A 114,413-nucleotide genomic window follows, 5' to 3' on the forward strand; every position below is an offset into this window, starting at 1 on the left:
TACGGACCGTCGGTCTTGTCCATCTCGCCGGTTTTCGAATGGCCGATGACCATCGAAGGGCGATAGATGCGGAACGGCACCTTGCATTCCTTGCGCACGATCCCCTCGGATTCGTGCTTGGTCCGCAGGTAGGGATCCTTGAGGCCCTCGGCCTCCTCGAACATGTCCTCGCGGAACACGCCCGGGTACAGCCCGGCGGCGGCGATCGAACTGGTGTGGTGGAAGCAGCCGGCCTTCATCGCCGCGGCCGCCTCGATCGCGTGCCGGGTGCCGTCGATGTTCGCCAGTTGCTGGGTCGCCGCGTCCGCGGTCAGGTCGTAGATCGCCGCCAGGTGGAAAAAATGCTTCACCTTGCCGGTCAGCGTCTTCATCTGCGCCGCGCCGATGCCGAGTTTCGGCTTGCCGAGGTCGCCGTGGACCGGAACGATCCGCTTGCGGTCCCAGCCCATCTTCGCGGCGATCGCCTCGAGCTTGGCTTCCGAGCCCTTGCGCACGAGCACGTACACCTGACCCTTGCGCTTGTCGAGCAGGTTGGCCACCAGGAAGCGGCCGATGAATCCGGTCGCGCCGGTCACGAAATAGCTCATCACGTCCCCCATGCCGGACCGGCCATTGCCGGTCGCCCCGGTGTACGTTGCCAGAGCGCGCGAACGCTGACAAACACCGCGTTGACCACCCCGGTGACGCGTGCTATCACCGCTGCTTCGCAACAGGGGAATCAGCCGATGGCCGACGATCTCAAGGCCCGCTTCCAGCAGGCCGCGCAGGATGTCATGAACCTGTCCGAACGCCCGGACAACGACACGATGCTGCGGCTGTACGCGCTCTACAAGCAGGGTTCGGAAGGTGACGTGTCGGGCCCGAAACCGGGGTTCTTCGACTTCGTCGGCACCGCCAAGTACGACGCCTGGGCCAAGCTGGCCGGCACGGGTTCCGAGGAAGCGATGCGCCGGTACATCGACCTCGTCGCCAAGCTGCGGGGTTGAGCCGCGGGGAATGGCCAGGGACACACGCCAGCGCATCCTCGACTGCGCCCTGACGATGTTCAACTCGCAGGGCGAGCCGAACGTCACGACCAACCACATCGCCGACGAGCTGGAGATCAGCCCGGGCAACCTGTACTACCACTTCCGCAACAAGGACGACATCATCGAGCAGCTGTTCCAGCGCTACGAGGAGCGCATGGATGCGGCGCTGTCGTCGCCGGAAGGCCGGCTGCGCGACCTCGAGGACATCTGGCTGCAGCTGCACCTGGTGTTCGAGTGCATCTGGGACTACCGCTTCCTGTATCGCGACCTCGTCGACATCCTCAGCCGCAACCGCCGGCTGCGCCTGCGTTTCGCCCGGATCCTGCGCCGGGCCACCGAAACCTGCACCGGCGGCATCCGCGGCCTGGTCCAGGCCGGGGTCATGCGTGCCTCGGCGGCGGAGGTCGAAGCGACCTCGACCAACATCCTGGTCCTGGCCACGTTCTGGCTGAACTACGCCAGCGTGCGCGGCGACCGCGACGAGGCCTCGGCGATCCGCCAGGGCATCGTGCAGGTGATGATGCTGCTCTCGCCGCTGCTGCGGGACGCCGAGCGTGTCCACCTGAACAACCTGACGAAGGCCTACGAGGCCTGAGTCGCGGGTACGGCAAGGGCTTGTATTGCAAGCCAATTCGGGACGGTGTATAGTCCCGCGTCTTTCCGCCCCACCCTTCACCCATTCCAAGGATCCGCCATGAAAGTGCTCTCGTCCCTGAAGTCGGCGAAGACCCGCCATCGCGACTGCAAGGTCGTTCGCCGTCGCGGCAAGGTCTTCGTGATCTGCAAGTCCAATCCGCGTTTCAAGGCCCGCCAGCGCTGAGCGCCGGCCCATCGCAGGATCCCCGAAACGCCGGCCAATGCCGGCGTTTCGCTTTTCCGGAGCCGGCGATCGCGCTTCCGCGCACGCCGCCTTCGCGGTTCCCGCAGCAGCATGGCGGACGGGTCGCAGCCGGCGCCGGGTTTTGCGATGATGCCCGGCCAAACCCGTCAACCCGATGAAGCGAGGAGGTGGAGCATGAAGGTGCAGACCCTTTCCCTGGCGTTCGCCAGCGTCCTGCTGCTGCAGGCGGCACCGGTCGCCGCGTCCGGCGATACCCTGCTCGTCGAACGCGTCCAGGCCGAACCGGCATTCACCCTGCCGACGCGCGGCACCACCATGGCCCAGGTCGAGGCCCGCTTCGGCGCCCCGGCGCGCAAGCACGCCCCGGTCGCCGGCCCGAATTCGACGCGCTTCAATCCGCCGATCACCCGCTGGGACTACGCCGACTTCTCGGTGTACTTCGAGCACAGCCACGTCGTCGACGCCGTGCTGCGCAAGGCCAGCCCCGAAGAGGTCGGGCCGCGCCCCGTCCAGTAGGAACACGATGTCCGCAAGCCCTCGCTTCCCGGCGGAATGGGAATCCCAGTCCGCCGTTCTGATCGCTTGGCCGCACGAAGGCACCGACTGGGCCGACGACCTGGCCGCAGTCGAATCGACGTATGTCGCCCTCGCCGCGGCGATCGCCCGCTTCCAGACGGTACTGGTCTGCGTCGCGGATGCGGCCCTGCGCCGTCGCGCCGCCGACCTGCTCGCCGCTGCCGGCGTCGATCCGGCGCGCGTGCGCTGGTTCGAGGTCGCGTACGACGACACCTGGCTGCGCGACTCCGGCCCGATCACCTTGCGCGAAGGTGAAGGCTTCCGCGTGCTGGACTTCGAGTTCACCGCCTGGGGCGGCAAGTTCGCGGCCGGCGAGGACGACCAGCTGGTCGCCCGCCTGCACGCCGCCGGCCTGCTGCGCGGCGAACGCGAGCGGGTCGACTTCGCGCTCGAAGGCGGCGGCATCGAAACCGACGGCGCCGGCACCCTGCTGAGCACCTGGCGCTGCCTGCACGAGCGCCATCCGGACCTGGATCGCGCCACCGTCACCGCGACCCTGCGCGACTCCCTTCGTCAGCAGCGTGTGCTCTGGCTCGAACACGGCTACCTCGAAGGCGACGACACCGACGCCCACATCGACACCCTCGCCCGGTTCGCCGCGCCCGACGCGATCGTCTTCCAGGCCTGCGACGACCCGCAGGATCCGCATCACGCCGAGCTGCAGGCGATGGCCGCCGAAATCGCCGCGCTGCGCACGGCCGACGGCAGGCCCTACCGCCTGTTCCCGCTGCCGTGGGCGCAGCCGATCCGCGAAGGCGGCCGCCGGCTCGCCGCGTCCTACGCCAATTTCCTGATCGTCAACGGCGCCGTGCTGATGCCGGCCTACGGCGACGCCGCCGATGCCGCAGCCGCCGCCGTGATTGCTGCCGCCTTTCCCGGGCGCGAGGTGGTCGCGATCGACTGCCGGGCCCTGATCCGCCAGAACGGCAGCCTGCACTGCGTGACGATGCAACTTCCCGAAGGCGCACTGGCATGAGCGAACGAATCCTCCGCGTGGCCCTGGTCCAGGACCGCGACCACGGCGATACCGGGGCGAACCTGGCGAACATCGAGACCCGGGTCGCCGAAGCCGCCGCACGCGGCGCGAAGCTCGTCCTGCTGCAGGAGCTGCACAACGGCGCCTACTTCTGCCAGCACGAGCACTGCGACGAGTTCGACCGCGCCGAGCCGATCCCCGGCCCGAGCACCGAACGCCTCGGCGCGCTGGCGAAGAAGCACGGCGTCGTCCTCGTGTCGTCGCTGTTCGAGCGCCGCGCCGCCGGCCTGTACCACAACACCGCCGTGGTCTTCGAAACCGACGGCTCGATCGCCGGCAAGTACCGCAAGATGCACATCCCGGATGATCCGGGCTTCTACGAGAAGTTCTATTTCACGCCCGGCGATCTCGGCTTCGAGCCGATCGACACCAGCGTCGGCCGCCTCGGCGTGCTCGTGTGCTGGGACCAGTGGTATCCGGAAGGCGCACGCCTGATGGCGCTGGCCGGCGCCGAACTGCTGCTCTATCCCACCGCGATCGGCTGGGATCCCGACGACGCCGACGACGAGAAGCGCCGCCAGCGCGATGCCTGGATCCTCAGCCACCGCGGGCACGCGGTCGCCAACGGCCTGCCGGTGCTCAGCTGCAACCGCATCGGCCACGAGCCCTCGCCGCTGGGCGCGTCCGGCATCGACTTCTGGGGCAGCAGCCACGTGCTCGGTCCGCAGGGCGAGTTCCTCGCCGAGGCCGGCACCGACGCCGCGGAAGTACTGGTCGTCGACGTCGACCTGCGGCGCAGCGAGCGCGTGCGCCGCATCTGGCCGTTCCTGCGCGACCGCCGCATCGACGCCTACCAGGACCTGCTGCGGCGGTATCGCGATTGAACACGCCCGTCCCCGCCGGTTCGCCCGGCCTGCACGACCAGCCCCACCTGATCGTCGAGCGCGACGGCGTCCGCTACACCCTGCTCGGCACCGCGCACGTGTCGAAGGCCAGTGTCGACGCGGTCGAGGCCGAGGTCGCCAGCGGCCGTTACGACACGGTAGCGGTTGAACTCGATGCCCAGCGCCACCGGGCGATGACCGACCCGGATGCGCTGGCCAGGCTCGACATCGTCCAGGTGCTGCGCGAGGGCAAGGTTGCCCTGGTAGCGGCCAACCTCGCCCTCGCCGCCTACCAGCGCCGGCTCGCCGAGCAGCTCGGCGTCGAGCCCGGCGCCGAACTGCGTGCAGCCGCCGTCGGTGCCGGTGAACACGGCCTGCACATGGCGCTGATCGACCGTGACGTCGGCATCACCTTCAAGCGCGCATCCGCGAAGCTCGGCTGGTGGGGCCGCTCGAAACTGATGGCCGGCCTGGCGATGAGCCTGATCGACAGCGAAGAAGTCGCCGACGACGAGATCGAGAAGCTCAAGCAGGGCGACGTGCTCGAGTCGAGCTTCGGGGAATTCGCCTCCGGCAGCCCGCAGCTGTACGAGACGATCATCGCCGAGCGCGACCGCTACATGGCCGCGCGCCTGCGCGAAGTCGGTGCCGGCGGCGCCCGCGAGGTGCTGGCGGTCGTCGGTGCCGGCCATCTGAAGGGCCTCGCCGGCTACCTGCGCGATGGCGACGAGGCGCCGGCCGAGCTGCTGCACGCGCTGCGGCACGTGCCCGAGGGCTCGAAGGTGCCGTGGTTCACGCTGGTGCTGGTGGCCTTCCTCGTCGGCGGTTTCGCCTGGGGCTGGCACCAGGGAGGCATCGAGGTCGCCGGTGAACTGGTGGCGCTCTGGGCGGCGATCACCGCGGTCGGCGGCGCCCTCGGCTGCCTCGCGGCCGGCGGGCACCCGCTGAGCATTCTCGCCGCCGCGGTGTCGTCGCCGCTGACGCCGCTGCATCCGGCGCTGGCCTCGGGCACCGTGAGCGCCCTGGTCGAGGCCTGGCTGCGGCGCCCGACCTATGCCGACTTCCTGCAGCTGCGCGACGACACGACGCGCTGGACCGGCTGGTGGCGCAATCGGGTCGCGAGGATCCTGGTGAACTTCTTCCTGACCAGCCTGGGCACCGCGATCGGCGTCTGGACCGCCGGCGCCCTGCTCGTCGGCCGGCTCGGCTGAGCCGGCCGGGACCTCATTCGCGGGTCGCGGGCGCGGTTCCACCCGCGCGGATCACCCCGGAAGCCAGCGAACGCGCGACCGCGAGCCGCTCGCTCACCCACAGGTTCAGGTCGTCGAGCACCGCATAGATCGTCGGCAGGAACAGCAGGCTGACCAGGGTCGAGAACGCCAGGCCGCCGGCGATCGCGCGCGCCATCGGGTAGTACGGCGGTCCCTCGCCGGCCATCTGCGTCGTGCTCAGCGCGATCGGCACCATGCCCAGTATCGCCGTTCCCATCGTCATCAGGATCGGCCGCAGGCGGTCCCGGCTGCCCTGCACCAGCGCGGCGGTGCGGTCCAGCCCCGAGCGGCGCAGCGCATTGATGTGCTCGACCATCACGATGCCGTTGTTCACCACCACGCCCATCAGCACCAGGATGCCGATGAAGGCCATGATCGTGAACACCGTGCCGGTCATCCAGAACAGCCAGAACACGCCGAAGATCGAGAACACGATGCTCGACATGATCGCCGCCGGGAACAGCAGGGACTCGAACACCGCGGCCATCACCACGTAGATCATCACCAGCGCCAGCAGCGTCTTGAACATCATGTCGGCGCCGGCTTCGTCATTCTGGCGGAAGGCGCCGTCGAAGGCGTAGCGGTAGCCCGGCGGCAGCGTCGCCACCGACAGCACCTCCTCCATCGCCTTGCGCGCATCCGGCAGCGTCGCGCCTTCGGCGAGGTTGGCCTGGATGTTCAGCGCGGTCTGCCGGTTCTGGCGGAACACCTGGGTCGCCGACGGCCGCACGTCGACGCGGACCACCGACAGCAGCGGAATGTTCTCGCCGGCCGGCGTGCGCAGGCTGAGCGCCGACAGGTCCTCGATGCCGAACCGCTCGGCACCGTCGAAGCGCACCCATACCGGAACCTCGGTCTCGCCGCGGCGGAACTCGCGCAGCGGCGTGCCGCGCAGGGCGATGCCGACGTAACGCGCGACTTCCTGGGCGCTGAAGCCGTAGGCGAGCGCGCGCTCGCGGTCCACGCTGATCGCCAGCTCGGAGTTGGCGTCGCCGGTGTCGACGCGTACGTCGCGCAGCACCGACTGTCGCGCCAGCTGCGGGATCAGCGCCTCGGCGAGTTCCTTCAGCTGCTCCGAGGAATCGCCGATCAGCGACACCTGGATCACGTCGTTGCCGCCGCCCTGCTGCTGACCGCCGCCCCGGAAGCCGACCTTGGCCCGCGCCGACCGCGGCATGCCCTTGCGGATCTCCTCCTGCACCCAGGCCGGATCGTGCAGACCCGAGCCCTCGTTCCGCAGCGTGACGCGGGTACCGGCCCAGCCCTGCTCGCTGAACCAGGAATAGACCTGGGTGATCTGCAGGCGCTCGCGGTTCTCGTCCAGCCAGTTCTCGACCCGGCGCACCTCGTCCGACACCTGGTCGAGCGAGTAGGCGCCGTTCCACTGGTAGTACATCTCCAGCTCGCGGGTGGGTTCCTGGTAGAACATGTCCTTCTGGGTCATCGACATCGGAACGAAGCTCACCGCGACGATGACCGCGATGCCGGCCAGGCTGGTTCCGCGGTGGCGCAGCGTCCATTCAAGCAACCGCGCGTAGCCGGACTGGATCCGCGCGATCAGGCCGGTGTGCGCGGTCGCCGCCGGCGGCGTCTTCATCCGCGCCGACAGCATCGGGATCAGGCTGATCGCGACCAGCCACGAGGCCAGCAGCGACACCGTGATCGTCACCGCGATCTGCAGCATGAAGATCGAGATCTGGTTGGTCTCGCCGAAGATGTTCGGCAGGAACACGATGCAGTGGCAGAGCGTGCCCGCCGACAGCGCGATCGCGACGTTGCGGGTGCCGACCACCGACGCCCACGTGGGATTGCCGGGGTGTTTCTCGCGCTCCTGGTAGATGCTCTCGACGACCACGACCGCGTTGTCGACCAGCATGCCCACCGCCAGCAGCAGGCCCATCATCGTCAGCACGTTCAGTGTGATGCCCAGAAAGTGCATGAAGCCGAGGGTCATCACGAAGCAGATCGGAATCGCCAGGCTGACCATCAGCGTCGACGGCCAGTGGCGCAGGAAGAAGAACAGCACCGCGATCGACAGCACCAGGCCGATGATGCCGGCCTCCGTCAGCTCCCACAGCGAGCTCGTGACGTTCTCGCCCTGGTTGCCGATGAGAATCAGTTCGATGCCCTCGAACTCCGGCTCCTGGACGATCCGGTACATCTCCGCCATCGTCACCTTCGCCGCTTCGACGAGGTTGGCGTTGCGCTCGCGGTAGACGTCCAGGCCGACCGCGGGCTGGCCGTCGAGGCGGCGGCCGTAATCGACGCGGGCCGGCTTGAAGCGCACGTCGGCGATCTGGCCGAGGCGCAGACCGCCACCGCCGATGACCAGGTCGCGCAGTTCCTGCACGTCGCGCAGCTCGCCGATCGGCTGCACGCGCAGGCGCCGCCCCGCTTCCTCGATCGTGCCGGCGGACACGGAGAAATTCACCGCCTGCAGGCGGTTCGCGAGCTCGTTCAGGCTGATGCCGTGCGCGGCGAGGCGGTCGGGATCGATCGCGATCTCGATCTCGTTGGGCGGCGCCCCCGAAATGTCGACGCGGGCGACGCCGGGAACGCGCTCGAGCCGGCGCGCCATCTGCGACTCGATCAGGTCGTAGGAGCCGACCAGGTTACGGCTGCCGCCCAGGCGCACGCGCAGCATCGGTTCGTCGGCGGTGGAGAACTTCAGCACCTGGAAGCGCTGGAAGTCGTCGGGCAGCTCGCCGCGGATCGCCTCGATGCGCTCGCGCGCCTCGGAGGCCAGCACCTCGACGTCGCGGTCCCAGTCGGAGAACTCGATGAAAACGCCGCCGCCGTCGGCACGCGCCGAGGCTTCCATGCGCTTGATGCCCTCGAGCGTCGCCAAGGCCTCCTCGACCGGCCGCAGGATCCCGCGTTCGACTTCCTGCGGCGTCGAACCCGGATAAGGCAGGTCGACGTAGATGCCGGGAAAGTTCAGCGCCGGGAACTGCTCGAGTGGCAGCCGGAACGAGGCGATCAGGCCGATCACGAGCAGCGACACGAAGAACATGATCACCGTCACCGGACGGCGCAGCGACAGCTCGACGATGCTCATGCGTGCGCGCCCTCCGCGGCGACGTCGTCACCCGGGCTCAAGTCGAGCGGCTTGCGGCGCGCGACGTAGGCTTCGTCCGGACGGCGGTCGAGGAGGTTGTAGACCACCGGGATCACGAACAGGGTCAGCAGCGTCGACACCGCCAGGCCGCCGATCACGGTGATCGCCATCGGCTGTCGGACCTCGGCGCCTTCGCCGCCGAAGAAGGCCAGCGGGGCGAAGCCGAGCAGCGCGGTCAGCGTCGTCATCACGATCGGCCGCAGGCGGGACTGGGCGCCGTGCACGAGCGCGTCGAACTTCGATTCGCCCTCTTCGCGCAGCTGGTTCACCTTGTCGATCAGGATGATCGCGTTCTTCACCACGATGCCGACCATCAGGATCAGGCCGATGAAGACGACGACCGATATCGAGGAATTGGACAGCTTCAGCGCCAGCACCGCACCGACCATCGCCAGCGGGACCGTGAACAGGATCACGAACGGGTGCAGCAGCGACTCGAACTGCGAGGCCATCACCAGGTAGACCAGGAAGATCGCCAGCCCGAACGCGAACAGCAGCGACATCACCGACTCCTGCAGTTCCTCGCCCTGGCCGCCGATGCGCATGCGCACGCCGGCACCCAGCGGGTGCCCGGCGACCAGCGCCCGCACTTCATCGACCGCGGTACCGAGGTCACCGTAGGCCAGGTTCGCCGACACCACCGCGACGCGGCTCTGGTTGGCGTGGTGGATCTCGCCGGGACCGGTGGTGGCGATCACCTCCGCGACCGAGGCCAGGGTCACCGGCGTCGCGCTGCCGGGATTGACGATCAGCCTGCGGATGTCCTCGACCGAGGCGCGGTCGGTTTCCTGTGCACGCACGAGCACGTCGATCTTGCGGTCGCGGAAGCTGTAGCGTGTCGCCACCTCGCCGCGCACCTTGCGGACGATCTGGTCGGCGATCTGCCGGGTGGTCAGGCCGAGCGCCGCGGCGCGCTCCTGGTCGAAGCGGATCTGGATCTCCGGGAAACCGTCCTCGACGGTGGACTTCACGTCGACGAAGCGGTCGGAACCGCGCAGCAGCTCGACCAGGACGCGGCCGGCGCCCTCGAGTTCACCGAGGTCCTGGCCGTGCAGCTCGATCTCCAGCGGCGTCGAGAAGCTGAAGATGTCCGGGCGGCCGAACTTGACCTCGGCGCCGGGGAAACGCGTCTCCATCGTCTGGCGCAGGCGCGCGGTCTCCGCGGCCTCGATCTCGGAAGCATTGCCGCCGCTCATCACGACGGTGATCTTGCCGATGTTCTCGCCGGACTCGGTCGGATCGGCGTCCAGCCGCGTGCCGCTGCCGCTGACCGCGTACAGCGCATGCACGCCGGGATCGCCGGCATGGGTTTCCTGGATCGCGCGCACCACCGCATCGGTGTCGCGCAGATGCGTGCCGGGCGGCAGCTTCACCGTCATCTCGAAGCGGTCCTGCGCCAGCTGCGGGATCAGGTCCAGGCCGAGCGTCGGCAGCACCGCCATCGCCGCGGCGAACGCCAGCGCCGCGGTACCGAGGACAAGGCCCGGGCGGCGCAGCGCGCCCGGCAGCAAGCGGCCGTAGGCCGCCGCCGCGTGGTCGTAGGGCAGCATCACCACGTGGCCGACGCGGTTCATCACCGACGACACCACGCGGCTGATCGCCCGGAACGGCAACACGACGAGCAGGCCGATCAGGCTCACCACCGCACCGATCACCCGTTGCAGCAGGCGCAGGGAACCGACCCAGAGGCGCAGCGGCAACCAGCGCGGCTGCCAGCGCTCGCGCGGCGGTTCCACCGGGAACGCGAGCGGCGCCCTCGCCTTCAGCGAGGCGAGCATGGGAATCAGGGTCATCGCCACGACCAGGGACATGATGATCGCGATCGAGATCGCCAGCGCCTGGTCGCGGAACAGCTGGCCAGCGACACCCTCGACGAACACCAGCGGCAGGAACACCGCGACGATCGTCAGCGTCGACGCGACCACCGCCATGCTGACCTCGCGGGTACCGGCGATCGCCGCTTCGATCACACCGAGACCGCGTTCCCGCGCCTTGGCGATCGACTCGAGCACGACGATGGAATCGTCGACGACCAGACCCGTCGCCAGCGCGAGGCCGCCGAGCGACATCACGTTGAGGCTCAGGTCGAACTGGTCCATGAAGAAGAACGTGGCGATCAGCGAGATCGGCAGCGACAGCGACACCACGAAGGTGCTCCAGCCGTCGCGCAGGAAGAAGAAGATGATCAGGATCGCCAGGCCGCCTCCCCACAGGGCGTCGATCTTGACGTCGGAGATCGCCGAGGCGATGAACACGGACTGGTCGTCCACCGTGGTCATCTCGACGCCCGGGGGCAGCTGCGATTCGAGCTGGGCCAGCATCGCCTTGACCGCTTCGGCGACTTCGACCGTGTTGGCGTCGCCTTCCTTGTAGATCGCCAGCTCGACCGCCTCGCGGCCGTCGAGGCGGATGATCGCCTCGCGCTCGCGGAAGCCCTGCACGACGGTGGCGATGTCGCGCAGCCGGATCGACTGGCCGCCACCCGGGCCACCGCTGCCGCCGGCGGCCGCATTCGCCGCCGAGGCCGAGGCCGCGAGCGCTTCGGCCGAACCGGTCAGCGCGGCGACCCGTGCGGCGGCAGCCGCCGCTTCCTGCGCCGCGGCATTGCCGCCGCCGGCGCTGCGTGCGGTGACCAGCAGGTCACGGATCTGCTCGACGTCGTCGAACTGGTTGATCGTGCGCACGAGGTAACGCTGGGAGCCGTCCTCGATGCGGCCACCGGAGATGTTGACGTTCTCCGCGGACAGGCGGCTGATCACGGTGCCGATGTCGAGGTTGAGCTGGGCCAGGCGCTGCTGGTCGATCAGCACCTGGATCTCGTCCTCCAGGCCGCCCGACACCTTCACCGCGGCGACGCCTTCCACCGGCTCCAGGCGCTTCTTCAGCTCTTCCTCGGCGTAGCGGCGCAGGCGCACCAGGGCGGCCGCGGCTTCCTCGCCCGTGTTCCCCTCGGCGGTCGCCAGGGTGAGGCGCATGACCGGTTCGGTGGAAGGATTGAAGCGCAGCAGCACCGGCTGCTCCGCCTCGAGCGGCAGGCGCAGGGTCTCGAGCTTGTCGCGAACCTCCAGGCTCGCGCGGTCCATGTCGGTGCCCCAGGCGAACTCGAGCACGACGTCGCTCTGGCCGGTACGCGACACGGAGCCCAGCCGGCGCAGGCCCTTGACCACACCGACGGCCTCCTCGACCGGCTCGGTGATCAGCGTCTCGATCTCCGACGGCGCGGCACCGGTGTATTCGGTGCGCACCGTCAGGGTCGGGTAGCTCAGGTCGGGCAGCAGGTTCACCGGCAGGCCGAACAGGCCGATGAGTCCGAACAGCACGAACGTCACCGTCACCATGCTGATGGTGACGCGGCGACGGACCGAGAATTCGACGAGGTTCATGTCAGCGCGAGGCTCCGGCGTCGGCGACGGCGTCAGTGGCGGCGACACGTGCGACTTCGACGCCGTCGCCGCCCACCTGCGGGTTGAGCACTTCGACCGACGCGCCGTCGCGCAGCGTGACCTTGCCGGCGGTCACGACCTGCTCGCCTTCGTTCAGGCCCTCGCGCACTTCCGCGAGTTCGCCGCTCAGGTGGCCGACCTGGATCGGCACGCGCACGGCCTTGCCTTCGCGCACGGCGAACACGGCCGTTTCACCGGCGTCCTCGAGCAATGCCGCGCGCGGCACGGTCAGGGCGTCGGCGCGCTGGTCGTAGACGACCTCGATGCGGCCGAACATGCCCGGGCGCAGGCCCTGGCCGCCCTGGAACGCGGTGACGACGCGGAAGGTGCCGCTGCCGGCGTCGACCACCGGGCTGACGCGATCGATCACGCCGGCGAAAGCCTGGCCGGGCACCGCGTCGACGCTCATGCGCACCGCGAGTCCGGCGCGCATCGTCGCCATCACCCGCTCCGGCACGTTCAGCACGGCTTCGAGCCGCGAGTCGTCGACGATGCGGAAGAGCGAGGAGTTCAGCTGGATCAGGTTGCCGGGCTTGGCATTGCGCTGGGCGATGACGCCGTCGATCGGCGCGACGATGTTGGTGTACGACAGTTCCAGTTGCGCCATCTGATAGGCGGCGCGCGCGGCTTCGAGGTCGTAGCGGATCTGGTCGGCCTGCTCGACGCTGACGAGGCGCGAGGCGGCCAGTTCCTCGGCGCGGCGCAGGTTGTTCTCGAGCTTGCGCACGAGGGCGCGCGTGCGCTCGACCTCCAGCCGCGGCCGGTCGGGATCGATGCGCGCGAGCACCTGGCCGGCGCGCACGACGTCGCCTTCCTCGGCCAGCAGCTCGAGCAGCACGCCGGAGGTCTTGGCGACGACCTGGGCTTCGCCCGGCGCTTCGAGGTTCGCGGTGCCGGCGTAGCTCGCCGCGATCGGGCGGCGGGCGACGGCCGCGACCTCCACCGGGACGGCCTCGGTCTTCGGCTTGGCGGCAGCCTCGGCGGCGCCGCCATCGGCGGGGGCCGCGGCGGCGGCCTCGGCCTCCGGGGCACCGCCGCCACAACCGCCAAGCGCCAGGGCGATCGCGAGGGCCAGCAGGGAAGCGGAACGGGTCAGGGACGCGCGGTTCGTGGTCATGGGGAGGACTTCTGGCGGGGGTGTTGTAGTTGAATAGAACAGTACATCGCGGGGTCCGGAACCCGCATATGCCGGAAGTCCGGCCAGCGTTTCCCGGGTGCGCCGGCTTTGCGGACACGGTCCCCCTGTCCGGGCTTCCGATGCTCCGGCTATACTTTCGGTTTAATGCGTATCCACTTCCTCGAGCGGAAAGAAATCCGATGAAGCGAACCGTTTTGCTCGCCGCCGGCATCGCGCTGGCCCTGTCCGCCCTGCCGGTCGCCGCCGCCGCCGGCGACGCCGACAACGGCAAGAGCCTGTTCTATACGTGCACCGGCTGCCACGGCATCGAGGACTACAAGAACGCCTACCCGGCCTACCGCGTCCCCAAGATCGGTGGCCAGAACGAGCAGTACCTGATCGCGGCGCTGACCGCCTACCAGCGCGGCGAGCGCAGCCATCCGACGATGCGCGCCCAGGCGGAAAGCTTCACCGAGCAGGAAATCGCCGACATCGCCGCCTACCTGTCCAGCCTGAAGCCGGCCAACTGAGGAATACCGACGACCATGCTGCGTACCGCCGCCCTTCTCTCCGTCCTCCTGCTGGCCCTGCCGGCGCATGCTGCCGCTCCGGTCGGCGACCCCGCCGCCGGCGCGCAGACCGCCAAGACCTGCGCGTCCTGCCATGGCGCCACCGGCAATGAAAGCCTCGACGGCACCTACCCGCTGCTGGCCGGCCAGCACGCCGACTACCTCGCCAAGGCGCTGCGCGACTACCGCTCCGGTGCCCGCAGCAATGCGGTGATGGCCGGTTTCGCGCAGGCGCTCAGCGACGAGGACATCGACAATGTCGCCGCGTACTTCGCGAGCCAGCCCGGCGCGCTGCACGATCTGAGCCGCATCGACCAGCGCTGAGGCACCCGCCCGGCGCCCCACGAAGCCCCGCCCTGCGCGGGGCTTCGTCGTTTCAGGGCCGGCGCCACGGCGCCGCGTCATCCGGGCCCGGTGGCATCGGGTCGGCCGCGGGCGGCTTGCGGCAGCTGAAGTCGTAGAGCGCCCGGGTCTGCTGCCAGGCGTCCTGGGTCGTCGCCGCGACGATCTGCTCCCACCACGCCGCGCATTGCGCCTGCTCTTCCGGCGTCAGGGTGTCGGGATCGTCGAGCACTGGTACGTAGCCGTCGTTGTTGTTGCGGATGCCGCAGCCACCGCCGAGTGCCAGCAGGGACACGCTGCAGACCAGCTTCGAACCGGGACTGCCGGGAACCGGGATCTCGACCGTCTTGACGCTGCGCCGCACGGCTTCCTCGAGGATGGCGGTCAGCACGTCCTTCTCCGGCTTCCAGTAGGCATCGAATATCGTGGGCTCGTAGGCCAGCGCCGGCGGCCGCTGCATGAAACTGCCGGCCTCCAGCAACCCGGGTTGCTGGAAGTCGAAGTCGCGGCGGCCCGTGTCGACGTCCTCGAGGCGCGCGACGACGTCGTCGGGCAGCGACAGCGAGCCATCTGCGTCGTAGAGCTGGAGCCTCGGCGCGGCCGGCACCTCCACCGCCAGCATCGGCCGGGACTCCGGCGGCGCCGGATCCGCGGACGAAGGCGGCGGAGCGTCGACGGACGCCGACGGAGGCCGCACAGCCGGGGTCGGCGGTGGACGCGGACGTGGCTGCGCCGGCGCTGCGACCGGCACTGCATCGACTGGCGGTGGAAGCTCCGGTTCGGGACGCGGATCGGTGATGAATACGAGCATGGTCGTGACGTCGCGCATTTCCGCGGATCGCGGTTCGTCGGCGAGCAGTGCCCAGACCGCCAGCGCGTGCACGGCGAGCACGAGGGCGGCGACACCGCGCCGCTGCTCGGGCGACAGCGGCGCCTGCATGCGTGGCAGCGCGCGTGGCTGCCATGGGCCGACGACCTCAGCGAAGTCATCCAGTAGACGAAGACGTTCCGTGTCCGGGCTCACGCAGGTCCAGGCGCTGTGAAGGCCGCCGGAGCGTAGCCAGCGCCCCCCGGAAAAATCGGTTAAAGCCCGGCCCGCCCGCGGACGCGGATTCAGCCGCGGGACATGTACGGCGCCGTGCCCGTGCTGTGGTCGGTGGCGTCCCGCACCGCGGTAACGCCGGCCACGCGCGCGATCAGTGTCTTCTCGATGCCCTGCTTCAGGGTGACGTCGGCCATGCCGCAGCCGTGACAGCCGCCACCGAAGCGCAACCAGACGACGCCGTCGGCATCGACCGACTCCAGCGCGACGCGGCCGCGGTGCGCGGCGAGCTGCGGATTGATTTCGCTGTCGATCAGCCACTGCACCTGTTCGACCAGCGATGAGGCCACGCCCGGCACCTCACCCTTGATCTTCGGCGCGCGGATCGTCAGTTGGCCGCCGGTGGCATTGCTGGCGAAGTCGATCTCGGCGGCATCGAGCCAACGCGTGCTGTCGGCGTCGACGAACAGCGTGAAGCCTTCGCAATCGATCGCCCATTCGTCGCCACGCAGATCGTCCCGGTCGCAGAATTCCAGTCGCGCATCGGCGCGCGGCGTGCCCGGGTTCACCGCCGCCAGGCGGATGCCGGCGGCATCGTCGCCCTGGCTGGCGAGCAGCTTGCGGAAGTAAGCCTGTGCCGAATCGGAGATGCTGATCATGGCGCGCATTGTAGACCCGCGCCCTATACTCCCGGCCCAACGCCGACGGAACACTGCCATGCCGACCCTCGCCGACCTCGCCGCCCGCCACTGCCGCCCGCTGAAGGGCCCGGAACACCGGCTCGACGAGGCGACGATCGCCGAGATGCTGGCCGTGCTTCCCGGCTGGGAACGCATCGAGGACGGCGCCGCGATCGGCAAGACGTTCCGCTTTCCCGATTACCACCGCACGATGGCCTTCGTGAACGCGCTGGCCTGGATCGCCCACGCCGAAGACCACCATCCCGACCTCGGCGTGCATTACGACCGCGCGGTGGTCCGGTACTCGACCCACGACGTCGGCGGGCTGAGCGCGAACGACTTCGTGTGCGCGGCGCGGGTGGAGGCGCTTTTGAGTAACGAGTGGAGAGTAACGAGCAACGAGTAGGGGCCCGCGCGCAGCGCGAGCATTTACTCTCCACTCGTTACTCTCGACTCGTTGCTCGGACGTCAAAGCGCGTTCAGCACCGCCGTCAGCTCGTCGGGCAACGGCGCATTGATCAGATACGGCCGCTCGCCCTGCTCCAGCGCGAACTCGATCGAGGCGGCGTGCAGGAACAACCGCTTCAGGCCGGCTTGCTGGGACAACCGGCGGTTGGCCTCGCGGTCGCCGTATTTCTCGTCGCCGGCGACCGGGTGGCCGAGGTGGGCGGCGTGCACACGGATCTGGTGGGTGCGGCCGGTCTCGATGCGGACCTCGCAGAAGCTGTGGCCGCCGCGCCGCTCGAGCACGCTGAAGTGGCTGGTCGAGGCCTTGCCGGCCGGGTCGACCCGGACCATGCGCTCACCGCCCTGCAGCACCGACTTCTGCAGCGGCGCGTCGACGGTCATCGTGCCGCCGGGCAGCCGACCGACCAGCATCGTCAGATAGCGCTTGCCGGGGCCCTCGTCGTCCTCGCCGGCGCGCATCAGCGCCTGCAGCTCGAGCAGGGCCGAGCGCTTCTTCGCGAGGATCAGCACTCCTGAGGTATCGCGGTCGAGCCGGTGCACGAGTTCCAGCGGCTCGCCGGGGCGCAGCGCCCGCAGTGCCTCGATCACCCCGAAGCTGATACCGCTGCCGCCGTGCGTGGCGATGCCGCTGGGCTTGTTGATGGCCAGGATCGCCTTGTCCTCGAAGACGATGCTGGCGGCCAGCCGCTCGAGCATCGCCTTCGGCGGCGGCTTCACCTCGCCCGGGGCCTCCAGCCGCACCGGCGGGATGCGCACCTCGTCGCCACCGGCCAGGCGGGTATCGGCCTTGGCCCGCTTGCCGTTCACGCGGACCTGGCCGCTGCGTACGATCTTGTAGACCAGGCTGCGCGGGGCCCCCTTGAGCTGGCCGAGCAGGAAATTGTCCAGGCGCTGGCCGTCGCGGTCGTCCGCGACGCGGACCATCCGGACGCCGCCGGGACTGTCATTTGCCGCCATGGGGATTGTCCCTATACAATCGGTTCGCGAGATAACGTCCTGATTTCGCTGGAGCTTGGCCGAAAACCAACCCCGCGAATCCCGAGGAACCGCTACCACACCCCACGGGGGTGACCATGTTAGCCGGTGCCGGAGGCGGTCGGATATCGCCGCGCACCCGCGGGTGGCGCGAACACCGGAACCCGCCAGGCGTGTTCCGGGCCCCCAGACCGACTTACAAGCAAGCGCTCCCGCGGGTACGCCCGAGGTACTGAAGCGCTGGAAGTTCCTGCCAGGCCCGGCTGCGCGTGCGCACCGGGTCGGAAACACCGGTGCGGACCCCGGCGTTCCTCGCGGTAAGAGCGCGTGAGGAATCCACAATGAAGCGCATGCTGATCAATGCCACGCAGGCCGAAGAACTGCGCGTGGCGATCGTCGATGGCCAGAACCTCTACGACATCGACATCGAGCAGCCCTCGAAGGAACAGAAGAAGTCCAACATCTACAAGGGCCGCATCGTCCGGCTCGAGCCGTCCCTCGAGGCGGCCTTCGTGGACTACGGCGGCGAGCGCCACGGCTTCCTGCCGCTGAAGGAAATCTCCCGCGACTACTTCGTCCCCGGCGTCGACCCGAACAAGGCCGGCCTGAAGGAGTACCTGCGCGAAGGCCAGGAAGTCGTGGTCCAGGTCGACAAGGAGGAGCGCGGCAACAAGGGCGCCGCCCTGACCACCTTCATCTCGCTGGCCGGCCGCTACATGGTGCTGATGCCGAATTCGCCGACCGCCGGCGGCGTCTCGCGCCGGGTCGAGGGCGACGACCGCGCCGCCCTCAAGGAGGCGATGGACGCGCTGACGATCCCGGAGGACATGGGCGTCATCATCCGCACCGCCGGCGTCGGCCGCGACGCCGAAGAGCTGCAGTGGGACCTCGACAACCTGCTGAACATCTGGCGCGCGATCACCGAGAAGGCCCTCGCCCGCCCCGCCCCGTTCCTGATCTACCAGGAATCGCGGCTGATCATCCGCGCCCTGCGCGACTACCTGCGCAACGACATCGGCGAGATCCTGGTCGACACCCAGGCGATGTACGACGAGGCCCGCGAGTACATGCAGGCCTTCGTGCCGCAGCACCTGCGCAAGCTCAAGCACTACACCGACGACGTTCCGCTGTTCAACCGCTACCAGATCGAATCGCAGATCGAGGCGGCCTACGAGCGCCAGGTCCGCCTGCCGTCCGGCGGCAGCATCGTCATCGACCAGACCGAGGCGCTGACCGCCATCGACGTGAACTCCTCGCGCGCCACCAAGGGCAGCGACATCGAGGAGACCGCGTTCAACACCAACGTCGAGGCCGCCGAAGAGGTGGCCCGGCAGATGCGCCTGCGCGACCTCGGCGGCCTGGTGGTCATCGACTTCATCGACATGTCCTCGGGCAAGCACCAGCGCCAGGTCGAGGAGCGGCTGGCGCAGGCCCTGAAGCAGGACCGCGCCCGCGTGCAGCAGGGCCGCATCTCCCGCTTCGGCCTGCTCGAGATGAGCCGCCAGCGCCTGCGCCCCAGCCTCGGCGAGTCCAGCCAGATCGTCTGCCCGCGCTGCGAGGGCCACGGCCGCATGCGCAGCGTCGAATCGCTGTCGCTGTCGATCCTGCGCCTGGCCGAAGAGCACGCGATGAAGGAGAACACCGGGCAGGTGCTGGTGCAGGCGCCGCCGGAGATCGCCAACTTCCTGCTCAACGAGAAGCGCCGCGCGCTGGTCGAGATCGAGCAGCGCCACGACGCCCCGGTGATCGTGGTGGCCGACGACCAGCTCGAGTCGCCGCACTTCAACATTTCCCGGGTGCGCGGCAACGAGCTGGGCGAAGAGACCAGCAAGCCCAGCTACCACCGCACCACCCCCCGCAAGCTGGCGGTGCACGCGCTGACCAAGGCGCACATCAACGTGCCCGAGCTGCCGGCGGTGACCGCGGTGAAACCGCCGAATCCGGCACCGGTCCGCGAGGAACCGGTCGTCGTCGAGGCGCCGGCGCCCGCGCCGGTCGTGGTGGCGGCGCCGTTCGTGAAGCGCGGCTTCTGGGATCGCCTGAAGGCGCTGTTCCTCGGCGACCAGGAGCCGGTCGCGGTGGCGGCGCCGGCTGGCGGCAACCGCAACGCCCAGGGCGAGCGCGGCGAACGCGGTGAGCGCGGCAACAACCGCCGCGACCGTGGCCGCGACCGCGACGAGCGCGGTGCCCGCCGCGACCGTGGCGACCGTGGCGGCCGCGACGAGCGCGGCAACCGCGGCAACGGCAATGCCGCGTCCGCCGCCGCGAACGCCGGCAACAACACCGGCAAGAATGCGCAGAAGCAGGCGCAGGCGCCGAAACCGGAGCGCAGCGAGGAGCAGCGCAAGCTCGACGAGGTCCGCCGGCTCGAAGCGCAGGTGCGGCGCGAGGAACAGCAGCGCAAGGAAGCCGAGCGTCGCGAACAGCAGCGCCTCGAGAACCAGAAGCGCGAAGCCGAACGCCGCGAGGCGCGGGCTGCCCGCCAGGCCGCCGCGGCGGCTGCGGGTGCCGCCGGCGACGCCGTGGCGACGTCCGCCGATGAGGCGAGCCCGGTCGTTGCCGCCGACATCCCGGTCGCCGCGCCGGTGGGCGCCGACGCCGCCGCCGAGGGCATGGCCGCCGCACCGGTCACCGATGCCGCCGGCGAGACGCCGGCCGCGGGTGCCGAGGGCGAAGGCAGCGGCCGTCGCCGCCGCGGGCGTCGCGGTGGTCGCCGCCGTCGTCGTGGCGAAGCCGGTGCTGCCGAGGGCAATGCCGAGGGCGGCGCCAGCCACGACGTCGACGACGAGGACGCGGAGCCGGTCGACAACGAACCCCGCAGCGCGGTGCCGACCGTGACCGCCGCCGAGTCCGATTTCGACGACCTGCCCGCGCCGACGCCGGTCCCGGCGGCCGCGCCGGTGGTGCTGCCTGCGGCGACGGCATTCGCCGCCGAAGCGGTCCAGCCGGAAGCGCTGAAGGCCGAAAGCGCTGCGGCCGTGACTGCGGCAGCCGAGATCCCGACAGTCGAGACCCCGGCGGTCGAGGCCCCCGCGGTCGAAGCGGCGACCGTCGCCGCGAGCACGGCGGTCGAAACGCCGGTCGCGGAAGCGACGCCGAGCCCCGCGATCGAGCCCGCGCTCGAGCCCACGGCCGCGGCCCCGGCTCAGACGCCGGTCGCCGAAACCCCGGCGCCGGCCTTCCAGCTGACCCCGCCCGGACCGAGCGCGCCGGTGCAGCCGAGCCTGATTCCGGAAGAGGCCGCGAGCCCGGGCCGCATCGCCGCGATCCCGACTGGTGCCGCCAATCCGTTCGCCGACCACACCCCGGACCAGCTCGAACTGCCGCCACCGGCGGAAGCGGCGCAGCTGGAAGCGGTCGCCGACCTGGTGGAAGAACTGCCGGCGCAGACGCTGGCGGCGATCGCCGCCGAGCCGGTCGACCCGGCGCCGGAAGGCGGCGACGAGGCCGCCAACCGCAGCGCCTGATCCACCGGCGCAGGCAGGCCGAAGGGGCGCCGCGAGGCGCCCCTTCCGCTTTCAGATCGTGTACGCCGGCTCCGAGACGCCGTGCATCTGCGCGAGCCGCGCCAGCGCGACGTTGTCGCGGATGCCGAGCTTCTCGTAGAGCCGGTACTTGTGGGTGGCGACCGTCTTGCCGCTGAGACTCAGGCGCTTGCCGATCTCTTCCATGCGCATGCCGGTGCACAACAGGCGCGCGACCTCGAGTTCGCGCGGCGACAACCGGTCGAACGGCGAGCCGTCCCCGTCCAGCCGCGCCAGTGCCAGCTTCTGCGCGACGTGGCTGGCGAGGTAGCGACGGCCCCGTGCGACCTCGCGCACCGCGATCACCAGCTCCTGCGCGTCGCAGCCCTTGCCGACGTAACCGCCGGCACCGGCCTCGAGCAGGCGTCGCGGCAGCGGCCCCTCCTCCTGCACCGACACGATCAGCACGCGCGGGCCATCGGCGGCACGCACGAGGCGTTCGGTGACGTCCAGCCCGCTGATGCCCGGCAGGTGCAGGTCGCAGATGACGACGTCCGGCTTGAGCCGGCGTATCGCCACCAGGCCGTCCTCGCCGGAGCCGGCCTCACCGATCACGTCGAAGCCGGGTTCCTTCTGCAGGATGAGCCGATACCCGGCGCGGACGAGCGCGTGGTCGTCGACGATGAAGATGCGGATCATGCGTCACCTCCCCTGGTGTGCCCCATGCTGCGTGCCCGCGGGGACGGCGAAAAGCCGATCCGGGGACGCGCGAACGTAGGAAAACAGAGTAGCCGCGGGTCCTCGCTCCCACTCGCCGCACGCGTGGAAATGGCCGTATCCGCCTGCTGTTCCTAACCACGTCAGCGCTGCTGAGGAAATGCGCCGCTGCGGCGCCGGAGGCACGCCGATGGCGGCAAGATTCCGGGCCCAGCCCCCGGAGCCCGCCGTGGCCGACGCCGACATCCGCAGCCTCTCCGCGACGCCATCGGCGACCTGGCGTGCGCTCGTGCGGGCGCTGGCGCTGCCGGTTCTGCTGGCGATCGCGGTGTGGCTGCCGATACACGCGGTGACGGCGCTCGACGGCGACCACCATGCGCTGGTCTGGATCGACGGCCCGCCCGACGTGCTCGCGCAGGCGGCGGAACACGCCGCGAGCGACCGCCACTTCAGCGGTGGCCCCGCCACCCACGGCGCCGATACCCTGCCGGCCGGCTGCACCGACACCGCGATCGCCCTGCACTTCGAGGCCCGCCGCGACGACCTGTCGCAGGCCACCCTGCGCGCGCTCGAGGAACTGGCGGTGGCCTCCGGCGCGCAGGTGTGCGCGAGCCAGCGCTTCGTGCTGAACGTGCCGGCGCGGCCGCAGCACGAGACCGAACGCTGGCTGTTCGGCGAACTCTGGCAGGTGCTCGTGCTACTGGTGCTGCCGGCGGGTCTCGTCGTGCTCGCCTACGCCGCGCCCTTCGGCGCCCCGGCGCTGGCGCGGCTGCGCGCGGAAATGCCCTCGCCCTGGCTGCAGCCGCTGTGGCTGGCGGGTGCCGGGGCAGTGCTGGTCGCGACCCTCGCCGCGTGGGCGAGCTCGGGCCTGATCCCGGTGCTCGAACGGCCGGCCGTCAGCGGCCTGTCGCCGGCGTTCGCGCTGGCCGAGCTGGCCCTGCTGCCGCTCCTGCAGCAACTGGTATTCCGTACCTGGCTGTTCGCGCAGCTGCGCCCGCACCTGTCGCCGGCGGCGGTCGCCGCGATCGCGATCGCTGCGCAGCTGCTCGCCGCGCAGCCCTTCGACCTCGAGAGCGCGCTGTTCGCGACCGGGCTGACGCTGGCCTGCACCGGACTCTACCTGCGCAGCCGCGAATGGCTGCCGCCGGTGCTGCTGCACGCGCTCGCCGTCGCCCTGCTCGACGCACGCCTGATCGCCGGCTGACCGGGCCCGGGGCGCGGCTCCACCTCACGTCCACCTCGCGCCGCCCAGACTCCCGCCATTCCGCAGCGAGGCTGGGCCCATGGACTTCACCGGCAAGGTGGTGATCGCGACCGGCGCTGCGTCCGGCATCGGCGAGGCGACCGCGCGGCTCTTCTCCCGCCACGGCGCCACGGTGGTGCTGGTCGACAAGGCCGGCGAGCGGCTGCAGCAGGTCGCGTCGTCGTTTCCGCCCGAGCGCACGCGCTGGCGCGTGCTCGACGTCGCCGACCGGCGCGCGGTCGAACGTCTGGTCGCCGACACCAGCCGCCGGCTCGGTGGCCTGGACGTGCTGTTCAACAACGCCGGCGAATACGCCGAGGGGGATGCCGAGGACGTCGGTTTCGACGAATGGGAGCGCCTGTTCGCGGTCGACGTGTCCGCGGTGCTCTACGCCTGCCGCGCCGCCCTGCCGCACCTGAAGAAGCGCCGCGGCAACATCGTCAACACCGCCTCGATGAGCGGCCTCGGCGGCGACCGCGGCCAGGTCGCCTACTCCGCGGCCAAGGGCGCGCTGGTCAACCTGACCCGCTGCCTGGCGATCGACCACGCCCGCGACGGCGTCCGCGTCAATGCGGTCTGTCCATCCTTCACCCGCACCCGCATGACCACGAAGGACGAGCGTAACCCGAGGATGGTGCGCGCCTTCCTCGACCGCATGCCGATGGGCCGGCTCGGCGAAGCCGAGGACGTCGCGAAGGTCGTGCTGTTCCTCGCCAGCGACTGGGCCGGCTTCGTGACCGGGGTGAACCTGCCGGTCGACGGCGGCCTGAGCGCCTCGAACGGCCACCCGCTGTTCGAACTGCCATGACTGCGCCGCCGCGCAGCGCCCTGCTGCTGATCGACCTGATCAACCTGTTCGATTTCGAGGGTGGCACCGCGCTGGCACGTGCGGCGGAGGCGACGCTGCCGGCGCTGCAGCGCCTGGTCCAGCGATTTCGCGCGGGCGGCGCGCCGGTGATCTACGCCAACGACAATTTCGCGCACTGGCAGATGGACTTCCGCGAACTCGTCGCGACGTGCTGCCATCCGCAGGCGCGCGGCGCTGCGATCGCCACCGCGCTGGCGCCGATGCCCGGCGACTACTTCATCCTCAAGCCCAAGCACTCCGCGTTCCTGGCGACGCCACTGCCGGTGCTGCTGGCGAAGCTGGACGTGCGCCGTCTGGTGCTGGCCGGCGTCGCAGCCGATGCCTGCGTGCTCGCCACCGCCGTCGACGCCAATGCCCGCGAGTTCGAGGTCGTGGTGCCGCGCGACGCGGTCGCCTCGCGCACGCCGGCGCTGCGCGACACCGCGCTCGACCTGCTGCAGCGCTCGCGCGCGGCGAAGGTCACGACGGCCGCGCGCATCCGCCTTCCCGCCGGTAGCGGAGCGGGCAGCTGATGCGGCGGCGGCCGGCGGCCATCGCCTGCGGGGTCGCGGCCCTGTTCGCGGGCGCCTGTGCCGGCCCGCAGTCGAGCCTCGATCCCGCCGGTCCATCGGCGGCGACGATCGCCGATCTCTGGTGGCTGATGGCGGTCGGCGCCATCGGCGTCTGGCTGCTGGTGATGGCCTTGCTGCTGATCGCACTGCGCCGCAGTGGCGACGAGGCGGCGGCGCGACCGAAGCTCTTCATCCTCGGCGGCGGCGTGGTGTTGCCGACGGTGGTGCTGGCGGCGCTGCTGGTGCACGGCGCGCTCGCTGCCGACCGCATCACCGGCCGTGGCAGCGAGGTCGCGCAGGTGATCGAGGTCGTCGCACGGCAGTGGCAATGGGAATTCCGCCATCTCGACACCGACGGCCACGTGCGCGCCATCCGCGTCGACGAGCTGCACCTGCCCCGCGGCCGCCTGGTCGAATTCCGGGTGCGCAGCGAGGACGTGATCCACTCGTTCTGGATCCCGCGCCTGGGCGGCAAGATCGACGCGATCCCCGGGGTCGTCAACACGATCCGCCTGCGCGCCGACGGCGACGGCGCGGTCCGCGGCCAGTGCGCCGAGTTCTGCGGCCGCGAGCACGCGACGATGGCCTTCCCGGTGCGCGTGCTCGCCGCCGACGAGTACGCGGCCTGGCTCGCCGCCGGCGGGGACGCCCGGTGAACGCCGCACCGCCCGCCGACGATCCGCGCCTGGCCGAGCTGCACCGGGTCTGGGCCAACGCCCCCGGCCTGCGCGGCCAGCTCACCGCGGTGAACCACTCGACGATCGCGATGCGCTACATCGTCACCGGCTTCGCCTTCCTGCTGGTCGGCGGCCTGCTGTCGATGTTCATCCGCCTGCAGCTGGCGTGGTTCGGCAATGAGGTGCTGGATCCGGACCGCTACAACCAGTTCGTGACGATGCACGGCACCACGATGATGTTCCTGTTCGCGGTGCCGATCATGGAAGGCTTCGCGATGTACCTGCTGCCGAAGATGCTCGGCGCGCGCGACCTGCCCTACCCGCGCCTCTCGGCCTTCGGCTACTGGTGCTATTTGTTCGGCGGCCTGTTCCTGTACGCCAGTTTCCTGTTCGGCGGCGCCCCCGATGGCGGCTGGTTCATGTACGTGCCGCTGACCGATACCGCGTATTCGCCGGGCCCGGGCACCGACTTCTGGCTGCTCGGCGTCACCTTCGCCGAGATCGCCGCGGTGGCCGCAGCGGTCGAACTCATCGTCGCGGTGCTGATCACCCGTGCGCCGGGTATGGACATCGCGCGGCTGCCGCTGTTCGCCTGGGCGGTGCTGGTCACCGCCTTCATGATCGCCTTCGGCTTCCCGCCGCTGATCCTCGCCAGCGTGCTGCTGGAGCTGCAGCGGGCCTTCGACTTCGTGTTCTTCCGGCCGGAACTCGGCGGCGACCCCCTGCTGTGGCAGCACCTGTTCTGGCTGTTCGGCCATCCCGAGGTCTACATCATCTTCCTGCCGGCGGCGGGGGTGGTGTCGATGGTAGTGCCGGCCTTCGCGCGCCGGCCGGTGGTCGGCTACACCTGGATCGTGCTGGCGCTGATCTCGGTCGGCTTCCTGAGTTTCGGGCTGTGGGTGCACCACATGTTCACCGTCGGCATCCCGCTGCTGGCGCTGAGCTTCTTCAGCGCCGCCAGCATGATGGTCGCGGTACCCACGGGCATCCAGGTCTTCGCATGGCTGGCGACGCTGTGGGCCGGCCGGCCGTGGCTGAAGCTGCCGCTGCTGTACATCACCGGTTTCTTCGGCGTGTTCGTGATCGGCGGCCTGACCGGGGTGATGCTCGCCTTCGTGCCGTTCGACTGGCAGGCGCACGACACCCATTTCGTCGTCGCGCACCTGCATTACGTGCTGATCGGCGGGCTGATGTTCCCGCTGCTGGCCGGGCTGTACTACTGGCTGCCGCTGGTGAGCGGACGCCTGCCTTCGGAATCACTGGGGCGCACCGGCTTCTGGCTGCTGCTGATCGGCTTCAACCTGACCTTCCTGCCGATGCACTTCACCGGCCTGGCGGGCATGCCGCGGCGGGCCTACACGTATTCCGAAGCCCTCGGCGTGCACTGGCTCAACCTGCTGTCGACGGCGGCGGGTTTCGTGATGGCGGTGGCCTTCGTGGCGATCGCGCTCGATGTCGCGCTGGCCTTTCGCCATGGGCGCCGCACCGGGCGCGACCCCTGGAACGGCGGCACCCTGGAATGGGCGTTGCCGACGCCGGTGCCGATGTTCAACTTCGCCTCGATCCCGGACGTCGGGGATCGTTATCCGCTGTGGCACCGGCCCGGACTCGCCGGGGAATCGATGCGGCCCGGCGGACTGCTCGGCGAAGTCCACGACGGCCGCCGCGAGATCCTCGGCAGCAGCCTTCTCGATGCCAGACCCGAGCAGGTGATCCGGGTTTCGGGGTCGAGCTGGCTGCCGCTGCTGGCGGCGCTGACGATCGCGGTGCTGCTGTCGGCCTTCATCGCGAAGGCCTACGTGCTTGCGGCGCTGGTCCTGTTGCCGCTGGTGGCGCTGTTCGTGGCCTGGGCCTGGACGACCGGCGACCGCACGGCGCCGGTGTCGCTGCGCGCCGGGCCGGGCCTCGAACTGCCGAGCCAGTACGCGGCGCGCAACGCGCCGGGCTGGTGGGCGCTGGTGATCGTGCTGCTGTTCGACGGCGCGCTGTTCGCGGCGCTGGTCTTCGCCTATTTCTACCTGTGGCTGGGCAGCCCGGTGTGGCCGCCGGACGGCGCCGTCCCGGGCGCGACGATGCCCCTGCTCGCCGCCGGGCTGCTCGCGCTCGGTTGGCCGGTATCGGCCTGGGCGCAGCGGCGCCTCGACGAAGCGCGCAATCCCTCGATGCGGCATGCGTTGCTGGGCGCGACGGTCGCCGGCGTTGCCGCGACCGCGCTGCACCTGCTGACGCTGGCGACCTCGCTGCAGGCGCCACAGGTGCACGCCTATCCGGCCGTCGTCTGGACGCTCGCCGGCTTCAACGCGCTGCACGTCGCGATCGGCGCCCTGATGCTGCTGTTCGTGGTAGCACGTTCGTGGTCCGGCTACGTCGCCGCGACGCGTCCGCTGGAGTTGCGGGTCGCCGCCGGCTTCTGGCGCTACACGATCGTGCAGGGCCTGGTGATGCTGGCGGTGATCCATCTGTTCCCGAGGGCGCTGTGATGCTGGCGGTGATCCATCTGTTCCCGAGGGCGCTGTGATGCTGGCCGCGATCGGTCCGCGCCGGCTGCTCGGCATCGCCGCGCCGATGGCGCTGTGGGCGCTGCATTTCGTCACCGTCTATTCGCTGGCCGGGCTCGCCTGCGCGCGCGGCTGGGACCGGCGCGCCGCACTCGGGTTGCCACTGGTGTCGTGGTGGATGCTGCTGGCGACGGTGCTCGCCCTGTTGTTGATCGCGCTGCTCGGTCTGCGCGCGCATCGCCGCTGGCGTCGGGCGATCGCGGCGGCACCGGCCGCCAGCTCCGTCGACGCGGACGCGGATGTCGCCCGCCGCCATCGCTTCAGCGCCGCCGCGACTGCTCTGGTGGCCTTGCTTGCCGCAGTCGCCGTGCTGTTCACAGCGGTGCCGGTGGCGCTGCTGCCGCTGTGCGCGGGGCCGGGCTGATGCGCCGCGAACTGCGCCAGCCACGCTCGGGCCAGACCGCGCACACGGTCGCCAGCAGGGTGGCCGTGTTCAAGCACCCGATCCACCCAATGCTGGTGGTGTTCCCGGTCGCCTTCCTGAGCACGCCGCTGCTGACCGATCTGCTCTTCCTGTGGCTGCAACAGCCGTACTGGGCGGTCACGTCCTACTGGCTGGTCGTCGGTGGTCTGGCGATGGGCCTGTTCGCGGCGTGTTTCGGCATCGCCGACATGTTCCTGCTGCGCAGCGTGCGCCGGCACGTGTCGGCGTGGAATCACTTCATCGCCGGGGTGATGCTGCTGGCGCTGGCGGCTGCCGGTGTCTGGTGGCGGCACGGCGATCCGCTCGCGGCGGTCTGGCCCTTCGGCCTGCTGCTGGCGGCGGTGACCGCGGGTATGACCTTCGTGACCGGCTGGCTGGGCGGCACGCTCAGCTTCCGTCACGGCGTCGGCGTCTACGGCGAGGGCGATCCGGCCGAGGACGCCGGCGACGATTCGGAGCCGGCCGGCGAATGAAGCGCGAACGCATCCTCCAGCACCGGCTTCGCGCCCGTGAGCGCCGCGAGCGCGAGCAGCAGCACGAGCGGCGCCGCGCCGAGCAGGCGGTGCATCCACGCATGCCGGCGGCGGCCACCGTGGCCGAGCGCGTACAGGGTGAGGCCGAACTGCAGGTGCACCAGCACGGCCGCCGCGACCAGCACCAGCTTCAGCACCAGCCAGGCACCACCCGGCGGGCCGAGCGCGATCAGGGCGATCCCGGCGGCGATCGTCGCCACCGCCGCCGGCGTCATCAGCCGGAAGTAGAGCGTGTTCGCGGCGATGTTGAAGAAGGCCGCGTCGCTGTCGGCCTCGTCGCGGTCGCGGGCGATGAACAGCCGCGGCAGCAGGAACAGCCCGGCGAACCAGACCGTCATCGCGGCGATGTGGAAGCTGACCAGCCAGAAACCCACGGTGCTCTCCCGCAGCGTCGTCGCCGGCATGCTGCGCGGCCGGGCGTGCGCGCGGTGTCGTGGCCGGTGCTGCTGGCCGCCTTCGGCAGCGGCCACGAAGCCACGGCGCATTCGGCGGAGGGCCATGTGCATCCGCCGGCCGGGCTCGAGGATGCATGGTCGCTGTCTCCGTGGCTGCTCGTGCCGATGGCGGCCTTCGTGCTGCTGTGGCTGCTCGGACGCTGGCGCGGGCCGCGGCGGCCGTCGGGCGCCGGGACGAGGCTCGGCGGTGACCTCGCCTTCGCGGCCGCGGTCGCGACCTTGTTCGCGGCGACCCTCTGGCCGCTCGACGCCTACGGCGAATGGTCGCTTGCCGCGCACATGGGCCAGCACATGCTGCTGCTGGCGCTGGCGCCGCCGCTGCTGCTGGCGGCGCGGCCGCTGGCGACGGTCGCGCAGGCGCTGCCGGCGCATGTTGCGCAGCGCCTCACCGCTACCCTCGGACGCCCGCTCGAGGCCGCGGCCCGCGCGCTGCCGGCGGCGACGGCGGCCCATCTCGGCGTGATGCTGGTCTGGCATGCGCCGCTCGCGTTGCGCGCCGCCCTGGCCAGCGATCCGGTGCACTGGGCGATGCATGCCAGCTTCCTGCTCGCCGGCCTGTGGTTCTGGGCCGCCGTCGCGCACATCGTGCGCGCCCGTGGCAGCGGCCTCGCCGGCGCGCTCGCGGCACTGGTCACGGTGATGATGGTGATGGGACTGATGGGTGGCGTGTTCGTGTTCGCCAACCGGGTGCTGTACCCGGTCTACGTTGACCGGGCGCCTCAGCTCGGCCTCGATCCGCTGTGGGACCAGGCGCTGGCGGGGCTGATCATGTGGGTGCCGGCGTGCCTGCCGTACCTCGTCGGGGCGCTGTGGCTGGCGGCACTCGGCATCCGGCGCACCGGCCGCCGTCGCCCGCGCCGAATCGTCCTGCCTTGACCAGACACCGGTGGGATCAGGACGCGTCTGGAGCCGGAAGGACCGGTTCCAGCATTTCCTGTTCGAGCAGCATCGGCTGTCGCCGGAGTGAGGTGCTGACCTCTTCCCACCCGGCGCGGGCTGCCCAGCGGCAGAGCCGTTCCAGCTCCGCCGGATTCGGCGTGGCGGCGTCCGAACGGACGGCGGGCGGCAGCTGGTCCGGAGACATCAGCCACGGGCGCAGCCCGTACCCGGCCTCGGCGGCGGTCGCCGCCAGCGTCGCCGCGATGCGGAAGCCGCCCTCGTCGATGTCGCCCCAGTGGAAGACGCGGGCCGTCGGATCGATCCCTGCGAGTACCCGCCTGTAGGCGGCACGCCATGCCGGCGACGGCATGCCGCCGGTGTAAAGCAGCAGCACATTTCCCGCATCGGCGGACTGCGCGGCGTCGTGGAAGCTCGCCAGATTCTCGATGCTGAGCACGCAGCGCACCCCGGTCGCGAGTCCGCGCAGCTGCTCCACCGGAAGGCCGATGAAGGGCCTAACCAGGGGCAGGGCCATCCCCGCCACGTCGGCCTCGCCCGTGCCGGCGACGAGGAAGGGCTGTGGCTCGCGCCTGAGCCCGAGCATCGCCCACACCTCGACATCCGGCAGCGGCCCCGCAGCGAGTTCGCCGGTCGCGATCAGCTCGAGCCAGCGGGTCAGCTTCTCCAGGCGCTTGCTGTCGCCGAACAGGCGGGTACTTTCGCGCCGCAACACCCGTTCGTAGGCGTGGTCTTCCCGGCGCGCGGCCACCGCCTTCGCTGCATCGCGCAGATCCGCCGCGGCCTCGGGTCCAGCGCCGCGGACCTTGCCGCCGTCACGCCAGCGCGAGAGCACCTCCTCCACTACCGGAAACCGATCCCGCCAGTCCACGAGCAGGGCTTGCGCCGCGGCGATCCGGTCTTCCAGCAGTTCGACGCCGACGGCGGCGGCCAGCGCCGCCGCATCGACCACCATCAGGCGCACCAGCCGCGAGCCGTCTCCGGCATTCACGTCACGCTCGGCACGCAAGGCACCCATGCGCTCGGCGAGCGCGATCCGGGCGTGGAAGTGTTCGAGCGCGGCGAGCGTCCGCAGGCCGGTGTATTCCTCGACCTTGGCCATGTTCATCGACACCGGCCGCGGATCGCCACGCCGCCGTGCGCTCTCGGCGCGGCGAAGCAGGCGGCGGAGCACGGCGTCGACGCCGCTCACACCTGCGCCTCTCCCGCCGTGATGCGCGCGACCTCCGCCTCCAGCAACTCCGGATGCAGGTCGAACTGGTCGGACAGCAGCAGCGCCCGCGCCGCCGCGCCGACCTCGATGTGCTCGACCTGCAGCAGGTCGCCGTCGCGGAACAGCTCGATGTAGCTGTCGAGAACGCCGGACAGCGTGCCCTGGGCGGTATCGGGCGCGGCCAGCAGCAGCTGCAGGCCGAGCGAGCGCAGGTAGTCGACGGTGGCACGGGCGTTCTGGGCGTCGATCTTGTCGCCGAACTCGTCGAGCAGGATCAGGCCGAGGCCGCCGCCGTTGGCCGCGGTCTTGCCGTAGGCCGCGGCGAGCGCGGCGCCGGCGATCACGTACAGCGGCGCACGATGCTCGCCACCGGAGCCGGAGCGCATGCGTTCGGACAGCGAGCCGATCACGCGATCGTCCTGGCGGATCTGCACCTCGAAATGGAAGAAGCGGCGGTAGTCGTCGAGCGCCGACACCGCGCCATGTTTCGCGGCGTCGTCCTCGATCAGTTCGCGGAAGGCGGCCGGGACCTCGCCGGCACTGCCGAACAGGCCGTCCTCGCCGTCGATCTCGGCGACGCGCCTGATGAAGCGGTAGAGCTCGGCGTATTCCGACGCGACCTCGAAGTGGAACTGGTAGCGCTCGTTGTTCGAGAACGCCGGGCTCGCCCGCAGCGTGCGGTTGAGCGTGGCGATCTGGTGCTTCAGGCGGCTGAAGTTGTCGAACAGCGCCGAGGCGACGCTGCTGCGGAAGGTTTCGGTCGCGGTCGCGTAGGCCTCGTCGGCCTCGCGCTGGTAGTTGGCCAGCTCGGACTCGCGCAGCTGCGCCAGCTCCTTCGCCAGCAGGCGGCGCGCCGCGCGCCAGTCGCCGGGGGCGAGATCGAGCTCGAGCACGTGATCCCTGGCGTATTGCGCCAGCGCGCCCCAGGCCTGCGGCTTGAGGTTGTCGAGCTGGCGGTCGCTGTCCTTCGCACGCTCCTCGCAGCGCTCGGCGCGTTCCTTCAGCGTCGGCCACTTCGCATCCAGTTCCTCGCGCACGCGCTCGACCAGGTTGGGGTCGACGTCGGGATCGCGGAAGGCGTCCACCGCGTCGCGGGTGACCCGTTCCTCCTGCTCGCGCAGGCCGGCCAGCAGTCGCTGCGCGTCGGCTTCCGCGCGTTCGTCCATCGCCACCTTGCCGATCAGCGCATCGCGGCGGGAGTCGCAGGTGGCCAGCTGTCCGGCGAGTTCGCGGACCTGCTCCGACGCGCGCAGCAGATCCGGGTCCTGCGCCGCCGCGCGGCTGTCGATCGCGTCCTGCCAGCGCCGCTGTACCTGGCGGTGGTCGACGATCCGGTCGTGCAGGTCCTGCGCGAGCTTCCCCGGTTCGGCGAGCAGGGCCAGGCCGCGGCGGCAGTTCTCGAGCTCGCGCAGTGCGGGTTCGAGGCGACGCAGCTCGTTCTCGGCAGCGGCGGCTTCCTCGTGCAGCACGCGCAGACGGGCACGGTTGTCGCTGGCGCCGATCTTCAGTTCGCTCGCCGCCGGCAGGCGCAGGCGCTCGATGCCGCCACCGCGGGCGAGCAGGCCGTCGCGGGTCAGGCCCTGGCGGCTGGCGATCAGCTCGGCCTCGGTGTCGACGCAGCGCAGCTCGCCGAGGCTGCGGCGCAGGAAGCCCAGCGCGTCGGCGTTCTCACCCTCGAGCAGGGCCGCGGCCGTGCCCGGCCGCGCCTCATCCGGTCCGCGGCGCGCCGCGCTCGCCAGCGCCAGCTTCACCCCATAGACGCTGCGGGCGCCGCCGAGCGAACGGTAGAGGCGCACCGCGCGCTCCTCGTCGGCCGGCGCGATCAGCAGGGCTTCGACATTGCTGCGCAGATAGGCCTCGATCGCGCCCTGCCAGGCGGCGTCGCGGACGCGCACGAGGTCGCAGACCGGCGTCGCCGCGATGCCCTCGTCGGCGAGGTAGGACGCCAGCCGCATCACGTCCGGATGCAGCTCCGCCTTGCCGGCGGCGATGCGCTTCTGGTTTTGCTGGGCGGCGGCGCGGCGGCGCTTCGCGTCCTCCACCTGGGTGTGCAGCGCACGCGCCTGCGCCTCGACCGCGGCGAGCAGCGGCTGCACCGCCGCGAGTTCGCGCTGCGCCTCGTCGAAGAGCGCGGCCGCTGGCCACGGCAGCGGCGCCTCGGCCGGCAGCGCCGCCAGCGTCTCGTGCCAGTGCTGCCAGGGCGCCATCGCCTGCGCGACGGCCGCCGCATCGATCGACGGCAGACCGAGTTTCGCCACCGCCGCGAGCTGTTCGCGCACCAGGCCGATGCCGCGCGTGAGCTCCCGGCGCAGACGCGCCAGTTCGCCGCGGTCGCGGCCGGCGAGTTCATCGATCTGCGCCTGCTCCCCGTAGCCGGCACTGCCCTGCAGTCGCGCCAGTGCCTGCGCATGCGCCTCGGCGAGCATCGTCCGTTCGCTGCTCGCTTCGACCAGCGCGCGGCGCGTCTCGCCGAGGCGGCGGCTCGCGGCCGCGCTTTCGTTCTCGGCCTGCTCGACCTGCTCCGACAGCAGGTCCCGCTGGTATTCCGCCGCCAGCGCCCGGCAACTGGCCGCACGCGCCGCCTGCTGGGCGATCTTGCCGTATTGCCCGTCGACGTCTTCGGCGGCGGCGATGCGCGCGACGACCTGCTCGATGCGCTCCTTCAGGCTGCGGAAGGTCTGCAGCAGGCCACGGAAACGCGCGATGTCGGTCGGCCGGTCCTCGGCGACCAGGGTGCGCACGAACAGGTCGACATCCTCGACCCGCTGCAGGTTCAGCGCGTTCTGGAAAGCCTTGCGGTAGGCCGCGACATCCGGCTGGCCCGCCGGCGCGGCGCGCAGGCGCAGCAGCAGGTCCTTGAGGAAGCGTTCGCTGCCGGCATGCAGTTCCGGACCGCTGCCGCTGCCGGCCTCGCGGCAGCGCTGGGTCAGCAGCTCGCGGAAACCCGCCCAGGCCAGCGGCAGTTCGCGGCCGCCGGCGCGCTCGAGATGATCGTCGAGCGTCAGCGCGACGCCGGGCACGAGGTACATGCCGTAGACGCGGTGCTCCGGCTCGTCGACGCTGGCGCCGAGGGCGATGCCGGCAGTGAGCGCCTCGCCGGTCTCCTGGTCGCGGAAGACCAGGCTGATGTAGGTGGTCGCGGTGCGCCGCTTGCGGCCCTCGTCGCCGCTGCGCCAGACGCCGAGGCAGTAGTCGCGGATCGAGCGCGCGCGGACGCTGCCGCCGGCCTGGGCATTGAAGCGGATGCGCGTGCGGTCGGCGCCGAGCAGCACGATCTGCAGCGCGTCGAGCAGCGCGCTCTTGCCGGCGCCGTTGGGGGCGATGACCGCGCTGGTCGGCGACAGCTCGAGGGTCTGTGCCTCGAACAGGAAGAACTGGACCAGGTGGACCCGCTCAAGCAGCTGCATCGTCGTCCTCCGTGACGGCTTCTTCGGCGACGTCGTCGCGGTTGTGCTGGTCCAGGCGCTGCAGCCAGGTCTCGCCGACGATGTCGACGATCGCCGGGCGTACGCGCAGGTGGAAGGGCTGCGGGTCGTCCGCATCGGATTCGACCAGGCGGGCGACGCCCCAGCGCCGCGCGGTGCGCGCCAGCGTGCGCAGCGTGCCGACCTCGGGCATCGGCCGGCCGACCAGCCGCCGGTAGGCCTCCTGCAGTTCCGGCAGTTCGACCACGACTTCGCCGAACTCCTCGATGTCGCCGCGGCGCGCCGCCTCGTCGTAGCGTTGGCGCAGCACCAGCAGCAGCAGGGTCTCGTCGAGCGTCACCGGCACGCCCTCGGCACGCGCCGGCAGCGCGACCACGTAGCGGTAATGCGCATTGCGCTCCAGGCGGACGCCGAGCGGCGCCAGCACCGCGGCGAATTCGGCGAAGTAGGCTTCGACCAGGTGATAGGCCGAACGGCTGCCGCGGTCACTGGCATAGAGCACCTGTTCGGTGACCAGGCGATAGGCGGCGCGCTCGAAATCGGCCGGTGCGTACAGGCCATTCGAGTGTTGCGAAAGGACGTTCCAGCTGCGGCTCATGCGGACTTCCGGAGGCGGTGGATGACGAAGCGCGGGGCGCGCAGCCAGCCGTTGTCGGCGCGCTCGCCGGCATCGGTGAGTTCGACGCGGAAGCCGCGCGCGAGACGGCTCAGCGGATCGTCGCGACGCAGGCCGCCGATGCGCCGGCTGCGCAGCGCCAGGGTCAGCAGGGTCTGGTAGGCGCGCAGGTCGGCGATGCCGGTGATCGACAGCGCGATCGAATCGACCTGCCCTTCCGCCGGCAAATGGCGGCCGACGTAGCGCGCCATGTCCTCGGCGGTGACCAGGCGGGCGCGGTTGATCCGCCGCAGCAGCGCCAGACGCGCCTGTTGCTCCGGCGTCGGGCGCACCACCGCGTTGGCGCTGCGCTCGATCGCGCCGGGGCGGCGGCGCGCCGGTCGCAGCTGTTCCTCGTCCATCAGCGGGCCGGGCGCCACCTGCACGCGCAGCGCGTCCTCCGGTGCGGCCAGCGCGCCGCGGACGGCACGCGCGATCAGCACGTCCAGGCGTGCCGGCGCGCGCAGGCGGTAGTCGAGGAAGGCCAGCGCGCGCCGGTTGGCGTGGCGGATGTCCTCGTCGAGGCGGGCCAGGTACTCGTCGATGCGGTCGAGCTCGTGCAGGCGGCGCAGGCTGCGCGCCATGCGCGACTCGGCGCGGGTGGCGTCGCCGCCGGTGGCGTGTTCGCGGTACCAGGCCAGCAGCCCGGTGCGGCGTTCGCCCTCGTCCAGCGAACGCGCCATCGCCAGGATCGCGCTGCGGCGGGCGAGCGGATGGTCGACCTTGTGCAGGTCGGCGTAGTCGCCGATGAAGAAGCCGGCGATGTAGCGCTCGAACCAGATCCGGGCGAACTGCGCGGTGCTGTCGGCGCGGGCGATCTCCGGCAGCAGGTCGCGCACGCGCAGGCTCATCGAACTCAGCGAGACCAGCAGGCGGCGGGCCTGGTCGGCGGCTTCGTCGAGGGCGTCGCCGGCGGCCTTGCCGTCGACGACCTGCTGCAGCTGAAGCTCGATCGAGCGCACCTTCGCCGACACATAGGTCGGTCCGTGTTCGGCGAACTCGACGAGCGTGGCGAGGAACTGCGCGACCAGCGGCGGCATCGTCACCATCTCGCGGGCGCCGAAACGTTCCTGGCGCAACCAGCCGGAGGCACGGAAGCGCTCGTAGATGGCGTTCGCGCGCACCGGCAGCGGGGTATCGGGCGCCTGCCCGTCCTCGTCTTCCCAGGGATCGTCGCCGAGCAGCCAGCGCTCGATCGCGGCGGTGATTTCGCGCCGCGGCAGACCGACCGGTGGCGCCAGCGGCGCGTCGGGACCGAAGAACTCGTCGTAGAGCCGGCACAGCAGCGCCCAGTGATGGCGGCGGTTCGGCGAGGCGAGCGGGCCGAAGATGCCGCCGGGGAGCACTTCGAACAGCGGGGCGGGTTCCTGCATGGCGTGTCCGGATCGACGTTGGTGCCTGCCGAGGCGGAGGCCAGGGGTGGCGGAGAGAGTGGGATTCGAACCCACGGAAGGGGTTAGCCTTCGGCGGTTTTCAAGACCGCTGCCTTAAACCACTCGGCCATCTCTCCGGATTGGTATCGCGCCTGAAGGCGCTCCTACGGTGAAGCATCGCGCCTGAAGGCGCTCCTACGGGGTGGGGCATCGCGCCTGAAGGCGCTCCTACAGGGGTGGGTCAGGCGCAGGGGATGCCGCCGGGGGTGCCGCATTTCAGGCGACTGTCCTGGATCGCCGGCGGCAGGCGCTCGGCGAGGAAGTCGATGAAGGCGCGCACCGCCGGCAGCAGCCCGCGGCGGGAAGGATAGATCGCGTGGCAGATGCCCTGCGGCAGGTTCCACTGCGGCAGCACGACCTCGAGTTCGCCGCGGCGGATGGCCTCGGCGCAGGTCAGCTCCGGCAGCAGCACGATGCCCATGCCCTCGCGGGCGGCGGCCATCAGCAGCGGGAAATCGTGCGCCATCAGCTTCGGCTGCAGCTCGACCTTCTGCACCTGGCCGTCGGGACCATGCAGGGTCCAGCGCTGGCGGTGCTCGTCCTCGGCCATGCTCAGCGTCGTGTGCGGGGCGAGGTCGGCCGGCGACTGCGGGCGGCCGGTGCGGTCGAGGTACTTCGGGCTGGCGACCAGCAGCTCGCGCAGCTGGCCGAAGCTGCGCGCGACCATCTCGCCGTCGTCGACCAGCTGGCTGCGCACGCGGATGGCGATGTCGAATCCTTCCTGGATCACGTCGACGCGGCGGTTGCTGACGTGCAGCTGCACCCGCACCTGGCCGTGCTTCTTCATGAAGTCGGGCAGGATCGGCCCGAGCATCTCCTGGGCGATCGCCACCGGGCAGCTGACCTTGATCGTGCCGCGCGGGCTGGCGCTGACGCGGTCGACCGCCTCGCGCGCGGCCTGGGCCTCGGCGAGCATCGTCTGCGCGTGTCGGTAGACGCTCTGGCCGACGTCGGTGACGGCGAACTTGCGCGTGCTCCGCTGCAGCAGGCGCACGCCGAGGTCGGTCTCGAGCTGGGCGATGCGCCGGCTCAGGCGCGACTTCGGCACCCCGAGCGCGCGCTCGGCGGCGGCGAATCCGCCGTGTTCGACCACCATCGCGTAGAACTGCAGGTCGTTCAGATCCGGGTGGTTCATCCGATCGTCTCCAGTCCGCCCATGTACGGCCGCAGGACCTCGGGCACGACGATCGAACCGTCGGCCTGCTGGTAGTTCTCCATCAGCGCGATCAGCGCCCGGCCGACCGCGACGCCGCTGCCGTTGAGCGTGTGCACCGGCTCCGGCTTGCCGGTGGCCGGATTGCGCCAGCGCGCCTGCATGCGCCGCGCCTGGAAGTCGCCGCAGTTCGAGCAGCTGCTGATCTCGCGGTACGTGTCCTGGCTCGGCAGCCACACTTCCAGGTCGAAGGTCTTGCGGGCGCCGAAGCCCATGTCGCCGGTGCAAAGCAGGACCTTGCGGTACGGCAGCCCGAGCTTCTCGAGCACGACCTCGGCGCAGCGGGTCATGCGCTCGTGCTCGGCATCGGACTCCTCCGGACGCGCGATCGACACCAGCTCGACCTTCTCGAACTGGTGCTGGCGGATCATGCCGCGGGTGTCGCGGCCGTGGCTGCCGGCCTCGGCGCGGAAGCACAGCGAGTGCGCGGTCATCCTGACGGGCAACATGGCCTCGTCGACTATCGAGTCGCGAACGATGTTCGTCAGCGGCACTTCGCTGGTCGGGATCAGGTAGCGGGTCTCGTCGCCGAACGGGGTCGCGAACAGGTCGTCGGCGAACTTCGGCAGCTGGCCGGTGCCGCGCAGGCTGTCGGCGTTGACGATCAGCGGCACATTGGTTTCTTCGTAGCCGTGCTCGCCGGTGTGCAGGTCGAGCATGAACTGCGCGAGCGCCCGGTGCAGGCGCGCCAGCGGACCGCGCAGCACGGTGAAGCGGGCGCCGCTGAGCTTGGCGGCGGTGTCGCCGTCGAGCCAGCCGTCGCGGGCGCCGAGTTCGACGTGATCCTTCGGCGTGAAGTCGAAGGTGCGTGGCGTGCCCCAGCGTTTCATCTCGACGTTGTCGTTCTCGTCCCTGCCCTGCGGCACCGAAGCGTCCGGCAGGTTGGGCACGCCCATGGCGATCTTGTCGATCTCGGCGCGGATCGCGTCCAGGCGCGCCTCCGAAGCCTTCAGCTCGTCACCGATGCCGGCGACCTCGGCCATCAGTGCGGCGGTGTCCTCCCCCTTCCCTTTCGCGATCCCGATCGCCTTGCTGCGGGTATTGCGCAGGTTCTGCAGCTCCTGGGTGCGGGTCTGGATGGCCTTGCGCTCGGCTTCCAGCGATTCCAGCGCCGACACGTCGAGTTCGAAACCGCGCGTGTCGCGCAGGCGCGCGGCGGTCTCGGCGAGGTGGGCGCGCAGGAGGCTCGGGTCGAGCATGGAATCATTCCGCAAATGAAACGAGGGGCTGCGATTATCCACCCCCGATAACGGCCGCTGCAACGGCGATTCGGTCGCCGGAATGTCCGGCCGGGCAGGCTCCGATCCTGCGTCAGCCGCCGGCTTCGTCCCCGCCGGCCGCCTCCGCCTCCACCGCATCGTCCCGCGGCAGTACGTCCTCCCCGTCGACGCCTTCCTCCGGCGGCAGCAGATCCTCCGGCGGCGGCGGTTCGGCCTGCGCCAGGTCGAACTCCGACAGCGGGCTCTGCACCGGGCAGGTCTCGTCGGGGAAGCCGTAGCGGCGGCGCAGGGCCAGGCCGCAGGCGTTGAGTTCGTCGAGTTCGACGACGCGGCGGCGGCACTGGCGGTCGAAGGCGGCGGCGAAGGCGTCGCGGCGCTGCACGAAGTCCTGGCCGCATTCGCGCAGCAGGCGCAGGCGGTCGAGGTCGTCCTGGGCCGGATTGACGCCGTCGAGGCCGAAGCGCAGCAACTCGTCGGTGGTCAGCAGGCGCAGGCTGCGGTTCGGCACCGCCATCATCAGGTCGGCGACCGCGACGTTGGCGCCGTTGCGCTCGAGGTAGTCGCGCACACGACCGTAGACCATGCGCAGTTCGGCGTTGAGCTCGGCGCGGGTGGTGGCGGTCGAACTCATGCGGATGATCCGGTGCACGCCGACCGGCCCGGCGACCCGGCGCACGTCGCCGGCGGCGAGCACGAACACGCAGGCGCTGTGGCAACGCGAGTCCTCGCGGATCCAGATCGTCCAGCGGCTGCCGGCGATGAAGTCGCCGACGCGGATCGCGTCCTCGACCTGGCCGCCGGCGGAGTCGAGGTCGAGGATGCGCTTGGGGATCTCCAGCGCGTCGGCGACTTCGGCGACGCGCATCACCAGCGCCGCGAAGTCGGCGGCGATGCGGCCGCGGTAGCGCAGGCGCAGCACGCCCTGTTCGGCGCAGGGCGTGAGCAGCGCCTCGAGCGCCCCGCGTTCCATCGCCGGTACCGCCTCGCCGTCGCCGTTGCGCGAGTAGTCGAGCGTGCACGCGATGTGCGCTTCGCCCGACTCCAGCGGCAGCGGCGACCAGTCCACCGCCGGTTCGGGTTTCGCCGCCGCGGGTGGCTTGCGGCCGGGCGCCGGTGGCGGCGGTTCCGGTGCCACCGGCGCGACGCTGATCGCGCCGTTCTCCGGTGGCTCGGCTTCGACCACCGGAGGCGCCGGTGGCGGCTCGGCAGGCGGCTCGCCATCGCGGCTGCAGGCGGCGATCGCGAGCGCGAGGCTCAGTGCGGGCAGCAGGCCGGCGACGGCCCGGAAACGGCGTGGAAGCATGGCGCGAGTCTAGCGCGGCCGCCGGGCGGCGCCGCGTGAGCACACGGGAAGCGTCGCCGGCGCGCTGCACCTACACTGGGCGCCGTCTTCCTGCGGCGCCTGCCATGAGCGATGTTCCCCAACCGACGCGGCGCCTCGACCGTTGCGTGATCGAACTCACCGGCTGTTCGCGCCGCGAGGCGGAGAACTTCATCGCCGGCGGCTGGGTGCGGGTCGACGGCGAGGTCGTCGAACAACCGCAGTTCCCGGTCACCGGCCAGGCGGTGACGCTCGACCCCGGCGCCAGCGCCGCGCCCGCCGAGGCCGCGACGATGCTGCTGCACCAGCCGGCCGGGCTCGATGCCGCGGCGGCGCTCGCGGTGGTGACGCCGGAATCGCGCTGGGACGAGGATCCAAGCGGCTGGCGGCTGCTGCACCGGCACTTCCACCGGCTGCAGGCGGCGATGCCGCTACCGCCCGGCGCCAGCGGCCTGGCGGTGTTCAGCCAGGACCACCGCGTGCTGCGCCATCTCGCCGACGCCGGCTCGCGGCTCGAGCAGGAGTGGCTGGTCGACGTCGAGGGCGAGCTGTCGCCCTACGGCTGGAAGCGGCTCAGCGGCGGCACGACGTTCGCCGGCTGGCCGGTGGCACCGTTCAAGGTCAGCTGGCAGAGCGAGCAGCGCCTGCGCTTCGCGATCAAGGGCGTGCGCCCCGGCCTGCTCGACTGGCTGTGCGCCGAGGTCGGGCTGCGCGCGACCGCGTCGCGCCGGCTGCGCATCGGCCGCATCGCGCTGGCGAAGATGCCGCCGGCGACCTGGCGCTACCTACCCCCTTCCGACCGCTTCTGAGGTGAGCATGAGCCGTCCGTTCCGCTTCGCCGCCGCGACCCTCGTCGCGATGACCCTGGCCACGCCGCTGGCGGCGAACCCGCCGGCCTCGCCGACCACCGCGTCGGAGCGCAGCGGCTTCGAGCGCACCGGGCGCTACGACGAAGTGATCGCGCTGTGCGATCAGTTCGCCCGCGGCTGGCCGACGGCGGTGCGTTGCGAGGATTTCGGCACCACGCCGGAAGGCCGGCCGATGAAGGTGCTCGTCGTCTCGCGCAGCGGCGCGCTGACGCCGGACGCGGTGCGCGCGCGCGGCATTCCGGTGGTGCTGATGCAGGGCGGCATCCACGCCGGCGAGATCGACGGCAAGGACGCCGGCTTCCTCGCCCTGCGCGAGGTGCTGCGCGGCGAAGCCGCGAAAGGCGCGCTCGACGACCTGGTCTGGCTGTTCGTGCCGGTGTTCAACGTCGACGGCCACGAGCGCTTCGGCGCCTGGAACCGCCCGAACCAGCGTGGCCCCGTCGAGATGGGCTGGCGTTCGACCGCGCAGAACTACAACCTCAACCGCGATTACCTGAAGGCCGACACGCCGGAGATGCGGGCGATGCTCGCCCTGGTCGAGCGCTGGGATCCGCTGCTGGTGGTCGATCTGCACGCGACGGACGGCGCCCAGTTCGAACACGACATCTCGATCACCGGCGAACCGGTGAACGCCGGTGATCCGGCGCTGCGCGCCATCGGGCGGGCCTTGCGCGACGGCGTCGTCGCCGATCTGGCCGAGGCCGGCCACCTGCCGGTGCCGTTCTACCCCTCGTTCGTCGAATACGAGGACCCGGCGAGTGGCATCGACGACGGCGTCGCGCCGCCGCGCTTCTCGACCGGCTATTTCTGGCTGCGCAACCGGCTCGCGCTGCTGGTGGAGACGCATTCGTGGCGGCCCTATCCGCAGCGCGTGCGTTCGACCCGCAACACCATCGTTTCGATCCTCGAACGCGTGGCGCGGGACGGCGCCGCCTGGCGGCGCGAGGCCGATGCGGCGGATGCGCGCGCCGGCGCCCTCGCCGGCGGCGAACTGCCAGTGGTCTGGGCGCCGGTCGGCGACGGCCGGCTGATCGATTTCCGTGGCTACGCCTATACGCGCACGCCGTCGGAAGTCAGCGGCGCGCTGATGACGCGCTACGACGAGACGACACCGCAGGTCTGGCGCATCCCGCTGCGCGACACCCTGGCGCCGAGCGTGACCGTCGACGTGCCTGGCGCCGGCTATCTGGTGCCGGCGGCGCATGCGGCCTGGGTGGCGATGGTGCTCGACCTGCACGGCGTCGATTACCGCCGCCTCGACACCGCCCTGCCGGCGCAGCCGCTGGAGGTGTTCCGCGCCGAATCGGTCGGGTACTCGCCGGCGACCGTCGAGGGCCACACGCGGATGACGCCGACGGGCGCGTGGGCGGTCGAGCCGCAGGCGCTGCCCGCCGGCTCGCTGTTCGTGCCGGTGGCGCAGGCGAAGGCCCGGGTGGTGGTGTCGCTGTTCGAGCCGATGGCGCCGGATTCGCTGCTGGCCTGGGGGATGTTCGCGACCGCCTTCGAGGCCAAGGAATACCTGGAGGACTATGTCGCCGAGGCCGTGGCCCGCGAGATGCTCGCGGCCGATCCGGCGCTGCGCGGGGAATTCGCCGCGAAGCTGCGCGACGACCCCGCCTTCGCCGCCGACCCGGCGAAGCGGCTGGAATTCTTCGCGCGCCGGCATGCCTCGTGGGACGAGCGCTACATGCTCTACCCGGTGTTCCGGACGGACGTGGCGCCCTGAGCGCACCCTGCATTTCGTAGGAGCGGCTTCAGCCGCGATGCTTTACGCACAAAAGCATCGCGGCTGAAGTCGCTCCTACGGCAGGTCGGGCTTGCGGGCGGCGCGGAGGCGGTCGAGTTTTTCGCGCAGCTTGATCTCGAGGCCGCGGTCGACGGGTTCGTAATAGACCTTCTCGCCGATGACGTCGGGGAAGCCGGTCTGGTCGAGGGCGACGCCGCCTTCGGCATCGTGGTCGTACTGGTAGCCCTTGCCGTAGCCGAGCGACTTCATCAGCTTCGTCGGGGCGTTGCGCAGGTGCATCGGCACCTCGGCGGTGCCGAAGGTGCGCACGTCGTCCTTCGCGCGCTTGAAGGCGACGTAACCGGCGTTCGATTTCGCGGTCGAGGCCAGGTAGAGCACGACCTGCGCCAGCGCGAGGTCGCCTTCCGGGCTGCCGAGGCGGTCGTAGGCCTCCCAGGCTTCGATCGACATCTGCAGCGCGCGCGGATCGGCCAAGCCGATGTCCTCGACCGCCATGCGGGTGATGCGACGGGCGAGATAGGCCGGGTCGGCGCCGCCGTCGAGCATGCGCGCGAACCAGTACAGCGCCGCGTCGGGATTGGAGCTGCGCACCGACTTGTGCAGGGCCGAGATCTGGTCGTAGAACTGCTCGCCCTGGCGGCCGAAGCGGCGCGTCCGGTCGGCCAGCACCTGCGCCAGCGTCGCCGCGGTGATTTCGCCGCCCTCGCCTTCCGCGAGGTCCGCGGCGATCTCGAGCAGGGTCAGCGCACGGCGGACATCGCCGTCGGCGGCTTCGGCGATGTCGCGCAGGCGTTCCGGCGCCGCCTGCAGGCCGCGCCCGCCGAGCCCACGTTCGCCGTCGTCGAGCGCACGCTGCAGCGCGGCGACGATGTCGTCGGCCGACACCGCTTCCAGCACGTGCACGCGGCAGCGCGACAGCAGCGCCGAGTTCAGCTCGAACGACGGGTTCTCGGTGGTGGCGCCGACGAACAGGATCGAGCCGCGCTCGATATGCGGCAGGAAGGCGTCCTGCTGCACCTTGTTGAAGCGGTGTACCTCGTCGACGAACAGCACGGTGCGGCGGCCGGCGTCGAAACGCCGCTGCGCCTCGGCGAGCACTTCGCGCACCTGCGGCAGCCCGGACAGCACCGCCGAGATCGCCACGAACTCGGCATCGGCGTACTGCGCGAGCAGCAGCGCCAGCGTCGTCTTGCCGCAGCCCGGCGGCCCCCAGAGCACCATCGAATGCACGTTGCCGGACTCGACCGCGCGGCGCAGCGCGGTGCCCGGCGCCAGCAACCGGCGCTGGCCGACCATCTCGTCGAGCGTGCGCGGACGCATGCGTTCGGCGAGCGGTGCCCGCGCGCCCTCGCCCGGATGCGGATCGGGGAACATCCCGGTATCGCGGCTCGCCATCGCCTCAGTCGCCGAGCGGCAGCACTTCCGCCGGCTGCGCCATGTCGCCGACCACGTCGGTGCCCGGCGGCGGATCGAAGCGGAACACGTCGGCGGCGAAACGCGGGTTGCGCTGCCAGGTGCCGAACACCATCAGGGTGCGCTGGCCGAGGCCGTCGAACAGTTCGAGGCGGCGCAGGCCCGCTTCGTCGAGGCCCATGCGCGCGCGTTCGAACGGCGCGTCGTCGGGCTTGCGCGGCAGCAGCTCCAGCCACATCAGGCCGTCGGCGGCGCCGGCTTCCTTCACGGTGAACTGGCGGTCGAGCTCGCCCGGGTCGATCAGTGCGGCGAGCGGGCTGTTCTGCTCTTCCAGGCTCTGCCGGCGCACCGTCACCTGCTCGAGGTCAGGGTCGTGGATCCAGATGTGGTCGCCATCGGCGACGATCAGGTTCGGGAACGGCTGCAGGTATTCCCAGCGGAACTGCCGCGGCACCTGCATCTGCACGGTGCCGGACGACTCCTCGGCGAGCTGGCCGGCGGGCGAGTGGACCTGCTGTTCGAAGCTCGCCGACAGGCCCTGCACCCCGCGGGTGAAGGCGTCGAGGCGGGCGCGCGCGTCCTGCGCCTGCACCGGCAGCGCAAAGGCGGCGGCCAGCAGGGCCAGCAGCGTGGAACGGATCATGGCGGTGGACATGGACGGGATCCTCGTGGACTGCGCGCAGCTTGGCGGCGCGCGCCTGAATGCGGGGCGAAATCAGCCGGAGAAGCGCCGCCAGAGCAGATGCAGCAACCAGCCCGGAATCAGGAACAGGGCGGCGCCGACGAGGCCGGCCCGGATCACCCGCCAGGCGTACTGCTCGCTGGAATCGGCGAGGGTCCACAGGGGCTCGCCGCGCACGGTCAGGGCCAGCAGGCGCGGGAAGGCCGGGCCGTCGCCGCCGGCCAGGTCGTAACGGGCGTGCACGTCGTTGCCCTGCGCCACCGCGAACAGTCGCTCCGCATGCCGCCCGCATTCCAGCACCGGCGCATGCAGCACCCGCCAGCCGAAACGGCCACGGCGGCCGCACTCGAAACGCGGGCCGTCGTCGCCGATCCGCAGCGCCGACATGCCGCCGTCCTCACCGCGTTCGATGCGGGCGATGCCGGCGGCGATCCGCACCTCGTCGCCGCCGCGCGGCCAGCCGCTGGCGGCCATCCAGGCGAGCAGCACGCACCAGGCCAGCGCCAGCAGTCCGGCGATCAGCAGCGGCGACGTCAGCGGCTCGTCCTGGTGCGCGGCGAGGAAGGCCGCGGCACGTTCGAGGCGGGCGGCCTCGGCGGCGACCGCCTCGTCGTCCGTCGGGTCCGGTCCGTCATGGGGCGCGCCAGCCATCAGCGCGGCGGCGGCGGCGCCAGCACGGTGCGGTCGCCGTTGTGTTCGGGCGCCGAGACGACGCCGGCGGCTTCCATCGCCTCGACCAGGCGGGCGGCGCGGTTGTAGCCGATCTTCAGCCGCCGCTGGACGCCGGAGATCGAGGCGCGGCGGGTCTCGGTGACGACCTTCACCGCCTCGTCGTACAGCGGATCGGATTCGTCGCCGCTGCCGCCGGCCTCGGGCAGGCCGGTCGGGCCGATCACGGTGCCGTCGCCCATCGACTGCACTTCCTCCAGCACGCCCTCGATGTAGTCCGGCCCCGCGCTGTTCTGGCGCAGGTGGGCGACGACGCGGTGCACCTCGTCGTCGCTGACGAAGGCGCCGTGCACGCGCTCCGGCATCGCCGTGCCCGGCGGAAGGTAGAGCATGTCGCCGTTGCCGAGCAGGGTCTCGGCGCCGGACTGGTCGAGGATCGTGCGCGAGTCGATCTTCGAGCTGACCTGGAAGGCGATGCGGGTCGGGATGTTGGCCTTGATCAGGCCGGTGATCACGTCGACCGAGGGCCGCTGCGTCGCCAGGATCAGGTGGATGCCGGCGGCGCGTGCCTTCTGCGCCAGGCGGGCGATCAGCTCTTCGACCTTCTTGCCGACGATCATCATCATGTCGGCGAACTCGTCGATGATCACGACGATGTAGGGCAGCTCCTCGAGCTCGCGCGGGGTCTCGGCGAGATCGGGATTGGGCTTGAACAGCGGGTCCATCAGCGGCTGGCCGGCGTCGCGCGCGTCCTTCACCTTGCGGTTGAAGCCGGCGAGGTTGCGCACGCCGACCGCGCTCATCAGCTTGTAGCGCCGCTCCATCTCGGCGACGCACCAGCGCAGGCCGTTCGCGGCCTCCTTCATGTCGGTGACGACCGGCGCCAGCAGGTGCGGGATGTTCTGGTAGACCGACAGTTCCAGCATCTTCGGGTCGATCATCAGCATCCGCACGTCCTTGGCGGTGCTCTTGTAGAGCAGGCTCAGGACCATCGCGTTGACGCCGACCGACTTGCCGGAGCCGGTCGTGCCGGCGACCAGCAGGTGCGGCATGCGCGCCAGGTCGACGACGACCGGGCGGCCGCCGATGTCCTTGCCCAGCGCCATCGCCAGCGGCGAGGCGACCTTGTCGTATTCCTTCGAGCGCAGGATCTCGCTGAGGTAGATCGTCTCGCGGTGGGCGTTCGGGATCTCCAGGCCGACCACCGACTTGCCGGGGATGACGTCGACGACGCGCACCGACTTCACGCTGAGGCCGCGGGCGATGTCCTTGTCGAGCGAACTGATCTGGCTGCCCTTCACGCCCGGCGCCGGCTCCATCTCGAAGCGGGTGATCACCGGGCCCGGATAGGCGCCGACCACCTGCACCTCCACGCGGAAGTCGCGCAGCTTGAATTCGATCTGTCGCGACAGCGCTTCCAGGGTTTCCTCGGAATAGCCGCGCGGCTGTTCCTTCGGCTCGTCGAGCAGGGACAGCGGCGGCAGGCCTTCCCCGCCGGCGGCATTGAACAGCGGGATCTGCTGCTCGCGCTGGGCGCGATCGGACTTCTCCAGCACCGGCTGCACGCGCGGCTCGATCTTCACCGGCTCGCGCCGGGCGCGCTTGACGGTCTCGACCTTGCGGACCTCCTCGCGCTCCTCGCGCATCGCCCGTGCCCGCTGCCATTCGGCGGCGTCACGGGCGCCCTTGCCGAAGCGGCCGACCAGGGCCAGCACCTTGCCGCCGATCCAGTCCATCAGCGCGAACCAGCTCAGGCCGGTCGCCAGCGTCACCGCCATCAGCAGCACGGCGAACAGGAACAGGTTGCCGCCGAGGCCGCCGAACACGGTGTGCATCGAGCGCCCGACCAGCTGGCCGAGGATGCCACCGGCGCCGCCGGGCAGGTCCTGCACCGGCCCGAGCTGCTGGTGCAGCAGGCCGCAGGCGGACACGAGGAAACCGACGATGCCGATCAGGCGCAGCGCCGGGCCGAAGTCGACCCGGCCGTCGCCGTCGGAATCCAGTCCGAACAGGGCGATCCAGGCGATGCCGCCGAGCACCAGCGGCGCGGTATACGCGACCAGCCCGAACAGCCAGAACACGAGGTCGGCGGTATAGGCACCGACGAGGCCGCCGACGTTGTGCAGCGGGCCGGCGACGCTGCCGGTGCCGAAGAAGCCCGGATCATCCGGGTGGTACCAGACCAGGGCGGCCAGCAGGTACAGCAGCAGCGGCGAAATGGCGACCAGCGCCAGTTCGCGCCAGAGTTTCTGGCGCCGGTCCAGGCCGGTGCTGGAGGTTCGATCGGTCGAGCGGGCCACCGCAGGTCGAGTCTCAGGAAAACGTCATAGGCGTTTGTTTATACAGCAAATCGGCGGGTGGCGCAGGGGTCGAAGGATGGGCCGGCGACGGGGTTCGGCGAAGAACGCAGTGGACGATCACTCGCCTTGATTTGCCCTGCCCCGGCCGCCAAGCTACCGGACTTTCGCAGCCGCAGAAGCATACATGAGCACCCCCAAGCACAGCCGCGTCCTGATCCTCGGTTCCGGCCCCGCCGGCTATTCGGCCGCGGTCTACGCCGCCCGCGCCAACCTCAAGCCGCGGCTGATCACCGGCCTGCAGCAGGGCGGCCAGCTGATGACCACGACCGAGGTCGACAACTGGCCCGGCGACGTGCACGGCCTGATGGGCCCGGACCTGATGACGCGCATGCAGGCGCATGCCGAGCGCTTCGAGACCGAGATCGTGTTCGACCACATCCATACCGCCGACCTGTCGCGCAAGCCCTTCCGGCTGGTCGGCGACAGCGGCGAATACACCTGCGACGCGCTGATCATCGCCACCGGTGCCAGCGCCAAGTACCTGGGCATCGAATCGGAGCAGAAGTACATGGGCCGCGGCGTCTCCGCCTGCGCGACCTGCGACGGCTTCTTCTTCCGCGACCAGGACGTGGCGGTGATCGGCGGCGGCAACACCGCGGTCGAGGAAGCGCTGTACCTGTCGAACATCGCCCGCAAGGTCTACCTGGTGCACCGCCGCGACAAGCTGCGCTCGGAGAAGATCCTGCAGGACAAGCTGTTCGCGAAGGCTCAGGCCGGCAAGGTCGAGCTGGTCTGGGACCACACCGTCGACGAGGTGCTGGGCGACGACGCCGGCGTGACCGGCATGCGCCTGCGCTCGACGAAGGACGACAGCACCCGCGAGATCGCTGTGCACGGCTTCTTCGTCGCGATCGGCCATACCCCGAACACCTCGCTGTTCGAGGGCCAGCTGGCGATGCGCAACGGCTACATCACGATCCGTTCGGGGCTCGAGGGCAATGCGACCGCGACCTCGGTGCCGGGCGTGTTCGCCGCCGGCGACGTCGCCGACCAGGTCTACCGCCAGGCGATCACCTCGGCCGGCTTCGGCTGCATGGCGGCGCTCGACGCCGAGAAATACCTGGAAAACAGCTGAGCCCGCCCCTCCCCCTGTAGGAGCGCCTTCAGGCGCGATCCCGATCCGCCTTCAGGCGCGACCCCGTCCCTCACCTTCAAGCGGAATCGCGCCTGAAGGCGCTCCTACAATGCATGCATGGCGACATTCCGCGTCCACGCCCGGCTCGACGAGATTCCCGCCACCGCGTGGGACGGGCTGCACGAGGGCACGAACCCGTTCGTCGCGCACGCCTTCCTCGCCGGGCTGGAGCGGCACGGCTGCCTGCGCCCGGCCTGGGGCTGGACACCGCGGCATCCGGCCCTGTGGGAGGGCGACACCCTGCTCGCCGCCGCGCCCGGCTACCTGAAGGACAACTCGCACGGCGAATTCGTGTTCGACCACGCCTGGGCGCATGCCTACGAGCAGGCCGGCGGCGAGTACTTCCCGAAGTGGCTGCTGGCGGTGCCCTACTCGCCGGTGCCGGGACCGCGCCTGCTCGCCCGCGGCGAGGGCGAGCGGCGGACGCTGCTGGCGGCGGTCGAGGCGCAGGCGCGCGCCGACGGGCTGTCGTCGGTGCACGTGAATTTCGTCGAGGCCGGCGAACTCGACGCTTTCGCTGGCGACTGGCTGGCGCGCGAGGACGTGCAGTTCCACTGGCGCAATCGCGGCTGGCCGGATTTCGCCGCCTTCCTCGCCGACCTGCAGCCGAAGAAGCGCAAGAACATCCGCCAGGAGCGCGCCCGGGTCGTCGCCGCCGGGGTCCGCTTCCGGATCGAGCACGGTGATACCGCCAGCGCCGCCGACCTCGCGGCGATGCACGGCTTCTACACGCGCACCTTCGCCGAGTACGGCAACCACCCGGCGCTGAGCGCGGAGTTCTTCGCCCACCTCGCGCGAACGATGCCGCGGCAGCTGGTGCTGGTGCTGGCCGAACACGGCGACGACATCGTTGCCGGTGCGCTCTGCCTGCGCGGCGGCGACCGCCTCTACGGCCGTTACTGGGGCTGCGACGTCGACCTGCCCGGCCTGCATTTCGAGACCTGCTACTACCAGGGCATCGACTACTGCCTGCGCGAAGGGCTGGCGGTGTTCGAGCCCGGCGCCCAGGGCGAGCACAAGATCGCCCGCGGCTTCCTGCCGGTCGCCACGCACAGCCGGCACCGGGTCTTCGCCCCGGGCTTCGCCGCCGCGCTGGCCGACTGGTGCCGCCGCGAACGCGAGCACACCCGCGCCTACCGGCGCACGGCCGCCCTGCACGGGCCCTATCGCGATGCCGATCCGGCTGCCGCTGCTGTCGCCTGATCCGCAGGCGCCGTTTCCGCCCGCGGAATCGGCGCTGCGCGAGCCCGACGGCCTGCTGGCGATGGGCGGCGACCTGAGCCCGTCGCGGCTGCTGAACGCCTACCGGCACGGCATCTTCCCGTGGTTCTCCGAGGGCGAGCCGATCCTCTGGTGGTCGCCGGATCCGCGGATGGTGTTCCGCACCGACGCGGTGCACCTGTCGACGCGCTTTCGCCGCGACCTGCGACGCAGCGACTGGACCGTTTCGGCCGATCGCGACTTCGCCGCGGTCATCGCCGCCTGCGCGACGACGCCGCGCCCCGGCCAGGACGGCACCTGGATCACCCCGGAGATGAGCGCCGCCTACCTGGCCCTGCACCGGCTCGGCCACGCGCATTGCGTCGAGGTGTGCGATGCCGGCGGCCGGCTGGTCGGCGGCATCTACGGGGTGGCCATCGGCCGGATGTTCTTCGGCGAAAGCATGTTCAGCGGCGAGAGCGGCGGCTCCAAGGTCGCGCTCGCCGCGCTGGCGCGGGTGCTTCGCGAAGCCGGCTGCCCGCTGATCGACGCCCAGGTCGAGAACCCGCACCTTCGCCGGCTGGGGGGCCGGCGCATGCCGCGGGACATTTTCCTGGCCGAAGCAGGAAGGCTGGCGGCTGCACCGGAGCCGGCGGCGCTGTGGGATTTCGCCACGTTTCCGGCCTCGCAACTGGCCGGAGAGCGCCTCGACCCACCCCGCGCTTAACCAAAATTTTGCAAGCCGGACAAGGGTCTGGCAGAATGCGCCGCTTCCACGCGGGCTTCCGCACACTCCGACGACGAATGTCCAAAGACGATTCCATCGAATTCGAAGGCTCGGTCCTCGAAACCCTCCCGAACACCATGTTCCGGGTGAAGCTCGAGAACGGCCACGTGATCACCGCCCATATTTCCGGCCGCATGCGCAAGAACTACATCCGCATCCTCACCGGCGACAAGGTCAAGGTCGAGATGACCCCGTACGACCTCACGAAGGGCCGGATCACCTACCGCATGAAGTAGGCACCGCTGCAGGAACGGCTGTAGGAGCGGCTTCAGCCGCGATGCCCTGCCCGCAGCATCCGCGTAGGTACCAGGCATGAAAAAGGCGACCCTCGGGTCGCCTTTTTCGTATCGCGGCTGAAGCCGCTCCTACAGGCGCTCCTACAGACGTCGGGGAAGCGGGTCAGACGGTGGCGGGGAGCAGCCGCTCGGGTTCGGCCTGGGCCTCGACGACCAGCTGACCGTCGCGGACCTCGACCGTGACCCGGCCACCCTCGGACAGCTTGCCGAACAGCAGTTCGTCGGCCAGCGGGCGCTTGATCCGGTCCTGGAGCAGACGCGCCATCGGCCGCGCACCCATCTGCGGGTCGAAACCGTGCTCGGCCAGCCACTGCCGCGCCTCGGGCGTCGCGCTCAGCGTCACGTGCTTCTCGTGCAGCTGCGCCTCGAGTTCGATCAGGAACTTGTCGACCACGCGCAGGATGTGCTCGATGCCCAGCGAACCGAACTGCACGACCGCATCGAGGCGGTTGCGGAACTCCGGCGTGAACGCCTTGCGGATCGTCTCCATCGCGTCGGTCGTGTGGTTCTGCTCGACGAAGCCCATCGTCCGCCGCGAGGCCATCGCGGCGCCGGCATTGGTCGTCATCACCAGCACGACGTTGCGGAAGTTCGCCTCACGGCCGTTGGTGTCGGTCAGCACGCCGCGGTCCATGACCTGCAGCAGGATGTTGAACACGTCCGGATGCGCCTTCTCGATCTCGTCGAGCAGCAGCACGCAGTGCGGCGTCTTGACGATCTTCTCGGTCAGCAGGCCGCCCTGGTCGAAACCGACGTAACCCGGGGGCGCACCGATCAGGCGCGACACCGAATGCGGTTCCATGTACTCGGACATGTCGAAGCGCACCAGCTCGATGCCGAGCTGCAGCGCCAGCTGCCGCGTGACCTCGGTCTTGCCGACGCCGGTGGGGCCGGCGAACAGGAAGTTGCCGATCGGCTTGTCCGGATTCGCGAGGCCGGAGCGGGCGAGCTTGATCGCCGACACCAGGGTTTCGATCGCCGGATCCTGGCCGAAGATCACCATCTTCAGGTTGCGCTCGAGGTTCTTCAGCACGTCCTTGTCCGAGGCGCTGACCTGCTTCGGCGGGATGCGCGCCATCTTCGCGACGATCAGCTCGATCTCCTCGACGTCGACCACCTTCTTGCGCTTGTCGGCCTCGAGCAGGCGCTGGCGGGCGCCGGCCTCGTCGATCACGTCGATGGCCTTGTCCGGCAGCAGGCGGTCGTTGATGTGCTTCACCGACAGGTCGACCGCGGCCTGGATCGCATCGGTCGCGTACTCGACGTCGTGGTGCGCCTCGAAACGGGTCTTCAGGCCGGTCAGGATCGCCACCGCCTCGGCCACCGTCGGCTCGACGACGTCGATCTTCTGGAAGCGGCGGGCCAGCGCGCGGTCCTTTTCGAACACGCCGCGGTATTCCTGGAACGTGGTCGACCCGATGCAGCGCAGCTCGCCGCTCTGCAGCACCGGCTTGATCAGGTTCGACGCGTCCATCGTGCCGCCCGACGCCGAGCCGGCGCCGATGATCGTGTGGATCTCGTCGACGAAAAGGATCGCCCCCGGCTCCTTGCGGATCTGCTGGATGACGGCCTTCAGGCGCTTCTCGAAGTCGCCGCGGTACTTGGTGCCCGCGACCAGCGCACCGAGGTCGAGCGAATAGATGGTCGCGTCCTTCAGCACCGCCGGCACGCGGCCCTCGACGATGCGCCAGGCCAGGCCCTCGGCGAGCGCGGTCTTGCCGACGCCGGCCTCGCCGACGAACAGCGGGTTGTTCTTGCGCCGGCGGCAGAGCACCTGGATCGTGCGCTCGACCTCTTCCTCGCGGCCGATCAGCGGATCGATCTTGCCCTCGCGGGCGAGTTCGTTGAGGTTGCTGGCGAACTCCTGCAGCGGATTGCCCTTCGACTCACCGCCCTCCTCGCCCTCGCCGCGCGACTCCTGCGCCGGCTTCTCCTCGTTGCCGTCGCCGATCTTGGCGATGCCGTGCGAGAGGTAGTTGACGACGTCGAGACGGGTGATCTCCTGCTGGTTGAGGAAATAGACCGCGTGCGAATCCTTCTCGCCGAAGATCGCGACCAGCACGTTGGCGCCGGTGACTTCCTTCTTGCCCGACGACTGCACGTGGTAGACGGCCCGCTGCAGCACGCGCTGGAAGCCGAGCGTCGGCTGGGTGTCGCGCGGATCGTCGGCCGGCAGTACCGGCACGGTGTCGGCGATGATCTGGCGCAGGCCGCTCGCGAGCTTCGGCTGGTCGGCGCCGCAGGCCTTGAGCACGCTGGCGGCCGAGGGATTGTCGAGCAGGGCCAGCAGCAGGTGCTCGACGGTCATGAACTCGTGCCGGGATTCCCGTGCCTGCTTGTAGCACTGGCCGATCGTGTACTCGAGATCCTTGCTGAACATGGGGTACTCCGGAAGGTTTGCCCCTTCATGGAGTCAGCCTAGGCTTTTTCCATGGTGCACAACAGGGGGTGCTGGTGCTGTCGCGAAAAGGTGTTGACCTGGGTCACTTTCGATTCAGCCACCTCGCGCGTGTAGACGCCGCAAACCCCCTTGCCGCGGGTATGCACGTGCAGCATGACCTGGGTCGCCTTCTCGCGGTTCATCGCGAAGAACACCTGCAGCACCTCCACGACGAAATCCATCGGCGTGAAGTCGTCGTTCAGCAGCACCACCTGGTACAGGGGGGGACGGATGACTTCCGGCCTGGCCGTCTCGACGACGACGCCGTGTTCGTGCCCGGGTTCGTGGCGGGGTTGGTTGGCCATGCCGCCATTATAAGTCGCGGCCACCGGACGGCGCCGGGACGCGTGGACGGGGCACACGGTTTGTGCCGACAATGAACCGCCGAATTCCGGCCTCAACAGATTCCAGGGGATTCCGATGAAGTCACTTTCCGCTCTGCTCGCCCTCGCCGTGCTGGCGCTGCCGCTCTCCGCCGCCGCCGCCGAACCGGATGCCGTCGTCGAGGCGCAGCTGAGGAAGATGGGCACGCCGTACACGATCGACGACGACGGCGACTTCAAGATCGTCGTACGCGTCAGCGAGGACCGCACCCAGCTGGTCTGGGTCCGCAGCGTCGTCGAGGAAACCGAGCACCTGCGCATCCGCGAGATCTGGTCGCCCGGCTACCACACCGACCAGCGCAACTTCCCGGCCGCGATCGCCAACGACCTGCTGGCGCGCAGCAACCTGCTCAAGCTCGGCTCGTGGGTGAAGCAGGAAGGCACCGCGATGCTGGTCGTCAAGATCGACGCCGCCGCCTCCGCCGAGGAGCTGGACGAGGCGATCGACCTGGCCGCCATCGCCGCCGACGCGGTCGAGCTGGACCTGACCGGCAAGGACGACCTTTGAGCCACCCCGGCGGGCGGACCTGGCAACCCGATGTCACGGTCGCCACCGTCGTCGTCCGCGACGGCCGCCTGCTGGTGGTCGAGGAACAGGTGCAGGGCCGGCTGGTGATCAACCAGCCGGCCGGCCACCTGGAGCCCGATGAGAGCCTGATCGAGGCGGCCTGCCGGGAAACCCTCGAGGAGACCGGCTGGGAAGTCGAGCCGGGCGAGTTCATCGGCGCCTATCAGTGGCGCTCGCCGGCGGACGGCCGCCATTTCCTGCGCATGGCCCTCGCCGCCCGGCCGCTGCGCTTCCAGCCGGATCGCAGCCTCGACGACGGCATCGTCCGCGCGCTCTGGCTCACTCCCGACGAACTGGCGGCCGAATCGCAACGCCACCGCAGCCCGCTGGTCTGGCGGGTCGTCGAGGACTTCCTCGCCGGCCGCCGCTTTCCGCTGCAGGCGCTGACCCTGGTCGAATGAGCGTCGCCCGCACCATCGTCGGCCTGTCCGGCGGCGTCGATTCCTCGGTCGCGGCCCTGGTCCTGAAGCGGGCCGGCGAGCCGCTGGCCGGCCTGTTCATGCAGAACTGGAACGACGACGGCAGCGGCGACTGCCGCGCCGACGACGACCGCCGCGATGCCTTGCGTGTCGCCGCCCTGCTCGGCATCCCCTTCCACGCCCGCAACTTCGCCGGCGAATACTGGGACGGCGTGTTCCGGCATTTCCTCGACGAATACCGCGCCGGCCGCACGCCGAACCCGGACGTGCTGTGCAACCGCGAGATCAAGTTCCGCACCTTCCTCGACGAGGCGCGCCGGCTCGGCGCCGAGCGCATCGCCACCGGCCACTACGCCCGGGTCGCGCACGAAGGCGGCCGTTGGCGCCTGCTGCGCGGCGCCGACGCCGGCAAGGAACAGAGCTATTTCCTGCACCAGCTCGGCCAGGAACAGCTGGCGGCGACGCTGTTCCCGATCGGTGGCCTGGCGAAGGCCGAAGTCCGCCGCATGGCCAGCGAAGCCGGGCTGCCGACCGCGGCGAAGAAGGATTCGACCGGCATCTGCTTCATCGGCGAGCGCGACTTCCGCGAGTTCCTGTCGCGCTGGCTGCCGGCGCAACCCGGCGAGATCCGCGATCCGCAGGGCCGGGTGGTCGGCCGCCATTCCGGCGTCTGGTACTACACCCTCGGCCAGCGCGAGGGCCTGAACATCGGCGGCGTACGCGGCCGCGCGCAGGCCCCGTGGTTCGTGGTCGGCAAGGACGTCGCCGGCAACCTGCTCTACGTCGACCAGGGTGACAGCGAATGGCTGCTCGCCAGGCAGGCCCGCACCGAACCCGCGCACTGGGTCGCCGGAGCGCCGCCGGCGGCGGTCTTCGCCTGCACCGCCAAGCACCGCTATCGCCAGCCCGACCAGGCCTGCGAGGTCCGGGTGGACGCCGACGGCGGGCTTTCCGTAGCCTTCGCGCTCCCGCAGCGGGCGGTCACGCCCGGGCAATCGCTGGTGCTCTACGATGGCGACGAATGCCTCGGCGGCGCCGTGATCGCCGGCACCGACTCTCCCGGCGAGCGCCTCGCGCGCTCGTCCTGATGCAGGACCCGCCCGTTTCATGAAGGACCGCGCCCTCGCCCTCGCCGGCCTGCTGCAGGCCGTGCACCTCGTACAGCAGATGGCCCGCAGCGGCGAAAGCGAAGCGCGGCCGCTGGCGGCCAGCATCGACAGCCTGTTCCGCTTCGACGCCCCGGACGCGGAAGCGGTGTTCGGTGGCGCCGGCAATCTCCAGCTCGGCCTGCGCCGGCTGCTCGCCCAGCTCGAGGGCGGCGCCGGCCGGGACGCCGCGCAGACCCGGATGGCGATGACCGTGCTGCACCTCGAGCGCCGCTTCGTCGCACATCCGGGCGCCGCCGACGCGGTTCGCCGCGGGCTCGAGGACATCGGCCGCCAGCGCGAACTGACCTCGGCGACGCATCCGGGGGTGCTCGCCCGCCTCGGCGAGCTGTACGCGAAGGAGATCAGTCCGGTCGGCCCGCGCGTGCTGGTCCAGGGCAATCCGGTCTACCTGTCGCGGCAGGACCTGGTCGCCGATGTGCGCGCGACCCTGCTGGCGGCGGTGCGTGCCGCCGTGCTCTGGCGCCAGCTCGGCGGCACCTACTGGGATTTCCTGCTGCGCCGCCGCCTGCTCGCCGAAGCCGCGCGCGAGCTGCTCGGCGACCGCGACTGAGGCGCATCGGCCCTTCGTCCAGCGGACGGCAGCGTACGGAATCGGGCATAATTGCGGGGCTGACGCCGGCGCGGACGAGTTCGCGCCTCCTGCGCGTCGTCGCCCCCACCGTCCGCCCCAGACCGGAGCCCCGATTCCATGAGCGACTCCTTCGCCACCCGCGACCAGTTGACCGTCAACGGCAAGACCTACACCTTCTACAGCCTGCCGAAGCTCGGCCAGCGCTTCGACCTGGCGCGCCTGCCCTACTCGATGAAGATCCTGCTGGAGAACCTGCTGCGCTGCGAGGACGGCGGTGTCACGGTCGGCAAGGAGCACATCGAGGCGGTCGCGACCTGGGACGCGAAGAAGGAACCCGACACCGAGATCGCCTTCATGCCGGCGCGCGTGGTGCTGCAGGACTTCACCGGCGTGCCTTGCGTGGTCGACCTCGCGGCGATGCGCGACGCGGTCGTCAAGCTCGGCGGCGATGCCAGGCAGATCAATCCGCTGATCCCGTCGGAGCTGGTCATCGACCACTCGGTGCAGGTCGACGTGTTCGGCAAGCGCGAAGCCCTGGACCTCAACGGCAAGATCGAGTTCGAGCGCAACCAGGAGCGTTACAGCTTCCTGCGCTGGGGCCAGAAGGCGTTCGACAACTTCAAGGTCGTGCCGCCGAATACCGGCATCGTCCACCAGGTCAACCTCGAGCACCTGGCGCGCGTGGTGATGGCGATCGAGAAGGACGGCGAGCTCGTCGCCTATCCGGATACGGTCTTCGGCACCGACTCGCACACCACGATGATCAACGGCATCGGCGTGCTGGGCTGGGGCGTCGGCGGCATCGAGGCGGAAGCTGCGATGCTCGGCCAGCCCTCGTCGATGCTGATCCCGCAGGTCGTCGGCTTCCGCCTGACCGGCAAGTTGCCGGAAGGCGCCACCGCCACCGACCTCGTGCTCACCGTCACCCAGATGCTGCGCAAGCACGGTGTGGTCGGCAAGTTCGTCGAGTTCTTCGGCGACGGCCTCGACCACCTGCCGCTGGCCGATCGCGCCACGATCGCCAACATGGCGCCCGAGTACGGCGCGACCTGCGGCATCTTCCCGATCGACGAGGAAGCGCTGAACTACCTGCGCCTGTCCGGCCGCGACGAAGACCAGATCGCGCTGGTGCGCGCCTATGCCCAGGCCCAGGGCCTGTGGCGCAACCCGGGCCAGCCGGAAGCCGAGTACAGCGCCGTGCTGTCGCTGGACATGGGCGAGGTGCTGCCGTCGCTGGCCGGCCCGAAGCGCCCGCAGGACCGCGTGCTGCTGCGTGACGTCAAGGCCAATTTCAACGACAACCTGCCGGCGCTGACCGCCAGCCGCAACCAGACCCGCAATGCCGAGATCGCGCGCTTCATCGCCGAGGGCGGCAGCCAGGAGCAGGCCGACCGGCTGGCCGCCAAACCGCGCTCGAAGATCCGCATCGACGACGGCGAGCACGAACTGACCGACGGCTCGGTGGTCATCGCCGCGATCACCTCCTGCACCAACACCTCCAACCCGGCGGTGATGCTCGGCGCCGGCCTGCTGGCGCGCAATGCCGTGGCCAGGGGTCTGAAGGCGGCTCCGTGGGTCAAGACTTCGCTCGGCCCGGGCTCGCTGGTCGTCACCGACTACCTGAAGAAGGCCGGCGTGCTCGCCGACCTCGAGAAGCTCGGCTTCTTCGTCGTCGGTTACGGCTGCACCACCTGCATCGGCAACTCGGGCCCGCTGCCGGAGGCGGTCAGCAAGGGCATCGCCGAGAACGACCTGGTCGTGACCTCGGTGCTGTCGGGCAACCGCAACTTCGAGGGCCGCGTGCACGCCGAGGTCAAGATGAACTACCTCGCGTCGCCGCCGCTGGTCGTCGCTTACGCGATCGCCGGCACCGTCGACATCGACCTGACGAACGAGCCGCTGGGCACCGGCAGCGACGGCCAGCCGGTCTATCTGAAGGACATCTGGCCGAGCAACAAGGAAATCGGCGACTTCATCGCGCAGACGGTCGGCCCGGAGATGTTCAAGCACAACTACGCGAACGTCTTCGCCGGCGACACCCGCTGGAACACGATCGCCTCGCCGGACGGCGATGCCTTCGCCTGGGACGCCGGTTCGACCTACATCAAGAACCCGCCCTATTTCGACGGCATGTCGATGAGCGTCGGCGCGATCACCGACCTGCACGGCGCGCGCGTGCTCGGCCTGTTCGGCGACTCGATCACGACCGACCACATCAGCCCCGCCGGCGCGATCAAGGCCAGTTCGCCGGCCGGCAAGTTCCTGCAGGCGCGCGGCGTGGCCCCGGCCGACTTCAACTCCTACGGCTCGCGCCGCGGCAACGACGACGTGATGGTCCGCGGCACCTTCGCCAACATCCGCATCAAGAACCTGATGCTGGGCGGCGAAGAAGGCGGCAACACCCTGCACCAGCCGTCCGGCGAGAAGCTGCCGATCTACGACGCGGCGATGCGCTACAAGGCCGAAGGCGTGCCGCTGGTCGTGTTCGCCGGCAAGGAATACGGCACCGGTTCGTCGCGCGACTGGGCGGCCAAGGGCACCAACCTGCTGGGCGTCAAGGCGGTGATCGCCGAGAGCTTCGAGCGCATTCACCGCTCGAACCTGGTCGGCATGGGCGTGCTGCCCTGCCAGTTCCTCGACGGCCAGAACGCGCAGACCCTGGGCCTGAAGGGCGACGAGGTCATCGACATCGTCGGCCTGCACGACGGCAGCGCCCGCCAGGCGACCGTGGTCGCGAAGAAGCCGGACGGCAGCGAGATCCGCTTCCAGGTGCAGGTGCTGCTGCTGACGCCGAAGGAAGTCGACTACTTCCGCCACGGCGGCATCCTGCACTACGTGCTGCGCCAGCTCGCTTCGCGCAAGTCGGCCTGAGCCGCGTCACCGGTTCCCGCCGCCGGACGGGATCGCATCGAGGAACGCCCGCCCTTCCGGCGGGCGTTCTTCATTTCCAGTCGGCGGAGATCAGCCGCCAGTCGTCGCCCTCGCGGCGCCAGGCCGTGTGCACCTGCCAGGCCTGTGCGCGTTCCGGGATGACGCCCTGGCCGCCGGTCACGACCGCGCTGAACGCCACCGTCGCATGCGGCTCGCGCATCTCGACGTCGAGCGGCCCCAGGGTGACCCCGACCTCCCGGTGGCGCAGCCACAGCACCGCTGCATAACGGCGCAGGCCGTCGCGGTCCATGTCCCCCGGCCCGACGAAATCCACGGCGACGAACTCCGCCAGCGCGGCGGCGTCGCGTGCCTCGGCCGCTTCCTGCATCGCCGCGATCGTCTCGCGCAGCGCTTCCTCCGGCGGTGGCCGCGAACAGCCGGCCGCGAGCGCCAGCAGCAGCGTCACCGCCGACCCGCGAAGGACACGCGCGGAAAGTGGCGGAACAAGCCCGTTCCGTGTCGCGGATGCCTTGCTCCAATCGGGGGCGTATGCTCCAATCGAGTGAAAGCTCGAATGGCTGGAAACGCGCAACGGCGCGGCTTGCAGCAGGTTGCGCGCACACGGAGGGGAGTTCGGCATGGGTTCGGAGCGTCCTTGGCTGTCCAGCTATCCGCAGGGTATCCCGGCGGAGGTCGACGTCGACAAATATCCCTCGATCGTCGCGGTGCTGGAGGAAGCCTGCGCCACCTACGGCGGCAACCCCGCCTACGAGAACCTCGGCCGCGAGATCTCCTACGCCGACGTCGACCGGCTCAGCGCGCAGTTCGCCAACTACCTGCTGCACGAGATGAAGCTCAAGAAAGGCGACCGCGTCGCCCTCATGATGCCTAACCTCCTGCAGTACCCGATCGCGATCTTCGGCGTGCTGCGCGCCGGCATGACCGTCGTCAACACCAACCCGCTGTACACCGCGCGCGAGCTCAAGCACCAGCTCACCGATTCCGGGGCCAGCGTGATCGTGGTGCTCGAGAACTTCGCGCACGTCGTCGCCGAAGTCGTCGGCCAGACCGCGGTGAAGCAGGTGGTCACCACCGGCGTCGGCGACATGCTCGGCTTCCCCAAGGGCGCGGTCGTCAACTTCCTGCTGCGGCACGTCAGGAAGCAGGTGCCCGATTACGACCTGCCCGGCGCCATCGGTTTCCGCGATGCGCTCGACCTCGGCAGCCGGCACGCGCTGCCGCCGATCGACATCCGCGGCCACGACATCGCCTTCCTGCAGTACACCGGCGGCACCACCGGGGTCGCCAAGGGCGCGATGCTGACGCACCGCAACCTCGTCGCGAACATGCAGCAGTCCTCGGCCTGGCTGGGCACCAACTGCAAGCCCGGCAAGGAACAGATCATCACCGCGCTGCCGCTGTACCACATCTTCGCGCTGACGGCGAACTGCCTGGTCTTCATGAAGTTCGGTGGCCTCAACCACCTGATCACGAACCCGCGCGACATGAAGGGTTTCGTCAAGACCCTCGGCAAGATCCCGTTCACCGCGATCACCGGCGTCAACACGCTGTTCAACGGCCTGCTGAACACGCCGGGCTTCGCCGACGTCGATTTCTCGCACATGCACCTGTCGCTCGGCGGCGGCATGGCCGTGCAGCGGGCGGTCGCCGACCGCTGGAAGAAGGTCACCGGCGTCACCCTCGTCGAGGCCTACGGTCTGACCGAAACCTCGCCGGCGGCGTGCATGAACCCGCTCGACCTGGCCGATTACAACGGCGCGATCGGCCTGCCGATCCCGTCGACCGACGCCTGCGTCAAGGACGACGACGGCAGGGCCCTGCCGGTCGGCGAAGTCGGCGAGCTGTGCATCCGCGGTCCGCAGGTGATGGCCGGCTACTGGAACCGCCCGGAAGAAACCGCGAAGGTCCTGGATGCCGAAGGCTGGCTGCACACCGGCGACATGGCGAAGATGGACGAGCAGGGCTTCTTCTACATCGTCGACCGCAAGAAGGACATGATCCTGGTCTCGGGCTTCAACGTGTACCCGAACGAGATCGAGGACGTGATCGCGCTGATGCCCGGCGTGCTCGAGGTCGCCGCGGTCGGTGTGCCCGACGAGAAGTCCGGCGAATCGGTCAAGGTCGTCATCGTGCGCAAGGATCCGGCGCTGACGCCCGAACAGGTCAAGGCCTTCTGCCGCGAGAACCTGACCGCCTACAAGCAGCCGCGCCTCGTGGAGTTCCGCGACGAGCTGCCGAAGTCGAACGTCGGCAAGATCCTCCGCCGCGAGCTGCGGGATACGCCGCGCGTCACCGCCTGAGGCGGCACTCGGAGCAGGGAGCATTACGTCGCCGGCGGGCAACCGCCGTCGCGACGCATCATGGCGGCAGGAATGCGACTCAGGTCCCGGACCCGCGGTTCACGCGGTGTAGACTCGACGGGCCCTCTTGCGTTCCTCCTCAGGAACGTGTAGGGCGCCCATCCCTTGCCTCGGAGAACCCGCCATGTCCGTCGTCGAAAGCATCAGCCGCGAGCCCCTCCCCACCTTCAGCACGATCGAGCACGTTTCCGAGGCCGATTCCGGCATCGAGTGGTGCTTCATGCACCGCAGCCCGCGCCCCGGCTATCGCCCCTGTTTCTCCGAGACCCTGCTGGCGGAACTGCGCGAATGCCAGCGCCAGGTCGCGTCCCGCCTCGCGAACGACGGCAGCCACGGCGGCGAGATGCGCCACCTGGTGCTCGCCTCGAAGGCCGACGTGTTCAACCTCGGTGGTGACCTCGACCTGTTCGTGCGCCTGATCCGCAGCGGCGACCGCGCCCGCCTGCTCAACTACGCCCAGCTGTGCGTGTCGGTCGCCTTCCATTTCGCGCGGCTCGCCGAGGACCGGGTGAACAGCATCGCCGTCGTCCAGGGCGATGCGCTCGGCGGCGGCTTCGAGGCGGCGCTGTGCTGCCACACGATCATCGCCGAGGAAGGCACCGGCATGGGTTTCCCGGAGGTGCTGTTCGACCTGTTCCCGGGCATGGGTGCCTACACGTTCCTGTCGCGCCGGGTCACCCCGATCCAGGCCGAGCGGATGATGCTCGACGGCAACGTCTATCCGGCCGAGGAACTGCAGCGCATGGGCGTCGTCGACCTGCTGGTGCCACGCGGCGAAGGCCTCGCAGCCGCCCGTGAACTGGTCCGGCGCCGCCGGCGCATGAGCAATTCGCTGCGCGCGATGAACGCCGTCCGCGCGACCGTCGCTCCGGTCAGCCTCGACGAGCTGATGCGCGTGACCAATACCTGGGTCGATGCGGCGATGCGCCTGAGCGAGAAGGGCCTGTCGACGATGGAGCGCCTCGTGCGGGCACAGAAACGCCGCGCCGGCGATGCCCCTGCGCTGCGCCAGGTCGTCTGAGACGGGCGACGGCCGCCGTGCAAGGGCGGCGGCCGTCCACTTCCTGCAGGCTGCTCAGCCCGGTTCGCCGTCGCCTGGACGCGAGGCGCCACCGGGCTTGCCGCCGATCCGTGCCAGCTCGCGGCGCACCTGTTCCGCGGTCGCTTCCAGCAGCGTGCCGAGCAGGCCGATGTTGCGCCGCCACTCGCGCGCCAGCACCGCGTCCCCCGACCGCATGATCCCGGTGCAGCGTTCGATCAGGGCGGACGCGCCGAGGTTCTCGGCGACGCCCTTGAGCGCATGCGCCGATTCGCGCACCGCTTCCCACTGCCCCGCCGCCGCCGCGCGCTCCGCCTCGGCGAGGCAGCGGCTGGCGTCGCGCAGGCACTGGTCGGCGAAGTCGTCGAGGAAGCCCTCGCCGAGGCCCATGCCGGCCAGTTCCTCGAGCACGTCGGTGCGCAGGGTCGGCACCAGCCGGTCCTTGCGCGCGGCCGGTTCGTCGGCGACGCCGCCGGCGATCTCCGCCAGCGCCTCGAGCAGGCGCGTCGCCACGACCGGCTTGGTCAGGTAGGCGAAGGCGCCGGCGGCCTCGGCGTCGCGCACCGCGTCGACGGTGGCGTCGGCGCTCAGCACCAGGATCGGCGTCCGCGTGCCGCCGGCCTGCATCACCCGCGCCTGCTTGATCACGTCCAGGCCCCCGAGCACCGGCATGTGCAGGTCGACGATCGCGGCGTCGAGGGTGTCCTCCTCCAGCCGCGTCAGCGCCTGCTCGCCGTCCTCGGCGAACACCGCCGTGTGCCCGGCGCGCTCCAGCAGGCGCTGCAGTACGAGCCGATTCGCCGCCTGGTCGTCGGCGACGAGCACACGCAACGGCCGCACCCGCGCGCGGTGGCGCACGAACGGGTCGTCGAACGGGATCACCTTGCCGTCGTCGCCGAGCGCCGCCGGTGCAGCCGGCTCCTGCGCCGGCGCGAACTCCAGGTCCACCCAGAAATGGGTGCCGCCGCCGGGATTGTCCTCGAGCGCGATCGTGCCGCCGAGCAGTTCCGTCAGCGTGCGCGCGATCGTCGTGCCCAGGCCGGTGCCGCCGAAGCGCCGCGTCGGACCGCTGTCCACCTGTTCGAAGGCGTCGAAGATCCGCGCCTTGTGCTCCGCCGGTACGCCGATGCCGGTGTCGCGCACCGAGAAGCGCAGCGCCACCAGGTCGCCCCGCCGACCCCGCGCCATCACGTCCAGGCGCACGCTGCCGGCCTCGGTGAACTTGATCGCGTTGTGCAGCAGGTTCATCAGGATCTGGTTGAGGTGGCCGACGTCGCCGTGCAGCTCGGCCGGCACCGCGTCCTGCACCTCGACGACGAGCTGCAGGCTCTTCGCCGCGGCCAACGGCTGCAGCATCGTGCGGATGCGCCGCGCCAGGTCGCGCGGCGAGAAGTCGGCGTCCTGGCGCTTGAGCTTGCCGGCTTCGATCGCCGAGATGTCGAGCACGTCCTCGACCAGCAGCAGCAGGGTCTGTGCCGAGGTCTGGATGACGTCGGCGCATTCGCGCTGCTCCGGCGACAGCCGGGTGCTCGACAGCAGCTCGGCCATGCCGATGATGCCGTTGAGCGGGGAGCGGAACTCGTGGCTCATGTTGGCGAGGAAGCGCGACTTCGCCGCGTTCGCCCGGCGCGCTTCCTCGCCGGCGCGGCGCAGGTCGCGCTGCAGCGAGATCAGGTAGGACGGGATCGCGACGAGGCCGATGACCAGACCCCAGGCCAGCCACGGAATGCCCTGCCAGTACGGCGAATTCAGGATCACCGTCACCTGCGTGGCCACCGCCATCGCCATCGCGAGCACCAGGTAGCGGGTGCCGTAGCGCAGGCCGTTGCCGATCGTCACCCACAGGATGATCACGTACAGCGGCGCCAGCACGTCGCCCTTGAGCGTCATCATCGCCGCGCAGGTGCCGTAGTCGCCGAGCATGCCGATCACCCGGCGCACGTGCGACACGCCGGGACGGATCGCGATCGCGAGAACCAGTGCGAGGCCGAGCACGGTCTCGCACAGCAGCACGTAGACGCTCAGTCGCGTTTCCGGATTGGCGTCGCCGCTGGCGGCCACGCCGGCGAGATAGGTCAGCAGGACGGCGGCGATGACCAGGCGGACGATGGCCTGGCCATGCTCGCTGTCGGGTCGGTTGGCGAACGCGGCGATCATCGCGGAAGGCGGGCGGGCCGCGTGCGGGCGCTCAGGAAGCGGCGTCTTCCACGCCGAAGTGCTGGTGGATCTCGGCGATGCGCTCGCGCCGGCCCAGCAGCGCCTCCACCACCGCCGGGTCGAACTGCCTGCCGGCCTGCTCCTTCAGCCACGCCAGGGCCGCGTCGAGCGAATGCGCCGGCCGCCACGGGCGCGGGCTGGTCATCGCCGCGAGCACGTCGGCGACCGCGACGATGCGCGCCGGCAGCGGAATGTCGGTGCCCTTCAGTCCCTCTGGGTAGCCGCTGCCGTCCCAGCGCTCGTGGTGGCTGCGGGCGATGGTCGCGCCGACCTGGACGAAGTGGCTGCTGCTGTCGCGCAGGATCTCCCAGCCGCGCATCGGGTATTCGCGGATCGCCGCGAGCTCCTCGGTCTCCAGCGGCGCCGGCTTGAGCAGGATCGCGTCGGGCACGCCGATCTTGCCGATGTCGTGCAGCGGCGCCGCCATCTCGATGGTCTTCACCTCGTCCTCGGGCAGGCCCATCGCCTCGGCGATCAGCGCCGAATAGCGGCCCATGCGCTCGACCTGGGTCAGCCCGCCGCCGCCGCGGAAGGCGGTGGCGCGCGCCAGGCGGTGCAGCACTTCGCGCTCGCGTTCGTCCAGTTCGTGCATGCGGGCGAGCAGCTGGCGCTCGAGCTCGTGCGCGCGGAACTTCAGGTTCTGCTGCTGCTGGCGCAACGCCAGCAGGTTGCGGCAGCGAGAGCGCAGTTCGCGCGGGCGCACCGGCTTGACCAGGAAATCGATGACGCCGGCCTCGAGCGCGGCGTTGCGGATCGGCTCGTCGCCGACCACCGTGATCAGGATGATCGGCACGTCGCGGTGCGACAGCGGGCGGCGGAAGCGGCGCGCGAACTCGAGCCCGTCGAGCTTGGGCATCCGGTAATCGAGCAGCAGCAGGTCCGGCGCGCTCCGCTGCGACCACAGCAGCGCCTCCACCGGATCGCCGAAGTCGGTGACCTTCACCTCCGGGCTGATGTCTTCGAGCAGATGGCGGAACATCGTCCGCTGCGAGGGCTGGTCGTCGACGATCAGTACGTTCACGTAGGCTCCCGGGTGTACACACCGTTCGCCGCGGACCGCGGCGGGGCCAGCTTACGCCGGGCCTTTCGCGCCCAGCAAGCCGAGCAGGAGGAGGTCGGAGGTAGTCGCAGTGGGTTCGTTATCGCGGCTCACCCGTGGCTACGTGCTGTCTGGAGGAGAGCCCCCCTTGGTAAGGGGGGCGCGCCGAAGGCGCGGGGGATCGGGAGTAATGAGCCGGGGCCCGCGATTTCGCCGCAGGCGGAATCGTGGGGTTGTTCCGCGAATGCGGAACAACACAGCCCCCCTTGGTAAGGGGGCGCGCCGAAGGCGCGGGGGATCGGGAGTAATGAGCCGGGGCCCGCGATTCGTGCAGCTTCACCGCACGAATCGTGGGGGAAGTCTGAGCGAATCGCTCAGACTTCCGGCCGCATGTAGGGGAACAGCAGGACGTCGCGGATCGAGGCACTGTCGGTGACCAGCATCACCAGCCGGTCGATGCCGATGCCGAGGCCGCCGGTCGGGGCCATGCCGTATTCCAGCGCGCGGATGTAGTCGGCATCGAAGTGCATCGCCTCGTCGTCGCCGCCCTCCTTCGCCGCGACCTGGGCGAGGAAGCGCGCCTTCTGGTCCTCGGGGTCGTTGAGTTCGGAGAAGCCGTTGGCGAGTTCGCGGCCGCCGACGAACAGTTCGAAGCGGTCGGTGACCTCCGGGTCGGTGTCGCGGGCGCGCGCCAGCGGGCTGACCTCGGTCGGGTGCTCGGTGATGAAGGTCGGCTGCACCAGCGTGTGTTCGACCGTCTTCTCGAAGATCTCCAGCAGCAGCTTGCCCCAGCCGTAGCCGTCCTTGTAACGGACGCCGAGGCGGCGGCAGTGGCCGCGCATCGCCTCGAGGTCGCGCAGTTCTTCGCGGCGGATCCCCGGGTTGAGCTCGAGCACCGCGTCGCTCATCGTCCAGCGGCGGAAGGCCGGGCCGAGGTCGATCGCCATGTCTTCCCACTGCAGCGCCGCGGTGCCGCGCACCGCCACGGCGACGTCGCGGATCATGCCTTCGGTGAGATCCATGATCCCGTCGTAGGTCGCGTAGGCCTCGTACAGCTCGAGCATCGTGAACTCGGGGTTGTGCCGGGTCGATACGCCCTCGTTGCGGAAGTTGCGGTTGATCTCGTAGACGCGCTCGAGGCCGCCGACGACGAGCCGCTTCAGGTAGAGCTCCGGCGCCACGCGCAGATACAGGTCGAGATCGAGTGCGTTGTGGTGGGTCACGAACGGGCGCGCGGTGGCGCCGCCGGGGATGTAATGCATCATCGGCGTCTCGACCTCGAGGAAGCGCCGCGCGTCGAGCCACGCGCGCATCTCGCGGACGATCCGCGAACGCATCACGAACACCTCGCGCGCCTCGGGATTCACGATCAGGTCGACGTAGCGCATGCGGTAGCGCTGTTCGACGTCGGCGAGGCCGTGGAACTTGTCCGGCAGCGGCCGCAGCGACTTGGTCAGCAGGCGCAGCGACTCGGCGCGCACCGACAGCTCACCGGTCCTCGTGCGCGTCAGCCCGCCCTCGACCGCGACGATGTCGCCGATGTCCCAGCCCTTGAAGGCCTCGTAGGCCTCGCCGAGCGCGTCGACCTTCAGGAACAGCTGGATGCGCCCGCTCATGTCCTGCAGCTGGGCGAAACTGGCCTTGCCCATCACCCGCTTCGCCAGCAGGCGGCCGGCGACGGCGACCCGGCGCTCGAGCGCCTCGAGCTTCTCCGCCGGCCAGGCCTCGGCGTCTGCGAACTCGGACTGCAGGTCGCCGGCGTAGTCGGCGCGCGCGAAATCGTTCGGGAACGCGACGCCCTGCCCGCGCAGCGCCGTCAGCTTGGCGCGGCGTTCGGCGATGAGGCTGTTTTCGTCGGGGGACGGGCTGTGCTCGGTCATGGCTCTTCAGCTTTCCGTAGGAGCGCCTTCAGGCGCGACCGCTTTGCGGATGAGTAGGAGGGCATCGCGGCTGAAGCCGCTCCTACAGGGCGGGCAGGGGCAGGCAGGGGCCGGGGTCAGGCGTCGGCGCGTTTGGCGCCGACTTCCAGCCCTGCCTTCAGGCTGGCCTCGATGAACTCGTCGAGGTCGCCGTCGAGCACCTTCTGGGTATCGCTGCGTTCGATGCCGGTGCGCAGGTCCTTGATGCGGCTCTGGTCGAGCACGTAATTGCGGATCTGGCTGCCCCAGCCGATGTCGGACTTGGTGGCTTCCACCGCGTCGCGCTCGGCATTGCGCTTCTGCATCTCGATCTCGTACAGGCGCGCGGCCAGCATCTTCATCGCGCGGTCGCGGTTGGCGTGCTGGCTGCGTTCGGTCTGGCAGGCGACGACGACGCCGCTGGGCACGTGCGTGATGCGCACCGCCGACTCGGTCTTGTTGACGTGCTGGCCACCGGCACCGGACGAGCGGTAGACGTCGGTCTTCAGGTCGGCCGGATTGATCTCGATGTCGATCTTGTCGTCGACCTCGGGCGACACGAACACCGAGGTGAAGCTGGTGTGCCGGCGGTTGTCGGAGTCGAACGGGGACTTGCGCACCAGCCGGTGCACGCCGGTCTCGGTCTTCAGCCAGCCGTAGGCGTATTCGCCCTCGACCCGGAAGGTCGCCGACTTGATGCCGGCGACATCGCCGCCGCTGACCTCCATCAGCTCGGTCTTCCAGCCGCGGTCCTCGCACCAGCGCAGGTACATGCGCAACAGCATCTCGGCCCAGTCCTGGGCCTCGGTGCCGCCGGCGCCGGCCTGGATGTCGACGAAGGCATTGGCGGCGTCCATCTTGCCGGAGAACATCCGGCGGAACTCCAGCTGCTCCACCTCGCGGGCAGCCTTCTCGACGTCCCCGACGACCGCATCGGCGGTGTCCTGGTCGTCCTCCATCTCGGCGAGGTCGAGCAGCTCGCCGGCGCCGATCAGGCTGTCGGTCAGGCTGCGGATGCCCAGCACGACCTTTTCCAGGGACGCGCGTTCGCGACCCAGGCCCTGGGCGCGTTCGGCATCGTTCCAGACATCGGGGCTTTCCAGCTCCCGGTTCACTTCCTCGAGACGTTCGACCTTCTGGTCGAAGTCAAAGATACCCCCTGAGCGAATCCAACCGTCCCCGGAGGTCGGCGATTCGCTGGCGGACGGGATTGAGTTCCATGGTTTCCGCGGCTGTGCTGTTCGGGGCGCGGATGATACCAGTCGCGTCGCGGCGGCGGCGTGCTTCACGGTTACGGGCGCGCGCCGCGGTTACACTCGGTGCAGAACCACGGAGGAGCTCCGCCCACCGATGATCCGTCGGCTAACGCGCCCGCAGCACCTGTTCCTGCTGGCGATCCTGGTCTGCACCCCCGCTCTCGCCACCCCCCCTCCCCCCACCGCTCCCCTGCTCGCCGATGCCGACGAGGCGGTCGCCTCGCGCTGTCTGGAAATGCGGGCGAACGACCCCGCCGCGGCGATGCGCTTCGCCGAGGACGCGCTGTCGACGCTGGCGACGCGGCCACCGGCGCCAGGTGACGCCCAGGCGCGCGCCGCATTCGAGATCAAGCTGCACGCCTGCCGCGGCCGCGCCGCCGCGATCGTCGGCGACGGCGACCGTGCCGCCGACAGCGCCGTCCGCATCGACACCCTGCTCGCCGCGCATCCGATGCCACCGGAGTTCGCGCTGCGGGCGCTGTCGAACGCCGGCGCGAGCCTGCACCACGCCGGCCGGGTGCACGAGGCGCTGGACTTCTACCTGCGCACGCTCGAGGTCGCCCGTCGTGACGAGGCCGAGATCGCCCAGGTCAGCGCCCTGGTCAACGTCGCCAGCATCCACAGCGAGGAACTGGGCGCCTACGCGATCGCCGAGGACTTCTACGCGCGCGCGGCGGCCTTCGACGCCGGCAATCCCGACCAGCGCGCGGTACTGGCCTACAACCGCGGCCAGAACTTCCTGCACCTGCAGCAGATCGAGGCGGCGCGTGCCGCGTTCACCGGCGCCCTGGCGCACGCCGAATCGATCGAGTTCGCGCTGGTGCGCGAACGGGCCCGCGCGGAACTGCTGGCACTGGATATCGGCGAAGGCCGCCCCGGCGCCGCGCCGGAGGCGCTCGAAGCGATCGCCCGCCGGCAGCGCGACGAGATCCACGACATTTCCGGCGCGGCGATCACCTGGCAACGCCTGTCCGAGCTGGCCCTCGCGCGCGGCGACGCCGAGGCGGCGCTGCGCCACGCCGGCACCGCGCGCGCCGCCGCGGCCGAAGGCAATTTCCGCGCCGAACAGCGCGACACCCTGCAGGCCGAGGTGGCGGCCCTCGCCGCGCTCGGTCGCTGGCGCCAGGCCTGGGAAGGCGCCGAGGCGCTGCGCACCCTGGAAGTCGAGCGCCTGCGGGCGCTGAACCTCGACGGCCTCGCCGGCCTGCAGGCGCGACTGCAGGACGCCCGCGACGCCCGCGAGCTCGAGCGCATCCAGGAAGCGCAGCGCATCGAACGCCTGGAACGCACCCAGGACCAGCGGCTGCGCAACGGCGCCCTCGTCGCGCTGCTGATCCTCGCGCTGCTGGCCGGCGCCTTCCTGTTCTACCAGCGGCGGGTGAATGCGCGGCTGAAGGTGCTGAGCACGGTCGATCCGCTGACCGGGCTGCTGAACCGCCGCGCCGCGGAATCGCACCTGCGCCGGCCGGAATTCTCGACCCCGGCCGACGGCCGCTGCAGCGTCGTCTACCTGGTCGACGTCGACAACTTCAAGGAACACAACGATCGCCACGGCCACGCCGCCGGCGACCGCATCCTGCGCGAGATCGCCCGCAAGCTGCGCGCCGCCTGCCGTCCGGACGACATCGTCGCCCGCTGGGGTGGCGAGGAGTTCCTGGTGGGCTGCCGTGGCCTCGATGCCGACCGCGCCGGCATCGTCGCCGAACGCCTGCGCCTGGCGGCACGCGATGCCGCCGCCGGTGCCGCCGACGGCCGGCCGGTGACGGTATCGATCGGTTTCGCCTGCCTGCCCTTCCTCGCCGACGCCACCCACCCGGGCGGCTGGCCGGAAGCGATCAAGCTCGCCGACCGTGCGCTGTACGCGGCCAAGCACAGCGGCCGCGACATCTGGATCGGGCTGTGGGGCAAGGCGGGGCACGAGGCCGAGCTGGCCGCCGTGCTCGCGGATCCGGCGGCCAGTGCGGCCGCCGGCGACATCACCGTGCTGGCGAGTCGCCAACCGGTGACCTGGCCGCCGGCGCCGGACTGAGCCCGGCGCCGGTCGACCGCCGACCTCAGTTCTCGAGGATCAGCTGGTAGGCGCCGCTGCCGCCGTCGAAACCGGCGGCGACCACTTCGTAGCGACCCGGCTGCAGGTCCACTTCCAGGCGGGCGTTGTTGCCGCCACCACTGTCGTCGTCCGACTGGACGTGCTCGCCGTCGCGCAGCAGGTGGACGACGCTGTCGAACTCGTTCGACTCCATGCGGATCACGTAGCGGCCGGCGCGGCTCACGGTCAGCGGGTAGCGCGCGAGTTCGCCGGACGCCAGGCGGGCATTGCGCGGGCTGCCGACCGTCAGCGCCTGCGCCGGCGCCGCGGGGGCGATCGCGGTCCGCAGGCGGAACACCCCGCCGGCGCCGCCGACCGCATCGGCAATGCGCACGGTGTAGTCGCCCGGATCGAGGGCGATGACCAGCTTCGCCTGCACGCCCTCGCCGCTGTCGTCGTCGCCGAGCAGGGTGCCCGGGCCGTTGACGTCGATGCGCGGGTCGAACTCGTCGCTCTGCAGGTCGAAGGACACCTGCGAACGGTTGGCGATCCGCAGCCGGTACTCGGCCGGGCCGGCCTGCAGCAAGCCGACCAGGTTGCCGGCGGCGATATCCCCGCTGTTCTGCAGTTCGACGCCGGCCGGCAGGTTCACCGGCATGTGGGTCGCGCGCAGGCGGTACAGGCCGTCGCTGTCGCCGATGCGCGCCACCTCGAGGGTGTACTCGCCCGGCTGCAGCCACGCATTGATGCGCGCGTCGGTGCCGTCGCCGCCGTCGTCGTCCTCGAGCGCCACGCCGTTGCCGCGCAGGCGCAGCACCGGGTCGAACTCGCCGGACATCAGGTCGATCCGGTAGCGGCCCGCCTCGACGACCTTCAGGCGCAGGGTCTGGCTGTCGCTGCCGAGCAGGCCCTCGCGGTCGTCGCCGGCGGCCAGCGGCCCGGTATTCGCCGTCACCGCGCGCGCGGCCAGCGTGTACGGACCGTAGTCGCTGCTGCCGCGGCCGCTGAACACGATCGTGTAACGGCCGGCGCGCGGCGCGACCAGGGAGCGGGCGACGACCTGGCGGCCGTCTTCCTCGCGGCAGGACGAATTCTCCTGCGGACGGCGGATCGCCAGCCGGCCGCCCTCGTCGGCGAACAGGCTAAGGCGGCCGCAGAAGCCGGCGCTGGCCTCGACCGCGATCGCCTGGCCGGCGTTCAGCGACACGGTCCACGCGGCGCTGCGGCTGCCGTCGTTGAGGTTCAGGTGGTCGGCGGAGGTGATCTCGCCGGCGGCCGGGCTGCCGAGGTCGAGCTTGCGTTCGCCGCCGCGGTTCTGGGCGGTGGCGGTCAGCGGAAGGCTGGCGGCGAGCAACGCGGCGATGCTCGTCGCCAGGGCGCGACGATGAAGGATGGTCATTGCGGTTTCCCCAGGGGTGGATAGCCGATCCAGCATGGCCGGCGGCGCGAAACCTGACAAGCCGGGATTCCGGCTCCGCCTCAGGCCGGCTGCCAGTGGCGCAGCAGCAGCTGCACGTCGCGACGGTCCTGCCAGTCGTCGGCGTCGAGCTGGTACAGCGCATGCACGCGGCGCGGCGGCGCTTCGCCGCGCCAGCCGGAGAAATGGATCGCCGACAGCGGCCGCTCGCGACCCGGCACGCGCAACGCCAGCTTCAGGTGGCGCTCGCCGACGACGCGCCACGTCACCACCTCGAACTCGCCGTCGAACTGCGGCTCCGGGAAGCCCTGCCCCCACGGCCCGGCGAGACGCAGCGCATCGACCAGCGCGCGTTCGAACTCGTGCGGCGCCAGCTCGCCGTCGCTGGGCAGTTCGTCGTGCAGCAGTTCCGGCGCGAGCATCGCCGCGACCTGGGCCTGCAGCGCGGCGGTGAACTCCGGCAGGCGCGCGGCGTCCAGGCTCAGCCCGGCCGCCATCGCGTGGCCGCCGAAGCGTTCGATCAGCCCCGGCGTGCGCGCATCGACCGCCGCCAGCGCATCGCGCAGGTGCAGGCCGGCGATCGAGCGGCCGGAGCCCTTCAGCAGCGCGCTGCCGGGTTCGGCCGGCGCGAACGCGAACACCGGCCGGTTCAGCCGCTCCTTCAGCCGCGACGCGACCAGGCCGACGATGCCGGCATGCCAGTCCGGCTCGTGCACGCACAGCGCCGGCGGCGTCGCGTCGGCGGCCGGGGCCAGCCGCGCCAGCATCGCCTCGGCCTCGTCGACCATGCGCTGCTGCAGGTCGCGGCGTTCGCGGTTGATCGCATCCAGGCGTTCGGCGATCGCCCTCGCCCGCGCCGGCGCGTCGCACAGCAGCAGCTCGATGCCGAGCGCCATGTCCTCGAGCCGGCCGGCGGCGTTCAGCCGTGGCGCCAGCGCGAAGCCGATGTCGCTGGCCGACAGCGTCGCCAGGTCGCGCCCCGCGACCTCGGCGAGCGCGACCAGACCAGGCTGGCCACGCCCCTCGCGCAGGCGGCGCAGGCCCGCGGCGACCAGCAGGCGGTTGTTGAAGTCCAGCGGCACGAGGTCGGCGACGGTGCCGACCGCGACCAGGTCCAGCAGCGTTCCGAGCTCGGGTTCGGCGGTGGCGAAGGCGCCGCGCTCGCGCAGCAGCCGGCGCAGCGCCAGCAACAGGTAGAACACGACACCGACGCCGGCCAGGGCCTTGCTCGGGAAACCGTCGCCGGGGGCGTTCGGGTTCACGATCGCGTCGGCCGCCGGCAGCGTCGGACCCGGCAGGTGATGGTCGCTGACGATCACCGTCCAGCCACGCGCCTTCGCCGCGGCGATGCCGGCGTGGCAGGCGATGCCGCTGTCTACGGTGAGCAGGAGCTGCGGCTGCAGCGCGGCGAGCTCGTCGACCAGCGCGGGGCTGAGGCCGTAGCCGTGGGTCGCGCGGTTCGGCACGCGGAAGGCGACGTCGGCGGCACCGAGCAGGCGCAGGCCCCGTACCGCCACCGCGGTGCCGGTGGCGCCGTCGCAGTCGAAGTCGCCGACGACGACGATGCGGTGGCCGGCGGCGATCGCATCGGCCAGCAGGCCGGCGGCGTGGTCGATGCCGGCCAGTGCCTGCGGCGGCAGCAGGCGCGCCAGCTTCAGTTCGCCGTCGGCGGCGCAGAGCACGCCGCGGGCGGCGTAGATCCGCTGCAGCAGCAAGGGCATGGTTTCCGGCCACGGCCCGTGCGCCGGCACCGGCCGGCGGACGATGCGTGGTGTGCGGCTCATGCCAGCGCGGTCGCGGGGCGGCGCCAGAATGCCCAGCGGCGCAGTTTCAGCAGCCGCCGGCGGCAACCGTCGGCGAAGTCGAGTTCGACCGCCGCGGACGGCGTGCCGGCGCGGGCGGCGCGGATGCGCGATTCCACCGCGCCCCAGTCGCGCTCGCCACGCAGGTCGACCAGGCGGCCACCCACGACCGCGGCGAGCCCGCCCGCACGCGGCGGCGGGCTGGCGGCATCGAAGGGCCGGGCCAGCCGCATCAGCGCGCGCAGCAGGGCGTCGTCGCTCTCGACGCCGGCGAGCGTGGTGCGCACGTGGTCCGGCAGGCGGCCGGCGCCGTGGAAGCAGACGCTGTTGGCCGGTGGCTTGCCGGCGGCGACGCGGGCGGCATTGACCGGATGGTTGTGCAGGATCACCTGCGCCTCGCTGAGCAGAGTGCGCCAGCGCCGGCCCTCCGGTCCTTCCGGCAGCATCGCCGACAGGTCGGCGCCCAGTACCTCGTCGGCACCGGCGAACACCGGCAGCTTCGCGTCACGCGTCAGCGCGAGATACCAGCGCGACGGCGCCGGCGCCGAGATCGGCATGCCGGCATCGCCGAACACGACCCGCAGCGCGGCGACCAGTTCGTTCGCCTCGGCGACGCTGAGGCCGAGTTCGCCGATCGCCATCACCCGCGCCCCGGTCATCTCGGCGCGGACCCAGCAGGGGTCGGCGCGCAGCCAGGCATGCAGGTGGGCGTCGTCGGCGTCGCCGGCGCGGGTCAGCGCCGCGACCGGCAGGCCGCGCGGCAGCAGGTCGAACCAGCGTTGCAGTTGCGCCGCCTCGCCCGGGTCGCCGTCGCCGGGGTGCTCGCCGTCGGCGAGCAGGCGGCCGATGTCGGCGGCGATCGCCTGGCCGGCGAAGCGGCGGCGCTCGGGCAGCAGCAGGACGGTGGCGGCGGTGTCCGCCATGCGCGGCTCAGGTGCCGTAGCGGACGGCGACGATGTCGAACTCGCGGTCCCCGGCCGGGGCGCGGATCGTGATCGTGTCGCCCTCGTGCTTGCCGATCAGCGCGCGCGCCACCGGCGACGAGATCGAGATCAGGCCCAGTTTGATGTCGGCCTCGAGGTCACCGACGATCCGGTAGGTCACCTCGTTGCCGCTCTCGCAGTCGGCGAGCACGACCTCGGCGCCGAACACGACCTTGTCGCCGGCGTTGAGCGTGGACACGTCGATGATCTGGGCATGCGAGAGCACGTACTCGAGTTCCTGGATGCGGCCCTCGATGAAGCCCTGCTGTTCACGGGCGGCGTGGTACTCGGCGTTCTCCTTCAGGTCGCCGTGGGCGCGTGCCTCGGCGATCGCGGCGATCACCGCCGGCCGCTTGACCGACTTCAGGTGCTCCAGCTCCTCGCGCAGCTTCTGGGCGCCGGCGGACGTCAGGGGCGGTCTCATCCGTGGATTTCCTCGTGCAGTTCCTGCAGCGACCAGACCCGCGGGTCGTCGCGGTGGTCGGCCGCGCGGATCAGGGCGCGTGCGCCCGGAATGGTGGTCGAATAGGTGACGCGGTGCATCAGCGCCTCGCGCCGGATCGAGAACGAGTCGGCGATCGCCTGCTTGCCCTCGGTCGTGTTGACGATGTAGCAGATTTCGCCGTTCTTGATCAGGTCCACCACGTGCGGGCGGCCCTCGATCACCTTGTTGACCCGGGCGCAGGCCAGGCCCTGCTCGCGCAGGAATCGGGCGGTGCCCTCGGTGGCGACCAGGGTGTAGCCGCGCTCGATCAGGTCGCGGGCCACCGGCAGCAGCCGCTGCTTGTCCGGGTCACGCACCGACAGGAAGGCCTGGCCGGGGCGCGGGGCCTTGATGTTGGCGGCTTCCTCGGCGCGCGCGAAGGCTTCCGGGAAGGTGCGGCCGACGCCCATCACCTCACCGGTGGAGCGCATCTCCGGGCCGAGGATCGGGTCGACGTTCTGGAAGCGGGCGAACGGGAAGATCGCCTCCTTCACCGAGAAATACTCCGGCACGATCTCCTTCGTGGCGCCCTGCTCCGCCAGCGTGCGGCCGGCCATGCAACGCGCGGCGATCTTCGCCAGCGGCCGGCCGATGGCCTTCGACACGAACGGCACCGTGCGCGAGGCGCGCGGGTTCACTTCCAGCAGGTAGACGGTTTCCGTGCCGTCGGCGGCGGTGGTGATCGCGAACTGGGTGTTCATCAGGCCGACGACCTTCAGCGCCCGCGCCAGCTGCACTACCTGCAGGCGCAGGCGGTCCTGCACCGGCTTCGACAGCGAGTACGGCGGCAGCGAGCAGGACGAGTCGCCGGAATGCACGCCGGCCTCCTCGATGTGCTCCATGATGCCGCCGATCAGCACGTTGCCTTCGGTGTCGGCGATCACGTCGACGTCGACCTCGACGGCGTTGTCGAGGAAGCGGTCGAGCAGCACCGGCGAATCGTTCGAGACCTGCACCGCCTCGCGGATGTAGCGCGCCAGGTCGGCGTCGGAATACACGACTTCCATCGCGCGGCCGCCGAGCACGTAGCTCGGACGCACGACCAGCGGGTAGCCGATCTCGTTGGCCAGCACGATCGCCTGCTCGCCGTTGCGGGCGGTGCGGTTCGGCGGCTGCTGCAGGCCGAGCTGTTCGACCAGCTGCTGGAAGCGCTCGCGGTCCTCGGCCAGGTCGATGCTGTCCGGGCTGGTGCCGATGATCGGCACGCCGTTGGCCTCGAGCGCGCGCGCCAGCTTCAGCGGCGTCTGGCCGCCGTACTGCACGATCACCCCGGCCGGCTTCTCGAGCTCGACGATCTCCAGCACGTCCTCGAGCGTCAGCGGCTCGAAGTACAGGCGGTCGGAAGTGTCGTAGTCGGTCGACACGGTTTCCGGGTTGCAGTTGACCATGATGGTCTCGTACCCGTCCTCGCGCAGGGCGAGCGCCGCGTGCACGCAGCAGTAGTCGAACTCGATGCCCTGGCCGATGCGGTTCGGGCCGCCGCCGAGCACCATGATCTTCCTGCGGTCGGTCGGCAGCGCCTCGCACTCGTCCTCGTAGGTCGAGTACAGGTAGGCGGTGGTGGTCGCGAATTCGGCGGCGCAGCTGTCGACGCGCTTGTAGACCGGGCGCACGCCGAAGGCGCGGCGCAGCGCGCGCACCGCCGTCTCGTCGGTGCCGGCCAGACGGGCCAGGCGGGCGTCGGCGAAGCCCATGCGCTTGAGCGCGCGCAGGCGCGGCGCGTCGAGACCGGCGAGGCCGGCGGCCTGCACCTCCTTCTCGGCGGCGACGATCTCCTCGATCTGGTCGAGGAACCACGGGTCGATGAAGCTCAGGCGGAAGACATCGTCGACCGACATGCCGGCGCGGAAGGCCTCGGCGACCTGGAACAGCCGCTCCGGACCGGGCTCCTTCAGTTCGCGGCGGATCTTCAGCAGCCCTTCCTCGCCGGCGCCGGCGTCGCCGGTCGGATCGAAGCCGGACTTGCCGGTCTCGAGGCCGCGCAGCGCCTTCTGCATCGATTCCTGGAAGGTGCGGCCGATCGCCATCACCTCGCCGACCGACTTCATCTGCGTGGTCAGGCGGGCGTCGGTGGCCGGGAACTTCTCGAACGCGAAGCGCGGGATCTTGGTGACGACGTAGTCGATCGTCGGCTCGAACGAGGCCGGCGTCGCACCGCCGGTGATGTCGTTGCGCAGCTCGTCGAGGGTGTAGCCGACGGCGAGCTTGGCGGCGATCTTGGCGATCGGGAAGCCGGTGGCCTTCGAGGCCAGCGCCGACGAGCGCGACACCCGCGGATTCATCTCGATCACGACGACGCGGCCGTTGCTGGCGTTGATGCCGAACTGCACGTTCGAGCCGCCGGTGTCGACGCCGATCTTGCGCAGCACCGCGATCGAGGCGTCGCGCAGGCGCTGGTATTCCTTGTCGGTGAGCGTCTGCGCCGGCGCGACGGTGATGCTGTCGCCGGTGTGCACGCCCATCGGGTCGAGGTTCTCGATCGAGCAGACGATGATGCAGTTGTCCGCGGTGTCGCGGACGACCTCCATCTCGAACTCCTTCCAGCCGAGCACCGATTCCTCGACCAGCACCTCGTGCACCGGCGACAGCTCGAGGCCGCGCTTGACGATCTCCTCGAACTCCTCGTGGTTCCAGGCGATGCCGCCGCCGCTGCCGCCGAGGGTGAAGCTCGGGCGGATGATCGTCGGATAGCCGACCGTGGCCTGGATACGCACCGCTTCCTCGAGCGAGCGCGCGACCTCGGCCTTCGGGCATTCCAGGCCGATGTCGCGCATCGCGATGCGGAACAGGTCGCGGTCCTCGGCCATGCGGATCGCCTCGCGCGAGGCGCCGATCAGCTCGACACCGTATTTCTCGAGCACGCCGGCGTCGGCGAGGTCGAGTGCGCAGTTCAGCGCGGTCTGGCCACCCATCGTCGGCAGCAGCGCGTCCGGCTTCTCCTTGGCGATGATCCGCTCCACCGTCGCCGGATTGATCGGCTCGATGTACACGGCGTCGGCCATGTCCGGGTCGGTCATGATCGTCGCCGGATTGGAGTTCACCAGGATCACCCGGTAACCCTCGTCGCGCAGCGCCTTGCAGGCCTGGGCGCCGGAGTAGTCGAACTCGCAGGCCTGGCCGATGACGATCGGGCCGGCGCCGATGATCAGGATGGATTCGATGTCGGTGCGCTTGGGCATGGGAGTCCGGTGCTGCGGGCCGCGGGTACGGCGGGGTTTCAGGGCTTGGCGGGGGCGTCGGCGAGCAGCACGACGCGGACGACGCGCTCGCGCGGCATCGCCAGGGAAATCGTGCGCGTGCCGACGGCGACCTCGAGGTTGATCGCCATGGTGCTGGCGCCGGTGATCACCCCCTCGCGCTCGGTATGGATGTTGGTGCTCACGCGCACCGTCGCGCCGATGTGGTTCACCAGGGCCTCGAACGGGATCTCGTCGCCGACGGCGACGCGGGTGGACTGTGCGGGCGTCGGGGCGGCAGCAGGCGCCGGCGCGACGGCCGGAGCCGGTTCCGCCGCGGCCGCCGGGACCGGCGCGGTCGCGAGCGCATTGCCGGCGACGAGGGCGAGTGCCGCCACGAGACCGGCGAATCCGGTGGCGTGACGGCGGCGGCTCTGGTCGATCATGGCGATCCTCCTCGGGGACGTCGGTTCAGTCGGCGGCCGGCGGCGTGCGGCCGCGGCCGATGTGACGGTCGAAGAACGCCAGCATGCGGTTGTACAGCGAGACCTGGTTCTCGAGGTCGCGGAAACCGTGCGCCTCCTTGTCCTCGACGATCACTTCCTCGGGCTCCTTGCCGACCTTCTTCATCTGATCGATCAGTACGAACATGTTGCGGATCGGCACCCGCTGGTCCTTGCGGCCGTGCACCAGCATCACCGCGGCGCGCAGGTTGGCGACGCCGTAGGCCGGCGAGTGCGCGCGGCGCTCGCCGTCGGTCGGCGGCAGCACGTCGCGCAGGTAGTTGCGGCCGAATTCGTGGTCGTTGATGTCGGAGTGGTACTGCGCCTCGAGGTCGTAGACGCCGACGTAGCCGACCGAGCAGCGGTACAGGTCGGGCTCGCGCACGGCGCTCATCAGCGCCGCGTAGCCGCCGTACGAGGCGCCGTAGATGCAGACGCGGCTGCCGTCGACGATGCCCTCGCGCACGAGCTGGGCCACCGAGTCGGTCAGGTCGTCCTGCATCGCGGTGCCCCACTTGCGGTAGCCGGCGCCCTCGAAGGTGCTGCCGTAACCGCCGGAGCCGCGATAGTTCATCTGCAGCACCGCGTAGCCGCGGTTGGCGAACAGCTGCACTTCCGGGTTGAAGCCCCAGTAGTCGCGCGGACCGTGCGGGCCGCCGTGCGGGTTGACGATCAGCGGCAGGTTGCGGCCGTCGCTGTCCTTCGGGATCGTCAGGTAGCCGTGGATCTCCAGGCCGTCGCGGGTGGTGACGCTGACCGGCCGCATCGGCGACATCTCTTCCGGCTTGATCCAGTCCATCGCGCTGGCGAGGTAGGTCGCGCGGCCGGTGTCGCGGTCGAACAGGAAGGCTTCCGACGGCTGGGTGTCGGAATAGGTGCGCAGGGTGATGTAGCGCCCGTCGCTGCCGCTGGACTCCGCGAACCACACCGCCTTGCCCGGGAACGCCTGGATCAGGCCGGCGTAGATCTTCGCCTCCGGATGTTCCGGGGCGACGAAATCCCAGCTCGGCAGGCCGTCGTGGTAGCGCACCGCGAGCAGCGTGGTCTCGTCGTGGCTCCACAGCAGGCCGCCCGGCGACACCCGTTCGTTGCGCGAGAGCAGTTCCTCGCTCCAGTCGTCGGTGTCGACCAGGTAGATGCCGGCGGGCTCGCCGTCGCGGCTGCGCGAGACGTAGACGTGGCGGTTGTCGGCGGCGAAACCGAGCGGAACGAACGAACCGGTGTTGCGCCCGCTCGAGTGCACCTGGGTCCAGCGCTCGCCGTCGCGGCGGAACGCGACGTGGCCGCCGTCGGCATTGGCGCCGAAGACGAAGCGGACGCGGTCCTCGTGGTCGATCAGGAAGCTGCCCATCTCCACCGGCGCCTGCACCACGGGGGTGACGTTGCCGTTGTAGACGTTGAGCTTGAACAGGAACGCGGTCTCGACCGAACGCTGCACCAGCACCGTGCGCGGGTCGTCCGGCGTGGTGTCGATGATGTCGTAGAACATGCCGTTCGGGATGTCGATGCGGCGGGTACCGTCGATGTTCGACGCGTACATGTCGCCCTTGGCCGTCTCGAAGTCGAACTTGCCGGTCTTGAAGGTGACCACGAAGATCAGGCGCTCGTCGTTCGCCCAGATCACGTCGCGGAAGTGGCGGTCCGCGCCGTAATCCCACTTGCCCACCACGCCGCGGTCGGAGACGCGCAGCACCGCCAGCACCGTGCGGTCTTCCTGCGGCACCGTGACCGCCATGTGCTGGCCGTCCGGCGACACCGTGATCGAGGTGAACTCGGCGTCCTTGAAGAAATCCTCGACCGGCACTTCGCGCGCCGTCGCGATCCCCGCCCACAACATCGCCGCGACGAACGCGACCATCAGCCTTGCGAACATGCTCATTTCTCCCCGGAAGGACCGCGTGCAGTCGTCATCGTCATTCGCCGCGCTTGCCGGCGGCTTGCATCATCGTCGTGAAGCGGTCGAACAGCCCGGCGACGTCGTGCGGGCCCGGACCGGCTTCCGGGTGCCCCTGGAAACCGAAGGCCGGCGCGTCGGTCAGCGCGATGCCCTGGTTGGAGCCGTCGAACAGCGACCGGTGGGTGACCCGCACGTTCGCCGGCAGCGAATCCTCGTCGACCGCGAAACCGTGGTTCTGGCTGGTGATCATCACCCGCTTGCTGTCGAGGTCGATCACCGGGTGGTTGGCGCCGTGGTGGCCGAACTTCATCTTGCGGGTGCGGCCGCCGGCGGCCAGACCGAGGATCTGGTGGCCCAGGCAGATGCCGAAGGTCGGGATCTTCGCGGCGATGAAGGCGCGCGTGGCGGCGATCGCGTAATCGCAGGCGGCCGGATCGCCCGGGCCGTTGGACAGCAGCACGCCGTCGGGCTTCTCCGCCAGCACCTGTTCGGCCGGCGTCTGCGCCGGCACCACGGTGATGCGGCAGCCGCGCTCGGCGAGCATGCGCAGGATGTTGCGCTTGACGCCGAAGTCGTAGACGACGACGTGGAAACGCGGTTCGACGCGCACGAACTCGTCGCGGTCGAGGTCGAGCCGGCCGTCGGTCCAGGCGTAGCGCTCGCGCAGGGTCACCTCCTTCGCGAGGTCGAGGCCGGCCAGGCCCGGGAACTTGCGCGCCGACTCGATCGCCTTGTCGACGTCGATGTCGCCGGCCATCAGGCAGCCGTTCTGGGCGCCGCGGTCGCGCAGCAGGCGGGTCAGGCGGCGGGTGTCGATGCCGGCGATCGCGACGATGCCGCGCGCCGACAGCCACTCCGGCAGCGGCGTCTGGCTGCGCCAGCTGCTCGGCCGGCGCGGCACGTCGCGGACGATCAGGCCGGCGGCCCAGGCGCGTTCGGCCTCGTCGTCGCGCATCGTGCAGCCGGTGTTGCCGACGTGCGGATAGGTCAGCGTGACGATCTGCCGCGCGTACGAGGGATCGGTGAGGATTTCCTGGTAGCCGGTGATCGCGGTGTTGAACACGACCTCGCCGACGCTGCTGCCGGCCGCGCCGACGGAAATGCCCTCGAATACGGTGCCGTCTTCGAGCGCGAGAATGGCGGTTTGAGTCACTGGCGATCGCCTTGGCGTGGGGGGAACCCGGTTTCGTCGGTGTGCGAAGACCCGCGGACGAGGGTGACCAGGTCCGTGCGGGTTCGGGTTCAGGCGAGCCGGAATTTTAGACGCCCGGGCCGGAAAAGGGAAACGGGAACGGCAGGAGGGAATCCGTACGGACTACTTCCTGTCGAGCAGCAGCTCGGCGAACACGTAACGGCCGGCCGGCCTGCCCGCGAGCCGCCGGGCGGCCAGCAGCGCGCCGCGGGCGAAGATGTCGCGGTCGGTGGCGCGGTGCACGAGTTCGAGGCGCTCGCCGGCGCCGGTCAGCTGCACGAGGTGTTCGCCGACGATGTCGCCGGCGCGCAGGCTGGCGTAATGCGGCTCGCTGCCACGGCCCTCGCGCACCGCCGCGCCGAGCACCAGCGCGGTGCCCGAGGGCGCATCGCGCTTGTGCACGTGATGGCTCTCGACGATGTCGGCCTGCCAGTCGGGCAGCGCCGCCGCGGCCTGGCGCACCAGCGCCTCGAGCACGGCGACGCCGGCACTGAAGTTCGCGGCCCACAGCACCGGAATCCCGGCGGCCGCGCTGTCCAGCAGCGCCCGCTGCGCGTCGTCGAGGCCGGTGGTGCCGCTGACCACCGCGGCGCCACGCGCGCGGCACAGGTCCAGCACCGGTGCCAGCCCGGCCGGCTGGCTGAAATCCACCGCGACGTCGAAGGCCGGCGCCGCCGCCAGGCGCTCGGCGGCCAGGCCGGGCGCCCCGCCGGCTTCCGGCGGTGCCTCGCCGGAGCGGGTGACCGCGGCGACCACACGCAGCGCGGGATCGGCCGCCGCGAGCCGCAGCAGGGCGCGGCCCATGCGGCCACCGGCGCCGTGGATCAGCAGGTTCAGGGGTGCGCTCATGCAGGCACGCTAGCGGATCGCCGCGGGGACCGGCAATCGCCCGCCCCGCCGCTGCGGTCCGCCCGACTCCCGCGCCGATGCCGTCCTGCCTACACTCGCGCGATGGCCACCAAACGCATGCCGCTCCGCCTGCCGCTGTCCGTGCTCGCCGCGCTCGCGGCCCTGCTGTGGTTCACGGGCCTGCTCGACCGCGTCGACGACGCCCTCGGCGACCGCATGCTGCGCGCACACGCGGGGTCGCGCACGCCGCCGGCCGACATCGTGCTGCTGGCGATCGACCAGAAGAGCATGGAGAACCTGGCCGAGATCGCCGGCAAGTGGCCGTGGCCGCGGGCGGTGCATGCCGAGCTGATCGAAGGGCTGGCGCCGTTCGCGCCGAAGGCCGTGGTGTTCGACCTGTTCTTCAACGACCACGACCTCTACCACGAGGAAGGCGACGCCTACCTGCGGGAGGTCGCCGCGGCCCAGGACAACCTGTTCTTCGCCTCGGCGCGCGAGGACGGCAATGCGTCGCTGCTGCGCAACCTGCCGCCGGAATTCGGGGCCGAGCGCGATCCCGGTTCGGACGACGACGCCACCGCCACCCTGATCGTCCCGCAGGTGCTCGAAACGAGGAACTGGCGCGGCGGCCTGGTCAACTTCGAGACGGATGCCGACGGCGTCGGCCGCCATTTCCTGCTCTGGCACGCGATCGACGGCTGGCGGCTGCCGACGCTGCAGACCTCGGTCGCCCGCTTCCTCGGTGTCGACCTGCCCGAGGCGCCGCGTCCGCGCATGCACTGGTACGGGGCGGCGCCGCGCACGCTGAGCTATTCGGACCTGTTCGACGATCTGGCCTCCGGTGATCCGCAGCTCGCGCCGACGCTGCGCGACGCGGTCGTGATCGTCGCGCCGACCGCACCGGGTCTCGGCGACTTCCGGCCGACGCCGCTGGATTCGCAGACCCTGGGCGCGGCGATCGTCGCCACCGGCATCGCCAACCTGCGCGACGGCGACTGGTTGCGCGACCTGCCGGCGCGCTGGCCGCTCGCGGCGCTGCTGGTCGCCGGTCTCGTCGCCGGCTTCGTGCGGCGACGGCGCACGCCGGTCGTGATCGGCCTGTGGCTGGCGGCCGCGAGTGGGGCGGCGCTGGCCGGCGCCTACGTGTCGCTCGGCCACGACCGGTACGCCCCGGTGGCCGCCGCGCTGCTGCTGGCCTGGCTCGCCTACGGCCTGTTCACGATCCAGGCGCAGTGGCTCGAGCGGCGCGAGCGCGAGGAGACCATCGGCATCTTCGGCCGCTTCCTCGATCCGCGCGTGGTCACCGGCCTGGTCGAGACCGGCGAGCTGTCGCGCGAGCAGAAGCCGCAGGCGCGCGAGATCACGATCCTGTTCTCCGACATCCGCGGCTTCACGACGCTGTCGGAAACGCGCACGCCGGAAGCGGTCGTGGCGCTGCTCAACGACTACTTCACCCGCCAGGTCGACGTGGTGTTCCGCCACGGCGGCACCCTCGACAAGTTCATCGGCGACGCGATCATGGCGTTCTGGAACGCCCCCGGCGACCTGCCCGACCATGCCGATCGCGCGGTCGCGACCGCGCTGGAGATGTGCCGCCAGCTCGACGAATTCCGCGCCGAACTGCTGAAGGTCGAACCCGAGCTCGGCGATTTCGACGTCGGCATCGGTCTTCACACCGGCCCGGCCGTCGTCGGCTTCCTTGGCAGCGACACGCGGATGGAGTACACCGCGATCGGCGATACCGTGAACCTCGGCAGCCGTATCGAGGGCACCACCAAGGGCGTCGCGCGCGTGCTGGTCTCGGAAGCGACACGCGCGGCCTGCGATCCGAAGCGCTTCCGTTTCGAACACCGGGGCCAGTTCCATGTGAAAGGCCGTGAAAAGCCGGTGGATCTGTACGAACCTTTCCCCGCCAACCCAGAGTGATCCAGGAGGAACCCCTCATGTCCACCCCGATGCCCCTGCCTTTCCGGCGGCGGGTCCTGGTCGCGGCACTGGCCGCGGCACTGGTCAGTGGCGTCGCCCTCGCCGATTCGGCGACGGTGCTGAAAGCCACCGACCTGCGCGCCGAACCCAATGCCTCGGCGCCGGTCGCCGGCCAGGTGAAGCCGCGCGACACCGTCGAGGTCACCGCCCGCGAAGGCGCGTGGATGAACGTCACCACCGCCGCCGGCCAGGCCGGCTGGGCGCGCATGCTGAACTTCCGCGGCGTCGCCAGCGCCGACGCCGACCGCGGCAGCGGCGCCGACGTCGGCGCGCTGTTCCGTGCCGGTTCCACCGGCGCCACGGCGACCACCGGTGCGCGCGCCCTCGATGCCGAGGACCTGCGCACGGCGGCGCCCGACACGATGGCGCTGGCGCAGCTCGACGGCTTCGCCAGCAGCCGCGACGAGGCCTCGTCCTTCGCCGGCCAGGCGCCGGTGCAGGCACAGCGCGTCGACTATCTGCCTGAACCCCGCCGCAGCGGTCGGAGGTCGCGATGAACAGGAAGCTGATGCGTACCCTCGCCTTCGCGATCGGCCTGTGCGTCGCGACCCAGGCCGGCGCCCTCGGCCGTCTCGGCAGCGGCGCCGAGAACCTGCTGAACTTCGGCAAGAAGGCGGCCGACGCCACCCGCGAGATGACCGAGGAGGAGGAAATCGCCCTCGGCCGCGAACTCGCCGCGCGCGTGCTCGGCGCCGCGCCGCTGGTGGAGGACCAGGAGCTGCAGCGCTACGTCAACCGGGTCGGCATGTGGCTGGCGCTGCAGTCCGAACGCCCCGACCTGCCCTGGCGCTTCGGCGTGATCCAGAGCCGTTCGGTGAATGCGTTCGCGACGCCCGGCGGCACGGTGCTGATCACCGCCGGCCTTTACGACCGCCTGCGCGACGAGTCGGAACTGGCCGGCGTGCTCGGCCACGAGATCGTCCACATCGTGCGCAAGCACCAGCTGGAAGCGATCAAGAAGGCGGCCGGCCGGGCGCTGTTCTCGGATCTCGCCGGCGAGGCGATCTCGCGCAGCGGCGACCAGGCGGTGCGGATGTTCGGCGACGAGGTGCTCAACGCCGGCATGAACATCTTCGCCAGCGGCCTCGACAAGGCCGACGAGTACGACGCCGACCTGCGCGGCATGGTCATCGCCGCCCGCGGTGGCTACAACCCCTACGGCCTGGTCGGTGTGCTGCAGACCCTGGACTCGTCCGGGGCCGGCAATGCCAGCGGCATGAAGCTGATGCTGTCGACGCATCCGAACCCGGGCGACCGCATCGAGCGGCTGCTGGACGCGGTCGGCGAGCGGCTGGAGCCGTATTCCGGCAACCCGACGCCGGGGAGGCTATACCGGCCGGCGCGGTAGTTCCGGTTCGGCTGGAAAGACGAAGGCCCTGCGTGAGCAGGGCCTTCTCTTTGGGCGTCGGGTCGCGGCTGAAGCCGCTCCTACGGGGAAGTCGGGTCGCGGCTGAAGCCGCTCCTACGGGAGGGGCTCAGCTGGTCATGCGGTCCCAGAAGGCCTTGACGCTGTCGAGGAAGCTGCTCGAGCGCGGTGAGTGGCGGGCGCCGTGTTCGCCGGCGAAGGTCGACTCGAATTCCTTCAGCAGCTCGCGCTGTTTCGCGGTCAGGTTCACCGGGGTTTCGACGACGACGCGGCACAGCAGGTCGCCGGGCGCATGCGCGCGCACCGACTTCACGCCCTTGCCGCGCAGGCGGAACAGCTTGCCGGTCTGGGTCTCGGCCGGCACCTTGATCAGCGCCTCGCCTTCGAGGGTCGGCACGACGATGTCCGCACCCAGCGCCGCCTGCGAGAAGCGCAGCGGCACCTCGCAGTAGAGGTCGTTGCCGTCGCGCTGGAACACCGCGTGCTCGCGCACCGCGACTTCGACGTAGAGATCGCCTGCCGGCGTTCCGGGCGGTCCGGCCTCGCCTTCGCCGGTCAGGCGGATGCGGTCGCCGTTGTCGACGCCCGCGGGGATCTTCACCTGCAGCACCTTTTCCTGCTGCACGCGGCCGTTGCCGTGGCAGCTCTTGCAGGGCCTGGCCACCGTCTGGCCGCGGCCGCCGCAGGTCGGGCAGGCCTGCTGCACCGCGAAGATGCCGCGCTGGATGCGCACCTGGCCGCGACCGCCGCAGCTGCGGCAGGTCTCGGTGCGGCCGTCCTCGGAACCGCTGCCGTGGCAGGGCTCGCAGGCCACGAGGGTCGGCACTTCGATGCGCTTGTCGACGCCGAACACGGCTTCCTCGAGGTCGAGCTCGAGCAGGTAGCGCAGGTCGGCGCCGCGGCGCGGGCCGCGCTGGCGGCCACCCCCGAAGATGTCGCCGAAGATGTCGCCGAAGATGTCGTTGACGTCGCCGAAGCCCGGGCCGCCGCCGTGGCCGCCGCCCATGCCGTGTTCGAAGGCCGCGTGGCCGTGCTGGTCGTACATCCGCCGGCGGCCGCCGTCGGACAGCACCTCGTAGGCTTCCTTGGCTTCCTTGAATGCCGCCTCGGCACTCTTGTCGCCGGGGTTGCGGTCGGGATGGAATTTCTGCGCGGCCCGGCGGTAGGCCCGCTTGAGTTCTTCTTCGCTCGCGTTGCGGGCAACGCCCAGTACTTCGTAATAGTCGCGCTTGCTCATACGTCCGCCATGTCGGCTCGCCCTGACACTCGAAGCCCGTGCCGGCCGGCGTCACCGGCGGGACACGGGCCCGAAATCCCGCCGCGCGGCCTCGGCCGGCGGCGGGTCATGCCTCAGTTCTTGTTCTTGTCGTCCTTGACCTCGGTGAACTCGGCATCGACGACGTCGTCGCTGCCGCCACCGGAAGCCGCGCCCGCCTGGCCGGCATCACCGGCCTCGGCCTGGGCGCCGCCGGACGCCGCCGCGTACAGCGCCTGCGCGGCCTGCTGCAGCGCATTCGTCTTCGCTTCGATCTGCGCCTTGTCGTCGCCCTTCATCGCGGTCTCGAGGTCGGACAGCGCCGATTCGACCGCCGCGAGCTGGTCGCCCGGCACCTTGCTGCCATGCTCGGTGACCGCGCTGCGGGTCGCGTGGATCAGGCCGTCGGCCTGGTTGCGCGCCGCGACCAGCTCCTGGAACTTGCGGTCTTCCTCGCGGTGGGCCTCGGCGTCCGCGACCATGCGCTGGATCTCCTCCTCGCTCAGGCCCGAGCCGGCCTTGATCTCGACCTTCTGCTCCTTGCCGGTCTTCTTGTCCTTCGCCGACACGTGCAGGATGCCGTTCGCGTCGATGTCGAAGGACACCTCGATCTGCGGCATGCCGCGCGGCGCCGGATCGATGCCGCTGAGGTCGAACTTGGCCAGCGACTTGTTGAAGCGCGCCTGGTCACGCTCGCCCTGCAGCACGTGCACGGTGACCGCGGACTGGTTGTCCTCGGCGGTCGAGTAGGTCTTGGTGGCCTTGGTCGGGATCGTGGTGTTCTTGACGATCACCTTGTCCATCACGCCGCCCATCGTCTCGATGCCCAGGCTCAGCGGGGTCACGTCGAGAAGCAGCACGTCCTTGACCGAACCGCCGAGCACGCCGCCCTGCACCGCGGCGCCGATCGCGACCGCCTCGTCCGGGTTGACGTCCTTGCGCGGCTCCTTGCCGAAGAACTCGGCGACCGCCTGCTGCACCTTCGGCATGCGGGTCTGGCCACCGACCAGGATCACGTCGGAGATGTCGCCGGCGCGCAGGCCGGCATCGTTCAGCGCGACGCGGCACGGCTCGATCGTCTTGCGGACCAGGTCCTCGACCAGCGCCTCGAGCTTGGCCCGGGTCAGCTTGATGTTCAGATGCTTCGGACCGGAGGCGTCGGCGGTGATGTACGGCAGGTTGACCTCGGTCTGGTGGTTCGAGGAGAGCTCGATCTTGGCGCGCTCGGCCGCGTCCTTCAGGCGCTGCAGCGCCAGCGGGTCCTTGCGCAGGTCCAGGCCCTGCTCCTTCTGGAATTCCTCGACGAGGTAGTCGATGACGCGCTTGTCGAAGTCCTCGCCGCCAAGGAAGGTGTCGCCGTTGGTGGCCAGCACCTCGAACTGCTTCTCGCCGTCGAGCTCGGCGATCTCGATGATCGACACGTCGAAGGTGCCGCCGCCGAGGTCGTAGACCGCGACCTTGCGGTCGCCGCCCTTCTTGTCCATGCCGTAGGCCAGCGCGGCCGCGGTCGGCTCGTTGATGATGCGCTTGACGTCGAGACCGGCGATGCGGCCGGCGTCCTTGGTCGCCTGGCGCTGCGAGTCGTTGAAGTAGGCCGGCACGGTGATCACGGCTTCGGTGACCGTCTCGCCCAGGTAGGCCTCGGCGGTCTTCTTCATCTTCTCGAGCACGCGCGCGGAGATCTCCTGCGGCGCCATCTTGCGGCCGTCGGCGGTCTGCACCCAGGCGTCGCCGTTGTCGTGGCCGATGATGCCGTAGGGCACCAGGTCGAGGTCCTTCTTGACCTCGGCGTCGGTGAACTTGCGGCCGATCAGGCGCTTGACCGCATAGAAGGTGTTCTTCGGATTGGTGACGGCCTGGCGCTTCGCGGACGCGCCGACGATGACCTCGCCGTCCTTGGTGAAGGCGACGATGGACGGCGTGGTCCGGTCGCCCTCGGAGTTCTCGATGACCTTGGCGACGCCACCTTCCATCACCGCGACGCAGCTGTTGGTGGTGCCCAGGTCGATGCCGATGATCTTGCCCATTGTGGTTTTCCTCGGGGTTTCTTCTTGGTTCGTTCGGAGCGGCGGCGCCGCGGCTGGTTCCGAAATGGGGCTCACAGTGTTGCGTTCAAGGGCACCCTCAGCCGGCCGCGACGACCACCAGGGCCGGGCGCAGCAGGCGGTCGTTGAGCGCGTAGCCCTTCTGGAAGACCTGCACGACCGAGCCCGCGGCGGCGCCTTCCGCCGGCGCCTGGCTGATGGCCTGGTGCCACTCCGGGTCGAAGGCCTGGCCGACCGGGTCGAGCTGGCGCAGGCCATTGCTCTCGCCGACCTTCAGCAGCTGCCGGCGGGTGAGCTCGAGGCCTTCCTTCAGCGGGCCGTCCTGGCCGGCCGCGGCGGCCAGCCCGGCCTCGAGCGCGTCGAGCACCGGCAGCAGTTCCGACAGCAGCTTCTCGTTGGCGAAGCGGCGGGCCTGCTCGATCTCTCGCGCCATCCGCTTGCGCTGGTTGTCGAGGTCGGCGCGCTCGCGCAGCGTTTCCTCGCGCAGCGCCGTCAGCGCGGCGCGCAGCTGTTCGAGTTCGGCCTCGAGCGGATTGTCGGTCGGGCTGCCCTCGCCTTCGCTACGGGCGTCCGCGGCATCGGCGGCACGTTGGGCGTCGCCGGGCGCGGGCGCGCCCGTGAAGGGGTTCTCACTCTGCATTTCCGGGATTCCTTGCGGTGGCGGGCCGGTGGTGGACGCGGCCTTGCCGGGCTTATGGGGCTGTGGGTACCGGATTCAAGGCCGCGCCGAGCACGTCGGCGGTGGCCTGGACCATCGGGATGACGCGATCGTAGGCCATCCGGGTCGGGCCGATCACCCCGAGCACGCCGAGTACCCGGCCCTGGCTGACGTAGGGGGCGGTGATCACGGTGCAGGCATCGAGCGGCGCCAGGCCGGTCTCCTCGCCGATGAACACCCGCACGCCCGGGGCGCTGATCGTGCGCTCGAGCAGCTGCAGGATCTCGCGCTTGCGCGAGAAGGCCTCGAACAGGTCGCGCAGGCGCTCCATGTCGGCCAGGTCCTGCACGCCCATCAGCCGGGTCTGGCCGGCCAGCAGCATGTCGTCGCTGCCGCCGCTGCGGCCGGCGAGGGCCTCGCCGGACAGCTCGAGCGCGGCATCGAGCAGGCGCTGCATCTCGCTGCCGGTCTCGCGCAGCTCGCGCTGCAGGGCGGCACGGATCTCCGCGACCGGGCGGCCGGCGAACTGGGCATTGAGGTAGTTCGCCGTCTGTTCGAGTTCCGACGCGCTGAAGGCGCGCCGGGGCGTGACCACCCGGTTCTGCACCTCGTTGTCGGTGAACACCAGGATCACCAGCACCCGGCCGCCGTCGAGGCCGACGAAATCGATGTGCCGGAACGCGAACTGGTCGCGCTGCGGCACCGTGACCACGCCGACGAACTGGCTCATCGCCGACAGCAGCTCGCTGGCGCTGCTGAGCAGCTCGCCGGTGCCGGCGCCGGCCGGAATGCGGCTGCGCAGCCGCAGCAGTTCGGCATCGGGCAGCGGCCGCATCTGCAGCAGGCTGTCGACGAAGACCCGGTAGCCCTGGGCGGTGGGCACCCGCCCCGCCGACACGTGCGGCGCCGCGACCAGCCCGACCTCCTCGAGGTCGGCCATGATGTTGCGGATCGTCGCCGCGCTGACGTCCAGGCCGGAGCGCTTGGCCAGCGTGCGCGAGCCGACCGGCTCGCCGTCGCGGATGTGCTGGGCGATCAGGGCCCGCAGCAGGGCGCGCTCGCGGGCATCGAGGCTGATGTTCATGCCCGATAGATACGGGCCGGCGGGCGGCGGTGCAAGGCCGGCGGCCGGGCGTGCCGCCGGACGCGGCGAATTCCTACCCGAACGGCCGCGTGGCGCCGCTGGCGAGCGCGGCCCGGGGCAGCCAAACCTGCCGACTTCCGGCAGAATCGCTCGCCCATGATCAGCCTGCTCAGCCTCAAGGATTTCGCCGTCGTCGCCGCCGCCGAACTGGCCTTCGGGCCCGGCATGACCGTCGTTTCCGGCGAAACCGGTGCCGGCAAGTCGCTGCTCGTCGATGCCCTGATGTGGCTGACCGGGGCGCGCGCCGATGCCGGCATCGTCCGCCACGGCGCCGACCGCGCCGAACTCGCCGCGACCTTCCTGCTCGACGACGCCCCCGACGCCCGCGCCTGGCTGGTCGACAACGCCTTCGACGACGGCGAGGACTGCCAGCTGCGCCGGATCATCCGCGCCGACGGCGGCAGCCGCGCCTGGATCAATGGCCGCCCGGCGACCCTCGGCCAGCTCGCCGCGCTCGGCGGCCTGCTCGTCGAGATCCACGGCCAGCACGAACACCAGGCCCTGCTCGACCGCGGCCAGCAGCTCGCCCTGCTGGACGCCTTCGGCCAGCACGCGCCACTGCTCGCCGAGACCGCACGCCTGGCCGGTGAATGGCAGGCCGCCGACCGCGCCCTGGCGGCGATCGAACACGCCGGCGACGTCGGCGACCGCATCGACTGGCTGCAACACCAGCTCGACGAACTCGACAGGGAAGCGCTGGACGCCGAGGCACTCGAGGCGCTGCAGGCCGCGCACCGGCGCCAGGCGAATGCGGCCGGCCTGCTCGCCGGCTGCGAGCAGGCGCTGGCGCGGCTGGCCGGCGACGACGGCAGGTCGCTGGCAAGGGGTCTTGCCCAGGCGGCCGGTGAACTATCGCGGCTCGCCGCCGACGAGCCGGGTCTGGCCGAGGTCGTCGCCCTGCTGGAGTCGGCGCAGATCCAGATCGGCGAGGCCAGCGCCGGGCTGGAACGCATCCGCGACGGCTTCGACCTCGATCCGGCGCGGCTGCAGGAACTCGAGGAGCGCCTGGCCCGCCTGCATGAGCTGGCCCGCAAGCACCGCGTGCCACTGTCCGGCCTGGAAGCGCGGCGCGAGGCCCTGCGGGCGGAACTGTCCGGCCTCGCCGGCGCCGGCGAACGCGCGGCTGCGCTCGAGGCGCAGCGCAGCGCCCTCGCCCGTGCCTGGCGCGAGGCTGCCGACCGCCTCGGCGCCGCGCGCCGCGCCACCGCCACTCGCCTCGGCGACGCGGTCGCGGCGCTGATGGACGAACTCGGCATGGCGGGCGGCGTGTTCTCGGTGCAGCTCGAGCCCGTCGAAGGCGAACGCCCGGCCGCGGGCGGCGGCGAGCGCTGCGAGTTCATGGTTTCCGCGAATCCCGGCCAGCCGCCGCGGCCGCTGCGCAAGGTCGCGTCCGGTGGCGAGCTGGCCCGCATCAGCCTGGCCATCGAAGTCGCGGCCCTGGGTCTCGATGCGGTGCCGACGATGGTCTTCGACGAGGTCGATACCGGCATCGGCGGCGCCGTCGCCGAAGTCGTCGGCCAGAAGCTGCGCGCGCTCGGGGCCGAACGTCAGGTGCTGTGCGTGACCCACCTGCCCCAGGTCGCGGCGCAGGGGCACGGCCATTTCCGGGTCAGCAAGGCGGTGGCCGGCGACGGCACCCGCAGCGCGGTCGAGCCGCTCGACGAGAAGGCGCGCATCGAGGAACTGGCGCGGATGCTCGGCGGCGTCGAGATCACCCGCGAGGTGCGCGCGAACGCCCGGCAGATGCTCGCCCGCGCCCAGCGCCCCCCCCTGTAGGAGCGCCTTCAGGCGCGATAAGGCCGGCTTGCAGGAGCGGCTTCAGCCGCGATTCCTCACCCGCGCTTCGCGCGCATCGCGCCTGAAGGCGCTCCTACATCGGAGAGAATCAGCGCGCCGCGCGCCGGTTCTTCGCGCGCACGTAGAGCACCAGCGAGTGCTCCTCGATCTCGTAGCCGTACTGGGCGGCGATCTCGTGCTGCAGGCGCTCGATCTCCGGGCTGGTGAACTCGATCACCTTGCCGGTCTCGACGTCGATCATGTGGTCGTGGTGCTGGCCGCGGTCGAGCTCGTACACCGCCTGGCCACCCTCGAAGTTGTGCTTGAGCACCAGCCCCGCCGCCTCGAACTGGGTCAGCACGCGGTACACCGTGGCCAGGCCGATGTCCTCGCCCTGGGCGATCAAGGCCTTGTAGATGTCCTCGGCGGTGAGGTGCGGGGTGCTCGAGCGCTCGAGGATCTCGAGGATGCGCGTGCGCGGGTGGGTCACCTTCAGGCCGGCCCGGCGCAGGTCCTGGGATTCCATGGCGATCTCCTGATCTCGATCCGTGTAAGCGTGCAGCTGGCCTCAGGCTGGCGTGCGCGGGGCGTAGTGTATCATCGGGCGTCCACCGACCCGGATGTCCGCAATGCGCAAGGCCCTGATCCTGTTGCTCGCCGCCGTTTTCATCTCCGGCTGCGGCATCGTCTACCGGCAGCCCGTGTTCCAGGGCACGCTGCTCGACAAGGAATACGTCGACCAGTTGAAGGTCGGGATGACGCGCCAGCAGGTGTTCAGCCTGATCGGCTCCCCCTCGGTCGCCGATCCGTTCCACCAGTCGCGCTGGGACTATGTGCAGACCGCGCGCCGCCGCACCGGCGACACCGAGATCAAGAACCTGACGCTGTACTTCGAAGGCGACGCCCTCGCCCGCTGGGAAGGCGAGTACTTCCCGGAAGCCGACAGCGAACTGGCCGCGGAAATGCGCCGCTTCGGCAACCTGGCGCGCGACAAGGACAAGCCGCGGCAGCCGCGCCCCGCCGGCAACTGACGCCGTCACTGTAGGAGCGCCTTCAGGCGCGATCCCCTCTGTGCAGGAGCGCCTTCAGGCGCGATCCCCTCTGTGCAGGAGCGCCTTCAGGCGCGATCCCCTCTGTGCAGGAGCGCCTTCAGGCGCGATGCCGGGAAAGCTACAAGAGCATCGCGGCTGAAGCCGCTCCTACGGCGCGGGGCCGCCGGTGGCGCGCCGCCGGCGCGCCTGTTTCGGATCCACCCGCAGCGGCCGCAGCAGTTCGATGCGGTCGCCGTCGTGCAGCGCCGCCTCCGCCGTCGCCAGGCGTCCGTAGACCGCCAGTCGGGCCGGATCGACCTCCGCCTCGGGCATCGTCTCCGCGAGGTTCGCCGCGCGTAGCGCATCGGCGACCGTGGCGCCTGCGGGCAGCGTGACCTCGACGCGCGCGCAGCGGTCCGGCAGCGCGTACACGATCTCGACCCGCAGCCCGCTCATCCGCGATCGGCCTCGCGGCAGAAGTCGTCGACCATGCGATCGGCGAGGCCCTGGAAACCCATCGCCAGCGCCGAGCCGACGAACTTGCCGGCGACGATGAAATCGAGGTCCAGGCTCACCTTGCAGGCGTCCTCGGCGAGGCTGTGGAAACTCCAGGCCCCGTGCAGCTCGCGGAACGGCCCGTCGACCAGCTGCAGGGCGATCCGGGTCGGCGCCTCGAGGCTGTTGCGGGTCGTGAAAGACACGCGAATTCCCGCGGCGCGGACGTCGAGCCGCGCCAGCATGTGCGTCGGCGACTCCTCGAGCACCTGCGAGCCCTCGCACCAGCCGAAGCGCTGCGGATAGCTCGCGACGTCGTTGACCAGGCCGTACATGCGCAACGCCGAATGGCGCACCAGGGCGTGGCGGTGGATCTTGGTCATCGGGGCTCGCAGTCCGGTGGCTCGCCGCTGCGGCCGCGGATGCGCGACAATGCCGGCGAAGGAAGGAAAATGTCGAAGAACAAGAATAACGGAAGCGGCAAGGACTCGCGGGACGGCGATCGCACGATCGCGGTCAACCGCAGCGCGCGCCACGACTACCACCTCGAGGACCGCTACGAGGCCGGCATCGCCCTGCAGGGCTGGGAGCTGAAGTCGATCCGCGCCGGCCGCATGAACATGGGCGACGCCTACGCGCTCGTGAAGAAGGGCGAACTGTTCCTGTTCGGCGCCCAGATCACTCCGCTCAGCCAGGCCTCGACCCATGTCGTCGCCGACGACCGCCGCACCCGCAAGCTGCTGCTGCACCGGCACGAGATCGACAAGCTGGTCGGCTATGTCGAGCGCGAGGGCTACACCCTGATCCCGACCCGGGTCTACTGGAAGGGCAACAAGGTGAAGCTGGAACTGGCGCTGGCGAAGGGCAAGCAGAGCCACGACAAGCGCCAGGCGGCGAAGGACCGCGACTGGGAGCGGGACAGGCAGCGGGTGATGCGGCGGCATAACCGGGACGCGTGAGAGAAGAAATGATGTGAAGCGAAGAAATGAGAAATGAAGCATGCCGCACCCGCCGCGGCGCTTCCCTTGCCGTTTCCGCGCTCCTGATCAGTTCTTCTCTGCATGAACCGCCAGACCGCCGGGCTTGTCGCCCCGCCGTCCCGCCCCCATACTCCCGCCATCGGTAGCTTCATCGTTTCCGACGAGTCCGGGGGTGTCCTGGCTTCGACGGGGGTGGCGACGTCGACCGGTGCATGCCGAGGGGGCAGCTTTCCTCGTTAATCCAGCGGCAAAATCATAGTTGCCAACGACGACAACTACGCTCTCGCCGCTTAAGGCGTAAGCCCCGAACCCACTTGTGGCCGTGCTCGTGGATGTAGGGTCATCATCACGGCACAGCTGTCGGCGGCGACCCGCCAACCGGCAGTCAACCTAGCGGGTGTGGACGACGGTGTGCTTCGCACGTTGTGTTGCCGGCGTCCGAGATCGAACAACGGGCTAAGCATGTAGTACCGGAGACCGAGTGCTCTCGGACGGGGGTTCAACTCCCCCCACCTCCACCAAACCGACCCCGGCCTCGCGCCGGGGTTTTTCTTTGCAGCGGCCTACTCCTCAGCCGGCACCGGCCGCCCGGTCAGCCAGCCCTGGAAGCCGTCGCAGCCGAGCCCGCGCAGGAACTCGAACTGGGCTTCTGTCTCGACGCCCTCGGCGATCACCCGCAGGCGCAGGCTCTTGCCGAGCGAGACGATGGTCTCGGCGATCACCGCGTCGCTGGCGCGGGTGGTGATCTCGCGCACGAAGGACTGGTCGATCTTCAGCACGTCCAGCGGCAGCCGCTGCAGGTAGGCCAGCGAGGAATAACCGGTGCCGAAGTCGTCGAGCGAGAAGCGCACGCCCTCGCGCTGCAGCCGCTCCATGCGCGCGGCGGTCTCGGCGAGGTCGGTGTGCAGCATGCTCTCGGTGAGTTCCAGGCGCAGCCGGCGCGGATCGGCGCCGCTGCGGTGCAGCGCAAGCAGCACGCTGTCGCCGAAGCCGGGATCGTGGAACTGCCGGGCGCTGACGTTCACCGCCAGCGTCCACTGCGATTTCACCGGGTCCGCGGCCCAGGCCGCGAGCAGGGTGCAGGTGGACTCGAGGATCCACTGGCCGATCGGCAGGATCAGGCCGCTCTGCTCGGCGAGCGGGATGAAGCTGGCGGGCGACACCAGCCCGCGCTGCGGATGCGACCAGCGCAGCAGCACCTCGTGCCCGAGCACGCGGCGGTCGCCGGCGACGATCGGTTGCAGATGGAGGCGCAGCTGGCCCAGCTCGAGCGCGTCGCGCAGGTCGGCGAGCAGGCCGGCGCGCTCGTTGACGTCCTGCTGCAGCGCCGGGTCGAAGAACACCACCTGGTTGCCGCCGGCCGATTTGGCCTTGTACAGCGCCAGCTCGGCCTGTTTCAGCGCGTCCTCCTCCTGGCCGATGCCGCCGTCGAGCATCACCACGCCGGCGCTCGGCGGCGCGTCGACGCGGATGCTGTCGATCACATAGGGCTGGTCGAGCACGCGCCGCACCAGTTCGCTGATCTCGGCGACGCGGGTGGTGGCGGTATCCAGGCGTTCGCCGAGGTCCTCGAGCACCAGCACGAACTCGTCGCCACCGAGGCGGATCACGGTGTCGGCCTCGCGCGCACACTCGCCGAGGCGGCGCGCGACCTCGCGCAGCAGGGCATCGCCGGCCTCGTGGCCGAGGGTGTCGTTGACCGCGCGGAACTCGTCGAGATCGATCAGGATCAGGGCGCCGTAGCGGCGGTGGGCGCGCGACTGCGCGAGGCCGCGCCGCAGCCGGTCCTGCATCATCCGGCGGTTGCCGAGCCCGGTCAGCGGATCGTGGAAGGCCAGCCTGAGCGCCGCCTCTTCCGCCTGCTTGCGCGCGGTGATGTCGGCGCGGATCGCGATGTACTGCTCGGGCAGGCCGTTGCCACCGATGAACGGCACGATCGTCGTGTGCACCCAGTACAGCGAACCGTCCTTCGCGCGGTTGCAGACCTCGCCGTTCCAGACCCGGCCGCTGGCGATCGTCCGCCACATGTCGACGAAGAACGCCCGCGGGTGGGTGCCCGAGTTGATCAGCCGGTGGGTTTGCCCGACCAGTTCGTCGCGTGCGTACTTCGAGATCGCGCAGAACTTGTCGTTGACCCGCTGGATCACCCCGCGCGCATCGGTGACCGCGACGATCGCGTGCGCGTCCAGCGCCGCCTTCAGGTCCGACAGCTCGCGCAGCGTGCCCAGCAGGGCCGACTGCGCCTCGTGGCGCTCGCTGTCGTCGCTGAAGATGCACAGCACCCCCTCCACCCCGCCGTCGCTGCCCGGCTCCGGCACCAGCACCACGCTCAGGTTCAGGACGGCGCCGTCCGCGCGCGGGTAGCCGGCCTCGAAGCGCGCCGATTCGCCGGCCAGCGCCCGCGCCAGGTGCGGCTCGACCACCGCCAGCGTCTCCGCCCCGAGCACCTCGTCCACGCGGTGGCCGATCACCTGGTCCGGATCGGCGCCGAGCAGGCGGGCACGGCTGGGATTGAGATAGCGGAAGCGCCGCTCGCGGTCGATCCGCGAGATGCCCAGCGGCAGGTTGCGCAGCAGCGTTTCGAGTTCGGCCTGCTGGTCGCGGATGGTCTGGCCCGAGCGCTCGAGCTGGCGCAGCGGCTCCTGCAGCGCCGCGATCACCACCGCCCGGTAGACGAAGGCGAAGGCCACGAGCTTGAAGCCGTGCCCGGCGAGCACCTGCAGGTCGGAATCCGAGACGTAGCGCGAGAACAGCAACTCGCCGCAGCCCATCACGAAGCAGGCCGTGGCCAGCCACAGCCAGCGCAGGCGCTCCTCGCGCCGGCCGCGCCGGTACAGGTAGAGCGCCAGCGCGAAGTAGCAGACGCTGAGCACGATCTCGAAGCCGGACTTGAACGCGGTGACGCCGCTGCCGGGCCGGAACGTCTGCGGGAACCAGCCGAGGTGCCAGGTGCCGAAGAAGAACAGCGCCACGACGATACCGACCCCCCAGCCGAGGGCGGCGCGCCGGGTCAGGTGCACCGGCGGGAACATCGCGAGCCGCGCGTACGTCAGCACTTCCGCGCTGCGCGCCGCCAGCCAGAAGAAGATCGCCTTCCCGGAATTGCCGGGCGTCACCAGCGCCGGCATGCCGGGATAGGCCATCGCATGCAGCAGGTCGGCGCCGGCGACGACGGTGAAGCCGAGGATCAGCGCCCGTCCGCTGTCCTCGGCGTCGGCCTGCAGCGAATGCCAGGCCACCGAGACGACCATCAGGGAAATCACGACGGCGACGGCCTCGACCAGCAGGTGCACCGTCAGCAGATCGTCGCGCCGCGCGAACAGGGTGACCGGCGGCACGCTCGCGATCACGACCAGAACCAGCAACGCGAGCGCTGCGACGGCGAACGCGATGCGGCGCGACTGCATCAATTGCTGGGTTCGGGACGGCGACATGCGGACCGGGCGGCCGGGAAGGCAAGGCAGGATAGCCCGCCGTCGGCGCCCGCGCTGCCGCCGCGCCACCCCGGATCCCGGGGTCTGCGCTCAGGGGCGACGCAGCTCCAGCCAGCGGTCGGCCCAATAGGCGCTGGGGCGCAGGTAGCGACGCGCCGGCGGCGGCAGTGGCCCGGGCACGAAGTCCGGCTCGCCCGCCCCGATCATGGCCGCGGCGGCCGCGCCGTCGCCGATCGCCACCTGTTCGGCGGTGAAGCGGCCTTCGCTGTCGTCGTGTTCGTTCGCTCGCATGGCGCGAGGTTGCCGCGGCCGCGGTGAAACGACGATGAAAGACGCCTTGACGGACGCTGCACGCCTGCGCCAACTTCCGGGCCTCGAACCGGGAGAATTCCGATGCGCCTCGTCCTCGCTCTGTGCCTGCTGCTGCTCGCCGCCTGCGGCACCGTCACCGAAGTCCTGACGCCGGCGCCGGCCGGGCCGGTCGCGGTGTCGGGACAGTACTGGATCGCGATCCAGGATCGCTTCGGGCTGACGCCCGACGAACGCGCGGAACTCTTCGATGCCGCCGCCGGCCAGCTCGGTGGCGCCAAGGTGGCGATGGGCACCGCCGGCGCGATGGAACTGCGCATCACCGTGACCAACTACCGTGCGACCGGCATCGGCAACCGCCAGGCCGGCGGCACGCCCGGCGGCGATTTCGTCGAGAGCATCGTCCACGTCGTCGACCCCGCCAGCCGGCGCGTGCTGCGCGAGGAACGGGTGGTCACCCGCAACCGGCGCGCGATCGGCAGCGAGCCGCTGCTGCGGGAACACGGCCGCGACGTGGTCGCGGCGATCGCGCGCTGAGCTCAGAGCCCGGGGATCGCCTTCTTCTCCAGCGCCAGCGCGTTGATGCAGTAGCGCAGCCCGGTCGGCGCCGGGCCGTCGGGAAAGACGTGCCCTAGATGGGCGTCGCAGACGTTGCAGCGCGTCTCGACCCGGCGCATGCCGTAGCTGCGGTCGTCGATGTAGGCGATCACGTCGTCGGCGAGCGGCTGCGAGAACGAGGGCCAGCCGGTGCCGGACTCGAACTTCGTGCCGGCGTCGAACAGCTCGGTGCCGCAGCAGGCGCAGCGGTAGATGCCGGGCTCGAACAGGCCGCACATCTCCGAACTGAAGGGCCGCTCGGTCGCCGCCATCCGGGTGATGCGGAACACGTCGTCGGCCAGCACCGCGCGCCACTGCGCCTCGCTGCGGTCGTCGCGGCGCGGCGGCAGCGGATTGCCCTTCCCGGCACGTTCGCTGACCAGCTTCCAGTCGTGCATGGCCCTGCCCTCCCCGTCCGGCTCAGTCGACCCAGACGGACTTGATGTTCATGAATTCGTGGATGCCGTGCCCCGCGAGCTCACGGCCGAAACCGGAGATCTTGGTGCCGCCGAACGGCAGCCTCACGTCGCTGCGCACGATCGCGTTGACGAAGCAGGCGCCGGCGGCGATGCGGCGCGCGAGCGCCTCGCCGCGGGCCGGATCGCGGGTCCACACCGAGGCGCCGAGGCCGTAGGGCGTGTCGTTGGCGACCTGCACCGCGGCGTCCTCGTCGGCGACGCGGACGATCGACGCCACCGGCCCGAACAGCTCCTCGTCCCAGGCCGGCATGCCCGGCGCGGTGTCCGCGAGCACGGTCGCGGGATAACCGGTCGCGCCGTCGCCGGGCGCCCCGCCGAGCAGCACGCGCGCGCCCTTCGCGGCACTCGCGTCGACCTGCCGCTGCAGCTGGTCGCGCAGGTCCGGGCGCGCCATCGGGGCCAGCCCCGTCGACGTCTCGCGCGGATCGCCGGTGCGCAGCGCGGCGGCGGCCTCGACGAAGCGGCGGGTGAACTCCCCGGCGATCGCGTCGACCACGATGAAACGCTTCGCGGCGATGCAGGTCTGCCCGGCATTGCCGAAGCGCGACGCGACCGCCACCGGAATCGTGGCGTCGAGGTCGGCATCGGCCAGCACGACGAAGGGGTCGCTGCCGCCGAGCTCCATCACGCACTTCTTCAGGTGGGCGCCGGCGGTGGCGGCGACCGATCGGCCGGCGCGCTCGCTGCCGGTCAGGGTGACCGCGGCGACGCGGCGGTCGGCGATGACCCGCGCCGCCTGTTCGTTGTCGATGTGCAGCACGCCGAACACGCCCGCCGGCAGCCCGGCGGCGGCGAGCACCGCGGCGATCGCATCGGCGCAGCGCGGCACGTTCACCGCATGCTTGAGCACCGCGACGTTGCCCGCCATCAGCGCCGGCGCCAGGAAGCGGAACACCTGCCAGAACGGGAAGTTCCACGGCATGATCGCCAGCACGCAGCCGATCGGCTCGTAGCGCACATAGCTGCGCTTCGCGTCGGTCGCCACCGGCTCGTCGTCCAGCCAGCGGCCGGCGTTGTCGGCATAGAAGGCGCAGGCGACGGCGCACTTGTCGATCTCGGCCAGCGCTTCCTTCGTCAGCTTGCCCATCTCGGCGGTGATCAGCGCCGCCAGTTCGCGCCGCTGCGCCTTCAGGGCCGCGGCGATCGCATGCAGGTGCGCGCCACGCGCCTGCAGCGGCAGCGCCGCCCAGGCCGGGAAGGCCGCTGCCGCGGCGCCGAGCCGGGTGTCGATGTCGGCGTCGGAATGGGTCGGCTGCCGGTGCACCGCACCGGTCCAGGGATCGCGCGTCTCGTACATGGTTTCAGCCCTTCTGCAGCGCCAGCTGCACGTCGCGCTGCCGGCGCCGTTCGTCGCGGCGCATCAGCCACCAGGCGATGAACGCGGCGATCGTGACCGCGACGATCATCAGCGTCGCCAGCGCGTTGATCTTCGGACTCAGGCCGAGACGGACGGATGAAAACACCTTCATCGGCAGCGTCGTCGAGGACGGGCCCGACACGAAGCTGGCGATCACCAGGTCGTCCAGCGACAGCGTGAACGCCAGCAGCCAGCCCGAGATCAGCGCCGGCGCGATGATCGGCAGGGTGATCACGAAGAACACCTTCACCCGGTTCGCGCCGAGATCCATCGCCGCCTCCTCGAGCGAGCGGTCGAGCTCGCTCAGGCGCGAGGAGATCACCACGGTCACGAAGGCCGTGCAGAAGGTCACGTGGGCGATCCAGATCGTCAGCATGCCGCGCTGCTCGCCGATGCCGATGACCGGACCGATCGACACGAACAGCAGCAGGATCGACAGGCCGATGATCACCTCCGGCATCACCAGCGGCGCGGTGATCAGCGCGCCGAACAGGGTCTTGCCGGGGAAATGCCGCATCCGCGTCATCGCCAGCGAGGCCAGCGTGCCGAGCACCACCGAACCGCAGGCGGTCCAGAACGCGACCCGGATGCTGACCCAGGCCGCCGCCATCATCTGCTGGTCGCGGAACAGTTCGCCGTACCACTTCGTCGAGAAACCGGCCCAGACGGTCACCAGCTTCGACTCGTTGAACGAGTAGACCATCAGGCTGATGATCGGCGCATAGAGGAAGACGAAGCCGAGCACCAGCATCGTCTTCGTGAAAGCCGAATTGCCGCGACCCTGGCTCACGTCAGCTTCGCCTCCAGCTCGCGCGACTGGTAGTGGTGGAAGATCACGATCGGGATGATCAGCAGCACCAGCATCACGATCGCCACCGCCGAGGCCACCGGCCAGTCGCGGTTGTTGAAGAACTCCTGCCACAGCACGCGGCCGATCATCAGCGTGTCGGCGCCGCCGAGCATCTCCGGGATCACGAACTCGCCGACCACCGGGATGCCGACCAGCATCGCCCCGGCGATGATGCCGGCACGCGACAGCGGCAGCGTGACCTTCAGGAAGGCCTTCCACGGCGGCGCCCCGAGGTCCTGCGCGGCCTCGAGCAGGCGCTGGTCGTGCTTGACCAGGTTCGAGTACAGCGGCAACACCATGAACGGCAGGTAGGCGTAGACGATGCCGATGTACACGGCCACCGGCGTGTGCAGGATCTGCAGCGGTTCGTCGATCAGGCCGATGCCCATCAGCAGGTTGTTGAGCAGGCCGTTGTTCTTCAGGATCCCGACCCAGGCGTAGATGCGGATCAGGAACGAGGTCCACGACGGCAGGATCACCATCATCAGCGCGATGTTGCGCGACGAGGGCGGCATCCGGGCGATGCCGTAGGCGATCGGATAGCCGACCAGCACGCAGAGGATCGTCGAGATCAGCGCGATCTTCAGCGAACTCAGGTAGGCGGCGACGTAGAGGTCGTCGCGCAGCAGGAACAGGTAGTTGCCGAGGTTCAGGTCGATCCGCAGGTGGTCGCCGGCGCGGGTCAGCAGGTCCGCGTACGGCGGCTGCGCGATCATCGCGGTCGAGAAGCTGATCTTCAGCGCGATCGCGAACGGCACCGCGAAGAACAGCAGCATCCACAGGTAGGGCACCGCGATGACCAGCCAGCGCGAGCCGGGCATCCGCTTCGCGATCGAGGCCCGCAGGCGCCTCATGAGGTCAGCACCACGCCGGCATTGTCGTCCCAGCTCAGCCACACCTCGTCGTTCCAGGTGAAGCGCTCGCTGGCCCAGCGCTGGCTGTTGATCATGTTCGCCATCAGCTTCGTGCCGCCGGGCAGGCGCACGTGGAAGACCGAGTGGCTGCCGAAGTAGGCGATGTCCTCGATGGTGCCGCGCACCTTGTTGTGCGGCTGCGCCGGCTCGTCCTTCTCGACCAGGACCTTCTCCGGACGCAGCGCCAGCGCGACTTCCTGCCCTTCGAAGCCGGTGACGCCGTGGCCGACGTAGAGCAGCGCCTGCATCGCCGGGCTGGCGATGGTGATGAAGTCCTTCTCGTCGTCCCTGATCGTGCCCTCGATCAGGTTCACCGAACCGATGAACTGGGCGGTGAAGCGCGAGTTCGGCTGCTCGTAGGTCTCGTCGGGCGTGCCGACCTGGCGGATGCGGCCGGCGTCCATGATCGCGATGCGGTGCGCCATCGTCATCGCCTCTTCCTGGTCGTGGGTGACCATCACGCAGGTCACCCCCAGCCGCTCGACGATGTTCACCAGCTCCAGCTGCATCTGCGAGCGCAGCTTCTTGTCGAGTGCGCCCATCGGCTCGTCGAGCAGCAGCAGCTTCGGCCGCTTCGCCAGCGAGCGCGCCAGCGCGACGCGCTGCTGCTGGCCGCCGGAGAGCTGGTGCGGCTTGCGCTTCGCGTATTTCTCCATGCGCACCAGCGCCAGCATCTCGTCGACGCGCGTCCTGATCTGCGCCGCCGGCACTTTCTCCTGCTTCAGGCCGAAGGCGATGTTCTGCTCGACGCTCATGTGCGGGAACAGCGCGTAGGACTGGAACATCATGTTGATCGGCCGCTGGTAGGGCGGCAGCTTCGTGATGTCCTGGCCGTCGAGCAGGATGCGTCCGGAGGACGGTTTCTCGAAGCCGGCCAGGCAACGCAGCAGGGTCGACTTGCCGCAGCCGGACGCCCCCAGCAGGGCGAAGATCTCGCCCTGCCGGATGTCGAGACTGACGTCGTCGACGGCGACGAAGCCGTCGAACTCCTTGGTGACGTCGTCGATGCGCAGGTAGTCGGCCGCGCCCTTTGTGGCGCCGTTGGCGCCGCCGTTGCCGGCGCCGGCCGGCGCCCCGTTGCCCACTGCTGCCATCGGCGTGTCCTTGCGGGTCGGCCTTACTGGCCGGTCTTGATGCGGGTCCAGTGGCGGTTGAACAACCGGTCGACTTCCGGCGGCAGCACCGCCAGCGTGAACAGGCCGGACTTCACGTCCTCGGTCGGATAGATGCCCGGATCCTGCAGCACCGCATCGTCGACCAGCGGCAGCGCCTCCTTGTTGGCGCTGGCATACATCACGAAGTTCTGGATGCCGGCCATGACGTCGGGACGCAGCAGGAAGTCGAGGAAGGCGTAGGCCTCGTCGACGTTGCGGGCGTCCTTCGGGATCGCCAGCATGTCGAACCACATCGGCGCGCCTTCCTTCGGGATGTAGTACGCGACCTCGACGCCGGGCGGATCGGTCTCGCCGCGGTTGGCCGCGGCTTCCTCGGCGCGGGCCTTGGCCTGGATGATGTCGCCGGACCAGCCGACCGCGACGCAGATGTCGCCGTTCGCCAGGTCGTCGATGAACTTCGACGAATGGAAGTACAGGATGTTCGGGCGCAGCGCGACGAGCCGGTCGGCCGCCTTCTGGATCACCGCCGGGTCGAAGCTGTTCGGATCCTCGCCGAGGTAGCGCAGCACCGGCGGGATGATCTCCGAAGGCGTGTCGAGCAGGGCGATGCCGCAGCCCTTGAGCTTCTCGGCGTAGCGCGGGTCGAACACCAGCGCCCAGCTGTCGGTCGGCGCGTCCTCACCGAGGATCTCGCGCACCTTGGCGACGTTGTAGCCGATGCCGGTGGTGCCCCAGAGGTAGGGGATGCCGAAGCGGTTGTCGGGATCGTTCTGCGCCAGCAGCTGCATGAACTGCGGGTCGAGGTTGCCGTAGTTGCTCAGCCGCGACTTGTCGATCTCGAGATAGACATCGGCCCTGATCTGCCGCGCCAGGAAGGTCAGCGACGGCACGACGATGTCGTAGCCGCTGTTGCCGGTCATCACCTTGGTCTCCAGCGTCTCGTTGGAGTCCATGGTGTCGTAGGTGACGGCGATGCCGGTCTCGCGGGTGAAGTTCTCGACCGTGTCGGGAGCGATGTAGTCCGACCAGTTGTAGACGTTGACCATGCGGCCACCGGCGGGTGGCGTGGCGCGTGGCGGGGCGGTGCCGTCGACCGGCGGATCGCCGGACGGGCCGCCGCAACCGGCGAGAAGCGCGAACAGCGCGGATGTCGCGAACAGCGAGACGCTCTTGCGGAGTTTCATCATTCCTTCCCCAGGGTCGAATGAAACGGATCGAAAGCGGCGTATTGCGGTCATCATCCTTCAACAGGGGGCGCCGCCACCAGAGCCGGCTCACCCCCGCGACCGGGGGCGGCGGCCCGGCGGCCTCACACCCCGGCGATCCCGAACTCGCGGGCGGTCATGTCCAGCGATTTCCAGGCCTTGCCGAACAGCTCGTCGACTTCCTCGCGGGTGATCACCAGCGGCGGCGACAGCAGCATCGCGTCGTTGGTCGCGCGCAGGATCAGGCCGTTGGCCAGGGCGATGTCGCGGCAGCGCGTGCCGACCACGCCCTTCTCGGCGAAACCGCGGCGGCCGGGCTTGTCCGGCACCAGCTCCAGCGCGCCGACCATGCCGACGATACGCGCCTCGCCGACCAGCGGGTGCTCACCGAGCTCGCGCCAGCGCTGCGCCAGATACGGCGCGACGTGGTCGCGGGCCCGCTCGACGATGCCCTCCTCCTGCAGGATCCGGATGTTCTCCAGCGCCACCGCGGTGCAGACCGGATGCCCGGAATAGGTGTAGCCGTGCGCCAGCTCGCCGCCGCGGGTGGCGAGCACTTCGGCGACGCGGTCATTGAACATCACCGCACCGAGCGGGATGTAGCCCGAGGTGATGCCCTTGGCGAGGGTCATGATGTCCGGGCGGAAATCGAAGGTCTGGGCGCCGAACCACTCGCCGGTGCGGCCGAAGCCGCAGATCACCTCGTCGGCGACCAGCAGCACGTCGTGGCGGCGGCAGATCTTCTCGATCTCCTGCCAGTAGTTGCGCGGCGGGATCCAGACGCCGATCGCGCCCATCACCGGCTCGCCGATGAAGGCGGCGACGCGGTCGGCGCCCAGTTCGAGGATCTTGTCCTCCAGCCGCTGCGCGCAGATCCGCCCGTATTCCTCTTCCGGCAGGTCGCCGCCGTCGCCGAACCAGAACGGCGGATCGATGTGGTGGATGTCCGGGATCGGCAGTCCACCCTGTTTGTGCATGCCCTTCATGCCGCCGAGGCTGGCGCCGGCGACGGTCGAGCCGTGGTAGCCGTTGTGGCGGCCGATGAAGATGTTCTTCCGCGGCTTGTCCTGCACCGCCCAGAAGTGGCGGACCATGCGCAGGATCGTGTCGTTGGCCTCGGAACCCGAGTTGGTGAAGAACGCATGGTTCAGGTCGTGCGGCATCAGCTCGGCGAGCTTGGCGGCGAGCCGCACGGTCGGCTCGGTGGTGCACTGGAAGAAGCTGTTGTAGTAGGCCAGGTCCTGCATCTGCTTCGCCGCGACCTCGCCCAGCTCGCGGCGGCCGTAACCGACGTTGACGCACCACAGGCCGGCGAAGGCGTCGAGCAGGCGGTTGCCGTCGGCATCCCAGACGTGACAGCCCTCGCCGCGCGTCAGCAGGCGGGTGCCGCGCTTCGCCAACGCCGCGTTGTCGTTGAACGGATGCAGATGGTGGGCGGCGTCGAGCCGCTGCAGTTCCCGGATGTCCAAACCTCTCTCCTCCCCTCTCCTTGTAGGAGCGCCTTCAGGCGCGATCCCGTTGAAAATCCATCGTGCCTGAAGGCGCTCCTACGTTGCATCGCGCCTGAAGGCGCTCCTACAGGTGTGGTTACACGTTGAGCAGCAGGAACTCGCGTTCCCAGGAGCTGATCACGCGCAGGTAGGTCTGGTGTTCCTTGCTCTTGACCGCGGTATAGGCGCGCACGAAGCGCTCGCCCAGCAGCTCGACCAGCGGCGCGCAGGCGCGCAGTTCGGCGATCGCCTCCTCGAGCGAGCGCGGCAGGCCGTAGCCGGCCTCGTGCGCGCTGCCGGCGATCGGCTCGGTCGGCTCCAGCTTCTCCTTCATGCCGAGATAGCCGCAGGCCAGGGTCGCCGCCAGCGCCAGGTAGGGATTGGTGTCCGAACCGGCGAAGCGGCTCTCGACGCGGGTGTTCTCGAGATCGTCCAGCGGCACGCGCAGGCCGCAGGTGCGGTTGTCGTAGCCCCACTGCACGTTCTTCGGCGACACCTCGCCGAAGGCGAGGCGGCGATAGGAGTTCACGTTCGGACCGAAGAAGGCCATCGCCGCCGGCACGTACTTCTGCAGGCCGGCGAGGTAATGGCGGAAGGTCGTGCTGAGCCGATGCGTCTTGCTGCCGGCGAACACGTTGCGGCCGTCGCCGTCGACCAGGCTCTGGTGGATGTGCATCGAGCTGCCGGGCTCGTTCTCCATCGGCTTGGCGAGGAAGGTCGCGTAGATGCCGTGGCGCATCGCCGCCTCGCGCATCGTGCGCTTGAACAGGAACACCTGGTCGGCGCGCGACAGCGGGTCGGCGTGCACGAAGTTCACTTCCAGCTGCGCCGCGCCCGACTCGTGCACCAGGGTGTCGACGTCGAGTTCCATCGCCTCGCAGTAGTCGTACATCAGGTCGAGGATCGGGTCGAACTCGTTGACCGCGTCGATCGAGTAGGACTGCCGCGCGGTCTCCGGGCGGCCGTTGCGTCCGGCCGGCGGCAGCAGCGGGAAATCGGGGTCGGTATTGCGCTGCACCAGGAAGAACTCCAGCTCCGGCGCGATCACCGGGCGCAGGCCGATCTCCTCGTACAGCGCCAGCACGCGCCGCAGCACATTGCGCGGCGCCAGGTCGTGCGGGCGTCCGGATTTCGTGTAGCAGTCGTGGATGATCTGCGCGGTCGGCGCCTCCGCCCACGGCACCAGACGGGCGGTGTCGGGATCCGGGCGCAGCAGCATGTCGGAATCGGAAGGCGACACGATCTCGTCGTATTCGTCCGGATAGTCGCCGGTGACCGTCGTCGCGAAGATGCCCTCGGGCAGGCGGGTGCCGTAGTCGTGCGAGAACTTCGGCGCCGGGATGATCTTGCCGCGGGCATTGCCGGTGATGTCCGGCACCAGGCATTCGACCTCGGTGATGCGCTGCTCCTTCAGCCAGCGCTTGAGCGAACTCTCCTGCTGTTCCGCCTGCGTCTGCACCGGTTTCGGCGCGGGCCTGGCGGCTTTCGCGGCTTTCGTGGTCTTCTTGCGACTCATCGTGACGTCCTGGATTCGGCCCGTTCCCGGCAGGCTGCCGCGAACGCCTGGAAGATGCCCAGGTAGAAGGGATTCTCGACGACCCGCCACTCCGGATGCCATTGCACCGCGAGCAGGAAGCGCTGCGGGTCGTCCAGTCGCACCGCTTCGACCAGGCCGTCGGGCGCGGTCGCCTCGACGACGAGGCCGCGGCCCAGGCTGCGGATGCCCTGCCCGTGCAGCGAGTTGACCGTCGCCTCGCGGCCGCCGCTGATGCGGGCGAGCAGGCCGCCTTCGGCCAGGTGCACCGGATGCGCCGGCGCGTACTGCACGCCGATCGGTTCGTCGGTGTCCTCGCGGTGGTCGGCCAGGCCGGGGACGTCGTGCACCTTCGGGTGCAGGCGGCCGCCGAGGGCGACGTTCACCTCCTGCAGGCCGCGGCAGATCGCCAGCACCGGCACCCCGAGCGTGATCGCCTGCGGGATCAGGCCGAGCGTGCTGGCATCGCGTGCCGGGTCGCGTTCGCCGACGTGGTCGCCGTCGTCGCCGTAGTGGTGGGGTTCGATGTTGCTGTAGGCGCCGGTCAGCAGCAGGCCGTCGAGGCGGCCCAGCACCTCGGCCGGGTCCAGCGGCGGTGCCAGCGAAGGAAGCAGCACCGGCAATGCGCCGGCACCGTCGACCACGGCACGGATGTACTTTTCGCCGACCGCCTGGAACGGATGCAGCCCGATCTGCTTGCGATCCGCCGGCAGTCCGACCAGCGGAACCGGGGCCATGCGCTGCCTCGCGAAAGGATGCCCGACGTTACCGCCGGCGTTCGATTTCTGCAACGCGGGGATGAGGATTCTTTACGGTTTCGGACCCGGTGCTATGCTCGGGCAACCCCGCGGACGAGCCGCCATGACCGCCGAATTCCTGCCCGAACCCGACGCCGCGGCGCTCGCCGCCCTGCCCGCGCTCGACCAGGTCGACCTGCTGCTGCCCGACATGAACGGCCTGGTCCGCGGCAAGCGCATCACTGGCGAGGCCCTGGCCAAGGTCTATCGCGACGGCGTCTGCCTGCCGATGTCGCTGATCGCCACCGACATCACCGGCAACACCGTCGAGGAAACCGGCCTCGGCTACGACATCGGCGACGAGGACCGCATCTGCCGGCCGGTGCCGGGCAGCCTGCGCCCGCTGCCCTGGCTCGACCGCCCCGGCGCGCAGCTGCTGCTGCAGATGGAAGACGGCGCCGGCGGCCTGTTCGCGGCGGCGCCGCGCGAGGTGCTGCGCCGGGTCGTCGAGAAGTTCACCGCCCGCGGGCTGACGCCGGTGGTCGCGGTGGAGCTGGAGTTCTACCTGCTCGACGCGCAGCTCGACGCCGGTGGCCGGCCGCAGGTCGCGGTGAACCCGGCGACCGGCGAGCGCAGCCAGGCGACCCAGGTCTATTACCTGCAGGACCTGGACGACCAGCGCGGCTTCATCGACGCGGTCGCCGACGCCTGCCGCGCCCAGGGCATTCCCGCCGACACCGCGGTCGCCGAATACGCGCCGGGGCAGTTCGAGATCAATCTCAAGCACCGCGCCGATGCGGTCGCGGCCTGCGACGACGCCATGTACCTGCGCCGGGCGATCAAGGCGGTCGCCGCCCGGCGCGGCCAGATGGCCAGCTTCATGGCCAAGCCCTTCGCCGACCAGGCCGGCAGCGGCACCCACATCCACGTCAGCCTCCTCGACCGCGAAGGACGCAACGTTTTCGCCTCGACACCGGACGCGCCGGCCGACGTGCTGAAGCACGCCGTCGCCGGCCTGCAGCGCGCCAGCGACGACTGCATGCTGCTGTTCGCGCCGCATGCCAACAGCTACCGCCGTTTCGTGCTGAACGCCTTCGTGCCGCTCAACGACGCCTGGGGCTTCAACAACCGCACGGTGGCGATGCGCATCCCGCACAGCGATCCGGTCAACCTGCGCATCGAGCACCGCATCGCCGGCGCCGACGCCAATCCCTATCTCGTCACCGCGGCGGTGCTGGCCGGCATCCTGCAAGGCCTCGAGGACCAGGGCGACCCGGGGGCGCCGACCGTCGGCAATGCCTACGAACAGGGCGAGATGCGCGAGCTGTACTGGCGCGACACGATCCGCGACTTCATGGCCAGCGACTTCGTCGTGCGCCACTTCGGCGACCGCTTCCGCCACATCTACGGCCAGCAGAAGCTCAAGGAACTGCGCTCGTTCTCGCGCGAGGTCACCACCCTCGAGATCGACTGGTACCTGCGGCAGGTCTGACGTGGCGAAATCCGCGCCGTCCGCCCACATCGATTCCTGGTACGCCGGCAGTGCCGCACCGCTGCCTTCGCAAGCACGCCTGCAGGGGCGCCAACGCGTCGACGTCGCGATCCTCGGTGCCGGCCTGACCGGGCTGTCGGCGGCGCTGGAACTGGCGGCCGCCGGCTTCACCGTCGCGATCGTCGAGGCCAGGCGCATCGGCTGGGGCGCTTCCGGGCGCAGCGGTGGCCAGGTGATCTTCGGCTTCGGCTGCGGCGAGGCGAAGATCGCCAGCCTGGTCGGGCAGGCGCTGGCGAAGGAGATGTTCGACTGGTCGCTGGAAGGCGTGGCCATGGTGCGCGAGCGCATCCGCGAGCACGGCATCGACGCGCACTGGCGCGACGGCCACGCGCATGTCGCGATCAAGCCGCGGCAGGTGCAGGAACTGCAGGAATGGCAATCCGAACTGCGCGATACCTACGGCTATCCGCTGCAGTGGTGGGACCGCGAGCGCCTGCAGGCGGTGCTGCCGAGCCCGCGCTACCTCGGCGGCCTGTACGACCCGAAGTCCGGTCACCTGCATCCGCTGGAGTACACGAACGGCCTGGCGAGAGCGGCGCTGGCGGCCGGTGTGCGCATCTTCGAGGACTCGCCGGTGACGGCGCTGCGCCGCGGCGCGACCCCGACGCTGGTCACCACCGGGGGCGAGCTGGTCGCCGACCACGTGGTCCTCGCCGGCAATGCGCTGCTGCAGCGCATCGCCCCGGAACTCGAGCGCAAGATCATGCCGGTCGGCACCTACATCGGCGCGACCACGCCGCTGCCGCCGGAGCTCGCCGCCGACCTGATCCGCAACGGCATGGCAGTGGCCGACATCAACTGGGCGCTCGACTACTTCCGCCTGAGCCACGACCACCGCCTGCTGTTCGGCGGCCGCGCCAGCTATTCGACGCTGCCGCCGCCGGACCTCGCAGGCACGATGCGGCGGCGGATGACGCGCGTGTTCCCGCAGCTGGCCGGGGTCGGCTTCGACAAGGTCTGGGGCGGCTACGTCGACATCAGCCGCAACCGCGCCCCGCACTGGGGCCGGCTCGGCGACAACGTCTATTTCGCCCAGGGCTTCAGCGGCCACGGCGTCGCCGCCACCGGTCTGGCCGGGCGGGTCATCGCCGAGGCGATCAAGGGACAGGCGACGCGGCTGGATGCGTTCGCGAAGATCCCGCACGCCGACTTCCCCGGCGGCCGCGCGCTGCGCACGCCGCTGCTGGTCGCGGCGATGGCGTGGTTCAAGCTGCGCGATGCGCTGTGGTGAGTCGGGTTCCGGGCATTTTTTGTCTTTGCCACGGGGACTTGACGCACCCCGGATCGGGGCGTAGAAAACCATCTGGTTAATTAACCGGATGGTTGTTCGCCCGTGGACCGCCTCAGCGAAACCTTCGCCGCCCTCGCCGACCCGACCCGCCGGGCGATCCTGGCGCGGCTCACCGCCGGCGAGACCTCGGTCACCGAACTGGCGCAGCCGTTCGCGATGAGCTTGCCGGCGGTGTCCAAGCACCTGAAGGTCCTCGAGAAGGCAGGTCTCGTCACCCGCGGACGCGAGGCGCAGTGGCGGCCGGTGCGGCTCGACGCCGGCCCGCTGAAGGACGCCGACGCCTGGCTCGAACCGTATCGGCGGCTGTGGGAGTCGCGTTTCGACCGGCTCGAGGCATTCCTCGCCGAAACGATGGCGGCGGAGGCCGAAGCAGGGAAAAAGCCGGCGCCCGGCGCGGCGACAGCGAAACCGGAGAAGTCCCCGAAACCCGCGAAGTCGAAAACCACCGCCGCCCGCAAACGGCGCACCCGGAGCCCACGATGAATACGCCAGCCGATGCCGACGGCGTCGTCGCCCTCGAATTCCGCCGCGAGTTCGCCGCTCCGGTACAGCGCGTCTGGGACGCCTGGTCCCGCGCCGAAGCCTTCGCCGAATGGTTCCGCCCCGACGAATTCACCCTCGAGCACTGCCGGCTCGACCCGCGCGCCGGCGGCGAGATCCGCTTCCGCCACGGCCACCCCGACATGGAGCCGGTGTGGGTGCGCGGCGTGTTCCTCGCGGTCGAAGCACCGCACCGGCTGCTGATCGAGTTCGGCTTCGCGACGCCCGACGGCGACTACGCGCTGCGCGAGGGCTTCAGCGAACGCAGCCGCATCGAAGTCCGGCTGGCGCCGAATGGCACCGGCACCGTGATGTTCGTCCGCCATACCGGCCTC

Annotated in this window: 98 protein-coding genes, 1 tRNA gene and 1 other RNA gene (2 of these 100 only partly in view); 45 read left to right on the top strand and 55 right to left on the bottom strand. The window is 70.4% G+C overall.

Features of this window, described 5'->3' with window-relative positions:
- A protein-coding gene (locus K311_RS0103120) for an SDR family oxidoreductase (RefSeq protein ID WP_026816106.1) crosses the window boundary here: on the bottom strand, positions 1–587 show its beginning. 1,405 nt of this gene lie to the left of the window's left edge; 587 of the gene's 1,992 nt are visible here — the first part of the coding sequence; the start codon lies at positions 585–587; its stop codon lies beyond the left edge, outside the window.
- Between the two features lie 138 nt (positions 588–725).
- Between K311_RS0103120 and K311_RS0103125 the strand changes: the two genes are divergently transcribed.
- From K311_RS0103125 to K311_RS0103155, 7 genes are all read left to right on the top strand, one after another.
- On the top strand, positions 726–986 hold the full coding sequence (locus K311_RS0103125) for an acyl-CoA-binding protein (RefSeq protein ID WP_026816107.1): 261 nt from the start codon (positions 726–728) through the stop codon (positions 984–986).
- A gap of 10 nt (positions 987–996) precedes the next feature.
- Positions 997–1,623 carry a TetR/AcrR family transcriptional regulator gene (locus K311_RS0103130; RefSeq protein WP_026816108.1) on the top strand — a complete coding sequence of 209 codons (627 nt, stop codon included), beginning with the start codon at positions 997–999 and terminating at the stop codon, positions 1,621–1,623.
- Positions 1,624–1,722: 99 nt separating this feature from the next.
- Positions 1,723–1,848 carry a type B 50S ribosomal protein L36 gene (ykgO, locus tag K311_RS0103135; protein ID WP_005913193.1) on the top strand — a complete coding sequence of 42 codons (126 nt, stop codon included), beginning with the start codon at positions 1,723–1,725 and terminating at the stop codon, positions 1,846–1,848.
- 195 nt (positions 1,849–2,043) lie between these two features.
- Positions 2,044–2,385 carry a hypothetical protein gene (locus K311_RS0103140; protein WP_026816109.1) on the top strand — a complete coding sequence of 114 codons (342 nt, stop codon included), beginning with the start codon at positions 2,044–2,046 and terminating at the stop codon, positions 2,383–2,385.
- Positions 2,386–2,392: 7 nt separating this feature from the next.
- Positions 2,393–3,421 (top strand): agmatine deiminase family protein, encoded by a 1,029-nt coding sequence (locus K311_RS0103145; RefSeq protein WP_026816110.1) that lies wholly within the window; start codon positions 2,393–2,395, stop codon positions 3,419–3,421.
- Positions 3,418–4,305: a carbon-nitrogen hydrolase gene (locus tag K311_RS0103150; protein WP_026816111.1), complete on the top strand. Its 888-nt coding sequence runs from the start codon at positions 3,418–3,420 to the stop codon at positions 4,303–4,305. Before K311_RS0103145 ends, K311_RS0103150 begins: the two co-directional genes overlap by 4 nt.
- Positions 4,302–5,516: a TraB/GumN family protein gene (locus K311_RS0103155; protein ID WP_026816112.1), complete on the top strand. Its 1,215-nt coding sequence runs from the start codon at positions 4,302–4,304 to the stop codon at positions 5,514–5,516. The genes K311_RS0103150 and K311_RS0103155 overlap by 4 nt, the downstream gene beginning before the upstream one ends.
- Positions 5,517–5,529: 13 nt before the next feature.
- Here the strand turns inward: K311_RS0103155 and K311_RS15050 are convergent, their stop codons facing one another.
- From K311_RS15050 to K311_RS0103170, 3 genes are read right to left on the bottom strand one after another with little or no spacing between them, the layout of a single operon-like run.
- Positions 5,530–8,634: an efflux RND transporter permease subunit gene (locus K311_RS15050; protein ID WP_051239420.1), complete on the bottom strand. Its 3,105-nt coding sequence runs from the start codon at positions 8,632–8,634 to the stop codon at positions 5,530–5,532.
- Positions 8,631–12,077: an efflux RND transporter permease subunit gene (locus tag K311_RS15055; protein ID WP_081683242.1), complete on the bottom strand. Its 3,447-nt coding sequence runs from the start codon at positions 12,075–12,077 to the stop codon at positions 8,631–8,633. The genes K311_RS15050 and K311_RS15055 overlap by 4 nt, the downstream gene beginning before the upstream one ends.
- A 1-nt stretch (position 12,078) precedes the next feature.
- Positions 12,079–13,254 carry an efflux RND transporter periplasmic adaptor subunit gene (locus tag K311_RS0103170; RefSeq protein WP_026816113.1) on the bottom strand — a complete coding sequence of 392 codons (1,176 nt, stop codon included), beginning with the start codon at positions 13,252–13,254 and terminating at the stop codon, positions 12,079–12,081.
- Positions 13,255–13,454: 200 nt separating this feature from the next.
- On the opposite strand from K311_RS0103170, the gene K311_RS0103175 reads away from it, so the two are divergent.
- Together K311_RS0103175 and K311_RS0103180 are read left to right on the top strand one after the other, a co-directional pair.
- A complete protein-coding gene (locus K311_RS0103175; RefSeq protein ID WP_051239421.1) occupies positions 13,455–13,784 on the top strand; it encodes a c-type cytochrome in 330 nt (109 codons plus the stop codon).
- Between the two features lie 15 nt (positions 13,785–13,799).
- Positions 13,800–14,147 (top strand): c-type cytochrome, encoded by a 348-nt coding sequence (locus K311_RS0103180; protein WP_026816115.1) that lies wholly within the window; start codon positions 13,800–13,802, stop codon positions 14,145–14,147.
- A gap of 52 nt (positions 14,148–14,199) precedes the next feature.
- On the opposite strand, the gene K311_RS18580 is transcribed toward K311_RS0103180, so the two are convergent.
- Positions 14,200–14,787: a hypothetical protein gene (locus tag K311_RS18580; protein WP_161627289.1), complete on the bottom strand. Its 588-nt coding sequence runs from the start codon at positions 14,785–14,787 to the stop codon at positions 14,200–14,202.
- Between the two features lie 491 nt (positions 14,788–15,278).
- Positions 15,279–15,866: an NfuA family Fe-S biogenesis protein gene (locus tag K311_RS0103190; protein ID WP_026816117.1), complete on the bottom strand. Its 588-nt coding sequence runs from the start codon at positions 15,864–15,866 to the stop codon at positions 15,279–15,281.
- A gap of 58 nt (positions 15,867–15,924) precedes the next feature.
- On the opposite strand from K311_RS0103190, the gene K311_RS0103195 reads away from it, so the two are divergent.
- Positions 15,925–16,293 (top strand): 4a-hydroxytetrahydrobiopterin dehydratase, encoded by a 369-nt coding sequence (locus K311_RS0103195; RefSeq protein WP_026816118.1) that lies wholly within the window; start codon positions 15,925–15,927, stop codon positions 16,291–16,293.
- 62 nt (positions 16,294–16,355) lie between these two features.
- Here the strand turns inward: K311_RS0103195 and K311_RS0103200 are convergent, their stop codons facing one another.
- The gene (locus tag K311_RS0103200; RefSeq protein WP_026816119.1) at positions 16,356–17,312 is read right to left on the bottom strand and encodes an RluA family pseudouridine synthase; all 957 of its coding nucleotides are present in this window, start codon (positions 17,310–17,312) and stop codon (positions 16,356–16,358) included.
- A gap of 368 nt (positions 17,313–17,680) precedes the next feature.
- On the opposite strand from K311_RS0103200, the gene K311_RS15060 reads away from it, so the two are divergent.
- The gene (locus K311_RS15060) at positions 17,681–20,797 is read left to right on the top strand and encodes an Rne/Rng family ribonuclease (protein WP_081683263.1); all 3,117 of its coding nucleotides are present in this window, start codon (positions 17,681–17,683) and stop codon (positions 20,795–20,797) included.
- A 51-nt stretch (positions 20,798–20,848) separates the two neighbouring features.
- Here the strand turns inward: K311_RS15060 and K311_RS0103210 are convergent, their stop codons facing one another.
- The gene (locus K311_RS0103210; RefSeq protein ID WP_026816120.1) at positions 20,849–21,493 is read right to left on the bottom strand and encodes a response regulator; all 645 of its coding nucleotides are present in this window, start codon (positions 21,491–21,493) and stop codon (positions 20,849–20,851) included.
- A gap of 247 nt (positions 21,494–21,740) precedes the next feature.
- Here K311_RS0103210 and K311_RS0103215 point away from each other — a divergent pair, with 247 nt between their 5' ends.
- From K311_RS0103215 to K311_RS0103245, 7 genes are all read left to right on the top strand, one after another.
- On the top strand, positions 21,741–22,715 hold the full coding sequence (locus tag K311_RS0103215) for a CPBP family glutamic-type intramembrane protease (protein ID WP_026816121.1): 975 nt from the start codon (positions 21,741–21,743) through the stop codon (positions 22,713–22,715).
- A gap of 79 nt (positions 22,716–22,794) precedes the next feature.
- The gene (gene budC / locus K311_RS0103220) at positions 22,795–23,562 is read left to right on the top strand and encodes a meso-2,3-butanediol dehydrogenase (RefSeq protein ID WP_026816122.1); all 768 of its coding nucleotides are present in this window, start codon (positions 22,795–22,797) and stop codon (positions 23,560–23,562) included.
- Positions 23,559–24,134 (top strand): cysteine hydrolase family protein, encoded by a 576-nt coding sequence (locus K311_RS0103225; RefSeq protein ID WP_026816123.1) that lies wholly within the window; start codon positions 23,559–23,561, stop codon positions 24,132–24,134. Before budC ends, K311_RS0103225 begins: the two co-directional genes overlap by 4 nt.
- Positions 24,134–24,829, top strand: a complete 696-nt coding sequence (coxB, locus tag K311_RS0103230; RefSeq protein WP_026816124.1) for a cytochrome c oxidase subunit II — start codon at positions 24,134–24,136, stop codon at positions 24,827–24,829. The genes K311_RS0103225 and coxB overlap by 1 nt, the downstream gene beginning before the upstream one ends.
- A complete protein-coding gene (gene ctaD, locus K311_RS15065; RefSeq protein WP_043798561.1) occupies positions 24,826–27,330 on the top strand; it encodes a cytochrome c oxidase subunit I in 2,505 nt (834 codons plus the stop codon). Before coxB ends, ctaD begins: the two co-directional genes overlap by 4 nt.
- A gap of 37 nt (positions 27,331–27,367) precedes the next feature.
- Complete coding sequence (locus K311_RS0103240; protein WP_051239423.1) at positions 27,368–27,772, top strand: hypothetical protein; 405 nt, start codon at positions 27,368–27,370, stop codon at positions 27,770–27,772.
- The gene (locus K311_RS0103245; protein ID WP_026816126.1) at positions 27,772–28,305 is read left to right on the top strand and encodes a DUF2231 domain-containing protein; all 534 of its coding nucleotides are present in this window, start codon (positions 27,772–27,774) and stop codon (positions 28,303–28,305) included. The genes K311_RS0103240 and K311_RS0103245 overlap by 1 nt, the downstream gene beginning before the upstream one ends.
- Here the strand turns inward: K311_RS0103245 and K311_RS17415 are convergent.
- Complete coding sequence (locus tag K311_RS17415; RefSeq protein ID WP_051239424.1) at positions 28,245–28,835, bottom strand: CopD family protein; 591 nt, start codon at positions 28,833–28,835, stop codon at positions 28,245–28,247. The two genes, K311_RS0103245 and K311_RS17415, sit on opposite strands and share 61 nt — an antisense overlap.
- On the opposite strand from K311_RS17415, the gene K311_RS15075 reads away from it, so the two are divergent.
- Positions 28,806–29,696, top strand: coding sequence for a cytochrome c oxidase assembly protein (locus K311_RS15075; RefSeq protein WP_245570617.1), 891 nt, complete (start codon positions 28,806–28,808; stop codon positions 29,694–29,696). The genes K311_RS17415 and K311_RS15075 overlap by 30 nt on opposite strands.
- Before the next feature lie 16 nt (positions 29,697–29,712).
- Here the strand turns inward: K311_RS15075 and K311_RS15080 are convergent, their stop codons facing one another.
- The 8 genes from K311_RS15080 to K311_RS15090 form a co-directional block, all read right to left on the bottom strand.
- Positions 29,713–30,819 (bottom strand): Wadjet anti-phage system protein JetD domain-containing protein, encoded by a 1,107-nt coding sequence (locus K311_RS15080; protein ID WP_161627290.1) that lies wholly within the window; start codon positions 30,817–30,819, stop codon positions 29,713–29,715.
- A gap of 86 nt (positions 30,820–30,905) precedes the next feature.
- On the bottom strand, positions 30,906–34,337 hold the full coding sequence (locus K311_RS0103265; RefSeq protein ID WP_026816127.1) for an SbcC/MukB-like Walker B domain-containing protein: 3,432 nt from the start codon (positions 34,335–34,337) through the stop codon (positions 30,906–30,908).
- Complete coding sequence (locus tag K311_RS0103270; RefSeq protein ID WP_026816128.1) at positions 34,324–34,953, bottom strand: DUF4194 domain-containing protein; 630 nt, start codon at positions 34,951–34,953, stop codon at positions 34,324–34,326. The genes K311_RS0103265 and K311_RS0103270 overlap by 14 nt, the downstream gene beginning before the upstream one ends.
- Entirely contained in the window at positions 34,950–36,383 is a 1,434-nt protein-coding gene (locus K311_RS0103275; RefSeq protein WP_026816129.1) for a Wadjet anti-phage system protein JetA family protein, read from the bottom strand. The genes K311_RS0103270 and K311_RS0103275 overlap by 4 nt, the downstream gene beginning before the upstream one ends.
- A 47-nt stretch (positions 36,384–36,430) precedes the next feature.
- Positions 36,431–36,520, bottom strand: a tRNA-Ser gene (locus tag K311_RS0103280).
- A gap of 104 nt (positions 36,521–36,624) precedes the next feature.
- Positions 36,625–37,578: a LysR family transcriptional regulator gene (locus tag K311_RS15085; RefSeq protein ID WP_043798563.1), complete on the bottom strand. Its 954-nt coding sequence runs from the start codon at positions 37,576–37,578 to the stop codon at positions 36,625–36,627.
- A complete protein-coding gene (gene serS, locus K311_RS0103290; protein ID WP_026816299.1) occupies positions 37,575–38,855 on the bottom strand; it encodes a serine--tRNA ligase in 1,281 nt (426 codons plus the stop codon). The genes K311_RS15085 and serS overlap by 4 nt, the downstream gene beginning before the upstream one ends.
- A gap of 112 nt (positions 38,856–38,967) precedes the next feature.
- Positions 38,968–40,179 (bottom strand): COG3904 family protein, encoded by a 1,212-nt coding sequence (locus K311_RS15090; protein ID WP_154659429.1) that lies wholly within the window; start codon positions 40,177–40,179, stop codon positions 38,968–38,970.
- Positions 40,180–40,283: 104 nt separating this feature from the next.
- On the opposite strand from K311_RS15090, the gene K311_RS0103300 reads away from it, so the two are divergent.
- The gene (locus tag K311_RS0103300) at positions 40,284–41,006 is read left to right on the top strand and encodes an RNA pseudouridine synthase (RefSeq protein WP_026816130.1); all 723 of its coding nucleotides are present in this window, start codon (positions 40,284–40,286) and stop codon (positions 41,004–41,006) included.
- 7 nt (positions 41,007–41,013) lie between these two features.
- Positions 41,014–42,792 carry a M14 family metallopeptidase gene (locus K311_RS0103305; RefSeq protein ID WP_026816131.1) on the top strand — a complete coding sequence of 593 codons (1,779 nt, stop codon included), beginning with the start codon at positions 41,014–41,016 and terminating at the stop codon, positions 42,790–42,792.
- A 75-nt stretch (positions 42,793–42,867) separates the two neighbouring features.
- Here the strand turns inward: K311_RS0103305 and K311_RS0103310 are convergent, their stop codons facing one another.
- The 4 genes from K311_RS0103310 to K311_RS0103325 form a co-directional block, all read right to left on the bottom strand.
- Complete coding sequence (locus K311_RS0103310; protein ID WP_051239426.1) at positions 42,868–44,208, bottom strand: replication-associated recombination protein A; 1,341 nt, start codon at positions 44,206–44,208, stop codon at positions 42,868–42,870.
- A gap of 4 nt (positions 44,209–44,212) precedes the next feature.
- A complete protein-coding gene (gene lolA, locus K311_RS15095) occupies positions 44,213–44,869 on the bottom strand; it encodes an outer membrane lipoprotein periplasmic chaperone LolA (RefSeq protein ID WP_425476568.1) in 657 nt (218 codons plus the stop codon).
- 72 nt (positions 44,870–44,941) lie between these two features.
- Complete coding sequence (locus K311_RS0103320; protein WP_026816133.1) at positions 44,942–45,559, bottom strand: hypothetical protein; 618 nt, start codon at positions 45,557–45,559, stop codon at positions 44,942–44,944.
- Positions 45,559–47,877, bottom strand: coding sequence for a DNA translocase FtsK (locus K311_RS0103325; protein WP_026816134.1), 2,319 nt, complete (start codon positions 47,875–47,877; stop codon positions 45,559–45,561). Before K311_RS0103325 ends, K311_RS0103320 begins: the two co-directional genes overlap by 1 nt.
- A 184-nt stretch (positions 47,878–48,061) precedes the next feature.
- Here K311_RS0103325 and trxB point away from each other — a divergent pair, with 184 nt between their 5' ends.
- The 4 genes from trxB to infA all read left to right on the top strand — a co-directional run bounded on the left by trxB (position 48,062) and on the right by infA (position 51,295).
- Positions 48,062–49,012 (top strand): thioredoxin-disulfide reductase, encoded by a 951-nt coding sequence (trxB, locus tag K311_RS0103330; RefSeq protein ID WP_026816135.1) that lies wholly within the window; start codon positions 48,062–48,064, stop codon positions 49,010–49,012.
- Between the two features lie 117 nt (positions 49,013–49,129).
- Positions 49,130–50,275: a GNAT family N-acetyltransferase gene (locus tag K311_RS0103335; RefSeq protein ID WP_026816136.1), complete on the top strand. Its 1,146-nt coding sequence runs from the start codon at positions 49,130–49,132 to the stop codon at positions 50,273–50,275.
- Entirely contained in the window at positions 50,244–50,999 is a 756-nt protein-coding gene (gene aat / locus K311_RS15100) for a leucyl/phenylalanyl-tRNA--protein transferase (protein WP_081683243.1), read from the top strand. Before K311_RS0103335 ends, aat begins: the two co-directional genes overlap by 32 nt.
- A 77-nt stretch (positions 51,000–51,076) precedes the next feature.
- Positions 51,077–51,295, top strand: a complete 219-nt coding sequence (infA, locus tag K311_RS0103345; protein WP_026816137.1) for a translation initiation factor IF-1 — start codon at positions 51,077–51,079, stop codon at positions 51,293–51,295.
- Between the two features lie 163 nt (positions 51,296–51,458).
- Here infA and clpA read toward each other — a convergent pair whose 3' ends face one another.
- Entirely contained in the window at positions 51,459–53,735 is a 2,277-nt protein-coding gene (gene clpA, locus K311_RS0103350; RefSeq protein WP_026816138.1) for an ATP-dependent Clp protease ATP-binding subunit ClpA, read from the bottom strand.
- A 38-nt stretch (positions 53,736–53,773) separates the two neighbouring features.
- Positions 53,774–54,100: an ATP-dependent Clp protease adapter ClpS gene (clpS, locus tag K311_RS0103355; protein ID WP_026816139.1), complete on the bottom strand. Its 327-nt coding sequence runs from the start codon at positions 54,098–54,100 to the stop codon at positions 53,774–53,776.
- A gap of 115 nt (positions 54,101–54,215) precedes the next feature.
- Between clpS and K311_RS0103360 the strand changes: the two genes are divergently transcribed.
- The 5 genes from K311_RS0103360 to acnA all read left to right on the top strand — a co-directional run bounded on the left by K311_RS0103360 (position 54,216) and on the right by acnA (position 59,776).
- Complete coding sequence (locus K311_RS0103360; protein WP_026816140.1) at positions 54,216–54,686, top strand: hypothetical protein; 471 nt, start codon at positions 54,216–54,218, stop codon at positions 54,684–54,686.
- Positions 54,683–55,147: an NUDIX hydrolase gene (locus K311_RS0103365; protein WP_026816141.1), complete on the top strand. Its 465-nt coding sequence runs from the start codon at positions 54,683–54,685 to the stop codon at positions 55,145–55,147. Before K311_RS0103360 ends, K311_RS0103365 begins: the two co-directional genes overlap by 4 nt.
- Complete coding sequence (gene mnmA / locus K311_RS0103370) at positions 55,144–56,253, top strand: tRNA 2-thiouridine(34) synthase MnmA (protein ID WP_026816142.1); 1,110 nt, start codon at positions 55,144–55,146, stop codon at positions 56,251–56,253. The genes K311_RS0103365 and mnmA overlap by 4 nt, the downstream gene beginning before the upstream one ends.
- Positions 56,254–56,272: 19 nt before the next feature.
- Positions 56,273–56,884, top strand: a complete 612-nt coding sequence (hflD, locus tag K311_RS0103375; protein WP_026816143.1) for a high frequency lysogenization protein HflD — start codon at positions 56,273–56,275, stop codon at positions 56,882–56,884.
- Positions 56,885–57,022: 138 nt separating this feature from the next.
- On the top strand, positions 57,023–59,776 hold the full coding sequence (acnA, locus tag K311_RS0103380; RefSeq protein ID WP_026816144.1) for an aconitate hydratase AcnA: 2,754 nt from the start codon (positions 57,023–57,025) through the stop codon (positions 59,774–59,776).
- 70 nt (positions 59,777–59,846) lie between these two features.
- Here acnA and K311_RS15105 read toward each other — a convergent pair whose 3' ends face one another.
- Positions 59,847–60,242: a DUF4440 domain-containing protein gene (locus K311_RS15105; protein ID WP_081683244.1), complete on the bottom strand. Its 396-nt coding sequence runs from the start codon at positions 60,240–60,242 to the stop codon at positions 59,847–59,849.
- A gap of 172 nt (positions 60,243–60,414) precedes the next feature.
- On the opposite strand from K311_RS15105, the gene K311_RS0103390 reads away from it, so the two are divergent.
- Together K311_RS0103390 and K311_RS0103395 are read left to right on the top strand one after the other, a co-directional pair.
- Positions 60,415–62,097 (top strand): long-chain fatty acid--CoA ligase, encoded by a 1,683-nt coding sequence (locus K311_RS0103390; RefSeq protein WP_026816145.1) that lies wholly within the window; start codon positions 60,415–60,417, stop codon positions 62,095–62,097.
- A gap of 184 nt (positions 62,098–62,281) precedes the next feature.
- Positions 62,282–63,178 (top strand): crotonase/enoyl-CoA hydratase family protein, encoded by an 897-nt coding sequence (locus tag K311_RS0103395; RefSeq protein ID WP_026816146.1) that lies wholly within the window; start codon positions 62,282–62,284, stop codon positions 63,176–63,178.
- 54 nt (positions 63,179–63,232) lie between these two features.
- Here the strand turns inward: K311_RS0103395 and K311_RS0103400 are convergent, their stop codons facing one another.
- From K311_RS0103400 to prfB, 4 genes are all read right to left on the bottom strand, one after another.
- Positions 63,233–65,353, bottom strand: a complete 2,121-nt coding sequence (locus K311_RS0103400) for a hybrid sensor histidine kinase/response regulator (RefSeq protein ID WP_026816147.1) — start codon at positions 65,351–65,353, stop codon at positions 63,233–63,235.
- Between the two features lie 31 nt (positions 65,354–65,384).
- Entirely contained in the window at positions 65,385–66,434 is a 1,050-nt protein-coding gene (locus K311_RS0103405; RefSeq protein ID WP_026816148.1) for an HD domain-containing phosphohydrolase, read from the bottom strand.
- 392 nt (positions 66,435–66,826) lie between these two features.
- Entirely contained in the window at positions 66,827–68,332 is a 1,506-nt protein-coding gene (gene lysS / locus K311_RS0103410; protein ID WP_026816149.1) for a lysine--tRNA ligase, read from the bottom strand.
- Between the two features lie 116 nt (positions 68,333–68,448).
- Positions 68,449–69,571 (bottom strand): peptide chain release factor 2 gene (gene prfB / locus K311_RS0103415; protein WP_154659431.1). Its coding sequence is split into 2 segments (ribosomal slippage): positions 68,449–69,498 and positions 69,500–69,571, totalling 1,122 coding nucleotides; the frame shifts between segments, so codons are not numbered across the junction.
- Between the two features lie 129 nt (positions 69,572–69,700).
- Here prfB and K311_RS0103420 point away from each other — a divergent pair.
- The gene (locus K311_RS0103420; RefSeq protein ID WP_154659432.1) at positions 69,701–71,635 is read left to right on the top strand and encodes a GGDEF domain-containing protein; all 1,935 of its coding nucleotides are present in this window, start codon (positions 69,701–69,703) and stop codon (positions 71,633–71,635) included.
- Positions 71,636–71,660: 25 nt separating this feature from the next.
- On the opposite strand, the gene K311_RS0103425 is transcribed toward K311_RS0103420, so the two are convergent.
- From K311_RS0103425 to dapB, 9 genes are all read right to left on the bottom strand, one after another.
- Positions 71,661–73,034: a hypothetical protein gene (locus K311_RS0103425; protein WP_026816152.1), complete on the bottom strand. Its 1,374-nt coding sequence runs from the start codon at positions 73,032–73,034 to the stop codon at positions 71,661–71,663.
- Positions 73,035–73,114: 80 nt separating this feature from the next.
- Positions 73,115–74,836: a single-stranded-DNA-specific exonuclease RecJ gene (recJ, locus tag K311_RS0103430; RefSeq protein ID WP_026816153.1), complete on the bottom strand. Its 1,722-nt coding sequence runs from the start codon at positions 74,834–74,836 to the stop codon at positions 73,115–73,117.
- Positions 74,833–75,777 (bottom strand): hypothetical protein, encoded by a 945-nt coding sequence (locus K311_RS0103435; protein WP_026816154.1) that lies wholly within the window; start codon positions 75,775–75,777, stop codon positions 74,833–74,835. The genes recJ and K311_RS0103435 overlap by 4 nt, the downstream gene beginning before the upstream one ends.
- Before the next feature lie 7 nt (positions 75,778–75,784).
- A complete protein-coding gene (gene greA, locus K311_RS0103440; protein ID WP_043796886.1) occupies positions 75,785–76,261 on the bottom strand; it encodes a transcription elongation factor GreA in 477 nt (158 codons plus the stop codon).
- Positions 76,258–79,500 carry a carbamoyl-phosphate synthase large subunit gene (gene carB, locus K311_RS0103445; protein WP_026816156.1) on the bottom strand — a complete coding sequence of 1,081 codons (3,243 nt, stop codon included), beginning with the start codon at positions 79,498–79,500 and terminating at the stop codon, positions 76,258–76,260. The genes greA and carB overlap by 4 nt, the downstream gene beginning before the upstream one ends.
- A 38-nt stretch (positions 79,501–79,538) precedes the next feature.
- On the bottom strand, positions 79,539–79,943 hold the full coding sequence (locus tag K311_RS18680) for a hypothetical protein (RefSeq protein ID WP_026816157.1): 405 nt from the start codon (positions 79,941–79,943) through the stop codon (positions 79,539–79,541).
- Positions 79,944–79,968: 25 nt separating this feature from the next.
- A complete protein-coding gene (locus tag K311_RS17425) occupies positions 79,969–81,873 on the bottom strand; it encodes a S9 family peptidase (RefSeq protein WP_161627291.1) in 1,905 nt (634 codons plus the stop codon).
- 40 nt (positions 81,874–81,913) lie between these two features.
- Positions 81,914–83,050 (bottom strand): glutamine-hydrolyzing carbamoyl-phosphate synthase small subunit, encoded by a 1,137-nt coding sequence (gene carA / locus K311_RS0103460; protein WP_026816158.1) that lies wholly within the window; start codon positions 83,048–83,050, stop codon positions 81,914–81,916.
- A gap of 162 nt (positions 83,051–83,212) precedes the next feature.
- On the bottom strand, positions 83,213–83,938 hold the full coding sequence (gene dapB, locus K311_RS0103465; protein WP_043796894.1) for a 4-hydroxy-tetrahydrodipicolinate reductase: 726 nt from the start codon (positions 83,936–83,938) through the stop codon (positions 83,213–83,215).
- 102 nt (positions 83,939–84,040) lie between these two features.
- Here dapB and K311_RS0103470 point away from each other — a divergent pair, with 102 nt between their 5' ends.
- Genes K311_RS0103470 through K311_RS0103480 form a run of 3 tightly spaced genes read left to right on the top strand, consistent with a single transcriptional unit; the run spans position 84,041 to position 87,272 of the window.
- On the top strand, positions 84,041–85,864 hold the full coding sequence (locus K311_RS0103470) for an adenylate/guanylate cyclase domain-containing protein (protein WP_051239429.1): 1,824 nt from the start codon (positions 84,041–84,043) through the stop codon (positions 85,862–85,864).
- Positions 85,865–85,881: 17 nt separating this feature from the next.
- A complete protein-coding gene (locus K311_RS0103475; RefSeq protein WP_026816161.1) occupies positions 85,882–86,421 on the top strand; it encodes an SH3 domain-containing protein in 540 nt (179 codons plus the stop codon).
- Positions 86,418–87,272 (top strand): M48 family metalloprotease, encoded by an 855-nt coding sequence (locus K311_RS0103480; protein ID WP_026816162.1) that lies wholly within the window; start codon positions 86,418–86,420, stop codon positions 87,270–87,272. The genes K311_RS0103475 and K311_RS0103480 overlap by 4 nt, the downstream gene beginning before the upstream one ends.
- Positions 87,273–87,399: 127 nt before the next feature.
- Here K311_RS0103480 and dnaJ read toward each other — a convergent pair whose 3' ends face one another.
- The 4 genes from dnaJ to hrcA all read right to left on the bottom strand — a co-directional run bounded on the left by dnaJ (position 87,400) and on the right by hrcA (position 92,332).
- Positions 87,400–88,527 (bottom strand): molecular chaperone DnaJ, encoded by a 1,128-nt coding sequence (dnaJ, locus tag K311_RS0103485; protein WP_026816163.1) that lies wholly within the window; start codon positions 88,525–88,527, stop codon positions 87,400–87,402.
- Between the two features lie 113 nt (positions 88,528–88,640).
- Positions 88,641–90,572, bottom strand: coding sequence for a molecular chaperone DnaK (dnaK, locus tag K311_RS0103490; RefSeq protein WP_026816164.1), 1,932 nt, complete (start codon positions 90,570–90,572; stop codon positions 88,641–88,643).
- Positions 90,573–90,669: 97 nt separating this feature from the next.
- Positions 90,670–91,230, bottom strand: coding sequence for a nucleotide exchange factor GrpE (grpE, locus tag K311_RS15120; RefSeq protein ID WP_051239431.1), 561 nt, complete (start codon positions 91,228–91,230; stop codon positions 90,670–90,672).
- A 52-nt stretch (positions 91,231–91,282) separates the two neighbouring features.
- Positions 91,283–92,332, bottom strand: a complete 1,050-nt coding sequence (gene hrcA, locus K311_RS0103500; protein WP_026816166.1) for a heat-inducible transcriptional repressor HrcA — start codon at positions 92,330–92,332, stop codon at positions 91,283–91,285.
- Between the two features lie 156 nt (positions 92,333–92,488).
- On the opposite strand from hrcA, the gene recN reads away from it, so the two are divergent.
- Entirely contained in the window at positions 92,489–94,168 is a 1,680-nt protein-coding gene (gene recN / locus K311_RS0103505) for a DNA repair protein RecN (protein WP_026816167.1), read from the top strand.
- Between the two features lie 109 nt (positions 94,169–94,277).
- Here the strand turns inward: recN and fur are convergent, their stop codons facing one another.
- Positions 94,278–94,694, bottom strand: a complete 417-nt coding sequence (gene fur, locus K311_RS0103510; RefSeq protein ID WP_026816168.1) for a ferric iron uptake transcriptional regulator — start codon at positions 94,692–94,694, stop codon at positions 94,278–94,280.
- A 103-nt stretch (positions 94,695–94,797) separates the two neighbouring features.
- On the opposite strand from fur, the gene K311_RS0103515 reads away from it, so the two are divergent.
- Positions 94,798–95,199, top strand: a complete 402-nt coding sequence (locus K311_RS0103515) for an outer membrane protein assembly factor BamE (RefSeq protein ID WP_026816169.1) — start codon at positions 94,798–94,800, stop codon at positions 95,197–95,199.
- Between the two features lie 168 nt (positions 95,200–95,367).
- Here the strand turns inward: K311_RS0103515 and K311_RS0103520 are convergent, their stop codons facing one another.
- Both K311_RS0103520 and K311_RS0103525 read right to left on the bottom strand, forming a co-directional pair.
- Positions 95,368–95,646, bottom strand: coding sequence for an RnfH family protein (locus tag K311_RS0103520; protein WP_026816170.1), 279 nt, complete (start codon positions 95,644–95,646; stop codon positions 95,368–95,370).
- Between the two features lie 5 nt (positions 95,647–95,651).
- Positions 95,652–96,077: a type II toxin-antitoxin system RatA family toxin gene (locus K311_RS0103525; protein ID WP_026816171.1), complete on the bottom strand. Its 426-nt coding sequence runs from the start codon at positions 96,075–96,077 to the stop codon at positions 95,652–95,654.
- A 69-nt stretch (positions 96,078–96,146) separates the two neighbouring features.
- Here K311_RS0103525 and smpB point away from each other — a divergent pair, with 69 nt between their 5' ends.
- The gene (gene smpB, locus K311_RS0103530; protein WP_026816172.1) at positions 96,147–96,653 is read left to right on the top strand and encodes an SsrA-binding protein SmpB; all 507 of its coding nucleotides are present in this window, start codon (positions 96,147–96,149) and stop codon (positions 96,651–96,653) included.
- A 189-nt stretch (positions 96,654–96,842) separates the two neighbouring features.
- Positions 96,843–97,195, top strand: a transfer-messenger RNA (tmRNA) gene (gene ssrA / locus K311_RS17955).
- Between the two features lie 42 nt (positions 97,196–97,237).
- Here ssrA and K311_RS15125 read toward each other — a convergent pair.
- The gene (locus K311_RS15125) at positions 97,238–100,081 is read right to left on the bottom strand and encodes a bifunctional diguanylate cyclase/phosphodiesterase (RefSeq protein ID WP_154659434.1); all 2,844 of its coding nucleotides are present in this window, start codon (positions 100,079–100,081) and stop codon (positions 97,238–97,240) included.
- 117 nt (positions 100,082–100,198) lie between these two features.
- Complete coding sequence (locus tag K311_RS0103540) at positions 100,199–100,399, bottom strand: hypothetical protein (RefSeq protein WP_026816174.1); 201 nt, start codon at positions 100,397–100,399, stop codon at positions 100,199–100,201.
- A gap of 102 nt (positions 100,400–100,501) precedes the next feature.
- Here K311_RS0103540 and K311_RS0103545 point away from each other — a divergent pair, with 102 nt between their 5' ends.
- Positions 100,502–100,954, top strand: a complete 453-nt coding sequence (locus tag K311_RS0103545) for a hypothetical protein (protein ID WP_026816175.1) — start codon at positions 100,502–100,504, stop codon at positions 100,952–100,954.
- Positions 100,955–100,956: 2 nt separating this feature from the next.
- Here the strand turns inward: K311_RS0103545 and msrB are convergent, their stop codons facing one another.
- From msrB to K311_RS0103590, 9 genes are all read right to left on the bottom strand, one after another.
- Entirely contained in the window at positions 100,957–101,412 is a 456-nt protein-coding gene (gene msrB / locus K311_RS0103550; protein WP_026816176.1) for a peptide-methionine (R)-S-oxide reductase MsrB, read from the bottom strand.
- A gap of 22 nt (positions 101,413–101,434) precedes the next feature.
- Positions 101,435–102,790 carry an NAD-dependent succinate-semialdehyde dehydrogenase gene (locus tag K311_RS0103555; RefSeq protein WP_026816177.1) on the bottom strand — a complete coding sequence of 452 codons (1,356 nt, stop codon included), beginning with the start codon at positions 102,788–102,790 and terminating at the stop codon, positions 101,435–101,437.
- Positions 102,791–102,794: 4 nt separating this feature from the next.
- Positions 102,795–103,601 carry an ABC transporter permease subunit gene (locus K311_RS15130; RefSeq protein WP_043796922.1) on the bottom strand — a complete coding sequence of 269 codons (807 nt, stop codon included), beginning with the start codon at positions 103,599–103,601 and terminating at the stop codon, positions 102,795–102,797.
- A gap of 35 nt (positions 103,602–103,636) precedes the next feature.
- The gene (locus tag K311_RS0103565) at positions 103,637–104,521 is read right to left on the bottom strand and encodes an ABC transporter permease subunit (protein ID WP_154659446.1); all 885 of its coding nucleotides are present in this window, start codon (positions 104,519–104,521) and stop codon (positions 103,637–103,639) included.
- Positions 104,522–104,550: 29 nt separating this feature from the next.
- Positions 104,551–105,708, bottom strand: a complete 1,158-nt coding sequence (locus K311_RS0103570; RefSeq protein ID WP_051239432.1) for an ABC transporter ATP-binding protein — start codon at positions 105,706–105,708, stop codon at positions 104,551–104,553.
- A gap of 23 nt (positions 105,709–105,731) precedes the next feature.
- Entirely contained in the window at positions 105,732–106,913 is a 1,182-nt protein-coding gene (locus tag K311_RS0103575; protein WP_026816180.1) for an extracellular solute-binding protein, read from the bottom strand.
- A gap of 125 nt (positions 106,914–107,038) precedes the next feature.
- Complete coding sequence (locus K311_RS0103580) at positions 107,039–108,403, bottom strand: aspartate aminotransferase family protein (protein ID WP_026816181.1); 1,365 nt, start codon at positions 108,401–108,403, stop codon at positions 107,039–107,041.
- A 118-nt stretch (positions 108,404–108,521) separates the two neighbouring features.
- Entirely contained in the window at positions 108,522–109,940 is a 1,419-nt protein-coding gene (locus tag K311_RS0103585; protein WP_043796901.1) for a glutamine synthetase family protein, read from the bottom strand.
- The gene (locus K311_RS0103590; RefSeq protein WP_026816183.1) at positions 109,937–110,695 is read right to left on the bottom strand and encodes a gamma-glutamyl-gamma-aminobutyrate hydrolase family protein; all 759 of its coding nucleotides are present in this window, start codon (positions 110,693–110,695) and stop codon (positions 109,937–109,939) included. Before K311_RS0103590 ends, K311_RS0103585 begins: the two co-directional genes overlap by 4 nt.
- Positions 110,696–110,819: 124 nt before the next feature.
- On the opposite strand from K311_RS0103590, the gene K311_RS0103595 reads away from it, so the two are divergent.
- The 4 genes from K311_RS0103595 to K311_RS17430 form a co-directional block, all read left to right on the top strand.
- Positions 110,820–112,187 (top strand): glutamine synthetase family protein, encoded by a 1,368-nt coding sequence (locus K311_RS0103595; protein WP_026816184.1) that lies wholly within the window; start codon positions 110,820–110,822, stop codon positions 112,185–112,187.
- Position 112,188: 1 nt separating this feature from the next.
- Positions 112,189–113,478 (top strand): NAD(P)/FAD-dependent oxidoreductase, encoded by a 1,290-nt coding sequence (locus K311_RS0103600; RefSeq protein WP_026816185.1) that lies wholly within the window; start codon positions 112,189–112,191, stop codon positions 113,476–113,478.
- A gap of 102 nt (positions 113,479–113,580) precedes the next feature.
- Positions 113,581–114,021, top strand: coding sequence for an ArsR/SmtB family transcription factor (locus tag K311_RS15135; protein ID WP_043796903.1), 441 nt, complete (start codon positions 113,581–113,583; stop codon positions 114,019–114,021).
- Positions 114,018–114,413 carry the 5' portion of an SRPBCC family protein gene (locus K311_RS17430; RefSeq protein ID WP_051239433.1) on the top strand. 78 nt of this gene lie beyond the right edge of the window, so only the first 396 of its 474 coding nucleotides appear in the window; its start codon is at positions 114,018–114,020; its stop codon lies off the right edge, out of view. The genes K311_RS15135 and K311_RS17430 overlap by 4 nt, the downstream gene beginning before the upstream one ends.

This window comes from Arenimonas composti TR7-09 = DSM 18010 (assembly GCF_000426365.1).
Classification (GTDB): Bacteria; Pseudomonadota; Gammaproteobacteria; order Xanthomonadales; family Xanthomonadaceae; genus Arenimonas; species Arenimonas composti.

Coding starts and splice junctions, on each gene's coding strand:
- recJ (WP_026816153.1), bottom strand. CDS start 74,836: ATGAGCCGCACACCACGCATCGTCCGCCGGCCGGTGCCGGCGCACGGG.
- hflD (WP_026816143.1), top strand. CDS start 56,273: ATGAAGGACCGCGCCCTCGCCCTCGCCGGCCTGCTGCAGGCCGTGCAC.
- K311_RS18580 (WP_161627289.1), bottom strand. CDS start 14,787: ATGCTGGCGGTGGAGGTGCCGGCCGCGCCGAGGCTCCAGCTCTACGAC.
- K311_RS0103575 (WP_026816180.1), bottom strand. CDS start 106,913: ATGAAACTCCGCAAGAGCGTCTCGCTGTTCGCGACATCCGCGCTGTTC.
- K311_RS0103265 (WP_026816127.1), bottom strand. CDS start 34,337: ATGCAGCTGCTTGAGCGGGTCCACCTGGTCCAGTTCTTCCTGTTCGAG.
- recN (WP_026816167.1), top strand. CDS start 92,489: ATGATCAGCCTGCTCAGCCTCAAGGATTTCGCCGTCGTCGCCGCCGCC.
- trxB (WP_026816135.1), top strand. CDS start 48,062: ATGAGCACCCCCAAGCACAGCCGCGTCCTGATCCTCGGTTCCGGCCCC.
- carB (WP_026816156.1), bottom strand. CDS start 79,500: ATGCCCAAGCGCACCGACATCGAATCCATCCTGATCATCGGCGCCGGC.
- greA (WP_043796886.1), bottom strand. CDS start 76,261: ATGAGACCGCCCCTGACGTCCGCCGGCGCCCAGAAGCTGCGCGAGGAG.
- K311_RS18680 (WP_026816157.1), bottom strand. CDS start 79,943: ATGATCGACCAGAGCCGCCGCCGTCACGCCACCGGATTCGCCGGTCTC.
- K311_RS0103515 (WP_026816169.1), top strand. CDS start 94,798: ATGCGCAAGGCCCTGATCCTGTTGCTCGCCGCCGTTTTCATCTCCGGC.
- K311_RS15125 (WP_154659434.1), bottom strand. CDS start 100,081: ATGCAGTCGCGCCGCATCGCGTTCGCCGTCGCAGCGCTCGCGTTGCTG.
- K311_RS0103595 (WP_026816184.1), top strand. CDS start 110,820: ATGACCGCCGAATTCCTGCCCGAACCCGACGCCGCGGCGCTCGCCGCC.
- budC (WP_026816122.1), top strand. CDS start 22,795: ATGGACTTCACCGGCAAGGTGGTGATCGCGACCGGCGCTGCGTCCGGC.
- ykgO (WP_005913193.1), top strand. CDS start 1,723: ATGAAAGTGCTCTCGTCCCTGAAGTCGGCGAAGACCCGCCATCGCGAC.
- K311_RS0103200 (WP_026816119.1), bottom strand. CDS start 17,312: ATGGCGGCAAATGACAGTCCCGGCGGCGTCCGGATGGTCCGCGTCGCG.
- K311_RS15090 (WP_154659429.1), bottom strand. CDS start 40,179: ATGCTTCCACGCCGTTTCCGGGCCGTCGCCGGCCTGCTGCCCGCACTG.
- coxB (WP_026816124.1), top strand. CDS start 24,134: ATGCGGCGGCGGCCGGCGGCCATCGCCTGCGGGGTCGCGGCCCTGTTC.
- dnaK (WP_026816164.1), bottom strand. CDS start 90,572: ATGGGCAAGATCATCGGCATCGACCTGGGCACCACCAACAGCTGCGTC.
- K311_RS0103210 (WP_026816120.1), bottom strand. CDS start 21,493: ATGATCCGCATCTTCATCGTCGACGACCACGCGCTCGTCCGCGCCGGG.
- K311_RS17425 (WP_161627291.1), bottom strand. CDS start 81,873: ATGTTCGCAAGGCTGATGGTCGCGTTCGTCGCGGCGATGTTGTGGGCG.
- K311_RS15060 (WP_081683263.1), top strand. CDS start 17,681: ATGCTGATCAATGCCACGCAGGCCGAAGAACTGCGCGTGGCGATCGTC.
- K311_RS0103190 (WP_026816117.1), bottom strand. CDS start 15,866: ATGATCAGCATCTCCGATTCGGCACAGGCTTACTTCCGCAAGCTGCTC.
- K311_RS15050 (WP_051239420.1), bottom strand. CDS start 8,634: ATGAGCATCGTCGAGCTGTCGCTGCGCCGTCCGGTGACGGTGATCATG.
- K311_RS0103335 (WP_026816136.1), top strand. CDS start 49,130: ATGGCGACATTCCGCGTCCACGCCCGGCTCGACGAGATTCCCGCCACC.
- K311_RS0103140 (WP_026816109.1), top strand. CDS start 2,044: ATGAAGGTGCAGACCCTTTCCCTGGCGTTCGCCAGCGTCCTGCTGCTG.
- msrB (WP_026816176.1), bottom strand. CDS start 101,412: ATGCACGACTGGAAGCTGGTCAGCGAACGTGCCGGGAAGGGCAATCCG.
- K311_RS0103310 (WP_051239426.1), bottom strand. CDS start 44,208: ATGGCGAGCCGCGATACCGGGATGTTCCCCGATCCGCATCCGGGCGAG.
- clpS (WP_026816139.1), bottom strand. CDS start 54,100: ATGGCCAACCAACCCCGCCACGAACCCGGGCACGAACACGGCGTCGTC.
- lysS (WP_026816149.1), bottom strand. CDS start 68,332: ATGACCGAGCACAGCCCGTCCCCCGACGAAAACAGCCTCATCGCCGAA.
- fur (WP_026816168.1), bottom strand. CDS start 94,694: ATGGAATCCCAGGACCTGCGCCGGGCCGGCCTGAAGGTGACCCACCCG.
- dnaJ (WP_026816163.1), bottom strand. CDS start 88,527: ATGAGCAAGCGCGACTATTACGAAGTACTGGGCGTTGCCCGCAACGCG.
- K311_RS0103565 (WP_154659446.1), bottom strand. CDS start 104,521: ATGCCCGGCTCGCGCTGGCTGGTCATCGCGGTGCCCTACCTGTGGATG.
- grpE (WP_051239431.1), bottom strand. CDS start 91,230: ATGCAGAGTGAGAACCCCTTCACGGGCGCGCCCGCGCCCGGCGACGCC.
- K311_RS0103525 (WP_026816171.1), bottom strand. CDS start 96,077: ATGACCAAGATCCACCGCCACGCCCTGGTGCGCCATTCGGCGTTGCGC.
- hrcA (WP_026816166.1), bottom strand. CDS start 92,332: ATGAACATCAGCCTCGATGCCCGCGAGCGCGCCCTGCTGCGGGCCCTG.
- K311_RS0103130 (WP_026816108.1), top strand. CDS start 997: ATGGCCAGGGACACACGCCAGCGCATCCTCGACTGCGCCCTGACGATG.
- aat (WP_081683243.1), top strand. CDS start 50,244: ATGCCGATCCGGCTGCCGCTGCTGTCGCCTGATCCGCAGGCGCCGTTT.
- K311_RS0103270 (WP_026816128.1), bottom strand. CDS start 34,953: ATGAGCCGCAGCTGGAACGTCCTTTCGCAACACTCGAATGGCCTGTAC.
- K311_RS0103400 (WP_026816147.1), bottom strand. CDS start 65,353: ATGATCGCCGCGTTCGCCAACCGACCCGACAGCGAGCATGGCCAGGCC.
- K311_RS0103240 (WP_051239423.1), top strand. CDS start 27,368: ATGCTGGCCGCGATCGGTCCGCGCCGGCTGCTCGGCATCGCCGCGCCG.
- mnmA (WP_026816142.1), top strand. CDS start 55,144: ATGAGCGTCGCCCGCACCATCGTCGGCCTGTCCGGCGGCGTCGATTCC.
- infA (WP_026816137.1), top strand. CDS start 51,077: ATGTCCAAAGACGATTCCATCGAATTCGAAGGCTCGGTCCTCGAAACC.
- acnA (WP_026816144.1), top strand. CDS start 57,023: ATGAGCGACTCCTTCGCCACCCGCGACCAGTTGACCGTCAACGGCAAG.
- K311_RS0103170 (WP_026816113.1), bottom strand. CDS start 13,254: ATGACCACGAACCGCGCGTCCCTGACCCGTTCCGCTTCCCTGCTGGCC.
- K311_RS15130 (WP_043796922.1), bottom strand. CDS start 103,601: ATGCTGGTGCTCGGCTTCGTCTTCCTCTATGCGCCGATCATCAGCCTG.
- clpA (WP_026816138.1), bottom strand. CDS start 53,735: ATGTTCAGCAAGGATCTCGAGTACACGATCGGCCAGTGCTACAAGCAG.
- K311_RS0103150 (WP_026816111.1), top strand. CDS start 3,418: ATGAGCGAACGAATCCTCCGCGTGGCCCTGGTCCAGGACCGCGACCAC.
- K311_RS0103125 (WP_026816107.1), top strand. CDS start 726: ATGGCCGACGATCTCAAGGCCCGCTTCCAGCAGGCCGCGCAGGATGTC.
- K311_RS15080 (WP_161627290.1), bottom strand. CDS start 30,819: ATGGCCAAGGTCGAGGAATACACCGGCCTGCGGACGCTCGCCGCGCTC.
- serS (WP_026816299.1), bottom strand. CDS start 38,855: ATGCTCGACCCGAGCCTCCTGCGCGCCCACCTCGCCGAGACCGCCGCG.
- K311_RS0103195 (WP_026816118.1), top strand. CDS start 15,925: ATGCCGACCCTCGCCGACCTCGCCGCCCGCCACTGCCGCCCGCTGAAG.
- K311_RS0103275 (WP_026816129.1), bottom strand. CDS start 36,383: ATGCAGGAACCCGCCCCGCTGTTCGAAGTGCTCCCCGGCGGCATCTTC.
- K311_RS0103395 (WP_026816146.1), top strand. CDS start 62,282: ATGTCCGTCGTCGAAAGCATCAGCCGCGAGCCCCTCCCCACCTTCAGC.
- K311_RS0103305 (WP_026816131.1), top strand. CDS start 41,014: ATGAGCCGTCCGTTCCGCTTCGCCGCCGCGACCCTCGTCGCGATGACC.
- K311_RS0103470 (WP_051239429.1), top strand. CDS start 84,041: ATGGCCACCAAACGCATGCCGCTCCGCCTGCCGCTGTCCGTGCTCGCC.
- K311_RS0103390 (WP_026816145.1), top strand. CDS start 60,415: ATGGGTTCGGAGCGTCCTTGGCTGTCCAGCTATCCGCAGGGTATCCCG.
- K311_RS0103320 (WP_026816133.1), bottom strand. CDS start 45,559: ATGGCTGGCGCGCCCCATGACGGACCGGACCCGACGGACGACGAGGCG.
- K311_RS0103420 (WP_154659432.1), top strand. CDS start 69,701: ATGATCCGTCGGCTAACGCGCCCGCAGCACCTGTTCCTGCTGGCGATC.
- K311_RS0103570 (WP_051239432.1), bottom strand. CDS start 105,708: ATGGCAGCAGTGGGCAACGGGGCGCCGGCCGGCGCCGGCAACGGCGGC.
- K311_RS0103590 (WP_026816183.1), bottom strand. CDS start 110,695: ATGGCCCCGGTTCCGCTGGTCGGACTGCCGGCGGATCGCAAGCAGATC.
- lolA (WP_425476568.1), bottom strand. CDS start 44,869: ATGATCCGTTCCACGCTGCTGGCCCTGCTGGCCGCCGCCTTTGCGCTG.
- dapB (WP_043796894.1), bottom strand. CDS start 83,938: ATGAGCGCACCCCTGAACCTGCTGATCCACGGCGCCGGTGGCCGCATG.
- K311_RS0103540 (WP_026816174.1), bottom strand. CDS start 100,399: ATGCGAGCGAACGAACACGACGACAGCGAAGGCCGCTTCACCGCCGAA.
- K311_RS0103425 (WP_026816152.1), bottom strand. CDS start 73,034: ATGACCATCCTTCATCGTCGCGCCCTGGCGACGAGCATCGCCGCGTTG.
- K311_RS0103360 (WP_026816140.1), top strand. CDS start 54,216: ATGAAGTCACTTTCCGCTCTGCTCGCCCTCGCCGTGCTGGCGCTGCCG.
- smpB (WP_026816172.1), top strand. CDS start 96,147: ATGTCGAAGAACAAGAATAACGGAAGCGGCAAGGACTCGCGGGACGGC.
- K311_RS0103245 (WP_026816126.1), top strand. CDS start 27,772: ATGCGCCGCGAACTGCGCCAGCCACGCTCGGGCCAGACCGCGCACACG.
- K311_RS0103475 (WP_026816161.1), top strand. CDS start 85,882: ATGTCCACCCCGATGCCCCTGCCTTTCCGGCGGCGGGTCCTGGTCGCG.
- K311_RS0103545 (WP_026816175.1), top strand. CDS start 100,502: ATGCGCCTCGTCCTCGCTCTGTGCCTGCTGCTGCTCGCCGCCTGCGGC.
- K311_RS0103180 (WP_026816115.1), top strand. CDS start 13,800: ATGCTGCGTACCGCCGCCCTTCTCTCCGTCCTCCTGCTGGCCCTGCCG.
- K311_RS0103480 (WP_026816162.1), top strand. CDS start 86,418: ATGAACAGGAAGCTGATGCGTACCCTCGCCTTCGCGATCGGCCTGTGC.
- K311_RS15085 (WP_043798563.1), bottom strand. CDS start 37,578: ATGAACCACCCGGATCTGAACGACCTGCAGTTCTACGCGATGGTGGTC.
- K311_RS0103585 (WP_043796901.1), bottom strand. CDS start 109,940: ATGAGTCGCAAGAAGACCACGAAAGCCGCGAAAGCCGCCAGGCCCGCG.
- K311_RS15055 (WP_081683242.1), bottom strand. CDS start 12,077: ATGAACCTCGTCGAATTCTCGGTCCGTCGCCGCGTCACCATCAGCATG.
- K311_RS0103300 (WP_026816130.1), top strand. CDS start 40,284: ATGAGCGATGTTCCCCAACCGACGCGGCGCCTCGACCGTTGCGTGATC.
- K311_RS0103145 (WP_026816110.1), top strand. CDS start 2,393: ATGTCCGCAAGCCCTCGCTTCCCGGCGGAATGGGAATCCCAGTCCGCC.
- K311_RS0103225 (WP_026816123.1), top strand. CDS start 23,559: ATGACTGCGCCGCCGCGCAGCGCCCTGCTGCTGATCGACCTGATCAAC.
- K311_RS0103435 (WP_026816154.1), bottom strand. CDS start 75,777: ATGGCGGACACCGCCGCCACCGTCCTGCTGCTGCCCGAGCGCCGCCGC.
- K311_RS0103175 (WP_051239421.1), top strand. CDS start 13,455: ATGAAGCGAACCGTTTTGCTCGCCGCCGGCATCGCGCTGGCCCTGTCC.
- K311_RS0103555 (WP_026816177.1), bottom strand. CDS start 102,790: ATGTACGAGACGCGCGATCCCTGGACCGGTGCGGTGCACCGGCAGCCG.